The sequence below is a fragment of the Sphingomonas sp. CD22 genome, assembly GCF_034556155.1.
In the GTDB taxonomy this organism is placed as follows: domain Bacteria; phylum Pseudomonadota; class Alphaproteobacteria; order Sphingomonadales; family Sphingomonadaceae; genus Sphingomonas.
This window is the reverse complement of sequence record NZ_JAYDYX010000009.1, coordinates 1-113641: the sequence shown is the minus strand read 5'-3', so window position 1 is coordinate 113641 and position 113641 is coordinate 1. Positions and strand designations below refer to the sequence as shown.

The following is a 113641-nucleotide window of genomic DNA, read 5'->3' as shown; positions in this document are numbered from 1 at the left end:
CGCCTACGCCAAGATGATCGTCGCGACGCTCGACCATTTCCCCAAGGTCAAGACGATCGAGGTCGGCAACGAATACAATGCGTTCAACTTCGTCACCGGCCCGGTGCTCAACGACGGCTATCCGGCGCGCCAGAAATATTATTACGAGACGCTGAAGGCGGTCTATACCGCGGTCAAGGCGACGCATGCCGACGTCAAGGTGCTCGGCGGTGCGGCGCTCGCGATCCCGGTCGGCTATTTCAAGCCGTTGTTCGCGATGGGCGGGCTCAACTATATGGATGGCATCGTCGTCCATCCCTATACGACCGACGCCGAACAGCTCGACAAGCAGCTCACCGTCCTCAAGTCGGCGATGGGCGCCAATGCCAAGCCGATCCACGTCACCGAATTCGCCAAGGAGCTCGACAGCGTCGTCGACACCGCCGACTATCTGGTCAAGAGCGTCGCGGTGATGGCGACCGCTGGTGTCGCGGAGGCCGATTGGTACGCGCTGCGCCAGCAGGGCGGCCCCAACAACATCTGGTACAAGAACGTCGCGCTCGCCTCGTTCTCGGGCGCGGTGCTGCCGCCGGGCCAGGGCTATAAGGTCATGGCGACGCAGGTGCTCGCCAAGGGCGCGGGGCGGCGGATCGCCACCGATCCCTTCGTCTACGCCTATCAGTTCGGCCAGAATGCGATGGTCGTCTGGGGCGATCCGCGCAGCCTGACGGTCAAGACCGGTGCGAAATTCTACAACTCGCAGGGCGTCGAGATCGCGCAGCCGGCGACGATCGACGCCAAGTCGCCGACGATCATCGTCAGCGACGGTCCGCTGGTCTATGGCGACACCGTCGTGCTCGGATCGAGCCGGCTCGTCGCCGACAGCTACGACCAGTTCGACTTCACCAATTCGCTCGACGGCTCGACCAAGTTCGAGGGGCCGTGGACCTATTTCGCTTATGGCGTGCGGTCGCAGGCCTATACCCAGGCCTATACGCAGGGCGGGGGCGAGGTCGCGAGTTCGGACTGGATGCCCTATATCGGCATCGACTGGCTGCGCCCGTTCAACATCAACGCCAATACGGTGAGCCCGGTCGACTATAACACCGGCGGATCGCCCGACGCCTATAAGGCGATCCTGCGCTACACCTCGCCTTATGACGGCAAGTTCGACATCAGCGGTGTCTGGGACGTCAACGCCCAGTCGGCGGATGGCATCGACGTCCAGGTCGTGGTCAATTCACAAACCGTGCTGGCGACGATCTTCAACGGCCATTACGACATGAGCCTCAAGGGCATCAGCCTCAAGCAGGGCGACGTGATCACCTTCGTCGTCGGGCCGAACAAGAATGCCGCCGGCACCGACACCACCAATTACCGGATCAAGATGTACCGCGCGTCCTGATTGGCGCCTCGATCCAACGTCCCGATGAACGGGTCGCCGGCACCCCGCCGGCGGCCCGTTCGTCCGTTACCAGGCGAGCCGCACCGACAGCGAGCCGTTGATCGCCTCGCCGACGTTGGTCTGCGTCCAGTAATGCGCGTCGGTCAGGTTGTTGACGTTGCCGGTGACGATCACCGGCTGGCCGCCGAGCCGCGTCTGATACTGGAAGCCGGCATTGGCGACGGTATAGCCGGGGATGGCGAGCCGGTTGTCATTGTCGGTCGGTGCCGGGCCGATGTAGCGGACGTTGCCGAACAGGCTGAACCCCGGCAGCGCGGGCGGCCGGTAATCGGCGTTGCCGGTCACTTGCCATTTGCTCGTGCCGCCGGGGACATGACCGAGCATGGCGGCATTGTCCGACGCGACGGTGCGGATGCTGGGGTCGAGATGGATCGCGCCCGCCCCCAGCCGCAGCGCCGGGGTAAGCTGATAGCGTGCGGTCGCCTCGATGCCCTTGTAGAGCGTGAGCCCGTCCTGCGTCAGGCGCCGGCGATCCCCCTCGGTCAGATCGATCGGCTCGACCCGTTCGATGCGGAAGGCGGCGGTGGTCAGGCTGAGCCCATCATGCTCATATTTGCCGCCGACCTCATATTGACGGCTGATCGTCGGTTTAAGCACCTCGCCGGCGTTGACGTAGATGCCATCGACCCGGCTGCCCGGCTCCAGCGCCTCGGCATAACTGGCGTAGAGCGTGGCATAGGCGACCGGCTTGTAGAGCAGCGCGACCGTCGGCGTCAGCGCAGTGGCGCGGTAGCTCGAATCCGTCGCAGGATCGTCGTCGGTGTCGGACAGGCGATAGAGATTGTAGCGCGCACCGGCCATCGCCTGGACGTGGTCGCCGAAATGTAGCGTATCGCTGGCGAACAGCGCCCGCTGCTGGTCGCGCGACGGCGAGCCGTCGGTGCCGAAGGCGATCGCGCGGGTCACGCGGAACGGCTGGTCCCGGTAGAGATTGCCGTTGAAATCATTGCCCCAATGCGAGTCCGCTGGGCCGAAATCGCTGAGGTTCGCCTGCAACGACGTGCCGACGACGATCTCGTGCCGCACCGGCCCGGTCGCGATCGCGCCCTGCACCAATGCCTGCCCGAAGTGGCTGCGGCCCAGCGAGGCGAAATTATAGGCGAAGCCGCGATAGTCGCCGGTCTGGTCGAGCAGGTTGATGAACATCTTGTTCGCATGGTGCAGCTTGCTGGTATAGCCATAGGTCAGCCGCACCGACCAGTCGGGAGCGAAGCCCCAATCCAGCCCCGTCGCGGTCGCCAGCGTCCGCGTCGCGTAGAAGCTGTTGGCGATGTTCAGTTTGCCATAATCGTACGAGACGCGCGGCAAGGCCGTATCGGTATATTGAGACCAATAGACGCCGAACGGCTCGTGGCGCAGCGTGCTGTCCTCGTAGCTCGCGGTCGCGAACCAGCGCAGGTCGGGGGCGAGGCGATAGTCGAGCGCCAGCGCCGCGACCAGGCGGTTCACCCCGGCGCGATTATAGGCGTCGCCCTTCTCGCCGGCGAGGTTGAGACGATAGCCGAACGCGCCGTCGCGGGTCAGCGGCCCGCCGGCATCGAGCCGCGCATAGCCGATACCGGCGGTGCGATAGCCGATCTCGGTGGTGAGCAGCGGCGCCGTCGTCGGCCGCTTGGTGCGATAGCTGATCACCCCGCCCGGCGACCCGAAGCCGTACATGAAACCGGTCAGCCCCTTGAGCGCGGTGACGCTCTGGATCGGTTCGAGCGCGAAATCGCCGCCCCAGTACAGCGCCATCGGCACGTCATCGACGTAATAGTTGCGCACGCCGATACCGCGGATCTGCGTTCCCCACCAATTGGTCGAGGCCGCCGGTGCCGATGACGAAACCGAGGGATCGTCGGCGAAGAGCTGGCCGATATTGGTCACCTGACGGCGCAGGATGTCCTCGGCATTGACGACGGAGAGCGAAAACGGCGTGTCGAGCAAGGGCTTGGCGCCGAGCGCCCCGGTGCTGACGATCGTCGCCTGCCCTTCCTCGTCGTGCACGCCGGTGACGATGATGTCGTGGCGGTCGTCCGGCGTGACAGTCTCCTCCGCCGTGGCCGGCGGCTGGCGGGTCTGAGCGGCTATCGTCGCCGGGAATGCGACAAGCGCCGAGGTGGAAAGAAGATACGCATAGACCCGATACATGCTGTTACGCCCCCGAAACATCGTGGCGCCCTATGCAACATGATATTGCGAGTCAAACGCGTTAAGCTCGCTTGGTAATAGATGCTTGAGAAGAAAGGTTTTACTCACGCGCATCGGCAGGGACAAATGTGATCGCCGGCCGGGAGCAGCGTCCGGATGTCGGTCCCAAAGCCGGCTGCGCCGACGCGAAACGGCGCCCGTGCGGTCAGATCGCGGCGGGAGCGGACGTGGTACCCGATGGCGAGGCGAGCGCGCGATCAATGGCGTCGGCCGCCGCATCGCCGTCGTCGCCGTCCTGTTCGTGGCGGCGCCGCACGCTTGCCTTGAGGTCGCGGGCGAGCGCGCGTGCGTCGCGGGCGAAGGCGGCGTCCGGATCCTCGCCGACGGTGACCGCGACGCTGGTCACCTCGCTCACTTTGGTGACGGCGCTGGTCAGGTCGACGGCCTCGGTCTCACGCTGCGCGGTCGCGGCCTGTACCGCCGCGGCATGCTGCACGTCGCCGCGGGTGGTGGCGAGCGCGGCCGCGGCGACCAGCACGGCGGGATCGGTCGGGCTGACCGCGTTCGGCGGGACGGTCGACGGGGCGGTGTCCTTGATCGGATCGATGTCGATCGCGCTAAGATCGATCGGCGTGCCGCCGACGCTGATGAATTCCTGCACCGAGGCGGCGAGTTCGCGCGCGATCTGCGTCACCGCCTGTCCGTGCCGGGCGGGATCGCCGGTGTGCATCATCTCGACCAGATGCAGTTGCGCCTTCAGATCCTGCAGCTTCTGGCTGGCATGCGCGCGCGCGATCTCCGCATCGCGCTTCACCGCGCGCAGCGTCTCCAGCGTCTCGCTCGCGGCCGATACCTTGTGCGCGTCCGGGCGCTGCACGGGATGCGGCTGCTGGGGATCGATGCGATTGGGGTCGATGGGGGCGGCATCGACCGTGTCGTCGGTCATCGCAACGACCGGGATCGGCGCGATCGGCGGAATACCGGATTGCTGGAGATCGGCGAAAACCGCCGGCGGGGCGCTGCCTATCTTCATGGCTCCATCATAGGATGGAATCCGGACCGGCGGAAACGCGACCGGCATCGCGCGCCCGACGGCACGCGCTACCGCGGCGCGGCCACCATGGCCACGCCGCGACGTCAGATCAGAATACGGTCGCGATGATGCCCGCCCAGAGTGCGGCGGCGATCGGCAGCGCGATCAGGATGCCATGCGCACCGAAGGGGTGACGCTCGGCCTCGGGGTAGTTGAAAATACGCATCAGAACCTCTCCCAGCGTTTTCGCTATAGGAGGTTAACGTACCAATTTGGGAAAGGGGTTCAAGGGGTAGAACGATCTTTTGTTTTTTTGGCATGGGTCACCCGCACCGCGTTGCAGCGACCACATCTCGAAATCGTCGTCCCGACCCTCGCCGTGGCAGGCTTGTGCTGCCATCGGTGGATGCCGTGCCGGCAGAGAAATCTCAGCACGCAAACGCCTCACCTTGCTTGGGCTATCCGTATCCAAACACACGGGTTTTTACCAGCCATTGCGGGTCGATCGCGTCTCAAAACGGGGCGATGCGAGGGGCTGGTTGGGGCCGTTGGGGTGGCGGGGATGGCGCCTTGGCAAAGGCGCGTGGGCGCTACGTGAAAATCCGTACCCCACCGCAGTTTCTCTGTCCGCCGGCCGCTTAAGGGCGATTTTCGTGATTCGGGTATGGCGGATGGTAGCTGCGATTCGGGTTGGCCTTCCGCCCCTATGTCGGCTTCGGCCTGCGCGCGCAGTTGCAGGGCCGCAAGCCCGAGGCTTTCTGCGGCTATGCTGGGGCGCCGCTGGTGCTTGGCGCCTTCGGGGCGCAGCGCGCGCCGCTGGTCGGCACCGTCTCGGCAGGGGTCGGCTATCGCGTCAACGATGGGATCGAACTGTTCTCGACCGTCGAGGCGCAGACCGGCCGCGACGACCACCGCGAGAGCATCGCGACCGGCGTGCGCCTGCGCTTCTGAGCCCGGCACTTTCCGGAAGGCGCCGCTCGGCAGGCGGCGACGGACGCCGGTCCTTTGGACCGGCGTCCGTACCGTTCCACCCCGGTCGGCGGATGCGGCTGCATCATTCGGCGAATCCGTTCGTAGCTTGCCATTCGCATGCCGCGACCGCGAAGGAGCCCGTTATTGTCCGACCCGTCCGCGCCGATCGATTACGCGCAACTGGCGCAAGCCGAATTGGAACTGGCCGCCCGTTCGCCGAACAAGGAGCGCCGGCGCGCGCACCTCGACCAGGCGGCGATCTTCGCGACGCTGGACGAACGGCACCGCGCCGACCGCGAGGACGGCAACCGCTCCGTCGGGTGAGCCGTGCCGAGCCGGTGACGGCTGCTGGAGATGATCTGAATGTCGCGGCAGTGTTTCTTGGCCTGCTCGCAAGTCTCTCCGTTCGATCAAGCCACCTTAAGCTTCCTTAAGGCCCCTTTATCGGGTCGCTACAGTAGCTTAGCCCCATTGTTGCACCCTCTTAAGAAACCTTAAGACTCGTTTGGACGGTATTACCCTCTTTTTCCCAGACGCTTACCGCAATGGCTCGCCGTATAGGGTGTGCAAAATCAGGAACTGCCCCGCCGTCTGTTTCCTTGTTCTGCCCGCCTCGCACCGGGATGGCCGGCGTAGACCAGAGCGGGGCAAATTCGACGACAGGTCGGGGTCGCCCGCCTGTCGGTATCCGCGTCCCGAAGCGTCCGCTCAGCAGGTGGTTCGCGACGACGGGCGTCGCGACGCCGAATGGCGACGCATCTTACATTTTGTTGCGCGCTGCCGGCGCCGCAACCTGCGCCCGTTACCCGGATTTATAAGGCCATGGTCCCACAACATCCGCATCACCGGCCGGGACAGGCCGGGATGCCGCAAGGAGAGACATGATGGCCTATATGCTGATGGCCGGTCTGGCGCTCGGCGCTGCCGGTGCCACGCTCGGCATGACGGTGGATCATCACACGCAGCTCGATCACCACAGCGGCCGCATCGCCGTCACCTATCGCGGCGATGTCGCGATCCACCACAAGCAGGTCGGCACCGCAACGGACGGCGGGCGCAGTTCGACGCTACGCTGCGACTGGAGCGCGAAGATGACCGTCGCTCGCCATGCGATCGGCACCAGCGGCGCCAGCATGACCCGCCATATCGCCGACACCCCAGCGATCGCCGGCACCCGGCCGGGCTGGTGCACCACCAACCGGTCCGCGATCAGCGAGGAGGTCGCCAGCCGCGCCGGCGACATGCGGCGCCATCTGGTGACGGTCGCCGAAGAGGATCATGCCGCCTTGCGGGCCGAACTCGACCGGTTGCACGGGGCGGAACGCACCGGATGATCCTAAGGCAGGCCATGATGCTGAGCCTTGCCGCGGCCGCGCCCGCCGTGGCGCAGGATGTACCCTCCGCGGGCGTGGCCGCGAGCGTGGAGGTGACGAACGACGAGGTGCGGCGCGGACTGAGCTGGAGCGGCGGCCGCGCCGCAGTCGCCGGCGCGCTGCGTGGATCGCTCGGCGCGGTCGACGCGTCGGTACGCGCGGTGACGCTGCGCGACAGCCCGCGCCATCCCGGCGCGGAGGCCGTCGTCGATCTGACCGCGGGCACCGGCTGGGACTTCGGCGCGATCCGGCTCGACGCCAGCGCGACCGCGCATCTGTTCGCCGGGACGCGGGAGCGGATGGACTATGTCGAACTCGGCGCCACCGCAGGCTATGGCTATGGCCCGGTTTATGCGACGCTCGGCGTCGCGGTCGCGCCGTCGCAGGAGGCGATCGGCGGCAGCAACGTGCATCTGCGCGCCGACGCGAACGCGGGCATCCCTGGTACGCCGTTCACCCTGCTGGCGGGGCTCGGCCATTCGTCGGGGGGTGTTGCCGATCCGCTGCGCGCGCAACGCCTGCGGCCGGGCGGCAGCTATCTGGATTGGCGACTCGGGGTCGAGCATCGCCGCGACCGGCTGACCTTCGGCATCGACTATCTCGGGAGCGACGTCGCGCCGGAGGACGCCACCGGCCGCTTCGCCGATGCTGCCCATGCCGGCGACCGGCTGGTCGGCCGCGCGCAGCTGTCATTCTGATCGGGACGGCGGGGACGGGTCGGTCAGTGCGTGACGGGCCGGACCGGTCGGGTGGCGATGAGCTGCCGGATCGAATCGCGCAGCCGGTCGTGCGACACAGGCTTCTCGATCACCGCGCTTCCGGAGGGGCAGCCGCTGCATCCCTGGGGATGGCCGGTGACGTAGAGCACGGGGATATGGCCGCCCGCGCCGGTGATCCTCCGGACCGCCGCGACGCCGGTGCCATGGCGGAGTCTGACGTCGGCGACGATCAACGCCGGCACGCATCGGGTCGCCGCCCGCTCGGCCTCGGCCTCGGTCTCCGCCACCTCGACGGTACGGGCGCCCGCGAGGATCGCGGCATCGCACACGAACTGGCCGAACAAATAGGAATCCTCGATGATCAGCACGTGCGGCATTGGGGCCTTCCAGCTATCCGCTTGAAAAATGCTGCAAATACCGAATTGTTCCGATAGCGTAACGATATCGGCGAGGGCAGGCGTTACTCTAACCACCCACCACGCGCCGGTCGCGATGATCCGCCAGCCACGTGGCGAAATCCGCCGTTTCCATCGGTCGCGCGAACCAGAAGCCCTGCGCTTCGTCGCAGCCGAGCCGGGCCAGCACCGTCGCGGCGGCTTCGGTCTCGATCCCCTCGGCGACGACGTGATAGCCGAGCTTCTTGGCGAGGCCGATCATCGTCTCGACCAGCACGAAATCGGGCCCTTGCGCGCCGGTCAGGTTGCGGATGAAGGCCTGGTCGATCTTGAGCACGCGCGCCGGCAGCCGCTGGAGATAGGCGAGGCTGCTGTGCCCGGTGCCGAAATCGTCGATCGCCAGGCAGATGCCCGCCGCGGCCAGTTCGCGCAGCATGGCGAGCGCCTGTTCGGGCTGCGCCATGATCGCGCTCTCGGTCAGCTCGATCTCGAGCCGGTCGGGGCGCAGCCCGCGCTGGAGCAGGCCGAGCTGGACGCGCGCGACGAAATCGGTCTCGGTCAGATTGGCGGCGGAGATGTTGACCGACAGCGTCTGCGTCATCGCCGCGCGATCCCAGCGCGCGAGCTGGTCCATCGCCGCGTCAAGCACCCATTGCGTGGTCGGCCGCGCCATCGCGGTCTGTTCGATGATCGGGATGAATTCGGCCGGCGATATCTCGCCGAGCCGCGGATGCCGCCAGCGCAGCAGCGCCTCGGCGCCGACGCAGCGGCCGCTCGCCATGTCGAGCCGCGGCTGATAGACCAGCCGCAACTGGTCGCCCGCCTCCAGCGCCGCGCCGAAATCGCGCAACAGGCGATATTGGCGCTGGTGGGCGGTATCGTTGGCGGCGGAATAGAGCGCGATCGACCCGTCGGCGCGGCGCGCATCCTGCGCCGCGCTGGCCGCCCCGCGCAGCACGTCGTCGGGCAGCACGTCGCCGAGGACGAAGGGCCGCACGCCGATTGCGACGCTGGTTACGAAGCGCGCCGACGACGAGCGGCGGATCAGCGCGAACCCCGATTGCAGCACGTCGAGATAGGCCGCCTGTTCGACCCCGGGCGGCGACAGGAAGGCGAATTGCGCGGGGCCGACGTGATAGACGTTCCGGTTCGGCGCGAGCATCCTGGCGAGCGCGCGCGCCGCCTCGCGGATCAGCTCGTCGACACGCGTGCCGCCCATGACGCGCGTGATCCGGCTGATCTGGTCGTCGCGCGCCAGGTCGACCACCACTGCGAACCGCGGCTCGCCGGCAGAATCGCGCGCGAGATCCATCAGATCGTCGCGGAACTGGTTGCGCGTCGGCAGGCCGCTAATCGGATCGATCCGTCCGAAGGCATGCTGCAACTCGATCTGCGCCATCACCATCGCGGCGAGATCGACCAGCCCGGCCAGCTCCGCCGGCGACACCTGACGCGGCGCGGTGCCCAGCACGCACAGCGCGCCCAGGCCATAGCCATCGCTGGTGATCAGCGGCGCGCCAGCGTAGAACCGCGTGCCCGCGCGCGCCAGCACGCTGTCGGCATAATAAGGATCGGCCAGCAGATCCTCGACGACCAAAGGTGCGGTCGATTCGGCGACCACGGCGCACGGCGCCTTGTCGCGCGGGATGCTGCAATGATCGATGCCGACGCGCGACTTGAACCATTGCCGGTCGCGATCGGTCAGCGAGACCGCGGCGACCGGCAGCCCGAAGATCTGGCTCGCCATGCGGGTGATGCGGTCGAAGCTTTCGCTCGGCGGAGTGTCCAGCAATCTGAGCTGGGCGAGGGCGTCAAGCCGGGCGTCTTCGTCGACGTCATTCGCGCGCGGTTTCATTGTGATTCAGATTAAGATCAATATCTTAAAGATGTGTGGCGGCCGCATCGCCGGCGGCCGCGCGCGGTTTCGGCCGCGCCGTAAAACGCCTCGCCGCGCCGGGACGGCGTCGGGCGAGGCATCTACCCGGCCTTGGGGGGCACCGAGCGTCAGCACCACTGACCCTTATTCCCTAACGAAAGGTAAAAGGTGCAGCGTGGCCGGATAGACATTCGGTCAAATTCCTCCCCCGCCAGGGGGAGAATATGGAAAGAGCGATCCGCTTAGGAATGGGCGAGCTGGCGGTCGGCCGGCTCGGTCCCGGCCAACACTCCGGTCAACGCGGCGAGCAGATCGGCCTGGCGGAACGGCTTTTCGAGCCGCGGCAGATCGGCCGCGAGGCCGACCGCGTCCGAATAGCCCGAGACGACGAGGACGGGCAGGCCCGGCCGCCGCGCGACGATCTCGCGCGCCAGCTCGACCCCGGTCATCCCGGGCATCAGATGATCGGTGACGAGCAGGTCGATCGCGCCGGCCGCGTCCAGGCGGGCGAGCGCCTCGCTCCCCGAACACGCCTCGATCACCTCGAAACCGAGATCGACGAGCATGTCGGCGGTCGACGCGCGCACCAGATCCTCGTCGTCGACGAGCAGCACGGTGCCGGCGACCGCGGCGGTAGCGACGCCCTGCGCCGGGCGCACCGCCGCGGCTTCGGCGCCGGCGGGCAGCCAGAGCGCCACCGACGTGCCTTCGCCGACGCTGCTGTCGATCGTCAGGCGGCCGCCGAGCTGCAGCGCCAGACCGTGCGCCATCGACAGGCCGAGTCCGGTGCCGCGGCCGACGCCCTTGGTCGAGAAGAAGGGCTCGACCGCGCGCCGGCGCGTGTCGGCATCCATCCCGATGCCCGTATCGGTGACGCGGATGACGACATAGGCACCCGGCGCCAGCCCCGCCGCGACCGGGTCCTCCGCGCAATGCGCCGACACGGTCAGCCGGCCGCCGCCCGGCATCGCATCGCGCGCGTTGACCGCCAGATTGAGCAGCGCCATCTCGATCTGCTGCGGATCGGCGATCGCATGCGGCAGCGCGGGGGCGATATCGAGCTGCAGGCGGATCTGCGGCCCCAAAGTGGTGCCGATCAGGTCGGCCATGCCGCGGATCAGCGCCGACGGCGCGACCGGCTCGGGGCGCAGCGGTTGCCGGCGCGCGAAGGCGAGCAGGCGCTGCACCAGCGTGCGCGCCCGGTCCGCCGACTGCAACGCGCCCGCGATCAGCCGCTGTTCGCGCTCCCCGCCGATCTGGCGGCGGTGGAGCATGTCGAGGCTGCCGATGATCGGGGTCAGCAGATTGTTGAAATCGTGCGCGACGCCGCCCGTCAGCGATCCCATCGCCTCCAGCTTCTGCGATTGCTTGAGCGCCTCCTGCGTCTCGACCAGTTCGCGGGTCCGCTCCTCGACCCGCTGTTCTAGCGAGCTCGCCGCGCGGCGCAGCGCCTCTTCCATCACCTTGCGCTCGGTGACGTCGATGGTCACCCCGGCCATGCCCTCGACCCCGCCGCCCAGCAGCAGCGCCGGGCGGCCGCGCGCCTCGATCCAGCGCTGGTCGCCGGCCGGCGTCGTGATGCGATATTCGACATGATAGTCGCGCCCCTCCGCCAGGCTGCCCGCGATCGCCGCGCGCACCCGGTCGCGATCCTCGGGGCAGACCGCGGCCGCGAAATCGGCGTAGGTGAAGGGCGCGGCGGGATCGCGGCCGAACGTCACCCGGCACGTCTCCGACGTCTCCAGCCGATAGGTGAGCGCGTCGAGCGCCCAGGTGCCCATCCGCCCGGCGTCGAGCGTCAGCGTGCGCAGCCGCTCGCTTTCCTCCATCGCGTGGATCAGCCGCGCATTCTCGATCGCGGTGCCGGCGAGTTGCGCGAGCATCTGCAACCGGTCGATCACCTCGGGGCCATGATCGCCGGGCTCGGACCAATAGGCGCCGAGCGCGGCGACCGGCTCGGGCGTGCCGATCGGCGCCATGATCAGGCTGCGCACGAAGGTGGCGCGATAGGCGTCCTGCGGCACGCGCGCGTCGGTGCGCACGTCGGCGATCACCGTCGTCTGGCGATGGCGCATCACCCAGCCCGAGATGCAGGTGTCGGCGGGATAGCGATTGCCGCGCCACAGCGGCCCGATCGCATCCTCGGCGACGTAATAGCATTGGTCGCCGTCCTTGAGCGCGACCGCGATCCCCTCGGCGTCGAGCGCGTCGCGCGCGGTCAGCCGCAGCGCCTCGACCACCGCGGCGATCGACCTGGCGGCGCCGAGCCGTTCGCTCGCTTCGCGGAGCAGCGCACTGACCTCTCGCCCCTGGGGCACTATCGGTTCCTTCGTGGCAGCTGATCCCGTTCGACCATTATCATCTCCCCCCGGCGAACGCGACGCGGCAAACACGCTGAAACCGCACGAATGCCTTGATCGCGATCAGCCGACGGCCGATTGCAACGATCCTGACGATGGATCGTTAAAGCCCCGTAACAGCAGGATGTTGCGACGGGATGAAGCGTGTCGCCGGGTCTGCCGCAGCCGATCAATCGGCCTGATCGGTGCCCGGACGCCGCCCGACCCCCGCCGCAGAACGCGCACGTCTTGCCTGATATCGATTGTCAATTGGCGTCGAGCCTGAGCTGTCTGCTGCGATCCATATTGGAAAGGTGAGTATATGCGTCTGAATTTCCCCAAATCTTCCGCGGTTGTCGTGATCCTGGTCGGTGCCACCGCGCTCGGCGGCTGCGCGACCAAGGGGTTCGTCCGGGAGCAGATCGCCACCGTCAACACCCGTATCGACGGCATGGACGGCCGTCTGCGCACGGTCGAGGGCACCTCGGGCCAGGCGCTCGCCCAGGCGCAGGCCGCCGCGGGCCAGGCACAGCAGAACGGCCAGCGCATCGACCAGCTCAACGGCCGCGTCGACGGTCTCGACCAGCAGGTCCAGCAGCAGGCGCAGCAGCGCGCCCGCCGTCCCCGCGGTTAAGCACCAGGGCACCGGACGGCTCTGCTGAACAAGATCGTGTCGACAGGGCTGTCCAGCGGCCACGCGGCGCTTGCCGCGCTGCTCGCGCTCGCCTTGACCGTTCCGGCTGCGGCGATTGCGCCGCGGCCGGGCGCGGGCAAGACCGCGCCCCGCGCCAAAGCGGTCAAGGTCGCCAAGTCGGCCAAAGCCAAGATCGCAAAGCCCGTCGTACCCGTCGTGGTGCCGGCGCTGCCGCGTTCGGACGCGGCGAACCGGGTGATCGCCTGGGTCGCCGCGGCGCACGACAATGCCGGTCTGCCCTATGCGGTGATCGACAAGCCGACCGCATCGCTCTTCCTGTTCAGCGCCAAGGGCGAATTCCTCGGCGAGACGCCGGTGCTGCTCGGCATCGGCGTCGGCGACGAATCCTCGCCGGGGATCGGCGCCAAGCGGCTCGAGGAGATCGGCCCGGCCGAGCGGACGACGCCGGCGGGGCGGTTCGTTGCCAAATTCGGCCGCGCCTTCGGCAACCAGCGCGTGCTCTGGGTCGATTATGCCAATTCGGTCGCGCTGCACGCGGTGATCACCACCCACAAGAGCGAGCATCGCGTCGACCGCTTGCTGTCGCCGACCCCGGACGACAACCGGATCAGCTTCGGCTGCATCAACGTCGGCACCGGTTTCTACACCAAGTCGCTGCGCCCGCTGTTCCAGAAGAAGGGCGGCATCGTCTACATCCTGCCCGACACGCTGCCGCTCGACGACGTCTTCCCCCGCCTGCGCCTGCTGCCCTATCTCGGCGCGACCGCCTGAAGAAGGTTCGCGCGGAGGCACGGAGGGCGCAGGACTGCATCGGATGAGTTAGCGCGGTCCTGCCGCCGCATGGCCCTACGGGAAACACCACGGGCGCGGCAAGCGCAACACCTCCGCGCCTCCGCGCCTCCGCGCGAACCATCCTTCTCCTTTTGCTATCTGTCGCTCTGACCTAGGCTGCCGCCTCGCCCCGGCTTTCCGGGCGGCCATGCGAAGGAACGATCATGCTGATGCTCACGCTTGCCCTGCTGGCCGCAACGGACCGACCGGTGGTGGTGAGCGCGCTGACCACCGGCCAGCTCGTCGAGCAATGCCGCGGCAAGGACAACGACCCGACCTCCAATTTCTGCACCGGCTATATCCTCGGCGTCTTCGACACGCTGTCGCTCGCCCGCCAGATCTGCCCGTCGCCGGCGCGCGCCTCCAATATCGAGGTGCTGGCCTCGGCCCGCAAATACCTGCGCAAGCACAAGAAGGCCGCTGCCGCCCCGGCCTTCGTCATCCGCGACGCGCTGCGCGACGCCTTTCCCTGCAAACGCAAATGACGGCATGAGGGATTGGGCGGAGGTCGTCGCGGCGGGACTGGCGCTGCCGGGAGTCGAACAGGGCAGCCGCTATGGCCGGCCGGCGCTGCTGTTCCGCGGTCGGATGCTCGCCGCCACCACCGCGCCCGACCCGGCGAGCTTCGTCCTCCACGTCGCGCTTCCCGACAAGGAGGTGCTGATCGACACCGACCCCGCGACCTTCTGGGAAACCGACCATTATCGCGGCTGGCCGGCGATCCTCGTCCGCTACGGCACCGCCGCGACCGGGCGCATCGCCACGCTGCTCGCCCGCGCCTGGTGGGACCGCGCCACCATCGCCCAGCGCCGCGCTTATGGCGAACGGCCGTGACGCGCGTCACACCGGCATCAACAGGCTGCCGCTGGTCTGCAGCCGCTCGATATCCCGGCGCGGCGGGGCACCGAACAGGCGGGCATATTCCCGGTTGAACTGCGACGCGCTGTCATAGCCGACGGCGAAGCCCGCGCTTCCCGCAGTCGCCCCTTCCGACAGCATGAGCCGGCGCGCCTCCTGCAGGCGGAGCTGCTTTTGATATTCGAGCGGCGTCATCTTGGTCACCGCCTTGAAATGCTCGTGCAGCGACGACGGACTCATCCCCGCGGCCGCGGCGATGTCGTCGATGCGCAATTGCCGGTCGAAGCCGTTGCGGATGAGCGCGATGGCGCGGCTCACCTGGTTGAGGTGACTGTCGGCGACCGCCATGTAGCGGAGCGCGGCGCCGTGCGGGCCGCTGAGCAGGCGGTAGAGGATCTCGCGCTCGATCAGCGGTGCCAGCGTCGGGATATCCTCGGGCCGTTCCAGCAACCGCACCAGCCGGATCGCCGCATCGATCAGATCGTCGTCGCTGCGATAGACCGCCAGCGCCGGCAAATCGGCCTTCGGCGCGCGGCCACCCGCGGCTAGGATGAGGTCCGCCAGCGCGGCTTGGTCGATATCGATCTTGCAGCACAGATAAGGCGCCTCGGCACTGGCCTCGGTCACGTGCCCGACCAAGGGCAGGTCGACCGACACCAGCAGATAGTGCGTCGCATCGTAGACCAGGCTGCGATCCGCCAGCGACACGCGCTTGGCGCCTTGGGCGATCAGGCAAAGCGACGCGTCATAGACCGCGGGCAGCGGCACCGTCGGCTCGTCGGCACGAAACAGCGACAGCCGCTTCACCGCCGTGCTCGCCATGCCGGTGCGGGTGATGTGCCGCGCGACGAGGGCGGCGAGGTCAGCGATCCGGGTCATCGCCGCTGTGTGTCCGCATCCCGCCGCGCCCGCAAGCGCATCGCCACGGTTTTCGGAGGATCGTGCAACACGTCCGGGGGATCGCTCTCACCCTCCTGCCGGCGCCGGTGCCATCTGCGTCGTGTCACAGCGACAGCAAGGACACATCATGACCGACGTCATCGACAAGACCATTCTCATCAGCGGTGCCTCCAGCGGCATCGGCGAGGCGACGGTGCGCGAACTCGCCGCGACGGGCGCGCGCCTGTTCATCGGCGCGCGCCGGACCGAGCGGCTGGAAGCGCTCGCGGCCGAGTTCGGCGCCAACGTCGGCTGGCAGGCGCTCGACGTCACCGACGCGGCGAGCTTCACCGCCTTCGCCGACGCCGCACAGGCGCGGTTCGGGCGCATCGACGTGCTCGTCAACAACGCCGGCGTGATGCCGCTTTCGCCGCTCGCCGCGCTGAAACAGGACGAATGGACGCGGATGATCGACGTCAACATCCACGGCGTCCTCAACGGCATCGCCGCGGTGCTGCCGCGCTTCGTCGCGCAGGGATCGGGGCATGTCGTCAACGTCGCCTCGATCGCGGCGCACCTCGTGATGCCCAGCGCGGCGGTCTATTGCGCGACCAAATATGCGGTGTGGGCCATCACCGAAGGCCTCCGGCAGGAGCATGACGACATCCGCACGACGATCATCTCGCCCGGCGTCGTCGCGACCGAGCTCGGCAACGACATCACCGATCCGGATATCGCGACCGCGCTGACGACGTGGCGGCAAAAATCGCTCACCCCCGACGCGATCGCCCGCGCCATCCGCTACGCGCTCGCGCAGCCCGACGGCGTCGATATCAACGAGATCATCGTGCGGCCGACGGCGGCCGGAATGTAGTGTTCGTCGCCGCAGGGCGGCGACACCCCCGCCGGCATGCCGGCGGGGGTGGGGCGATGGTTACGCCTCTTCTTCGGCCTTCGCGTTGACCGCGGTCTCGGCGAGCTTCGTCATGAACTCATCGCCCCCGTAGATCTCCTTGGTGGCCTCGCGCAGCGCCTTGTTGTCGTCCTTCAGCCCCAGCGCCTTGGCATAGGCCGCGGCGGTGCCGAAGCCGGCGATGCCGTAATGCGTCATGCGCTGATATTGGGCGATGATCAGCACGTCGAGCACCGGGCCCTTCTCGGGTCCTTCCTCGAGCACGTGCTTGGTCGCCTCGGCGACCAGGCCTTCCATGCCCTTGCAATGCTCCTTGGAGACCTTCTCGTCCTGGCCGGCGATCAGCTCCTTCAGGATGTCGGTGTGCTTGGAGATGCCGTCCTGCGACTTGGTTAGCATCTCCTTCAGCGTGGCGTCGCTCGCCTTGGCGGTGATCTTCTTCAGCACCTTCTGCATCTGGTCGTTGGCCGACCAAAGGTCCTTCAATTCGTCCGCGTACACGTCCTTCAGGTCTTCGGGCGTCGACATCGTCATTCTCCTCGGGTGCACGCTATTTGCCTGCGCTGGAGCGTATGAGGACCGTCAACGTTCCTGAACTCTTCTTAAGTTATCAATAACTTACGTTGGCCATACAGGCCCGGCCGAGCGGTTCGACCCACGACGCGGCGCGACCGGAACCGCGCTACATCCGGAAGCGCACCGTGCCACCGACGGTACGCGGGTCGCTCGGCGAGCCGAGGATCAGGCCGGAATTGCCCGCCTGGATCGTCAGATTCTGGATATAGTCGGCATCCAGCAGGTTGCGCGCCCAGACGATCACCTCGGTGCCATCGGCGAAGCGATAGCCGATGTTGGCGTTGGTCAGATTGTAGCCGCGGATATAGGTGAAGCGCGACAGGCTGGGGTCGCCGTTATAGCCGCTGCGCGAGGCGGTATCGACGTGGACGAATGCCGCGCCGCTGCCGATCGGGCGGGTGTAATCCAGGCCCGCGGTCACGGCGAAGCGCGGCAGCGAGGCGAGGCGGCGGCCGGTCAGGCTGCATTGCGTCGTCGCGGCGGTCTGCACCTCCAGCGGGCAGGGGCCGGCGGGATAATCGCTGTACGTGCCATCCGAATAGGCGACATTGGTGCGTGCGCTGAGGCCGGGCAGCAGGACGGCGGTGACGTCCGCCTCGATCCCCTTCACCGTCACCTCGGGGATGTTGGAGAGATAGCCGCGCAGCTGCACCGTCTGGGTCAGCGAATTCTCGACGACGGTCGCCTGGAAGTCGTGCACCTTGGTGTAGAAACCGTCGATGTTGACGATCAGGCGCCGGTCGAACAGCGTGTTCTTGATCCCGACCTCATAGGTTTCGTTGCGCTCCGGGCGCACCACCGCGGTGGCCAGCACCGGACGATTGCTGTTGTCGAGCGGCAGACCCGACATGTTGATCCCGCCCGATTTGAAGCCGCGGGCGTAGCTCGCATAGGCCATGGTGTTTTCGGTCGCCTGCCACGCGATGTTGCCGCGTCCCGACAGGCTGCCGTCGCTGTCGTGCGCTTCATAGCTTTGCGCGCGCAGCACGCCGAGGCGCGCGTTGACGAGCGCCGCATTGGTCGTCGCCGGACCGCCGGACACGGTGGTGGTGTAATAGCCGTCCTTGTCCTCCTGCGTGTAGCGCAGGCCGAGCGTCGCGGTCAGGCGCGGGAGGAGCCGCCAATTGACCTCGCCGAACGCGGCATAGCTGCGGCTGCGGAAGTCGGTGCGGCCATCCTGGCCATAGCCGTCGAGCAGATTGGCCGGCACCGCCGTGTTGGCCGTGCCCGTCGTCGTGCCGATCAGATAGCGCGCCGCAGCGGGACCGTAGATGCTGATCGGCCGCCCGACGATCCGCTGCCGGAAGCCGTACAGGCCGACGACATACGAAAGCGGCCCGGTGCCGTTCGAGGCGAGGCGCAGCTCCTGGCTATATTGGTCCTGCCGCGAGGGGATGTGCTGCGACGATTGGATCGGCAGGCCGGTATAATCGCGGTCGTTCTCCGCATCCCAGTTCCAGAAGCGCCACGCGCTGACCGAGGTCAGCGTCGCGAAACCGAGGTTCCAGTCGGTGATCGCGCTGACCCCGCCTTCGTTGGTGTCGACGCCGAGGGGGCCGTCGATGTCGGTGACGCGGTCATAGGGGTTGGTGCTCGCCGGCGTGTAGCCGAATTGCGCGGCGAGGCCGGCGGGTCCGCCGAACTGCCGGCTGGCGGCACGCTGGCTGGTGCCGGTGCGCAGATAGACCTGTCCGCAGCAATAGGCCTGGAAATTGGTGAAGTCGGCGATGACCCGCATCCGGATCGCGTCGTCGGGCTTGAACAGCAATTGCCCGCGCACCGCCTGCGTGCCGAGCGTATTGGTGTCGCGGCCGGTGCGGATGTTGTCGATCACGCCGTCGCGGCGCGTCGAGACGCCCGAGAGGCGATAGGCGATGCCGTCGGTGATCGGGCCGGACACCCAGCCCCTGGCCTGGACGAGATTGCGCTCGCCATAGGACAGCTCGGCGAAGCCCTCCTGCGTGAAGGTCGGCGCGCGCGTGGTGATGTTGAGCGCGCCGGCGGTGGTGTTCTTGCCGAACAGCGTCCCCTGCGGACCGCGCAATTCCTCGACCTGTTCGAGGTCGGCGAAGTCGAACGCGGCGGTGGCGGGGCGGGCGTGATAGACCTGGTCGACGTAGAAGCCGACGCCCGGCTCCAGCCCGTCATTGGCCTGGCTGACCGCGACGACGCTCGACCCGAGGCCGCGGATGGTGAAGGCGGTGTTGCGCGGATTGGCCGAGCTGTAGTTGAGGCTGGGGATCAGCGTCGTCAGCCCCTGCGTGTTGACCGTATAGCTCTGGTCGATCAGCGCGCCGCCCACCACCGACAGCGCGGCCGGCACGTCCTGCGCCTTCTCGGCGCGGCGCCGCGCCGTGACGATGACGTCGGCGACGTCTTCCGCATTCCCGGCGCCCTCGGCCTGTGTCGTATCGGCGGTGGTCGTTTGCGCGACGGCGGGTGCCGCGACGACAGGCATGGCGACCGCGCACAGCAAGACCGCGAAACGCTTGGACATCGATGAACACCCCTTTGGCGCGGGGCGTCCGCGCTCGTTATATCCGGGCGTATATCGACTGTGTATTCAGGCGTATATAGAGCAATATGTCAGCGTGCGGCGGGGGGCAGCGGCTCCGACCGGAGGCTGGCGCGCAGCCGCGCAAAGGCCGGACGATCGGCGATCGTCGCCGCCTCCGCTTCCATCTCGCGATACGCCTGCAGGACGAGGATGCCGGTGTCGGTGATGCGCGCACCCCGCTCCAGCCCGCCGCCCCGCAGCGTCTCGACCACCGGCGGATCGAAGCAACGGTTCATCTCGTCGACGAGCAGCCAGGCACGCCGGTAGCTCATGCCGAGCGCGCGCCCGGCCGCCGAGATCGAGCCATGCGTCTCGATCGCGTCGAGCAGGTCGGCCTTGCCCGGCCCCAGAGCGAGGGCGTCGCCACAGGCGATCTGGAGCTTGAGCCAGAGCGGGCCGATCTTCATGTCATGTGCCGATCATCAGCGTCATCGTTCATCCGTTTACGTCGATCGCCCGCCGATCGCCACGGTGCATGTCGCGCACGCGATTCCGCGCTGGCCCCGCCGAGAGGACATCCGCGTCACCGGTCGAGAAGACGGACACCCGCAACGCCGCGGGTCCTCGGCATTCCCTGCCATGCCGGCACCATGCTCGTCGTGCACCGCCTGCCGGTCGCGAACCACATATGGCAGCTCAGCGGCGGCATCGGCTATGTCGGGAACCGCGCCGGATCGCTCGACGCCGTGCCGCTGGTGCTGGTGCTGCCCGATTATATCAAGGCGAAGGCCGCGATCGAGGCGCCACTGTCCGACGCGCTGCGCGTCCGGCTCGAAGCGGACAACCTGTTCGACGCCCGCTATGCCGCGAGTTCCTACAGCAGGTTATGGGTCTTCCCCGGCGCGCCGCGAACCGTGCGCGCATCCCTGCGGCTCGCGATGTGATCGCCCGGATCGGCCAGACGGACGACCCGGACGTTCACCTAGGCGAAATTGCCCAGTTTGTCGGCCTCGTCATCCGGCAGGTCATGCTCCGCCGGATTGTCGTTGGGCATGCCGATGCCCGGCTCGGTGGACATATCGCCGGGATCGGGCTCGTTGCCCGGAATGCGTGTCGGGTTCATCGTCTTGTCCTCTGCTGTGCCACGGGAACGCACGAGCACGCAGAAACGGCACTCGCCCCCCCTGACACCTTTGTCATTTGCCTGACGGCAGCGGCGACAGCATTCTCCTCCCGCCCCGCGCGCACCCGCGGGAGGAGAATGCCGCATGTCCTTCGCCCGGCTCGCCCTGCTGTCGCTCGCCCTCGCGATGCCCGGTACCGCCTGGGCGAAATGCGAGGTGGCGCAGCTCGCCGAGCTCAAGGTGACGATGGTCGGCGAAAAGCCGATGGTCGACGCGCAGGTCAACGGCCAGCCGGTGCGCTTCATCGCCGACAGCGGTGCCTTTTTCAGCAGCATCTCGCCGGGCAACGCCAGGCAATTGGGCCTGTCGCTGTCGATGCTGCCGCCGGGCTATCAGATCCACGGCATCGGCGGCAGCGCGCAGGCCGAGCTGGCGCGGGTCAAGACGCTGACGCTCGCCGGTATCCCGCTGCATGATATTCCCTTCATCGTCGGCGGCAGCGAGGTCGGGCCGGGCACCGGGCTGCTCGGCCAGAACGTGCTCGGCATCGGCGACGTCGAATATGACCTCGGCCATGGCGCGATCCGGCTGCTGCGCCCCAAGAGCTGCACGCACGTCGATTTCGCGTATTGGGCGGGCGGGCGGCCGGTATCGGAGCTGGCGATCCTGCCGCGCGACGTCCACCAGCCGCATACGATCGCCACCGTGCTGCTCAACGGCGCCAAGATCCGTGCGGTCTTCGACACCGGTGCCGGAAGCACGATCCTGTCGCTGGCCGCCGCGGCGCGCGCCGGTATCACCCCGACCAGCCCCGGCGTCGTCGCCGCGGGGTACAGCCGTGGCATCGGCCGCCACGTCGTGCGGACCTGGCTCGCGCCGTTCGACGCCTTCACGATCGGCGGGGAGCAAATCCACCACACCAAGCTGCGCATCGGCGACATCGGCGTGCCCGATGTCGACATGCTGATCGGCGTCGATTTCTTCCTGTCGCACCGCATCTATATCGCCAATGCCGAGCATCGCATGTTCTTCACCTACGACGGCGGGCCGGTGTTCGACGTCACCCCTGCGCGCGCGGTCGACCAGAATGGCGCCGTGCTCGCCTTGCCCGCGACGACGCTCGATCCCAAGGACGATGCCGGTCTGGCGCAGCGCGCCATGGTGTTCGCCGCACGTCACCAATATCCCCAGGCCGACGCCGACCTTACCGAGGCGATCCGCCTCGCGCCGCAGCAAGGCCATTATTATTACCAGCGCGCCACCGTGCGGCTGATGGAGCGTCAGACCGGCGCGGCACACGACGATCTCGACAAGGCACTGGCGCTCACCCCCGACGATGCCGAGGCGCACGTGCTGCGCGCGCGGATGCGGCTGGCGGCGCACGACCGCCCCGCCGCGACGGAGGATATCGAGGCGGCGGATCGCGCCGCTCCCGCGGCGTCGGACCTGCGGCTGGCGCTCGGCTCGCTCTATGGCGACATCGACCGGTTCGATCGTGCCATCGCGCAGTTCGACGGCTGGCTCCACGTCCATCCCGACGACAGCCGCAAGCCGGTCGCGCTCAATGACCGCGCCTGGGCGCGCGCGCTCGCCGATCGCGATCTCGCCGCGGCGCTCGCCGATGCCGACAGCGCGATCCGCCAACGCCGCGATAACCCGCGCTTCCTCGACACACGCGGGCTGATCCGGTTGCGGATGGGCGATTATGCCAAGGCGATCGAGGATTATGCGGCGAGCATCGCATTGGCGCCGCGCGACGCCTGGTCGCTCTACGGCCGCGGTCTCGCCGAACGCCATCTCGGCCAGACGAGCGCGGCCGACACCGACCGCGCCGCGGCGCTGAAGATCGCCCCGCATCTCGACGAGCGCTTCCGGCTGCTCGGAATCGATTGAAAAAGGGCCCGCCGGAACGTCCGGCAGGCCCCTTTCAGGTCTGTGCGAGGCTTAGAAGTTGATCGTCGTGCCGATCGCGATGTTGCGGCCCAGCGAGTCGTAGCGCTGGGGGATGGTGTTGCTGCGTGCCAGGCTGATGTTGTACGAATCGGGCACGATCGGTGCGCTCTTGTCGAGCAGGTTGTTGGCGATCAAGCGCAGCGCGAACTGCTTGGCGATCGCGAAGTTGAGCGCGAGGTCGAAATAGCTCGCCGGCGCGACGCGATAGTAATTGGTCAGCGCCCGCTCCGGGGTGCCGCCGATCGCCGCATCGCCCGAATTGTTGGCGTTGGTCAGCGAACCGACATAGCGCCAGTTGAACGATGCGCTGAACTTCTTGTCCATCGTCGTATAGGTGGTGCGCAGGCCATGGCTCCACTTGGGGATTAGCTGACCGCAGCCGTTGCCGTAATAGCCCGCGCAATTGCGCTCGGGCTGCACCGGCGAATCCTGGCCGCCGGCGAAGGTGGTCAGCGAGCCGTTGAAGCCGAAGTCAAGCCGGCCGATCGTGTCGAGGTCGAGCGCGTACTGCGCCTGGAAGTCCCAGCCCTGCGCGATCGAGGTGTAATAGTTCGTCGTGCCCTGGCGGATGAAGCCGGTGGTCGCGTTCGTGCCGTTGGCGAAGAGCGTGCCGGTGGTCGGATTGCGGACGATGCCTTGGCAGAAGAACTGGTCGCCGCCCGAGCGCAGGCAGCCGTCGGTGTAATAGCTATAGTCGTTGTAGCCGAGCGAATTGTCGATCTTGATCCGGTAGCGGTCGACCGAGAAGACGAGCCCCTTGATGAAGCGCGGCTTGACCACCAGGCCATAGGTCTGGGTGTAGGCGGTCTCCGGATCGGCGGTGAAGCCGCCCGAGCGCACCGAACAGGCGGCGGTGCCGTTGGGCGAGGTGCCGTTGCTGCACAGCAGCGTCTGGCTGCCGTAGAGCGCATCGGACAGGCCGGTCGCGCGGCACACTTCGCGCGAGGCGATCGGCGCGCCATAGGTGACGCCGTTGGCGCCGGTGGTGACGGTCGGCGCGCAGAAGTCGTTGAACGTGCCCGAACCGCCGCCCGCGAACTCGATGTTGCTCGCCTGGCGGATCTCGACGACGGTCGGCGCGCGCTGCGCCTTGTTGAACGAGGCGCGGAAGGTCAGGTCGCGGACCGGGGCATAGACGCCCTCGACCTTCCAGGTGTTGAAGGTGCTGGGATTGCTGCTGTATTTGGAGACGCGATAGCCGCCGTTGAGCTGGACCAGCTCGGCGAACGGCTTGTGCTCGACGAGCGGCGCCTGCACCTCGACATTGGCTTCCCAGACGTCCTGGCTGAGATAGGTGTCGTTGCCGCCGAGCGCGCTGCGATAGGCGGTGTCGGCGCGCGACGACAGAGTGTCCTTGCGATATTCGGTGCCGAGCGCGATCGCCAGACCCTGTTCGGCGAACGGCGAGGTGATGCCGTATTTGCCGAGGTCGCCGGTCATGTTCGCCTGGACGTCGTACAGCGTGCCGGTGGTCACCGACGTGCCGGTGCCGAACAGATAGTTGATCAGCGCGGGGTCGGTGTTGCCGGCGCTGAAGATGTCGAAGGGCACGCAGCCCGCCGCGCCGCTCGCGCAGGTCGGTGCCGCCGCGGTGCCGCCGACGTTGACCGCATTCTGCAAGTTGCCGGGGATGCCGAAGCTCGGGATGTAGTCCTGATGGTTGCGCGCGTAGACGCCGCCCACGTCATAGGTCCAGGCATCGCCGACCTTGCCGCGGACACCGCCGGTCAGGCGGACGCCGGTGTTGACATAGGTGTCCGGCCGGTCGCTGTTCTCGCCGAGGCGATAGGCGAGCGTGACGGGGACGCTGGCGGTGCCGGCGCCGCAGCCGATCGTGGTCGCCTGCGTGCCCGACAGATACGGGTTGCTGCAGTTGACGTTGACGGTGCCGCTCGCGATCGTCGGATAGTTGTTGTACGATTTGTCGCGGAACCAGATTCCCGACGCATACAGCTCGGCCTCGGGGGCGAGTTCGAGCGTCGCGAAGCCGCCGGCGTTCACCCGCTCGGACGGCCGCTGATAGGCATAGCCGCTGAAATAGTTCGACGCATTGCCGGGGCCTGCGGCGAACGGCACGAAATTGCGCGAACCGTCGGGATTGTTGACGAACTGGCCGCCCTTGTTGGCGCCCGCCTGCGGCGTGATCAGGCCGCTGGTCGAGCTGCTCGGGGTCAGGCCGCACGACAGCGGGCCGTTGAGCTGCAACTGGGTGATGTAGCAGCCCGCGTTCGAGCGCGAGGTGAGGGGGACCTCGTCGGTCTTGCGATAATTGACGAAGCCGCTGAGGTGGAGCTTGCCGTCGAGCAGCTTGGTGCCGGCGGTCAGCGTGACGTCGGCACGGCCGCCGTCGTTGGTCAGGCCGCGCGGGCTGCCGAAACCGGCCGCACGGGCGAGCGGCGAGACGATCGTGTCCTTGTTGTTGTGATTGTAGAAATTGTAGTTGGCGTCGAGCTGGACGCCCTCGAAATCCTTGCGCAGGACGAAGTTGACGACGCCGGCGACCGCGTCCGAACCATAGACCGACGAGGCACCGCCGGTGAGCACGTCGACGCGCTCGAGCAGCGACGGCGGGATGATGCCGACGTCCTGGCCGTTCTGCGTGCCGAGGCGCTTGCCGTCGATCAGCACCAGCGTCCGCTCGAAGCCGAGGGTGCGCAGCTTGATGCGCTGGCGACCGTCGGAATCGTTATAGGTCTGCTGGCTGTCGGGCGCGACCTGCGGCAGGCGGTTGAGCACGTCCTCGACGTTGACCGGCGCCTGCGCGCGGATGTCCTGCTGCGTGACCGAGGTGATCGGCGCGGCCGAGGTGACATTGGGGCGGTTGATGCGCGTACCGGTGACGACGATCTCGCCCGAGCTGGGCGCGTCGCCCGACTGGCCGGCGATCGCCGCGGCGCGGGTGTCGGAGGCGACCTCGGCGTCGGCGCCGGGCTGCGGATCGACCTGCGCCGCCTGGGTGGTGGCATCGGGGGAGGCCGGAGGCGTCGCGGGCGCCTGCTGCGCCGTCGCCGGCAGGGTCCAAAGCCCCATCGCACCGATCAATGCGATACGCGAAACCGAGTGAATCAACACGCCTCTCCCTCTCTTTTCGCCGCCTGGTAACGCTACCGAAAACTGTCCTGGCGGTCGGAACCAAATCAGGTCCTCACCAGACCTGGATAATACCAATCCTTTCCTAAAGTAAATACATCTTGATTTTGGAGGCACTTATCCCAGCAGGTGTGGCACGGACGCCATAGCTCCGCCCCCGTCACCCCCGGGCTCCCGCTTCCTGCCGATAGGCGCCCGTCGAGGACGGAGCGGGACCCCGGATCAGGTCCGGGGTGACGGACCGCGGGTGGCGAGGTAGCGGCACCAAACAACGTCGCTCGGCCCCAGACGAAATCGACATTCGGAATTCAGCTAAAATTCCTCCCCCGCCAGGGGGAGGTGGCGCGGCGAAGCCGTGACGGAGGGGGAGGACACGGAACGGACGTGTCGCTTACCTCCCCCTCCGTCATGCCTGCGGCATGCCACCTCCCCCTGGCGGGGGAGGAATTACCGCAGTCCACAAGCTGAATGCCGCCCGGCTAGTCGACCGGCTGGAGCGCCGCGGTGAGCAGCCGTTCGACCTTGCCGAGGCCGTCATGGCCCAGTTGCACGGTCGCCGATCCCGCGGACGACTGCACCAGCCGGCGCTGCCCCAGTACCCGCAGCCAGCGCTGCACCGCCTCGGTCGGCAGGCCGGTCGATCCGGCGAGGTCGGCGAGCGACGCCAGCCGCCCCTCGGCCTCGGCGAGATAGAGGTCGAGCAGGATCAGGCCGGGGTAATCGCCGAACAACTCGCGGCCGAATTCCTCCATCTTGAGGCTGTAGAGGTGCTTGAGGCGCAGCGCCGCTTTCCACATGCGCAGCGGCGTGTCGCGCGCGCCGTCGTCCTCGCGCCACGACAGCGTCGAGACCAGATGCCCCGCCGCATCGAAGCGCGAGACGAGCAGATCGACCTCGACGGTCGTGCCGTCGGGCCGCCAATAGCGTTTGCGCAGCCGGGTCGGCGCCGCCTTGTCGACGAGGGCGTCGAGCATGTCGGCGCTCTTGCCGAGGTCCTCGGCGACGGTGATCGACCGGTAGGAGGCGCCGATCAGTTCGGCATGCGGGCGCCGCAGCAGGCGGCAGAAATTGCTGTCCGCGACGAGGATCGTCCCCGCCGTGCTCGAGACACAATGCGCAACAGGCATTCCGGATCCTATGGTGCCGGCCCCCGTGCCGCGGCGGGAGCCAGAGTATCATGATAAAGCAGCATCTTAGTCCATAACCGATTGTTCGTTGCGGCGATATGGGCTTGGGGGGCGGGCGACGCACCCGAACGGTGCCTGCGTTCGTTGCAGCCGCCGGTGCCCATCGCACCTTCGCGCCCAGCAAAGGACCTGCCGCATGACGGACCTCACCCTCCACGATCTATCGAAGAAGATGGCCAAGCTCGACTTTGCGATGATGGCCACCCGCTCGGCGGCCGGCGTCATCACCGCGCGACCGATGAGCAACAACGGCGACGTCGACTATCAGGGCGACAGCTATTTCTTCTCGTACGAGGAGTCGCGCAAGGTCGCCGACCTGCGCGACGATCCGCACACGACGCTCACTTATACCGGGGCGGCCGGGATGCTCGGCGGGCCGCCGCTGTTCGTCACCGTCGAGGGCAAGGCCGCGCTGATCGAAGACCGCCAGGCGTTCGCCGACCATTGGACCAAGGATCTCGACCGCTATTTTCCCGACGGCATCGACACGCCCGGCATAGTGATGATCCGCGTCGACGCTGCGCGCATCCGCTATTGGGACGGCAGCGACGAGGGCGAGATCACGCCCTGACGCCGCCCGGCGACCTCACGCCACCTGACCGAAATCGGCATCCTCGGCATCCGGGCCGCCGCTGGTCAGGTCGAGCGCGAAGCCGCGCACGCGCGCCTGCTGGTCGAGCACCGACCCCGGTCTGGGTTCGACCAGCTTCGCCAACTTGGTGCCCTTGATCGCCGGCCGGCGTGGCGTGGCGACGATGGGCCTGCGCTTGCGCTTTGGCGCGACCGCTTTGGTCGCGGCCGCGCCGCTGTCGTCGAACCGGAAGAAGGCGATGCTCTGCTGCAATTCCTCCGCCTGGTCGGCGAGCGTTTCCGACGTCGCCGAAATCTGCTCCGAGGCGGCGGCATTCTGCTGCGTCACCGTGTCGAGTTGCTGGATCGCCTGATTGACCTGATGCGCGCCGAGGTCCTGTTCGCGGCACGCGGCGCTGATCTCGGCGACCAGTTCGGCGGTGCGGCGGATATCGGGCACCAGGCGGGTCAGCATGTCGCCCGCCTGCGTCGCCGCGACGACGGTGTCGGAGGAGACCGCACCGATCTCCGCCGCGGCGGCCTGACTGCGCTCGGCGAGCTTGCGCACCTCCGCCGCGACGACCGCGAAGCCCTTGCCGTGGTCGCCGGCGCGCGCCGCCTCGACCGCGGCGTTGAGCGCGAGCAGGTCGGTCTGCCGCGCGATCTCCTGGACGATGCCGATCTTCTCGGCGATCGTGCGCATCGCCTGCATCGCGCGATCGACCGCGACGCCGCTGTCCTCGGCATCCCTTGCCGACTGGCGCGCGATCTTCTCGGTCTGCGCGGCATTGTCGGCATTCTGTTTGATGTTGGCCGCCATCTGCTCCATCGACGCCGACGCTTCCTCGGCCGCCGCGGCCTGTTCGGTCGCGCCCTGCGACACCTGTTCCGACGAGGCGGACAATTGCATGCTGCCCGCCGCAACCTTGTGCGCGGCCTCGCCGATGCTGCGCACCACGGTGCGCAGGCGGCCCGACATGGTGTTGACGGTATCGACCAGATCGCTGATCTCGTCATCGCCGCTGGTGCGCACCTCGGTCTGCAGATCGCCCGTCGACACCGATTCGATCGCGCCCGCCGCGTCCTGCAATCCGCGCGCGACGATCCGCGACAGCCAGAAGGCGCCGGCGATCGCGATCAGCAAGGCGAAGCCGGCGGTGACCAGCAACGTCCGCCGCGCCGCATCGTACAGCACCTGCGTCGATTCATTGGCCGCGACCATCTGCGCGCGCGCCTGATCGACGATCTGATCCGAGATCAGCGCCAGCGCATTGACCAGCCGGCGCGACTGATTGACCGACAGCGCACCGGCTTCGGCGTTCTTGTTGGCGAGGCCGAGCGCGCGCACCTGATCGTTGACCGGCATATATTCGAGCCATTTCGCCTGCGCCTGCTGCCACAGCGGGCGCTCCCTGTCGCTCGCCCCGGCCAGACCGCTCGCCAGCAGTTTCTGCGCCTCGCCGCGCGCGGCCATCAGATCAGTGTCCAATTGCCGCATCTGCATCGGGTCCTCGGTCAGCGCGAGGTTCTTTTCCTGACGGACGACGACATTGGTCCTGATGACGAAGGATTGCGCGATCTCCAGCCGCTTGACCGGACCGCGGATGAGGTCGTCGATCGCCTTGTCGAGCGCCCCCATCCGGCTGATCCCGATCCAGACGACCGCGATCAGCAGCAGCACCAGGACGGCGAAGGTCGCGCCCATCTTCAGCTTGATCGTCATCCGCATGTTCGTTCCCCAGCCGTAACCAATGTATGACATTGTAGGCCGGGGCACGCATCATCCCACGCGGCCGAACTCCGCATCCTCGGCGTCGGGACCGCCGGTGGCGAGGTCCAGAGTGAAGCCGCGCAGGCGCGACGACGGGTCGATGCGCGTGCCGGGGCGCGGCGCCAGCAGCCGCGCGGTCTTGGTGCCCTTGATCGCGGGGCGCTTCACCGGCGCGGGCGCCGGCCGGCGCGCGAGCGCGCGGGCGGGGAGCACCGCATCCTCGGGCAGGCGGAAGAAGGCGATGCTGTGCTGCAATTCCTCCGCCTGATCGGCGAGCGCGCCCGCGGTCGAGGAGATCTGTTCGGAGGCGGAGGCGTTCTGCTGCGTCACCTGGTCGAGTTGCTGGATCGCCTGGTTGATCTGCGACGCGCCGATATCCTGTTCGCGGCACGCCGCGCTGATCTCGGCGACGAGTTCGGCGGTGCGGCGGATCTCGGGCACCAGCCGGGTGAGCATCTCGCCCGCGTCGGTCGCGGCGCCGACGGTGTCCGACGACATCGCGCTGATCTCCGCCGCGGCGGTCTGGCTGCGTTCGGCGAGCTTGCGCACCTCCGCCGCCACCACGGCGAAGCCCTTGCCGTGATCGCCGGCGCGCGCCGCCTCGACCGCGGCGTTGAGCGCCAGCAGGTCGGTCTGCCGCGCGATCTCCTGCACGAAGCCGATCTTCTCGGCGATCGTGCGCATCGCGCGGACGGCGCGATCGACCGCGACGCCGCTGCGCTCCGCCTCGGTCGACGATTGGCGGGCGATCTTCTCGGTCTGCGCGGCATTGTCGGCGGTCTGTTTGATGTTGGCCGCCATCTGCTCCATCGACGCCGAGGCCTCCTCGGCCGCGGCGGCCTGTTCGGTCGCGCCCTGGCTCATCTGCTCGGCGCTCGCCGAAAGCTGCTGGCTGCCGCTGGCGACCTGATCCGCCGCGCCCGAGACGTTGCCGGCGAAGCTGCCGAGCGAATCGATCAGCGTGTTGATCGCCTCCTTCATCCGCTGGTGATCGCCGTCGCAGTCGATCTCGACGCGTTCGAGCAGCGAGCCGGTGCTGACCAGATCGAGCACGCGATTGCCCTCGCCGATCGGCAGCAGGATCGCATCGAGCATGCCGTTGACGCCCTCGATCAGCCCGGCGAAATCGCCCTTGAAGCGCGCGGCGTCGCCGCGCTCGCGCAACCGGCCCGCGGTCGAGGCGAGGATCAGCCGCTGGATCTCGGCGATGATCGCGCGCAAATTGGTGCGCAGCAATTCGATCGTGTCGTTGATGAACGCCTTCTTGCCGGGAAAGGCGTCGAGCGGCGCGTCGAAATGGCCCTGACCGAATTGGTCGATACAGGCCATCGCCTGCTTCTTCACCGCGATATGGCCGGCGACCATCGTGTTGATCCCCGCCGCCATGGTCGCGAAGTCGCCGCGGAAGGCGTCGACCGGCACGAACACGTCGATGTCGCCCCTGTCGTGCTCGGCCGACATCCGGTTCATCTCGGCGATCAGCCCCTTGAGGTTGCCGCGCAACCGCTCGACCGTGTCGTTGAGGAACGCCTTCTTGCCGGGGAAGGGTTCGAGCGGCGCCTCGAAATCGCCGTCGGCGAATGCGGCGACACAGGCCATCGCCTTCTTCTTGGCGGCCACATGGCTGGCGACCATGTAATTGACGTCCTGCGCGGCGATGCGCAGGTCGCCGACGAACTGTGCGGCGGGCAGCACGACGTCGATGTCGCCGCGCTCATGCTCGGCGGACATCGTCGCGACGGCGTCTCTGAAGGCCCCGACCGGCGTCGTCGCCGCATCGAGCATCGCGTTGATCTCGTGCAGCAAGTCGCGCACCCCGCCGCTCGCGGCCGTCGTATCGCCGCGTTCGGTCAGGCGACCTTCGGCGAAGGCGCCGCGCAGCCGGCGCACTTCCGCGACCGCGATCTGGATATGGGCCGAGTCCTTCAGCGATAGATAAGGTCGCATGACCGAATGCCTTTGATGAGGAGGAAAACGTCGGAAGAAAGACCGGCGGGATGCATCGCGCGGGTCGCCGCTGACGAGGCGGCCACCGCGCATTGCCGGCACAACGGAAACAGCCTCGCCAGGTCATGGCGGGGCAGGCAGGTCGGGCGGTGCCGCGGATCGGCGGACCGCCGGTATTGCGTCACATTATCATGACGGCATATTCGAAGACGTGAATCGCGAAACAAAGAAACAAGGAACCGCTTCTTCACGCATATGTCCGTTATGGATTTAAGATAGCGTTAATGGGGTCGCGGCCGGCAACAATAGTGCGATGCCGCGCGACGCCCGTATTATTCATGTAACACACGCCCGCGGATGCGCTATGGCGGGCGCATGACGATGACGACGACACGACGAACGCTCCTGATCGGCGCAACCGCGGGGGCAATGGCGAGCGGCACCGGCGCGATCGGGCGCGCGCCGTCCCCCTCCTTCCGGTTGCGGCCGTGGCTGGCGCTCGCATCGGTGCCGGGGGCGAGCTGGGCGCTGTTCGACGGCGCGAGCGTGACCGCACAGGCCGAGGGCGACGCCCGCGCGGGCACCCCCGCGACCCCCGACACGTTGTTCGAGGCGGCATCGCTGTCGAAGCCGGTGCTGGCCGCCGCGGTCCACGATCTCGTGCGTGAGGGCAGGATCGATCTCGACGAACCCGTCGCGCGCCATATCGACTTCACCCGCGATGCCGCGACCCGCGCGATCACCCCGCGCCATCTGCTGTCGCATGCCAGCGGCCTGCCGAACTGGCGCACTGATGCGGGCAGCGACCTCGTCAGCCGCTTCGCGCCGGGATCGGCCTTCCGCTATTCGGGGGAGGGGTTCGTGCTGCTCGGCCGGCTGGTCGAGGCGGTGACCGGGCGCACCGCGGCGGAGGTGGTGCGCGCGCGCGTGCTCGTCCCGGCCGGGATGACGCGCAGCGGCTACGGCTGGACGGCGGAACGGACGCCGGCGGTCGCCTGGGCGCACGATGCCGACGGGGATTTGCTGCCCGACGCCGGGCCGGCGCATTTCGAGGCGCAGCGGGCCGCCGGGCCGCGCCGCCCGGTCGAGACGTGGACGCGCAGCGACCAGATCGCGGCGGCCGCGGCGCTCGGCAAGCCGCCGCTGCCGATCTTCATGACCCCCAATATGGCGGCGGGGCTGTGGACGACCGCGGGCGATTATGCGCGCTTCCTGCACTTCGCGCGGGCCTATCCGGCGATGGACGCGCCGGCGGTGACGGTGGCGGGCGACCTGTCCTGGGGGCTGGGCTGGGGGCTGGAACGGTCGGGCGGGCGGCGTTTCGCCTGGCATTGGGGCAGCAACGACGGCGTCGCCAACCTGTTCGTCCTCGATCTCGACCGCGGCGCGGGGCTGGTGGTGCTGACCAACGGCACCGGCGGCCAGCGCGTCTATGCGCGCGCGGCGCGGGTCCATTTCGCGCGCGAATTCGACGCGCTGACCTGGTTGCAGCCGTAACCCGCGGCGATCCGGGCATAAGGCGGGTGACGATCGCCGCGCCGGGGGGTTAAGAGGCGGCATGCCCGATGCACCGACACGTCCCCGCCGTGGCCGCCGCTGGACGCCGGCGCGGTTCCGCGCGCTGCTGCGGTCGCGCGGGCCGACCTCGGTCCGCTTCCGCCAGCGGATCGCGGTGATCACCGGCGCGGTGGCGATCGGCATCGTCGCGGTGCTGTTCGCCGAAGCCTCCGACGCGACCGCTGTGCTGTTCGACCATTATGTGCGGCGGCTGCCGTGGCTGCCGCTGCTGACCACGCCGCTGGGGTTCATGGCTTTGGTCTGGCTCACCCGCCGCTACGTGCCGCTGGCGCGCGGATCGGGCATCCCGCAGGTGATGGCGGCGCGCGCGGACCCCGCCGCGGCGACCGGCAATCTGATCGCGGTGAAGACGGTGGCGGGCAAGGCGCTGCTGACGATGGGCGCGATCCTGTGCGGCGGCAGCGTCGGGCGCGAGGGGCCGACGGTGCAGATCGCCGCGGCGGTGATGGGGGTCAGCCACCGGCTGATGCGCGTGACGATGAAGGGCACGGTGGTCATCGCGGGCGGCGCGGCGGGCGTCGCCGCGGCGTTCAACACGCCGCTCGCCGGCGTGCTGTTCGCGATCGAGGAACTGGCCGCCGCCTACGAGCAGCGGATGACGCTGATGGTGCTGTCGTCGATCGTCATCGCCGGCATGGTCGCGCAGAGCCTGACCGGCAATTACGTCTATTTCGGCGAGATCGGCGCGCATATGCCGCTGACCGCGGCGCTGGTCGTGGTGCCGGTGGCGGGCCTGGCCGGCGGGCTGGCGGGCGGGCTGTTCGCGCGCGCGATGCTGGCGCTGGCGCGCGGCGGCAGCCGACTGACGCGGTGGAGCAAGGCGCGGCCGCTGCTGTTCGCCGGCCTGTGCGGGCTGGTCGTCGCCGGGCTGGGCGTCGCCACCGGCTTGACCTGGGGCACCGGTTACGCCGCCGCGCGCGGGATGATCGGCGGGGTCGATGCGCCCTTGTGGTTCGGCCCGGCCAAGTTCGTCGCGACGCTCGCCACCGCGGTGGCGGGGCTGCCCGGCGGCATCTTCGCGCCGAGCCTCGCGGTCGGCGCGGGCGTCGGCAATTTGCTTCACGCGCTGTTTCCCGCCGATCCCACCGGCGCGGTGGTGATCCTGGGCATGGTCGCCTATTTCACCGGCGTGGTGCGCGCGCCGCTGACCGCGGTGATCATCCTGTCGGAGACGACCGCGAGCCGCGGGCTGATGCTGCCGATGTTCGCCGCGGCCTTCCTCGCCGACTGGGCGAGCCAGGCGGTATGCCACGAGAAATTGTACCACGGCCTGTCGGCGACCTTCTCACCGCATCAGGCGCCTTAGTGTATTATATTGGTGGCACACTTGGCGGCGGGCTGCTAGCGTCCGTCCGCCAGTGCCTCTTTACCCTGTGCCTGGCTATCCTTTGATGGACTCCTCCGGCTGCCCCTCGTGCAGGGGCAGCCGGCCTTTTCGTCCGCCACCTTCCAATACTATGCTTTTTCCGCACGTTAACCTTTGCAGCCTAGCGTGAGCGCAACGACGGGCCGCACAGGAGAGAGCGCGATATGGAGGAGCTGCGGCCGATGTCGCCGGGGGCGACGCCGCTGACGATCCCGCCCGAGCTGGCGGCGAGCGTCGCGCGGCATCAGGCGCATCTCGCCGCGCTGATCGCCAGCCTGCGCGCCGCGGGGATCGCCGAGGATATGGTCGCGGCCAGCGTCCGCACGTTGGTCGACAGCTATGCCGACGAACTCACCGCGGCGTTGCGCGAGATGCTGAAGGGGCAGTTGCATGGATGACGCCCGGTTGCACGACGAGGATGCGCGCGTCGCCGCGTTGCGCCGACTCGACGTGCTCGACAGCGCGGCGGAGACGCCGTTCGAGAAGATCGTGACTCTGGTCCGCACCGTGCTGGCGGTGCCGATCGCGACGGTGACGCTGGTCGACCGCGACCGGCAATGGTTCAAGGCGGAGCGCGGCATGAACTGCCGGCAGACGCCGCGCGCGATCTCCTTCTGCACCCACACGATCCAGCAGCGCGAGCCGCTGATCATCGCCGACGCGCAGGCCGATCCGCGTTTCGCCGCCAGCCCGCTGGTCGTCGGCGCGCCTTATATCCGCAGTTATGCCGGCATCCCGCTGCGCACCCCCGAAGGCTATAACGTCGGCGCGCTGTGCGCGATGGACACCGTCGTCCGCCATTTCACCGTGGCGGAGATCGCGATCCTCGCCAATTTCGCCAATATCGTCGCCGACGAGCTGGAACTGCGGATGATCGCGCAGGTCGATCACCTCACCGGCGCGCTGACCCGCCGCGGCTTCGTCGAACAGGCGGAGCGCGAGATCGCGCGGTCGTGCCGCTACGGGCGATCGAGCACGTTGGTGATGCTCGACCTCGACCATTTCAAGGCGGTCAACGACACCTACGGTCACCCGGTCGGCGACCAGGTGCTGCAACAGGTCGCGCAGGTCGCCAGCGTGACGCTGCGCCCGAGCGACGTGTTCGGCCGGCTGGGCGGCGAGGAATTCGCTTTGCTGCTCCCCGAGACCAACGGCGACGAGGCGATGGTCGTCGCCGAACGGCTGCGCCGCGCGATCGCCGATCACCCGATCCCGCTCACCGACGGGCGCGTGCTGCCGGTCAGCGCGAGCTTCGGCGTCGCCGCGCTCGCCCCGGACATCGCCTCCTTCCCGGCCTGGCTGCACCGCGCCGACACGATGCTCTATGCCGCCAAGGCGGCCGGCCGCAATTGCGTACGGCTCGCGCCGGCCTAACCGGATCGACATTCCTTCAAATCCTCCCCCGCCAGGGGGAGGTGGCATGCCGCAGGCATGACGGAGGGGGCGGTAAGCGACGACCTCGGTTCCGTGTCCTCCCCCTCCGTCACGGCTTCGCCGCGCCACCTCCCCCTGGCGGGGGAGGAATTCTTAAAGACGCTGCAGGTCGCACCGGCCTAACTCATCTGCCCGCGTCGTAGGCGAGGCTGGCGCCGATCCCCGACAGAAGGGCGAGCGCACGGTCCTGCGCCGCGTCGGCCTCGCCACGGTCGGCGACGATCTCGGCCCGTGCGTCGATCGCCACCGCGACCAGCGCGATCGCCTCGTCGACGCTGAGTACGGATCGCGCGACGAGGCCGTGGATCAGGCTCTCGACCAGCAGCATCGCCGCTTCGCCATGCGCGTCGGTCGTCGGCTGCGCGTTCGGGTCGGGGTCGGGGTCGGGGTCGCGATTGTCGTCGATCATGATGCGCGTTATCCCTTCCGGTCAGGCGCGAGCGTCTCCTGCGTCTCGCAGCCGGCGGAGCCTGGGATATGGCCGACGAGGGCATATCTAGCAGGGAATTGCGACCCCGGCCTCATGCCTGCATCAATATTTGTATATAATTTTTGTACATAACCTTGAGCAATATTACATCCTGGGTTCATGTGTGATGAAGCACCATGACCAATCACTTCGTCGAAAAACTGTGCGGTTATTCGCCGCTCGACGAAGAGGATATCGCCGGTCTGCTCGCGCTCACCGGCCGCCCGCGGCTCGTCAAGACGCGCCACGACCTCATCCGCGAGGGCGACCGGCCCGGCCCGGTGTTCGTGATGATGGAAGGCTGGGCGTGCCGCTACAAGGTGCTGCCGAGCGGCACGCGGCAGGTGCTGGCGTTCCTGATGCCGGGCGACGCCTGCGATCTCCACATCGGCCTGCTCGCCGAGATGGATCACAGCATCCAGACGATCACGCCGGCGCGGGTGGTGATGATCGACCGGGTCGACATGGACGAGCTGATGGCGCGGCGGCCGGCGGTGGCGCGCGCGATGTATATCGCGCAGCTCGTCGACGAAGGCACGATGCGCGCCTGGATCACCAGCATGGGCCGCCGCACCAGCATCGAACGCGTCGCGCATCTGATGTGCGAATTGTACCTGCGCGCGCGCGATATCCAGATCGCCGGCGAGGAATCCCTGTCGCTGCCACTGTCGCAGGTGCTGCTCGCCGATGCGCTCGGCATGACCAGCGTGCACATCAACCGCGTGCTCAAGGAGCTGCGCGTCGCCGGCGCGATGACGCTGCATCGCGGCAGCCTGGAGGTCAGCGACCCCGCCAAGCTGGTCCGCATCGCCGGCTTCGACGACGGCTATCTCCACCGCCGCAGCAGAACTGCCTGATAAACGACAATTCCGCCGTGTTCTAAACGCATGTTGCCAACCCCGCGGCGGGCGCGCGCTAGCATCGCCGCGCGGGCGATGTGCGCAGCGACGACCAGGGGGAGTCAGCATGGCGGAACGGGACGGCAGCGCGAACATCGCCGACGGCCGGGGTCCCGGCGCAGCGCGGCTCGCCGCGCACGAGCCGGGCCGCTGATCGATGCCGCCGCACGATCAGGCGCCGCTCACGGCCGGCACGGGCAGGGGCGCCGCGACATTGGCGTATCAGGAGCTGATCGACGATCACGACCGGATCGACCGGCTCACCCGCCAGCTCGACCAGCTCACGCAAGGTCCCGACGAGCGCTTCGCCGAGGCCGACCGGCTGCTCGCGCAGCTCTCCGCCGCGATCCTCGCGCATCTCGCCAAGGAAGACAGCTTCATCTACCCCGATCTGGCGCGCTCGACCGATCCCGCCGATGCCGGCGGGCTGATCGTCGAGTTCGAGATGCTCAAGGCGGACTGGGCCGACTTCCTCGCCGTCTGGGCGCGCCCCGACCGGCCCGCGGACTGGCCGGCGTTCCGCCACGATGCCGGCGGCATGCTGGACCGGCTGCGCGAGCGCGTCATCAAGGAAACCAGCCTGCTCTACGCGATGGCGCTGCGCGAAGGTCTGATCCAGCTACGCCCGTCACCGCGCGACGCCGGCGGACGGTGACGGGCGCGCACGGCTAGGCCGGTATCGCCTCGATCGTCGCGGTGTCGGCGGCCGGGATGCCGTTCTCGCGATGGCGGAAGTCGCTGAGTGCCTTGTAGACCTGCAGCCGCGCGCGCATCACCCCGCCGAGCGGGCGATGCACCGCGAGGCTGTGCGCCGGGCGGAAGGTCATCACTTCGTCGAAATACTGGACGCGCTCGGGACCATAAGCGGCCTGACGCGGCAACCGGATCGTCGCGACGGTAACATAGGCGCTGTCCTCGACCGGCCATTCCACCGACGTGTCCTCGATCGGCTGCGTCTCGGCATTCGTCCATAGCTGCGCGCGCAGCTCGAACACGGCATCGTGCACATCGAAATAGTCGACCGCGGCGTGGCGGAAGCCGTCCTCGTCGGCATGCGGATCGAGCTGCCAGTCGTCGAGCGCCCGCTGCTCGGGTGCGACGGGGAAGGCGCCGAGCTTGGCGACGTAATCGCCGAAGCGGATCGGGCATTGGCTGAAATAATAATCGTCCAGCGGGTGGCTGAACGGATGGCCGTAGAAATCGAGCGTCGGGCTCGGCCCGCCGGTGACCGCGTTGAGCACCTTGTTGATGTTGCGCGCGAGCGACGAGGCGACGCTCTTCACGCTCTCGGGCAGCGGCGTTGCCGCGCCGATCTTGCCGGCCTGCGACAGGAAGCCCGCGGCGGTGCCGGCGGGGAAGGTGGTGCCGCTCGCCAGCACGAAATCCTGCGTCGGCGCGTCATGGCCGGGCAGTTTCTCGCCCTCGACGCCGAACACCTTGATCGCCATGCCGCGATGCGTCGAGACGCGGTCGCCGAGCCGCTCGCCCGGCCCTTGTGCGAAGCGCACCGCGACCTGGAACGTGCCGCCCCGCGCGAACAGGCCTTGCGCCAGTTCGGGCGGCAGGTCGTCGGCGACGGTGAGTTCGCCGATCACGCAGGAGGTGCTTTTGGCGTGGCTGGCGCGGACGGCATGGCCCTCGCGCTTTTCAACCGTCTGGCTCTCCTTGGTCATGCCGGCGATGATGCCGTCGATCGTCTTCTGTTCGTCGGGCTCGGGCGTCTCGATCCCGGGGGCGTAGCGCAGATAGGTCATGATTGCCTCCGGATCACTTGACGGGCGGGAAGGAGAACAGCTCGGTCTTGATCGACGCGGGCGCGCCCGGCGTGAACCAATTGGTGTCCTGGATATGGCTGGCGGTGACGTACATCGTGCCGTCGCGCCCTTCCGAGAAGGTGTCGGGCCAGCGCAGCCGGCGGTCGGTCAGCACCGTCTCGACGGTCGACCCGTTGAGCCGCTTGATCGCATAATCGGTCGGCGAGGTGAGGTAGAGCACGCCCGCCCGGCTCATCCACAGGCCGTCGGCGACATGCGTCTGCGCGACGGTGGTCACCGCGGCCGCGCGATCGGCCTCGCTGACCTCGGGGCGCAATTTGGCGGTGTCGATCGCGTAGAGCGTTTTGCCGGTCAGCGCCTGATAGTAAAGCGTCTTGCCGTCCTTGGAGATGGCGATGCCGTCCGACGCGAACGCCGGCTGGCGGCCGTCGGGACGGACCAGTGGCTTGCCGTCGATCGCCACCTTGACCGTCTTGTCGATCTGCGTCGAGGCGTGGCCGTCGAGCGCACGGAAGCTCTTGCCGCTCTCCAGATCGACGACGATGATCGCGCCGCGCGTGCCGGAATCGGTGATGTAGCCGGTCTTGCCGTCGGGCGAGAAGCGGATGTCGTTGAGATAGGTGCCCTGCAGCGCGACGTCGCCGGGCACCGCGATCACCTTGGTGAGGCGATTGCCGGCGAGATCGATGCGGACGAGCTTGGGCGCACCCTCGAGGATCTTCTCGTTGCCCGGCGCGCCGGGGTCGAGCACCCAGAGATTGCCGTGGCCGTCGGGGACGATCGACTGGACGCAGACGAAATAATCGCCGACCGGCAGCTCGTTGGCGCGCGCGTTGCGCCAGCTGTTCCACTTGGCGTCGGGATAGGGGCGCAGCGACCCGTCCTTCATCACCTCGGCGACCGAGATCGGCGCATCGTCGGTCCAGCGCGGGAAGTTGACGAAGCGGCGGCCGTCGGCGGTCACCGCGACGCCGGTCGCCTGATGGTCGAATTGCGCGACCTGGGTCAGGCGGCTGTCGCGCCCCTGCGCCTGGGCGACGCCGACGGCCGCCGCGGCGACGAGGCCGATCGCGGCGATCCCGGCGGCAATGGGGGCGATTTTCTTCATGGGCAGGCTCCGGTCGACGGTATCGGCAAGCGCGGCGGGGTCGCCGGCGAACAGGGTGAGCAGGTGGCGCGCGACCGCATCGGGATTCTCGCGCTGCGGGAAATGGCCGACGCCGGCGAGATGGACCTTCGCGAACGGACCGGTGAATTTGGCGGGGACGTGCCTCGACGCACTCGGCGGGTTGATCCCGTCGGCGTCGCCCTGGATGTAGATCGCGGGCAGCGACAGCGTGGGCGTCGCCTTGACCTTGTCCTCGAGCCACCGGCTGCGCGGATCGGGCTCGGCCTCGTCCCAGCGCGCGCGATAGCTGTGCAGCGTGACGTCGACCCAGTCGGGATTGTCGAACGATCGCGCGACACGCGCGAAGGTCGCCTCGTCGAACCAGCCGGGCGGCGACCAATTGACCCAATGGATGTGCGCGAAGCCGTGGCGGTCGTCGCGCACCGCCTGCGCGCCGCGCGCGGTCGCCATGAACCAGTGATACCATTGCCGCTGCGCCTGTGCGAACGGCGGGGTCGGCATGCCGCCGAGCCGCGGCGGGGTCGACAGCATCGCCAGCCGCACGATCCGTTCGGGCCAGCCGACCGCGAGCGCCTCGGCGGTGTTCGATCCCCAATCGTGGCCGGCAACCATGACGCGTTCGATGCCGAGCGCGTCCATCAGCGCGATCGCGTCGATCGCCAGCATCGCGCTGTTGCCGGTGCGCGGCGCCGCGGCATCGGCGAACCGCGTGGCGCCGAAGCCGCGCAGGTTCGGCACGATCACCCGGAACCCCGCCTCGGCCAGCGCCGGCGCGACCGCGTCCCAGGTAGATGCATCGTCGGGCCAGCCATGTATCAGCAAGATCGCGGGCGCATCGGGTCCGCCCAATTCGCGATAATCGATGATCAGATCATCACGGGCGACCGTCGGCATGGCGTTCTTTCTGTTACGTCACCGCCGACAACCGTCGATCAACTCGCCCGTTCCTGTCCTGATCCGGATTATTAATCCTATTGGCCGGGAACGACGCCGGACGAACACGGCCCCCGTCGTGTTCGTCCGGAATCGCTCCTCAATGGACCGCGACGCCCTCATCCACGAGCCCGAAGCTTTCCTCCAGCGTGGCAATCGACATGCTCAAATGAGCAGCCGGCAACGCCAGCCCCATCCGATCCATGATCATCAGGGCACGTTCCATCAGGGACAAAGCTTCGAAACTGTCGGTCATCGTTCGTATCCATTGGCCCGGGTTAGGGCTGAGCGGCGCCTAGGTAATATACCCGCCTTCTGCCAACGAACTTAGCCAATGATTGTAAGTGATTGCGTGACATATCGATGATAGCTTCGTCATGCTTAACACCATCGTAAGCATGTAATCATCAAAGAACTTGTCGAGACAAGACCTACCGCATCACGACGCGACAGGATAATTACCTAAAATCGATCAACTTTCAACTCAGATCATGACCATTTCGGTTCGCCACCATCCGTTACGCGCCAAGCGGCATTGACCGGTCGCTATACGGTCCATATACGAACCGTATAGCCTGGAGGACGTAGGAAAGATGGGTATCGTCAAGATCGACGACGATCTGCACGCGCAGGCACGCCGCGCCAGTACGATGATGTGCCGCTCGATCAATGCGCAGGCCGAATTCTGGATGAAGATCGGCATGCTCGCCGAAGCCAATCCGACATTGTCGTTCAACGATATCGTCGCCACGCATCTGTCGGTGCGCGAGCCGGCCGCCGCCTGATGGTCAAGACCCCCGACGAACTGGCGCTGATGCGCATTGCCGGCCGGCTGCTCGCCTCGGTCTTCGAGATGCTCGACGCGCAGGATCTCGCCGGCATGTCGACCTTGCAGATCAACGACATGGTCGAACGCTTCATCACCGTCGATCTCGCCGCGCGGCCGGCGAGCAAGGGCCAATACGGCTTTCGCTTCGTGCTCAATTGCTCGATCAACCAGGTCGTCTGCCACGGCGTCCCCGACGCCGACGAGATCGTCCGCGACGGCGACATCATCAACCTCGACATCACGCTGGAGAAGAACGGCTTCATCGCCGATTCCAGCAAGACCTATCTGGTCGGCGACGCCCCCGCCGCGGCGAAGCGGCTGGTCCGCGTCGCGCAGGAGGCGATGTGGGAGGGGATCCGCCAGGTCCGCCCCGGCGCGCATCTCGGCGACATCGGTTTCGCGATCGAACGCCACGCCCGCCAGAACGGCTATTCGGTGGTACGCGAGTTCTGCGGCCACGGCATCGGCCGCGACATGCACGAGGAACCGCAGGTGCTCAATTTCGGCCGGCGCGGCGCGGGCGTACGGCTGCGCGAGGGCATGACCTTCACGATCGAGCCGATGGTCAACCAGGGCAGCCGCAAGGTCTCGACCCGCGAAGACGGCTGGACGGTGGTGACCGACGACGGCAAGCTCTCCGCGCAATTCGAGCACACCGTCGCGGTCACCCACGACGGCGTCGAGGTGCTGACCCTGCGCCGCGACGAGACGCAGGCGGCAGGGTAGAAACGACGCCGGTCTGCCCGATCGGCGGACCTGCACTCGATCCGCCCCGACCCGTCAGCTCAGACCTGATCCTTCAGGTCGAGGATCGGATGCCACGTACACGACGTCGACGTGAGTTCGACGGCGCTCGAACACATCCGTCCGTCTTCCGGGATGTCCGCCAATGTCGCGGCGTGCCCCGGCTTCAGGATCACGATCTTGCGTCGGCCTGCGTTTTCCACCGCGAAGCGGCAATTGCCGGTGCTGCTCGTCACGCAGCGGACTTGCAGACGATGGCGGTTGCCATCGTAATCGGTCGCCGTGGCGAGCTTCGTACCGGGATGATAGGCAACCGACAGTCTGAGATCCGGCCGCGGCAATGCCGCTGCCGTCAAAGCAACCGCACCGATTATGGTCGCAACCACCAATGATCGCCGGATCGAAATCATAAGCTCCCCCCATTTTCCGTTGAAGAGTGATCGGACCCGGCCGGCTTGTCGAGGGGGATAACTGCATCGCGCAGCGGGCATTCAGGTCGCGCGGCGTATCAGCGCGGGAGCATGATCCGATGGAGCGGACGATGACGCCGCTTTGGCCCTCGCCGCGACTGGCGCGGGCGCGCAGATGCCGGCGCGCGATTATCCCGGTTGCGACCTGCGTGCGCAGCATGTGCTCGCCGGCGCGCCTGGGGGTCGACCGGGGACCGGGGCAGGCGCATATCGCGTTGCGCGCCGACATCCTGCAGGCCGATACGCTGTGGCAGCGTGTCGAGCGCGTGCGCCACGGCAGCTTGAGCGCAGCAGAGCGCGCCTCCTACGATCGTGCGCTGGACGCCGTCGCCACCCGCCTCTGCCGGCGGTGATCCGACGCCGACGCACCCCCCGCGCGGGCGCGGTCAGTCGCGGGCGAAGATCGTCGCGGCGCCCGAAGCGACCGAGGCGAGCCGCGCGATCGCGGCGTCATAGGCGGCGGGCATCTGCGTCATCGCCGCCATCGCGCGGTCGATGTCGTTGAGCCTGCCCCTGGCGGCATCGTGATCGTCCGCGCCATGCTGCCGCTCGGCGTGGCGCAGGATCGCGCGCAATTCGTTGGCGAGCGCGCGTGCCGCATTGGCGAAGGCGACGTCCTCGGCGCCATCGTCCGGATGCGCCGCGGCGTCGCGACGGCCGGCCTCGCTCCGGGTCTTCGCCTCGCTGCCCGCGGCGGGCGTCGCCGTCGCGTCGCTCCGGCCGGCGCCGGCGGGGTCTTGCACCGGCACGTCCTCGGCGGGCGCGGGGGTCGGCGTCAGATTGGCCCCGCCGACGATGGTGACGTCGGTGCCCTGCAACGCGAAGGCGGTACCGCCGGCGCCGACATAGTCCTGCACCGCCTCGGCCAGTTCGCGCGCGATCTGCACCGCGGCCTGGGCGAGCTTCCCGGCATCGGCGGCATAGAGGAGTTTGAGCAGGTGCAGCCGCGTCTTCAGCTCGGCGATCCTGGCGGCCGCGCGCGCCTTGCCGCCATCGCTGCCGCTGCGGCGGACCGCCTCCAGCGTCGCCAGCGCCTCGCTCGCGGCCTGCGCCTTGCCGTCGGCCTGCCCGGCGGCCTCCACCTTGCCGTCGGCCTGCCCGGCGGCCGTGGCGTCGACCAAGGGAGCAATCGGGGGCGCGACCGGCGCGACGCGATCATGCTGGACCGGGGCGATCGCCGTCAGCGTGGACCTGGCTAGCTTCATGGACCGTCACCCCATCGTCACCCGTCCATTATAGCGGGATCGACGCGCCCGCAGAAACGCGCCCCTTCAGACCGTGCCGTAGACGTCGCGCCCGCCCGCGGCCGTCCCCGCGGCGAGATTGGCGCGCGCCTGTTCGATCGAGGCGGTCGTCTCGTCGCCCTTGCCGACGACGATACCGGCCGAGGCGGTGAGCGGCCCGATCACGTCGCCGCTGCCGCGCAGCTTCAGCCGTCGCGCGTGGAACGCATCGAGCGCCTCCTCCGCCAGCGCGCGCGCCATCGTCAGCGCGACGTCGCGCAGCACGACGATGAACTCGTTGCCGCTCCACCGGATCAATTCCTCGTCCGGAAAGCTCTCGCGCAGCGTCGCGGCAAAGGCGCTGAGCACGTTGTTGCCGACCGACCGGCCATAACGCGCGTTGATCCGGACCAGCCCGTCGATCCCGAACAGGATCATCACATACGACCGGCCCGACAGCGCGACTTCGCGGAACAGCCGCTCCCCGCCGGCCTGGTCGAGCGCCGCGGTCAGCCCGTCGCGCTCGTGCGCGGCGACGCGCGGCGCGCCACCGGTGATCGCGTCGCGCAGCCGGGCGAGTTCGCCGCGCAGGTCGGCAAGCTCGCGCTCGGCCTGCGCCAGCCGCGCGACGATCGCATCCTGGTCGACCGGCACGCGGCCCCCCGCCGCGCCGATGTCCGCGCCGAGCGTGCGGGTGAGGTCGTGCGCATCCGCGGCGAGCGATCCCAGTTCGTCCGCCTGCATCGCGACGTTGCGCTCGCGCCACGTGACCTCCGGCGGCCCGTCACGGCAATAAAGGTCGATCAGCATCGTCGCGGTGTCCGCGGTCAGCCGCAGCCCGCCGTCGGTATGGTCGTCGATGTCGCGCGCCAGCGCCGAATGCGGGTTGGCGACATAGCGGCTGGCGAGATCCTGATGGGCCGGGCTCGGGTCCAGCCGATGGCGTTCGAGGAACGCCAGGGCCTCGCGGGCAAGGTCGAACGACGGCATCGTGACGGGAGCTTTCGATAGGACCGTTTTGGAGATAGGACAGTCGCCCTGACCCGAGATATCGTGATCGTAGCCGGCGATCAACATCCTGGGTTATTGCGGCAACGAGCGTGGCACGACTGGCGGCGGACGGACCTCCATTCAGGATAGTGTAGCGGCCGTTCACCCTCTTTACGCGGCATCTTCCCTGTTTGTCATACGTTTAGCCGAAAACCTTATGCGCAGGGCGCAGCGGGAGGGCCTCGGTTCGGGGCCGCAACGGGGAGCATGATGTGATGCGGCCAGGCCTGTATGTCTCGATCGCGCTGGCGATGGCGCTGGCCGCATGCGGCGATGGCGACGGCGGCAGCGACGCCGCCCCGATCGGCAGCCCCGCGCCGACACCGACACCGGCGCCGGCCCCAACGCCGACCCCGACCGCGACGCCGACCCCGACCCCGGCGGTGGCCGCGGTCGACCAGCGCGTCGTCGCCAGCTTCGACAATCCCTGGGCGATGGTGTTCCTGCCCGACGGGCGGATGCTGGTGACCGAGAAATCGGGGCAGCTCCAACTCGTCACGCAGACGGGCGGCAAGACGCAGGTCGCCGGCGTTCCGCGCGTCACCTTCTCGGGCCAGCTCGGGCTGCAGGACGTCGTGCTCGACCCCGGTTTCGCGACCAATGCGCGGATCTGGATCAGTTATGCCGAACCCGCCACCGGCGGCCAACAGCTCGCCGTCGCACGCGCGACGCTCGACCTCGCCACCACGCCGCGGCTGACCGACCTCGCGGTGATCTGGCGCGCGACGCCGGCGACCACCGGCGGGCAATTGGGCGCGCGGCTCGCCTTCGCGCCCGACGGCCGGACGCTGTTCGTCACCAGCGGCGAGCGGCAGCAGGGCACGCCGGCGCAGGACCTGTCGGGGACGCTCGGCAAGATCGTGCGGATCAATCTCGACGGCAGCGCCGCATCGGGCAATCCCTTCGCCGCGACCGCCGGCGCGCGTGCGGAAATCTGGTCGCTCGGCCATCGCAATCCCTATGGCCTGGTCTTCGCCAGCGACGGCCGCCTGTTCGAATCCGAGATGGGGCCGGCGGGCGGCGACGAGTTCAACCTGATCGAGGCGGGCAAGAATTACGGCTGGCCGCGGGTGTCGGAGGGCGACAATTACGACGGCACGCCGATCCCGCGCCACGCCACCAATCCCGCTTATACGCCGCCCCTGGTCAGCTGGACGCCGGTGATCGCGCCGGGCGGGATGATCCAGTATCGCGGCACCGCCTTCGCCGGCTGGACCGGCGACTTCCTGCTCGCCGGGCTGGCGCAACAGGGCATCGTCCGCGTCCGCGTGTCGGGCAGCACCGTCAGCGAGGTCGCGCGCATCGGCCTCGGCAACCGCATCCGCGAGATCGAGGAGGGGCCGAACGGCACGCTCTGGGTGCTGCGCGACGGGGCGGGGGCGGCGCTGGTCCAGCTGACGCCGCGATAGGACCCGCGGCTTCCGCAACCGCTCAGGCCGACTGTTCCTGCTCCTGCGCGATCGCGCGCATTGCCGCAGCGATCGTGGCCGTGGTTTCGTAATAAAGGACCAGCGAGTCGTTTGCGCCATCGAGGATGCGCTTGCAGACCTTACTGGCCGGCCACAGCGATGATCCCGCCACGATCATCCGGGGATTGAAGATCGCGGCGCCGCTGTCCGCGCCGTCTTCGTCGGCGGCAGCCCACGTCCCGCCAAGTGTCCGCCGGATCACCTCGCCGACATAGCTCGCCGCACCGACCACCAGATCCCCCACGTCCGCCGGATCGACCTGCCTGTGATGGAGATCGTCGAGCAGCGCGTCGACCTGCGCGATACTCGCTGCGGAATAGTCGAGGGTGACGTCGGTATCAGCATGATAGGCGACGAACTCCTGGGCTTGCTCGATGATCTGATCGACGTGCAACGGTCGGGCTCCTGATGGCAGAACGCTTTCATTATAGGCGCCGGCACGCCGGCACCGACCGCAGGTCGCGCCGAAACCGCCCCGTTGCCCCGTTCAGGAACGATGTCGTGTCGGTGGCGTAATGCTGACCACCAGCCCATTTCCGGGTGCGGAGAGATATCCATGAACATCAGCACGATCCTGGGCGCCATCGGCATGATCGCCGCCACGCTGGGCACGGTCGGCACCGCCGATGCGCAGCGCCGCGACCACGACCGCGATCGCGGCCGCTACGAGCATCGCGACCATCGCGGTCCGCACGGCATGCGCCACGATCGCGGCCGCCGCTTCGAGCGCAACCGTCACGATCGCTGCCGCACCGTGATCCGCCACGACCGCCGCGTCCGCGTCTGCCGCTGACCGGATCGGGCGCCGGCGACCAGCATGTCGTCGGCGCCCCCTGCGGCTAGCGCAGCACGACCTGCGGATCGACCAGCCGCACGTCGTGCATCTGGTTGAGATAGGCCTCGTAATACCCCTTGTGCGCCGCGCCGACGATGGCGAGCATCCGCATGCCGGGATAGCGGCCGAGCACGTCGCGGATGTTCGCGACCATGCGCAGATTGCGCGTCTCCCAATAACCGACATAGGTGCGGCCGGATTGCTGCGGCGATGGATCGACCAATGCGGCGCCGAAATCCGCGCGATAGACCTGCAGCGGCGCTTCGGGCGTGTTGAGGAAGCGATAATAAGCGAGCAGGCCGCCGGGCTGCGACAGGCCGCGCCGCAGCGGTGCCTCCGCCGCCTCGCGGGCGTGATTGGCGGGATTGTCCCATGCCCGTTCCATCGCCGCCTGATACGCCTTGCGCTCCGCCGCATCGGCGCCGTCGGGCGCGTCGGCGGAATGGTCGTCGACGCTCCACAGCCGGTCGAGCCCGAGCCGCGCGGCGAGCATTGCGGCGATCAGGCTGCCCTCGTTTCGCGATACCCGGCGCGCATCGAGCGCGGCCACCAGCGCGGCGTCGAGCCCGTCGCCGGCATGTCGCTCCGCTACGGGCAGCCGCAGCCATTGCACCAGCGCCGAATTCGGCTCGCCCGCGGCGAGGAACACCGCCGCCAGCCGGCGCCGCTGCGCGGGCGACGGGGCGGCGGGCAAGGCGGCGAGCAGCCGTTCCGCCTCGGCATTGGCGGCGGGGACGTCGAGCCCGATCGCACGACCGGCAGGGGTGGGGTCGGGGCAATAGGCCTCCACCGTCTCGGCGTAGCGCGACGGATAGCGGCGCAGCGCATCGCATTGCAGGCCGGACATATCCTCGGTCGCGATCCCCGTCGGCCGCCAGCCCGCGAGCCGGTCGAGCAACGGCGCCAGCGTCGCCGGATTGAAGTCGTCGGGCAGGCTCGACAGGTGCGGTGTCCCGAGCACCAACACGTCGTTGGGCCTGCCGACGGGTGGCCCTTTCAACGTCTCCGGGTGGAAGGCGGGGCGATATTCCTGCGCCGACGCCGCTCCCCCGGCCAGCGACAGCGCCGCGATCGCTCCTCCTACCAACCTGCGTATCATCGCTGCCCCCCAAACGGATGCGCCATGCTATCACTACTGTATTGGACGAGCAACACAGTGGCATATGATCACCGCACCGCGCTGCGCAATCCGGCGGGCAGCTGGTCGATCGGGCAATAATGATAGGCGGTCGCGGGGCCACGCGTCGCGAGGGTGAAGGCGAGCGCATCGGCGATCGTCACCGTCTGGCGCTCGACGAAGCGGGGGGCGGAGCCGGCGCCCGCGTCGATGCACGACTGGCTGACGGTATAGCGATTCCCCTTGTGCGACAGCACCCGGGCGCGACAGGCGCGGGTGTGCGCGGTGCTGAGGCCGCGGCCGTCATATTGGCGGATCTCGGCATTGGCGGGATCGCGGCAGCTCGCCCCCTTCGCGACGTAGATACCGGGCTTCAGCCGGTAGACGCCGCCCGGCTTGGGCGAGGGATCGACGCTGGCCCAGGCGCCGGTCGCGGCGAGCAGCGCCAGCAGCGGCGCGGCGATCGTCATGCGTGTCATACATCCTCCTTGGTTGTCCGACGGATAAACCCGCCAAGCTGAACCGTGGCTTCATTGCGCCGCAACGATTTCGGGTGCATATAACGGGCAGGGAGTGCACTCATGCTAGCCGCGTTTCTCGACGATATCCGCGATCACGACATGATCGCCCCGCGCCGCATGGCGGACCGGCTGCGGCTGCCGATGGCGCGGCTGGCACGGCTGGCGCACGTCAACCGCAACACGATGGCCGCCAAGCCGGAAAGTCCCGCAGTGCAGGCCAAGCTCGGCGAGATCGCGCGGATCATCGCGCGTGCGGCCGAATTGTCCGGCGACGAAGGCAAGGCGATCATCTGGTTCCGGCATCAGCCGATCGCCGGGTTCGGCAAGACCGCCGAGGAACTGGTCGAGGCGGGGGAGGCCGCGGCGGTGCTGTGGACGCTCGAGACGATGGACCAGGGCGTCTATGCGTGACGGCGGTAAAGACGGGGCGATAGGCTAGTTACAGCGCGCGCATGGCCGTTCCGCTCCACCCGCTCGCCGCGCGCTATTGGCGGATGCTCGGCGTCCGCTGGCAGGGACAGCCGTTCGACAGCGGCGCGCATCTGACCGGCGGACGCTGGAACCCGCCCGGCATGGCCGCGCTCTATCTGTCCGCCGACTACAATACCGCGATCCGCGAGATGCATCAGGATCTGGTGCGGCCGGGGACGCTGGTCGCCTACGATCTGGTCGCGGAAGCGATCGCCGACCTGCGCGATGCCGATCCGGCGATCCTCGACTGCGAATGGCGCCGCATCTTCAAGCTGGACGGCGGCATTCCGCCGAGCTGGACGCTGGCGCAGACGCTGCACGACGCCGGCGCGGAGGGCGCGCTGGTGCCGTCGGTCCAGCATCGCGGCGGCACCAATCTGGTGCTGTGGCGCTGGCACGACGCGCGCATCGCCGGCGCGGGCGCGGCGCTGACCCTGCTCGATCCCGAAGCGGTGCTCACCGGCCGCTAGCGCGGCATTCGCGGCGATGCCGCCAATAGCCGACCGCGCCGCGCAGCTTGTGGCGCAGGCGGAAGGCGTAGAAGGCGCGGATGCCGCCGTGGGTGGTGACGGGGTCGGTGAGGTCGCGGCGCAAATCGGCGATGTCGCGCGCCAGCGCACGCCGGATACGCGGATCGCGCCAGTGCTTGGCGTAGAGCGCGCCGTCGCCGAAGCCATAACCGGCGAGCAACGCCGTCTCCTCGTCCAGCCGCCGGCGGCCGTGATGGTGGTCGACGACGAAACGGTGGTCGTAGTGCAGCGTGATGTTCTGACGCATCGCGCGGACCAGGAAGTCGGTATCCTCCGCGGCGACGAACGGCGCGCCGGCGCCGAAACGCGCGTCGAACGCGCCGACCCGCCGCGGCACGTCGGCGGTGAAGGCGAGGTTGGCGCCCATCACGAAGCCGCCGGGGAAGCTGCCCGCGGGCGCGGTCATCGGATGATCCTCCAGCTTCACCGTCACCGGCAGATCGGCGGGGTCGCCGAGCAGGATGCGCCCGCCGATGATCGCCGGTCCCGCCACCTCGGCGAACGCCTGCACCAACGCGGGGAAATAATCGGCGTGGAGGACGCAATCGTCGTCGGTCATCGCGACGATCCGGCCGCGCGCGCGGGCGAGGCCGAGGTTGCGCGCACGGGCGAGGCCGGGCCGCGCCTCGTGCAGCCGGTGGACGGGGAAAAGCGGCCGCCACGCCGCCAGCCGCCGCGGCGTGTCGTCGCGCGAGCCATTGTCGACGAGGATCACCTCGACCGCCAGCGCCGGGGCGGCCGCGACGGCGCGGTCGATCGAGGCGAGCGTCGCCGCCAGCGACGCGCTGCGGTCGCGCGTGCAGACCAGCAGGCTGACATCGGGAGGCACGCTCACCCCGTACGCAGCCGCTCGGCGAGGCGTTGCGCATCCGCCATCGTCGCCGCAGTCGCGACCGGCGCCGACGCCGGCCAGGCGGCGGCATAAGCGGCGATCTTGCCGTAATCGTTATCGAGCACGACGTGGGGAATGCCGAGCAGATCGGCGAGAATATGGCCGTGCAGCCGGTCGGTGACGATCACCTCGCCCTGCGCGAGCAGCCGCAGCCCGCGCGCGACGCGCGCCTGCGCCTGCGCCTCGCGCGCCGCGACGCCGGTGCCGGCGGGCACATCGGGATCGTCGTCGAGCCAGTCGACGACGCGCGCCGGCGACGCGGGCGCGCCGCCATGATCGCGCCGCTCGTCGTCGCTGCGCAACAGCATCAGCAGCGCGACCTCGGCGTCGCCGCGCGGCTGCGATCCCAGCGCGATCGCGGAATCGGGGATGAGATCGACCGGGCAGGCGATCCGCGCGGTGGCGAAGGCGTGGCTGCGCGCATCGCGCACATAGAGCGTGAAATCGGGATGTTCCGCGGCGAGCGCGGCGAACCGCCCGGCCCGGGCGGGATCGCGGAAATGGATCGACTGCGGCAATTGCACCACCGGCCGGTCGCGCACGGTCGCCAGCAGATGTTCGCGGAAACGCTGGTGATGCGGCCAGATATCGCCGAGATTGCCGCCGCCATGCAGGAACAACGTGCCGGTCGGGCAGGCGCGGCGGAAGGCGTCGGCATCGAAATCATGCCATGTCGACACGTAGACGGGTCCACATCCCGTCACCCGCCGCAGCATCGCGAGCTCGCCGAGCCAGATCGCGCTGTCGCCGACATTGGCGTGATCGGGAAAATCGACCAGCGCATAAGCCGCGCCAGCGCCGACATGCGCGCGATAGCAGGCGTCGAGCAGCGCCAGCGGTGCAGGTACCGTCATGCCGCGAGCGCCGCGCGATCGGTGCCGGCCGCGCGATAGAGCGCCTCGCAGCGGTCGAGCCACAGGTCGCGGGTGAACATCCGCTCGACCCGCGCACGCGGCACCGTGCGGGGAATGGCGAGCGCCGTGCCGATCGCCTCGGCGAGCGCGGCGACGTCGCCGGCGGGGGCGAAGGCGCCGGCCTCGCCGATCACCTCGCGCGCGGCGCCCTGGTCGAAGGCGGCGACGGGCAGGCCGCACGCCATCGCCTCCGCCGCGACGAGGCCGAACGGCTCGTCCCAGCAGGGGGTGAACAGGAATATCGAGGCGCGCGCCATCTCCGCCGCAAGCGCCCCGCCGGCGATATGGCCGCCGTAGCGCACCGTCGGCCCGAGCAACGGCGCGACCTCGGCCGCCCAATAATCGGGGTCCTCGATCGGCCCGAACAAGGTGAGCGGCACGCCGGCCCGCAGCGCCGCCTGCGCGGCGAAATGCGGCCCCTTGTTGGGCGTCATCCGCCCGCACCAGAGCGCGCTGCCGTCGCCCTGCGGCGCGAAACGCCACGCATCGGCGTCGATACCGTTGTGCAGCACCGACGCCTGCGCCGGCGCGCCCTCGGGCCACCAGGCGGCGAGCTGCGTCGCCGAGGTGACGGTGAGGCGATGCCCCGGCGTCGCGCTCGCGCGGACGAACCAGTGCAACGCATCATAGGGCGGGACGTGCAGCGAGGTGACGGTCGGCGTCGCCGCGGTGCGCCGCGGCTCGATCGCGAAGCGGTGCAGGCTGTTGTTGTGGACGACGTCATAGCCGCCGGCCGCGATCCGGTCGCAGGCGGCGGCATAGCCCGCGTCGAGATGCGCGATCAGCGGCGCCGAGCCGCGATGCTCCGCCCAGGGGAAGACGCATTCGTAATGTTTCGCGACGACCGGATCGATCGCGAAGCGCGGATCGCTGTCGCCCGAGGCAAACAGCGTCACGTCATGGCCGCGCGCCTGCAATCCCGCGGCGAGCTGCCAGCAATGCGCTTCCATGCCGCCCGCGAACGGCTGCGCGATCCGCTGGCGGACGTGCGCCAGCACGGCGATCCTCATGCCGCGGCCCTCATGCCGCGGCGAGACCGAGCGCGCTGCCGTCCGCTTTCGCCTCCGCGGCGCGCGCCTCGAGCAGGCGGATGACACTCGCGGTATTGGCATAGGGCTGGTGGCTCTGCTGGCCGGTGAGCGCGAGATCCTCCGGCCCCGGGCGGCGCAGGATGCGCACCGGCCGGCCCGCGGTATCGTCGACCAGCCCCATCAGGCGGAAGGCGTGCAGCCAATGGCCCATGGTGCGATAGCCCCATTTCGCCTCGAACAATTCGGCGTTGCGCACGACGCTGTCGAGATGATGGACCGGCGGCATATGGTGCGGGTGATATTGGTGATAGGCGCGCCCGCCCTTGATCCAGGCGATCTCCACGCCGGCCTGGTCGAGCGTCTTGCCGAAATCGGTGTCCTCGCCACCATAGCCGACATAGCGTTCGTCGAAGCCACCGATATCGAGGAAGGTCGCGCGCCGCATCGCGAAGTTAAGCGACCAGAAGCAGCGATAGTCGTTGCAGCGCTCGACGCCCTGCGGCGGGGGGCCGCGGCGGTCGGAATGGCGCACCGCGATCCCCTCGAACCGCTCCATCGACAGATCGGCCTCGGTCGCCCCGCCGGGCAGGTAGAGCACTTCGCCCATCAGCAGCGCGTCGGTATCGGCGAGGAAGCCGGCATAATCGGCGACCAGATCGGGTGTCGGGATGCAATCCATGTCGAGGAAGACGATCCCCTCGCCCTGCGCGCTGCGCGCCGCGGCATTGCGCGCCGCAGCGAGCGGCAGCGCGTCGGCGACGATGTGCATCTGGCGGATCGGGAAGGGCGCGGCGGGCAGGTCATAGGCGTCGGCCTGCATCACCGCGACGATCAGCTCGACCGGCATGTGGCGCTGCCGCGTCAGGCCATGGACGAGATTGACGAGATGATCGGGCCGCCCCTTGGCGAGCGTGACGACGGAGATGGAGGTCATAGCGGGTTCCGTAAGAGAGGGGGGCTGGGCGAGATCAACGGACGGAGCAAAGTCCTCCCCCGCAAGGGGGAGGTGGCGCGGCGAAGCCGTGACGGAGGGGGAGGACACGGAACGGACGTGGCACTTACCTCCCCCTCCGTCATGCCTGCGGCATGCCACCTCCCCCTGGCGGGGGAGGAATTCGACTGAATGTCGATCCGGTCTGGGATTCGTGGGGTTCGGGAGGTCACCACACGGATTCCGGGGTGACGGGATGGATGGGCGGGGGTCATGCGCGCTCGGGTGCGGGAGCAGGGTCGACCATCTGCGGCGTCCACAAGCGCTCCGCCAACGCCTCCAGCCAGCGCGCCGCATCCTCGGCGGGCGCGTCGGCGATCATCGCGCGCTGCGCCGTCGGGCGGTGGCCGGCGCGCGTCTCGGCGAGCGCCGCGGTCCAGCCGGCCGCCGAGGACGGCAGATGCGGCCGCACGCAGGCCACGCCCGCCGCGGCGAGCGCCTCGGCCTTGCGATGCTGTTCATCGAAATAGCGCCATTCGGGCACCGCCAGCCACGGCCGCCCCGCGGCGAGGATCTGCTGGCAGGTGGTGTTGCCGGTCGAGGCGATGACGACGTCCGCCGCGGCGATATGGTCGGCGGCATCGTCGACCCAGCCGCGATGCTCGAGATTGGCGGGTTCGGTGGCGTGCCAGTCACGCTGCACCGGGCCGATCGTGATCCAGCGCGCGGCCGGCGTCGCGCGCGCGCCGACGCCGAGCGGCGCGGCCGCGAACCCGCCGCCCCCGCCGCCCGCGACGACCAGGATCATCTCCTCGTCCGGCGCAACGCCGATCCGCTGCCGCGCCACCTCGCGCTCGGGGACGCGGGTGTCGACGCCGAGCCCGCCGGCAAAGCACGTCTTGCCGCGCATGCCTGCATCCCATTCGGGCTGGGCGAGCGCCGCGTGGAACGGCGCGAGCAGCCCGGCCGCGCCGTCATAAGCCGCGCGGTGGCCGGGATCGCCGCGGTCGCCGTGCTGGAGCACCTTGACGTGCGGCACCGAGCAGATCCGCGCGAGCTGCGCGATCTCGGCGGAGACGTCGCAGATCATCAGCGCCGGATCGGCCGCGTCGAACCAGTTCGCCAGCGTCGCCATCGCGCGGCGGATGCCCGGCCAGCCCAGCGGCGCGCAATGCAGCGTCTCCGGCGTCGCCACCCAGTCCATCGCCCCCGCCTCGTCGCCGCTCGGCTCGAACAGCGAGGGCAGGCGGACGATCGCGACATGATCGGGCAGCGCCGGGAAGATGTCGTCGCGCGCGCAGAACAAGGTCAGCGGCCGCGCGGGCGGCAAGGCATTGGCGATCGCCGCACAGCGTTCGGCATGGCCGCGTCCCTGGTGATGGACGAAATAGCCGAACGGCCTCACGCCGCCTGCGCCAGCGGCGCGGTCGCCGACGCGACGAGGCCGAGCCGGTCGAGCCCCTCGACGATCCCCGCCGCATGATGCGCGGTGGCCCGGTACAGGCCGGCGCGCGCGGGGAGGTCGGCCAGCTCCGCGCCGGCATTGCCGACGACGATCGCGTGGCCGCAGGCGGCGAGCATGTCGGCGTCGTTGCCGCTGTCCCCCGCCGCGATACACCGGCGGAGCGACCAGCCGTGGCGCGCGGCGTAGAAAGCGATCGCCGCGGCCTTGCCGCCCGCCGGCGCGAGCACGTCGATCAGTTCGCCGTGCGAGAAGATCACCCGCGCGCCGAGCCCCGCCGCGGCGAGCGTGCCGCGGATCGCCGCGGCCTCCGCCGCGGTGCCGAAGAAGCTCAGTTTGTGCGGGCCTTCGGTCTCGACCGGCTGCGGCGTCACGCCCAGCGGCGCCAGCGCGCGCACCACCGCGGCGCGGTCCCAGCCGGCGTCGAGCGCGCGGGCATATTCAACGCAATTACGCCAGCCGCCGGCGCCGTCGGCGAGCAGCAGCCGCGTCCCGACATCGACGATATAGGCATCGGGCTCGGGCAGCTGCCAACGCGCGAGGATCGCCTGCGCCGCCTCAAACCCGCGCCCGGTGGCGACGACGAAGCCGAGCGGCGACGCGCCACGCCACGCGGCGAAGGCCGCGGCGCCGTCACTGTCGCCGGTCAGCGTATGGTCGATGTCGCAGGCGAGCAGCCGCGGCGCGGCGATGTCGCGATAGATCGCGACCGAGGCGGCGGCATAGTCCGTCCAGCAATAGGCGCCGACCCGCGTCCGGCCGGCGCGCGCGAACGCGGCGTGGCGGGCGGGATCGCCGATGATCGCACGGCAGGCGCGGGCGATGCCGGCATCGTCGCGCGGATCGATCAGCACGCCATGGTCCAGCCGCGCGACGATCTCGGCCGGGCCGCCGTTGCGCGTCGCCACCACCGGCACGCCCGCCGCGGCCGCCTCGATCAGCGTCAGCCCGAACGGCTCGTGCAGCGCCGGATTGACGAACACCCCGCCCTGCGCGGCACGCGCATAGAGCGCCGCGACATCCGCCGCGTCATGCCGCGGCGGCAGCGCGATCCGCCCGGCGAGCGCCGGGTCCGCGGCGAGGCGGTGCAGCTCGGCGAGCACCGCGGCTTCCTCGCCGACGGCATGATCGTGACGACCGGCGAGGATGACCAGATTGGCGCGCGCGCGCAGCACCGGATCGCCGGCATAAGCGCGGACCAGCGCGGCGAGGTTCTTCTTGGCGACCGGCCGCGCCACCGCGAACAGGATCGGCAGCTCGGGCCGGTCGAGCCAGTCGCCGAGCCGGTCGGCGAGCGTGTCGGCATCGTTGGCACCGGCCGCCTCGCGCTGCGGCACGCCGGGCGGCAGGCAGTGGATGCGCCCCGTCACCGGCACGCCATAGCCGCCGATCTGCCGCTCCGCCTCGTCGCGGGTCGACACCAGGATCGCAGCGGCGCCCGCGATCGCGGCACGCTCGGCGTCGATCCGCGCGTCTAGGCCCTCACCTTCCAGACCGGCCGCGCGCTTGTCGATCCCCAGCGCATGCGGCGTATAGGCGAAGGGAATGCCGAATTGCGCCTGCGCGGCACGCGCGACCGCGGCGGCATCGGCGAAATGGGCGTGGATCACATCGGGCAGCCGCGGCAACGCCGCCAGATGCGCCGAGAAGGCCGCGGTGAAGGCGGGCAATTCGGCGTCGAGCGCCTCCTTTTCCAGATACGCCTCCGTCCCGGTGGCGATCCGGTCGATCGTCACCTTGGCGTCGAGCGTCTCGCGCGCACGCGCATGGCAGGAATCGAGCCGCGCATCGGCGAACCGGCGGGTGACGATCGAGACCTGGTCGACATCGTCCCGCCGCGCCTGCGCCCGCGCCGCCTCGATCACATAAGCGATATGCCCACCGGTATCCGCGGTGATCCCATAAGCGACGGGCGGCGACTTCAGACAGCCGCCGAGGGCCAGATGCAGGATGAACAAACGACCCCCAGGTTATTGTCTGAACGTAACGTTTACTGATGCATATTGGTTTCGTTGGGGGGCCGGTCCCGATGATGTCGGCCGCGCGGCTATAATAATCCGGATTCGACGGGGGCCGGGGGGCATGGAAAGCGGGCGGGCGGGATACCGATTGCTGACGCTCCAGCTCGCGCTGGCCGGGCTGGTCCTGGCCGGTACGATCGCGCTGCCGCCGCACGAGGGCGCGATGCTCATCGTACCGCTCGCCGCGGCCGCGAGCGGCGTCACCGCCACCTGGGCGATGGAATGCGACGCCGCGATCCTCGCCTCCGGGCCGGTCGCCGGCTCGCTGATCGTCTTCGGCCGGCGCGACCGGCTCGCGGTCGTCGCCCTGCGCCATTTCAGCCTGCTGATCGTGGCACCCGCCGCGTTCTGCGGCGCCTCCAGCCGACGGACCACGACATGATGCAAGCCGACCTCGATCGCCTGCGCCGGGCGGGTACGCGAGCGCTCGCGGCGGTGATCTGGGGCTTCGTCGCGGTCATCGCCGCAGGCTGCTGGACGCAGGGCCATTGGGGGGCGCTGGCGTCCGCCGTCCTGCTCGCGATCCTGCCGTCGCTGCGCGCCGCGGCCGGGCGCAGCGACGCGGCGACGCGGCTGATCTTCGCGGTGACGCTGCCGCTCTACCCTGCGCTGCTGCTCGCGCAATGGGCCGGCGCGGCGTGGCAGATCGACCTCCACATGCTGTTCTTCGCGGCGCTCGCGACGCTCGCCGTGCTCGGCGACTGGCGTGCGATCGTCGCCGCGACGCTGGTGATCGCGGTCCATCACCTCGGCACCGACCTGCTGCTGCCCGCCTGGGTGTTCCCCGACGGTGCCGACCTGCCGCGCGTATTGCTCCATGCCGTAATCGTCGTCATCGAGGCGGCGGTGCTGATCCAGCTCGCCACCCAGCTCGAACGGACGATCGTCGGCCAGGCGCGCAGCCACGCGGCGGCCGAGGCGGCGGAACGCGGCGCCGCGGCGATCCGCGCCGCGGTCACCGCCGAACAGACAACGGTGCTCGCCGCGCTCGGCACCGGTCTCGAGGCGCTGTCCGACGGCAACCTCACCCACCGGCTGCACGACGGCTTCCCCGACAGCTACGAAGGGCTGCGGCGCGACTTCAACCAGGCGTTGCGCTCGCTCGACGCGGCGCTCGCCAAGGTCGCCGTCGCCACGCATGGCATCACCAGCGGCGCCGGCAACATCCGCATCGCCTCCGACGATCTCGCGCTGCGCACCCAGCGCCAGGCCGCCAGCCTAGAACAGACCGCCGCGGCGATGGCACAGATCACCACCATCGTCGCCACCACCGCCGCGGCCGCGGGCCAGGCGCACGGCGCGATCGCCGGCATGCGCAGCGACGTCGAACAAGGCGGCGCGGTCGTCGGCCGCGCGGTCGAGGCGATGGGGCAGATCGAGCGGTCGTCGCGGCGCATCGCCGAGATCATCACCCTGATCGACGGCATCGCCTTCCAGACCAACCTGCTCGCGCTCAACGCCGGCATCGAGGCGGCCCGCGCCGGCGACGCCGGCCGCGGCTTCGCCGTCGTCGCCTCGGAGGTGCGCGCGCTGGCGCAACGCTCGGCGGAAGCCGCGCACGACGTCAGCGCGATCATCACCACCTCCTCGCACGAGGTCGACACCGGCGTCCGGCTGGTGCGCGAAACCGGCGCGGCGCTGCAACGATTGGTGTCCGGGATCGGCGACATCGCCACGCTCGTCGCCGCGGTCTCGGGCACCGCCGAGCAGCAGGCGCGCGGCCTTCACCAGATCGCCACCGCGATCGACGATATGGACGGCGTCACCCAGCAGAATGCCGCGATGGTCGAACAGGCGACCGCGGCCGCGCAATCGCTCGCCGGCGCGGCGGAGGACCTGGCGCGCCAGGTCGACCATTTCCGGATCGGTGCCGACGATACCGACCGCAGCATCACCCTCCACGCCCTCTACCGACCGCCGCTCGTCGCGAACCGATCGGCGTTGCCCGCGCCGACGCTTTAAGGCTTGGCGGCGACTCGGCGATGATTCATAGAATCGCGATGCCGATCCGCGCCGAAAACCGCTGGCTCTACCCGATCGACTGGCCGCAGGTGTCCAATGCCATCCGCTTCGTGCGCGCCGGCGCGCGCTGCGAGCGCTGCCGCCGGCCGCATCGCCGCCATGTCGCGCATCTCGGCGACGGCCGCTGGTGGGACGGCGCGGCGACCGGCTGGCGCGACGGCGACGGCCGCCGCATCGCGATGCGCCGCGGCACGGTGCCGCTCGCCGGGGTGCGCACCACGTATGTCGTGCTCGCCTGCGCGCATCTCGACCACGATCCCGGCAACAATGCCGCCGCCAATCTCGCCGCTCTGTGCCAGCGCTGCCACATGCTCCACGATGCCGCCGAGCATCGCTGGCAACGCTGGTGGAACGCCTTCCGCCGGCGCGCCATCCGCGACCTGTTCGAGGACCCGCCGCTCACCCGCCGACGACTGATGCGCGCGCCGACCCGTCGGATTGTCGACACGTCGAGGCGTCGACGGGTTCATGGTCCGCCCGCAGCTTTGTGAATACCCGTGTGATTATGGCCTTGCGAAGCGGCGGACACTTCGCCTTTCTTACCGATCGGATCATGGCTCGGCCTGGAGCGATCTCTCGCCTTTGAAGGACGCCCCTCTACAGGAAGCGCTGCCCCGCGTGATCGCGGAACAGCTCGGCATCGCGGACGTAATCGGACAGGACCTGCACCGATTTGTGGCGGCTGACCTCCTGCAGCTTGAAGATCGTCGCGCCCTGCGCCGCGCCCTCGGTCAGGAAGCCGGCGCGCAGCGAATGGCCGGCGAATTGCGTCGGATCGTAGCCGGCTGCGGCGGCATGCTGCTGGACCAGCCGGGCGATCGCACGATCGGACATCGCATCCTCGGTCAGCGCGTCGCTGCGCGACAGCCGGCGGAACAACGGGCCCGCCGCATGCCCGGCCGCCGCCATCCAGGCGAGCAGCAGCGCCTTGGGCCGGATCCGCGAGCCCTCCGGGATGGCGATCACCGCGCCGGCGCCGGCCCGATCGGTCTTCGAGCGTGCGATCGTCAGCCGCAATCCCTCGGGCACCAGCCCGACATGCTCGACGCCGAGCGCGACGATCTCCGAGCGGCGCAACGCCGCGGCCATACCGATCGCGAGGATCGCGCGATCGCGCACTGCCCGCAGCCCGTCGCCCTCGATTGCCGCGAGCATGTTGCGCAGCGCCGCGGCGTCGGCGGGCTGCTTGCGGCGCTTCGCCCCGCCATGTTCCGCGCGGATGCCGGCGAGCACCTCGGCGAGCCGCCCGGCGGTGGGCAGCGCGGTCGGCGCGGGATGGCCGCCGGCGCGATGGTAATGGCCGATCGCCGCGATCCGCCGCCCGATCGTCGCCGGGTTGAGCCCGCCCACCGCCTGATCGCTGGCGAACACCGCCACCACCTCGGGCGTCGCCGGCAGCGCGACGAGCCGATGCGCCGCGCACCAGGCGGTGAAGATCGCCCAATCCGATTCATACGCGCGCCGCGTCGCCCCGGCGCGGGCGGCGCGGGCATAGGCCGCGGCCTGCTCGATCTTGTCGTTGAGGATCGCGGGGAGCGCGGGCTGGTCGGGGGTGCGTGCGGCGAGCGTCGTCGCAGCGGGGTCGTTCGAGGGCGCGGGGTGTCGTGGGGGGGACATGGTCTGGGTGTGCCATGGCGGGTTGGCGGGCGCTAGGGGCTGTGTCCGGGAATCATGGTTATCGGACGCAGTCTGATAGTCGCATGAAACTTCGATGCGAATTCGAAACCCGCTAAGTGACCGAGAGATTTCGCGTCGATTTACTTAGAACGTGATCGCCTTATAGCAATAAGGTTTTCGACTTCGACCGCTCTTGCCCAGCGGATGATCGGTCGCTCAAGAAAACGGTAAAGGATTGCCGCTAAAACAACGACAAGCGGATACACGAGCATCAGCAAAGTGAATGTCATCGGTTTTCCGAGCGATCGGGCAAAGGGAACGATCAGCGTCGCGGCAACGAATAAAAGAATCGGAAGATGAAGAACGTAAATCCCGTACGATCGTTCGCCTAACCAACGCAGGTGACGGGACAGCAGAATAGTATTCACGCCATTCGCCCAACGACTTCGCTCATGCGCGACGGCAGTGACATAGGTGAAGCCCCAAGCAACAAACGGGGCGAAATTGCGGCCCGCGATCGCCAGCACCGCGATCCAAGCAAACCAGACGGCACCCACCTTCAGCAACGGAGCCGTCTGCGCGCGTTCCCACAAATGTCCTGATAGCACACCGATCGCGAAGATGGGCAGACGCAAAGGTAGAAACGCCGGCACTTGGCCATGCCATAATCGGCCGGCCGCCATCTGCCCGGCGAAAATGGCAACGAGACTGATCGCAGCAATGATGCGCCGACGTGGCACTCTGACGTCAAGAAGCCAGATAATTAGCGGAGCAACAAGGTAGAACTGCCATTCCAGCGATACTGACCATAAAGGCCCCGAAAAGGCGGTGCTTGCATTCGCTAAGATCGTATCAGGCACAAGCCCGTGCAGCATCGTCAAGTGCAACAGCAGGTTGGGGACGACCTCAGGGCCCGTGACCACAGCATACCACGCTGGCGAAGCAACCTGCCCGAACAAGACCGGTGCAAATGCCGGCGGACCATAGCCTTGGGTCAGCAGGCCAAGCGCAAGCGCTGTCAAATACAGTGGGTATAGCCGCATTGAACGACGAAAAATATATCCCGAATAAGGCTCCGGTCGGCGATTAACCAGCAATGTAATCACAAAGCCACTGAGCAGGATAAAGACATCCACTGCCAAACCACCGTCATTAAATGGCCATAACGATAATTCAGCGATTGCCATAGCATGGCTGATAAAGACCCAGGACGCGGCGACACCGCGCAAGGTCTCGAACTGGCCTACGTGTTTCGACATGCGTTTCCTTGATCGTGCGACGGCAAGACACCTAATATAAACCCCGTCACTGCCGAAACTCGCAACTTGTGTCAGCAAGCGATGACCACCGCCTGTGGTCATTAGGCAGCCAAGGCCTCATTGTCGAGCGCGGGATGATCTCGCTTCTATTTAGCCGGAAGACCCGCCCGGCCTGTGATCGCATATTTCCGGACCAATGCAGATCGCACTCGCGAGAGTGATCACCACTGCCCGGCAGCCACCAACGAAAGGGTGGCAATTCGGTCATAGCCTTGGGTTGAACGCATCCGACGTATTTGGCGGGCAGTGCTTGGAAGCAATACCTACTGAGGCAACGTTCGAGCACTATCGTACCCGACCGCTCCTGTACTTCAGCTGCTATCGCTAGATTACGCGGCTAAACTGGAACACAAACATCCCGAGCGCGAGCGCCAAGAACAGAATATGTGCCGGACCGCGCCAACCGACACGCTCCCACGGAAAGATGCTGAAGGCAGGAATGACCCAGAAGGGCGTCTGTCTGAACGCCGCAACGGGCGAGAAGGCCAGGAATACGAAGAGATACAGGCCATAAGAGAAAAGAACGAAGATGCTGAGGCGTCGCAAAAGTGGATCGGGAACCACCAGGAACATGAACACAAACGCCGTAATACCTGCCAGCAGAACAAAATGGCCAATAGCGAACGACTCGACTATACTCGCGCCGTTCGTATCAGATGTACCAACCGCGAAAACAAGATATTTGCCGAGGAACGGAATGTTCTGAAACACATTTTTGACGACGTCGACAACAGCGGGGCCTACTACGACTGCAAGCGCGCCTAATAGCAGAGCCAGGCAGATTAAATATCTCGGATTATGAATAAACCGGAGATCGCCGATTCGGGATCCCGCCAGAACAATCGCCATCGGCACGAGCGCGAGTGCAGCGGAGATATGGAACATGATGGCGACCACCATGTAAAACAAAGAAACATAGCGACCGCGGAACGCCTGCATCATGGCGATGCCGGTGAACATATAGGCTGGCGTCGCTCGTATTGTCACAAACGCAAGCTGCGATCCATATAGTGCGAATGCCATTAGCAGCCCACGCCAGTTCGCCTGCCGCGGAGGAAATATGACCAATGTTCCGATTAAATATACTGTGCTAATAAAGTAATGGGACAGAGCGACGGTCTTCTCGGTATCGCCAGTCATCGCTCGAAGTGCGATAAAATTTATCTTTGAAAACGGTTCAAATACAAACCAATCATCACCACGAAAAAAGAAAAGATTGTCTATATAGTAAAGGTATTGCGGTGCGTCAGCGAAAGCGATCTCGTCAGACGTCGCGTGTATGAGTATGGTGACGAGAAGGATCACGAGCCACGTGACGATATAGAGCGAACGATCCTCTTCGCTTACGCTACGGGCAAGCACAGTTTGGGGGGCAGTGACCGCAGGCCCGCGGCGATCGCGCGGATCAACGCTGTCACGGTAGCGCGACGCGATCGGCTGAAGAACACGTAGCTGGGTCCCCGGAGAACCAATTTGGCCATTTCGACGATCCGCCATCCGCGCGGAATGAAGGAACAGCGTGCCAGCCACAAGGTATTTCTGACGATGTAGAAGTGTCGGATCGGCGAACGATGGATCGGCTTGTAGCGACCAAACAGGGTGAAGCCGGCGTCGCCCATGTCGTGCGGCATGGTGACGGTAGTGGCGAGCAGCACGGTAAGCCCGACCGCGCGCGCGCGAAAACACCATTCGTGATCAATTTGATCAATAAAAAGATCGTCCCACATGCCGCCGACCGCCGCATAGGCGGCTTGGGGGATGACCATGCCAGACGAGATGATCGTCCGCACCGACTCGGCGTCCGGCACGCCACTCGGCGTGTCGCGCTCATGCCGCGCCGTGGTGCGCGCGTTCGGTCGCTTGCGATCGACCGGCACCGGACCGATGCACGCCAGTTGCCCGCCGGCAGCCTGGAAGGCATCGGCGATCCCGGCAAGCGTCAAGGCCATGCCGATGGGTGGGCGCGAGTCTTGGTCAAATAGGATCGCATAGGCCGAGCCCGAGGCGAAAACACGCTCCAGTCCCTGGTTGAAGGCGCGCGCGAGCCCGACGTTATCGGCGTTCTCGATGACCTCCACATCGAGCTTGCGCAACATTTCGGCCTGCGACGGCGCGATGGCGTTGACGACGACGACAGGCGCGAGCCCTTCGTCGCTTCGCGCCGCGACCGCCGCGACCGCGGCGTCGTCAGGATGGAAGAGCACGATGACCGCCCGTGGTCGCGGCGGCGCGTCGGTGGGTGGGTTCACGGTTACTCGATCACTTGCTAGGGGCGTCGCTCGCTCCACTACGGCAGGATTGGACGGCTTGGTACAGAAAGTTGGCAAAAACGCGGGCGGTACCCGACGGCGCGACCTCCTGGTGGCGGGCGGTATCAGCACCGTGGCGCTGATCGGACCGTCCTGCGCAAGCCCGACGCCGACGGCTGCGTCGGCGTCGGCGTTGCCCGGTGCGTCGCCGCGCGCCTTTGGTGCGATCGGAGACGGTGCCTTTCACCCGCTCTCCTCGCGCTTTAAGACTTTGCAAGAGGCGCGCGCGGTCTACCCCTTCGCCGAGCGGCTGGACCAGTCGCTCGACTGGGCCGGGATCCAGGCGGCGATCGACTCGGTTGAAACCGCGGCGGGGACGATCACCATCCCGACCGGCCATTTCGTTATCTCTGACTCGATCCGTCTGCCGAGCCACGTTACGTTGCGCGGGGAATCGCGCAACGGCAGCGTCATCGACAACCAATATCATCCCCTCGACGCCCCGCAGATCGTCAACAAGGACCCGGTAGCCTTCCTCTACGCCACGATCAGGGACCTAACACTCAACGGTGGGTCGCACGCGATCAAGGTTCGCGCCACGCGCGAGGTCGCCGGGATCGTGATCGAGGCAATCACCAGTAATCTCCAGCGCGAGGGCAATATCACCTTCAGCAGCATGCAGACGACAGTGATCCGCGACTGCCATCTAATGGACGGCGCCACCGGCATCTCGGTCGAGGGCTTCCCGTGCAATTCGGTCCATCTTATCAACACGCGGCTCGGCCGCCATAGCGACGCATCGGTGCGGCTGCGCGGCGCTGACGGCTTCATGATGATCGGCGGCAGTATGGAGGCGGGCGGCGTTGCCGGCAGAGCAACGATCGATGTCGAGACCGGGGGCGCCTATGCGAACGCAATCCACTTCCAGAACGTTTATTTCGAGAACACACACCAGCATCTGCTAAGAAGTCGCGGCGCACGGACGATTTCCTTTAGCGGCTGCAAGATGACCGGCACCGGCGCGGCCGGGCGCGGCATGGCGGCCTACGGCTTCGACTGCGACGCCGACCTGATTGTTCTGGCCGGCAACCATTTTGACTATCCCACGATCGCCCCCGCCAATGCCCTTTTGCAGGGCGATAACGCGAACTTGGTGGCAACAGGCACGCGCTGGCGGGAGCGTGCCGGCAGCCGGGTGGCGCTGCTGTCACGTCGCTTCTCTCGCGACGAAGCCGGCGCGAGGCTCTTCACCGTCAGCCTCGACGGGGCTGGTCGCGCCAGCGGACAAATTACCTTGTTGCTCGACGGCGGCGCACAGCAAACGATCAAGCGGATCACGCTGCCGCTCGACATCGCGGTTGATCGTACGGGCGCGACGACCTGGCGGATCGGCGCCGACCCGATGGTGGCGGCCCGCGTGACACCGGCCACCAACGGCGCGGCGGTCGCGGTCACCGTTTCCGCTGCGCAGACTTCGCTCCGTTTTGACCTCGCGCTCGACGGCTTGGACGCGGCCGCCCTGCGCGTCGAGGTTGCCTGATATGTCGCGCCTTGCTGTTTCCTTTGTCCTCTATCGCACGCCGGAAGAGGAAATTGCGCGTGCAATCGCGCAGGTGCGCGCCAGCGTTCCCGACGCGCGCGTCATCTTAGTCGATAACAGCCCCGAGCCGCTGCCCGTTCCCGCGGTCGACGGCGACGCCGTGATGCTCCTGCACGCAGGCGCCAATCTTGGCTATGGTAGCGGACACAACCGCGCGTTTGCGCTTACCGGCAACGCGAGCTATCATGCAGTGTTGAACACCGATCTGGTCTATGGCCCCGAGGTGCTTCCTGCCCTGATGCGCTACATGGACGCGAACGCAGACGTAGGGCTGACGATGCCGCGGATCTGCTACCCGGACGGGTCGATCCAGCATCTCTGCCGCCTCCTCCCGCACCCGCTCGACATCTTCGGTCGCGGCTTTCTCGGCAACTCGCGCTGGACCAAGCGGCGCAACGAGCGCTACGAATTCCGCTCGTGGAGCTATGACCAGGCTGCGCAATTCCCCTTCCTGTCCGGATGCTTCATGATGCTGCGCCGCGAAGCGCTGGACGCGGTGGGCGGGTTCGATGAGCGCTTCTTCATGTACGGCGAGGACGTCGATCTCTCGCGCCGAATTAATGCCGCGTGGCGCACCATGTATGTGCCGACCGCTCAGGTCGCGCACGAATATCGCAGCGCCGGTGCCGGACTGCGCCGGCACCCCATCAAGATTCGTAACATGATCCGCTATTTTAACAAATGGGGCTGGCTCCGCGATTACGATCGCGATCGCCGCAACTTGGCAACTATTGCGGCGCTGCCGCGCTAGGGTCAGACTCTATCGGTATAAGCGTCGTGATGGGGTTTGGCTCCGCGAGGAGGCTGGTATGAACAACCTGTTTGGCTGACAGACGAGCACATAAAACAAACCCGTTTCCTGAGCCAAAGCAAGCCTCAGGTTGATGACCGAAGCATGCTGAGCGGCATCGTCTTTGTAAACCGAAGGTCGCGGCTGTGAATCCTGCACCGGCACCACGTTTTCGGCTCTTCTTTGCCTAGCGTAAACGCGCTACTGACTACGTTTAAAGTCGGCACATAACGATGGATAAGGTTTGTTATACCCATACCCCCCGTTTAAGCCATAATCTGGCTTGTGCTTGAATGGTTCGTGATTAACCACTTTGATGTTCGATGGCGGTTTGCGGGGCAATTAGACGAGGACCCTAATTTGGCTTGGGTCTCCTTCCCTGGTGCCCCGCGCCCCGCTTTCTCTCTCAGGTATAGCGGGGGGCGTTATCGGAGGGAGGCGCGCTAATCATTCATAGCCCCTGATCAACTGGCTATCGACGCGGCTATAGCATTCAGGATACGGCTGCCGCCCATGAACCAAATTCGCCTGCTCGCCCTAGCTCCGCTGTTGATGATCGGAGCCTGTGCTCTGGGCACGGCCCACAACGTTTTTGACGATAATACCGTCGTAATGACGCGGGTCGCCGCGAATCAGCTCGCAGCGTGTCTCGGAGAAGCGGTAGGTGTGACACCCGCACCGGACGGGACGGGCGGGTTTAGGGTCGACATGCCGGCGGCAGCGGCTTCCAATTCGTTCCTTGTCGTGCGGAAGGATGAAGTTACGACGGTCGAGGCCACCGCGCCGCGCGAACAGATGCCGTCGAGCCAGCGCAAAATCGCCATCGACTGTGCTATTAAATTAGCGCCGCACCCCAATTGATACCGTTATCCAATTGACCGCATGCTAGTTGAAGAGCTTGCCGAGTTACCCCTGATCGGCGTAGACGTGGCAGGGAGTGAAGTAATGGCACCACTGACCTGAGACCGCCACCTGTCCACCGTCGACTTATCTCCGCTCCAGCAAGCGCGGGATCTACCTGACTGCCGGGCCTCGCCATTCAATATGACTACTACCCTATAGCCTGCTTCTCGGCCGTCCCCCCTCGTTGCCACCGTCATCCTAACTTGATCAACAAGTCCCGACTTTAGCGCGCGCCGAAGCCAGTCACCATCGTCCGAATCGTGCGCGCAACGATCAGCATGTCGAGCCATGGCGAGAAGTTCTTGATATAATAGAAATCATAGTTGAGCTTGGTGCGCACGTCGGACACGTCGGCCACATGTCCTTGGTTAACCTGCGCCCAGCCCGTGATCCCTGGGCGGACGATGTGGCGGTAACGATAGAAGGGAATTTCCGCTTCATACCATTTGCTCAACACCTCGGCTTCGGGGCGCGGGCCAATCAGGCTCATCTCACCCTTGAGAACGTTGAGGAGCTGCGGCAACTCGTCGAGCCGGCTCTGGCGCAGGAAGCGTCCGATCGGCGTCACGCGCGCGTCTGCGTCCTTGGTCATCGCAGCGTCGCGAGCGTCCTCACCGGGCACCGCCACCTTCATGGTACGCAGCTTGTAGACGGTGAAAGAGCGACCTTGGTAGCCGACACGCTGTTGCCGAAACAGTGCCGGCCCCGCCGACGTCGCGCGGATGAGCACAGCACAGCACAGGAGAACCGGTGCCACCACCAGCAGCGCAAGCGCGGCAAGCAGCGCGTCGAGCAGATGCTTGATCGACATATAGGCCGAGACAGGCGACAGCGAGCCAAAATTGCTCTCCGAAATATGCTCGAGCGCCACCTGCCCCGTAATCGATTCTCGCAAATGTTTGATATGAAAGACGGGCACGCCGGCGAGCGCGTAATCGGCCAGCGCTCTCTCCCAGTCGTCCTCCATGTCAACGCGCAGATCGGCCGCAACCGCATCTATGTCATGCTGGATCACAGCCGCGTCGGTTAGCCGCACCCATAGGATGGGATAAGATTCGAGGTCGGCAACGTCCCCGGTCAACGGCGCGAGGCCGACGCGCACCCAGGCCTGTCGCGCCGAGCTGATTTTGGTGAAATAGAACCAGACCAAGCTCAGCACGAAGCCAGCGAAGAGCATGAAACGGCTATAGTCGACGCGAAAGAAGACTAGGACTGCCAGGATGATACCGTAGGAACTCGCCAGCGAGGTAAGAATGTAGCTCGTCTTCTCCACACCGGGATAGGTCGTGAAGTTGCGCGTGAACCAATACCCCAACGAGGTCGAGAGGCAGACGATCAGGAAGGTCTGCGTGTGGAAGCTGAGCGCATCGCTGGTGTCGAGGCTCCACAGCCGCGTAAGATAGGGTACGAGGCCCGCGAAGATCAACGCGCCCAGCAGCTCGTAGCGGATTAGCTTTACGTGAGCCGAATGCCGTAAGCGATCGAAAATCAAAGACTGATTCCTATTAAACCGCGTCGCGTTCAGCGACGATCAACGGCGCGACCCCGCACCATCGCGAAAAGGCGGCGTTCCGCCATCCAAGCCTCTCTCGCCAGTCGCGGCGCACAGCGCAGCAGTGCGTGTACCGTGCGCCGAACCGGTTCGATAATAAAGACCGAGAAGGCAATTATAACCCATCCCACCGCGCCGAAATGCTTGCGAGCATAGATTAAGCGGCTCTCCAGCAGGTAGGAGAGCGCCTTTGCGCTGGCGCCGCTACCGGTGCCGCCAGTCCGATGGAAAATTTCTTCCTCGGCAAAATATACGACAGATTTTCCTGCTTGGGCGATCCGAAGCGACAGATCGAGGTCCTCGTAGAAAACAAAAAAGCGCTCGTCGAACCCGCCCACTGCCTCGAACACGGCACGCGGCATCAAGTAGAAAGCACCCATGACATGCGGCACGTTGGCGGTATGAACATGGTCGAATTCGACCAGCTCGACCGGCTTGAACCAACGCGGCAAAATCTTCGATAACCCCAAGCTGAGCGTCAGGAACGTCCATGCGCTGGGCAAACGCGCGCAGTGTCGCGACACATGTCCGTCGCTACCGATCAGCTTGACCCCGACAGCGCCCGCCGCCCTCCCCCGCCCGCGCAAATGATCGACAACATTTGCCAGCGTTGAATGCAGCAGCTGAGTATCAGGATTTAGAAAGAGCAGGTAATCGGCCGACCCAGCAGCAGCCCCACGATTGCATGCGGTACCGAAGCCTAGATTTCGCTCCGGCTCGACAAGGACAACTCGATCGTCGGTGCGACAGAATGTCGCAGATCCGTCCACCGACGCATTATCAACGACAATAACACTGCCCAGAACTTCGTGTTCATGCGCGAAAATCGACTCGACGCACTCTCGTAGCTGCGGCCCGGCATTCCAGTTCACGATGACAACGTCGACCTTGCTCAACGAGCACCACTCCTCGGTAAGGCCGCCCCCAGTGGCCGATTACGCTCGCACGCGCAACCGCTCGATAGCCGCCGGACGGGCGGCATGCGGTTGCTTTTGTCCGTCGACGAGGTAAAGAGCGCTACTCATCAACCCCGACGCCGTGTCGCCATAGTTGGCGCCACTCCACCGGCGAACGAGCACAAAGGCTTTCCCCCTGAATGGCGGCAGAACGAAAGATCGCTCTGATTACGGGCGTGACCGGTCAGGATGGCGCCTATCTTGCTGAGTTACTGCTCAGCAAAGGCTATATTGTTCATGGTATTAAACGGCGTGCCTCGCTGTTTAACACGACCCGCATCGATCATCTGTATCGCGATCCGCATGAGGACGACGTTCGCTTCTTCCTGCATCACGGCGACCTGACGGACTCGACCAACCTCATTCGGATCATCCAGCAGGTCCAGCCCGACGAGATCTACAATCTCGCGGCACAAAGCCACGTCGCTGTCTCGTTCGAGGTTCCCGAATATACCGCGGACACTGATGCGCTCGGCACACTGCGGCTGCTCGAGGCCATCCGCATTCTCGGCATGGAACACAAGACACGCTTCTATCAGGCATCGACGTCAGAATTATACGGCTTGGTCCAAGAGACGCCGCAGACCGAACGTACACCTTTCTATCCGCGTTCGCCCTATGCCGTGGCGAAGTTGTATGCGTATTGGATCACGGTCAATTACCGCGAGGCGTATGGAATGTACGCGTGCAACGGTATCTTGTTCAACCACGAGTCACCGTTACGCGGCGAAAACTTCGTCACCCGCAAGATTACGCGCGCGTTGGCGCGCATCAAACTTGGGCTCCAGGATCAGCTTTTCCTGGGTAATCTTGATGCCAAGCGCGACTGGGGTCATGCGCGTGACTATGTCGAGATGCAATGGTTGATGCTGCAGCAGGAGCGAGCGCAGGACTTTGTAATTGCAACGGGCGTCCAATTCAGTGTCCGTGACTTTGTCACCGCCGCGGCTGCCGAGCTCGATCTTGTGCTGCGTTGGGACGGCGAAGGCCTCGACGAAAAGGGCTATAGCGCCGACGGTCGATGCCTCGTCGGTGTCGACCCGCGCTATTTCCGCCCGGCCGAGGTGGAGACACTGCTGGGCGACGCGACCAAGGCACGGACGGAGCTCGGCTGGTCGCCCAAGGTCCCCTTTGCGGACTTGGTCAAGGAGATGGTGGCGGAGGATCTCAGCGCGGCGCAACGCGACGATCTCGTCACCCAGCACGGCTATCGTGCGGCCAGTTTTCACGAGTAAAGCGTGGCCGCTCGCCGGTCCGGTTCTCAAGTGAGCTACAAGGCAGCATGTTTGCGCTGGATCAGGTTCGCGGCGGAGAAAGAGAGGTGATCGGGATCAGGCTGGGGCAGAACCGCCTGCGCGGTCTTCATTGGAACGTCGCATCGGGATTGGTCAGTTCTGGCTGGTCGGCCATCGCCTCGTTGCTCGTCTTGCCTTTTTATCTCCGTGTTCTAGGCGCAGAAAACTTTGGTCTCATCAGCTTTTTCACCTCGCTGCAAGGTGCGCTGCTGCTTCTCGACCTAGGCTTCTCCACCACGATGAACCGCGAGGTGGCGCGTAGCCAAAGTACCGACTCCACATACGCGCCTCGACTGCTGCGTACTCTCGAGTTGCTCTATTGGCTGACCGCTATCTTGATCGGTGTTTGTTTCCTTGCGATTGCACCCCTCGTTGCCCGAAGCTGGTTCTCGAGCAACCAGTTATCGGCTGGCACCATCACGTCTTCGCTTCGCCTAATGGCGGTGCTAATGACATTACGCTGGCCAGTCGGCCTTTATCTCGGTGCAATTACTGGTGCTGGCCGTGCAAGCTGGGTTAATTTCCTGACGATCATTGTCACCAGTCTCTCCACGGTCGGTGCCGTGCTCGTGCTTATGTTCATTGAACCGTCCCTCCGCTGCTTCCTGCTATGGCAGATTATTGTGTCGCTGTTACAAGTCGTCGCGGCGCGCTACCTGTCATGGCACGCGCTTGGTCACCGAGAGCGGGTCGCTTCCGATTTCACGCTCGTTCCACCGCTGTTCGGCTTCTCGAGCCAAATTGCCGCCGCCACCCTCCTCGGGGTGATCGTCGCCCAGTTAGACAAACTCATACTGCCGCGATTCGTATCACTGGACGAGGTCGGCAAATTCGGCGTTGCCTTTCTTGTGTCCCGCCTACTAATCACTCTCATTTCGCCAGTCTACAGCGCCTTCTACCCGCATCTAACCGCGCTGATCGCCGGCGATGGCAGCAACGAGGTTGCGACCGCCTATCGGCTCTATAGTCGTATTGCTAACGCGATTCTCTTTAGCACTGCCGCTTACATCGCGGTGTTCGGCGTAGACATCATCACAGTGTGGACGGGTGACCAAGCGTTAGCGCTGCATCTGCACGTCGTTCTGCCTCTGCTAGTCGCCGGCTCGGCACTCAACGCGTCGATGTATTTCCCTCATGCGCTTCAACTGGCCCGGGGTGACTCGAATGCCGCCGTGCTCGTCAATCTTGTGATGTTTGCCACACTCGTCCCGACCTTGGCCATACTGCTACCCGGCTACGGTATTGAGGGTGCGGCGATTGCCTGGTTCCTAAGCAACGTGGCGAACGTGGCGGCCAGCATCCTCCTGACGCATCGCCGCGGCTTTCAGGTCTCGGCTCGTCTTTGGCTGGTCACCGATTTCCTGCTGCCAATGCTAACCGCATTGTTGCCGGCATTGATCGGATTCCAGCTGCTCGCCGTTTTACCATCCATCGTAGCGCGGCTCGGCTGGGGATTGCTGATGCCTACCCTCTCCTCGCTTGCTATTGTATTCACCGTGCCGGCCCTGCGTCACCGGGCAAGAGCCGTCCTTTTGCGTCGTCAGTCATGACCAACACTCGCGTCCTCTTGGTCAGCGGCTCGTATCCCGACGCACACTGCGGTGTGGGAGATTATACGCGCAGTCTCGCCAAGGCGTTGGCGGCGACCGGCACTATCGATGTTGGCGTCCTCTCGCACTTCGGTGCAAACAGCCCGCACGACGCTGGCATTGAGCGCCTGATCGCCCCCGATAACTGGTCGATCCGGCATCTCCCGAATCTGGTTCGTTCAATTGATCGCTGGCACCCCGATATCGTCCACTTGCAATATCCTACGCAGGGTTATGGCGCGACGTTGTTGCCCTCTCTAGTGCCAGGTATCGCGCGGCTGAAAGGCGCGGCTTCGGTGCGGACGTGGCACGAAGGTTTCTCGGGGCGTCAGATGCTCAACTTTTCGCTGCAGGCCCTCCCCCGCGGACCGGCGATCGTCGTGCGTCCTGATTTCGAACAGCATCTTTGGCCTGCATTCCGGCACTTCGACACTGTCCGAAAGCGGAGGCTGATCGTCGGCGCGTCGTCCATCCCACCCAGCACGATGGCCGATGACGAGCGTTCAGCGCATCGCCGCATATGGGTCGGCGATGCGGCCAATCTGATCGTCTTCTTCGGCTTCATTTACCCGGCAAAGGGCGTTCATCTGCTTTTCGAAGCGCTCGACCCAAGCGTCGATCGTCTCGTTATCGCTGGCTCGTTCGGCGACTTCGCCGACTATCGTGAGCAGATCAGTGCGCTCGCCGACGAACGGCGTTGGCGCGGACGGGTGCTATTGCCAGGCTATTTGGATGAGGCGGCGACCGCTGATTTGCTTGCCGCGGCGGATATGGTCGTGCTGCCTTTCTTGGCGGGCGGCGGAGTCTGGAATAGCTCGATTCATGCAACGCGGCTGCAGGGCACGCCGCTGGTGACGACATCACAGACCATACGCGGCTATAACGCGGCGGACGGCGTCTTCTACGTGCCACCCGACGATGGCGCCGCACTTCGCGAGGCTGTCGATTTCATGAGAGGGCGCGGTCACATGCCATTGTCGCGAGAGGATGATTGGACGCGGGTCGCGCGGGAGCATATCGCCGTGTACCAAGCCGCGCTGGCAGACCGCCAATGATCCAGCTGTCGATCTGCATTGCAACGTTCAAGCGCGCCGACTTTATCGCCGAGACGCTCGAATCGATCGTCCCGCAACTATCTGCCGAGGTCGAGCTGGTAGTGCTCGATGGTGCCTCGCCCGATGATACCGCCGACGTCGTAGCGCGCTTCACCGCACGCTCGCCCTATGTCCGCTACATCCGCGAAGACGTGAACTCCGGCATCGACGCCGACTTCGACAAGGTGGTCCAGCATGCGCGCGGTAAGCATTGCTGGCTGTTCTCGGATGACGACACGATCGTCCCGGGCGCAGTTGCGACGGTGCTTGCCGAGCTCGCCGCGAGCGATCCTGACCTGATCGTTGTCGACGCCGAGGTGCGCGACAAGGACCTTACCACCGTCTTCGAGCCACGCCGGCTGCGCTTCAGCGGCCGTCGCACATATCGCGCAGCCGACAGCGATGCGCTACTCGCCGACCTCGGTGATGCGCTATCATTCATCGGCTGCGTCATCGTTCGGCGTTCGCTCTGGCTCACGCGCGAGCGCCAGCGCTATTATGGCACGCTATTCATCCACGTCGGGGTACTACTGCAGGCACCGCTCGCATGCGCGGTGGCACTCGGCGAGCCGCTCGTACGAATCCGTATCGGTAACGCAATGTGGACGACACGAGGCTTTCAAATTTGGATGTTCCTCTGGCCTGAACTGATCTGGAGTTTCCCTGGCTTCTCGGCTGCGGCGAAAGCGCGCGTAGTGCTGCGTGAGCCGTGGCGCCAGCCGCAGAAGCTGCTCGTATGGCGCGCCTATGGCGTCTACACCGCAGATGAGTTCGATACGCGCCTGGCCGCGCGGGTCGGGAACACCGAGGGGCGTTGGATGCGCATGCTTGCCCGCCTGCCCGGCCGGCTCGCACATGTCGCGGTCGTCGCCCTGCTCACCGCACGCGGGCACGGCGGCGCATCCAGCGTGTACCAGTTGGTCGAGGGAAGCCGCTTCTCCACGCAGCTGAGCCGCGCCGTCGCCCGGCTAGGCGGGTTCGGCCGGGGGACGCCGACCGATGGCTGACGCCCGGCGCGCGCTTATCACTGGCGCCACCGGCCAGGACGGCCGGCTGCTCTCGCGCCTGCTCCGGCTCGAGGGCTATGACGTCGCAGGCACATCGCGGACGACCGACGACGGCGTCAGTGCCGAGGGTGTGCCGCTGCATCGTTGTTCGCTACGCGACGACGCCGAGGCGACCGCGCTGGTCGCTGCGCTGCGGCCCCACGAAATCTACAATTTCGCCGCATTCTCGACCGGGTCGGGAATGTTTGACGATCCCGTTGCGATGGGCGACGTCAACGGTCTTGGCCCGGTGCGGCTGCTCGAGGCGATCCGGCGCGTCGACCCTTCAATCCGCTTCTTCCAGGCATCGAGCAGCGAGATGTTCGGCCGGCGCTCGCCCGCGCCGCAGGGTCCGACTACCCCGCTCGACCCGCGCAGTCCGTATGGCACGGCCAAACAATATGCGCATGTGATGGTCGACGTGTATCGTAAGCATCACGGCCTGTTCGCCTGCTCCGGCATTCTGTTCAACCACGAGAGTCCGCTGCGCCCGCCCGCTTTCGTCACGCGCAAAGTCGTCCGCGCGGCGGTAATGATCGCGGCGGGGCGCGCCGACCATGTTGTGCTCGGTGACCTGGACGCGCGCCGCGATTGGGGCCATGCCCGCGATCATGTCCGCGCCGCCTGGATGATGCTCCAGGCGGAGCAGCCCACCGATCAGGTGATCGCGACGGGCGTGACCCACTCTATCCGCGACCTCGCAGCGCTCGCCTTCACCGCCGTGGGGCTGGACTATCGTGACCACGTCCGTATCGACCCGACTTTCCGCCGGCCGAGCGAGAGCGTTGCGCTGGTCGGTGATCCCTCCTCGCTGCGCGCGCTCGGTTGGCAACCGGAGGTTGGCTTTGCCGATCTCATCGCCGAGATGGTCGCAGCCGAGCAGCACATCCTCAACGACACGACAGTAAAAGGAACGAGCCTAGATGTACCAAAAGGTTAATGCTTGCCGCATCTGCGGCAACGCCGGTTTGGAGCCGGTGCTCGACCTCGGCGAGCAGATGCTCACGGGCGTCTTCCCCGGATCGCGCGACCAGACGGTGACGACTGGGCCGCTGCGCCTCGTCAAATGCGTCGGCTCGGATGAATGCTGTGGCCTGCTTCAGCTCGCGCACAGCTATGATCTCTCCGAGATGTACGGCGACAATTACGGCTATCGCTCAGGGCTCAATGCCAGCATGGTGGCGCATCTCGGCAAGAAGGTGGAGCGTATCGAGCGGGCGGTCACCCTCAACGCGGGCGACTTGATCATCGACATCGGCAGCAACGATAGCACCACACTCCAGGCCTATGGCGACCGCGGGCTAACACTCGTGGGGGTCGATCCCACCGGGACCAAGTTCCGCGACTATTACCCCGCTTATGTCGATCTGATCCCGGACTTCTTCTCCGCCGATCTAGTGCAGGCCCGCTTTCCCGGGCGCAAGGCCAAGGTGGTCACTTCCTTCTCGATGTTCTATGATCTCGAGGCGCCGATGGAGTTCATGCGCCAAGTCGCTGACGTGCTCGCAGACGATGGCATCTGGGTGTTCGAGCAAAGCTACATGCCGCTGATGCTCGATACGAATTCCTATGACACCGTATGCCACGAGCATCTCGAGTTCTATGCGCTGCGACAGATCGAGTGGATGGCGCGCCGCACCGGGTTGCACATTCTCGACGTCGAGTTCAACGACGTGAACGGCGGCAGCTTCTCGATCACCGTCCGCAAGACACGCGGCGACGAGCCGCTGGAACCTGCGGTCAACGAGATTCTCACGCGCGAGCGCGCGGCCGGGCTGGACACCGTCGCACCGTTCCACGCCTTCGCTGAGCGCACCGCGCAGACCCGCGAGGAACTCATCGCCTTTCTCCGTCAGGCCAAGAGTGAGAACAAAGTCGTGGGTGCAATCGGCGCCTCGACCAAGGGCAACGTATTGCTGCAATATTGCGATATCACCACCGACGAAGTCGTTGCCGTGGGCGAGGTCAACGCAGAGAAGTTCGGTAAGTACACGCCTGGCACCTTCCTGCCGATCGTGTCGGAAAGCGATCTGCTCGCGCAAAAGCCCGACTATCTCATCGTGCTTCCGTGGCACTTCCGCCGCTTCTTCGAGACATCAGCCGCGTTCAAGGGCCAGACGCTGGTCTTTCCGCTGCCGCAGCTTGAGACTGTAACAGTAAAATAATCCAAATCCGGTCGGTGGCCTATGCCTACCGACCGGGTTCCTGTCGTGAGCAGCTAGTCTGCACGAATACCGCTGACCCAAGCACCGGAACGGTCTCCGCTCAAAGATTGACGAAGTCCAAATTCAAGCCACTGCGGATAGCAACCTGCCGGTATCGTGGCAGCGACAACAATCCGTCCGGTATCGGCGCGCGCCTCGGACGAGGCGCTTATCGGACTGCCTTGCGCACAAGCAAGCGTCGCGTAGACCGTACCAGAGATATCCCCCTCAATCTGGCCAATCGTTGCGGAGATACGGCGCTTGCCAGCCGGTAGCTGGACCAACTGGCGAACGCCGCGGCCGCCATCGCCACGCGGACTCTCCATTTCGAGGCGAGGTCGTCCTGCAACCACGGCGGTGGCGACACGAAGAAAACCGCCGTCCTCTAACATCCAACTATAAGGGGTGATGCCGCCTAGGCTAGCGAAATTGCCGTCGCGCAGCGGCAGCCGCGCGGCGCCAGGATCGGCCAATTTGAACAGCGTCTCGCCATTGCGGTAATCTCCCCCTAAAGTCGCATTAGTCGCCTGCAGTCCAACAATATCACTATCGGAAAGCTTTCCATGGCGTGCCATCGCGGCGTAAATGACTGCCTGTGTATGATAGGCCGTGTTGGAACTGGCTAGATAGGAAAAGAACCGGCGCCGCCAAGCCGATGCGGAGGCCAACCGGGCGACGAGTGCCGGCTGCACATTAGGATCAGTTCCGGCGTAGGCCAGAACAGGGAAGAGCACACGGTCGTAGACGGTCGAAACCCGGAGGATGTTGTCGTAATGCTGCAAAGCGCCAGCAACATCACCGTGTTGCACCTTATATTCCAGCAGAGCGAGCTGGGTTAGCGGATCGCGGCGTGACAGCCATTGTGCGACCAACAGCAGTTGATCAGCACGGTTATTGTTCTGTTGTACAGCGGCAAGACTACGCCATGCGGTTACTCGTGTCGGGTCGTAAGACAAGGCCGCCAGCGCCGCGGTACGGGCGCGCTGCACAACATGCTGATCCTCCGGTGACTGTGCTAATAATAATTCGCTGCGCCGAGCTTGTGCTAACGCGTCGCGCGGATCAAACGTTAGGATCGTGTCCGGCTGTTGTTCGCGCATCAGCGCAGCCAAACTCGACAGCGAAGTAACCGCCGCGGTGGCGATAAGTACCGCCCCCCATAATGCGATTAGCCAGGGCGAGTGACCACCCACAATGCGCAGACGTCGTGCCACAGCTTAATCCTTGCTGCGCCCATAGCCGTAACCATAGTCATAGCCATAGCCATAGCCCGCCTTTCGGAACTGCAGCTTGGTCATCACTGCGCCGGCGATATGGGCGTGTGCCTGACGCAGACGCTCTAGCGCGATCTGCGCAAGCCGGGCCTTTACGCCACGCGACTCCATGACAAAGACGGTTGCTTCAGCCACGCTTGCGATGATCGGCGCGTCAGCAAGCCCCATTACAGGCGGCGAATCGAGAACGATGAAGCCATAGTCATGGCCAAGTTCGGCAAGTAGCTCGGGCAGGCGATGCCCGCGCAATAGCTCCGCAGCGTTTGGCGGCGACTTGCCCGCAGTCATGACATCGAACGGCAACCCTTCAATCGGGCGAATAGCTTGTTGCGGCGTTACAATCCCTGATAATACAGCGCTCAGCCCATCGCCGTTGGCAATGCCAAGATTCTCGTGCAGCGACGGCGATCGCATGTCTGCGTCGATCAGCAGAGTACGTACGCCAGATCGGCCCGTAACGTATGCAAAAGCGTGTGCCGTAGTGGATTTGCCCTCAGCTGGCCGAGTACTGGTCACGATCAGCGATCGTGGCAAACCGTGATCAGTCGTGAACGACAGACTGGCCTGGATTGAGAGATACGCGTCGGTAAGCGGCGACTTGGGATTGCGCAACTCTTCAATAGGATCATGCGTCGCCACCTCCGGCACACCGCCGAGCATCGATAGGCCCATACGCCGTTCGAAGTCAGAAGGATCTGCAATCGTCTCGTCTATCTGCTCGCGGGCGAAAGCAATCGCCAACCCTAACAACGCGCCGACCGCCAAACCAGCTAGGATGTTAAGGAACGGCCGCGGAAACGAAGGCCGTGACGGTATCTCGGCTCCATCAATAACTGATATATTGTTCTCGCTAGCTCCGGCCGAAACGCCAATCTCTTTCAGGCGTTGTAACAAACCATTGTAGAGCTCGCGATTTGCATCAACTTCACGCTGAAATATATTGTACTGAATACCACGACGGCGTTGATCAAGAAAATCCCCTCTTAGCGAGTTGACCTTCGCCCGAAGCAGGTTTTCGCGGCCAAGCGCATCATTGTAGCCATTTGCTACCGTCGTAGAAACACGCTGCTGTTCACGCGCGAGACTCCGATTGACTTGCGCCAGCTGCGCGGCCAGCGCCAGCGCTGGCGGATACTCCGGTGAAAACTGCTGCATGAGCTTGGCATAGTCTGCAGTAAGTTCGGCTTGACGCTGACGTAGCGTGTTAATTGTAGCGTTCTCGAGCTGCTCTGGCAACGTGCCAGAGCGTGCACCAGCAAGCCTGCTTTCCGCTTTAATTCGATCGGCAGTTGCCTCAGACAAAGCGGTGTTGAGTGCCGCCAAGCTGTCGACTGTTAGCGACCGTTCTGCGCTTCGACCACTGGTGTCGGTCCCGCCGACCGGCACATTGATGATCGATTGCTGCTGCGCGTAGCCTACAAGCTGTCGCTCGGACGTCTCGAGCCGCTGCCGTAACTGCTCAAGGCGCTGAGTCAAAAAGCGGCGTGCGTATGAACTGGCGTCGTAGCGACGTTCGAGATTGTAGGAAATGAAGCTGGTCGCCCAAGTGTTTGCAACCTTTGCAGCCAATACGGGATCGGGACTGGTCCACTCGATGTCAACTAGTCGCGAAGTGCGGATGGGCTGCACGGAAACATGAGCACTAAGTATCTGTGCTGCCGCCTCATCGCGCTGTACGCGAGATAAAGACGACGTGCCGTTGGTAAAGCTTTCCGCAACAAGCTTAGCGCCCATCACGTCGAAAAAGTGTCGATCATCGGCAAGCCGGAGCTCTCTTGCGACGCGCTGAGCCATCGCACGGCTGCTCAGAACCGTATACTGCGTTTGATAAAACTCTTGGTCAGCGGCGCCTGTGTCCGGCTGTACGTTCTCCACGTTGCTCAGAATTCGTGCACCCTCGCGATTAATCTCGATTTGGGTAGCCGCCGTATACTTTGGCGTAGCAAGAAGGGTGAACAACACGGCTGCTATCAAGCAGACGACTATCGCGCCGATAATTGTCCATCTACGCCGAAGCGCCATCATCATGTACTGAGTGAGGATGGGTGACCGATGCGAAGGGTAAGAGACATCGTTCCGCTCCGACTGCGCAAGTGTCTCGAAAGTATCAATTTGAGGGGCGTTCATTTCGTCACTCACTTCAGAGACGCTGCAACAGCACGACGATCGGCGTCACCAGGAGCGGCGAGGCTTGAAGAATATCGCGGAAAAGACGACGATTTGAGGAGTCGCCGACGGCGATCACGTCGTTACCGTAGATATCCGGATCAGGATATGTGCCTCGACGAATCGCTTCGACATCATACAAGGCCGCCATATTTTGATTGTTGACGGTCCGAAACACCACCACTTGGTTTGTGTCGGCCACGTCGGTAGCACCACGCGCAAGCGCAATGGCACGCAATAGCGTCATCTTACCCAAGATCGGGAACTGCCCCGGCTGCTGAACCTGGCCATAAACCGTCACACTCTGATTGGTAGTTTCCTCAAGATTGACACTGACTTGCGGATTTCGGATATATCGCCCCAGTCGGCCTGTAATCTGTTTGGTCAACTCATCGAGCGTAAGGCCAGCGCTCTTGATGCTGCCGACGAGTGGTAGCGAGATTGTGCCACTCGAGTCGGCACGGATTGTCTGGTTGAGTTCCTCAACCCCAAATACCGACACCTTTAACTGATCGAACGGTGAAACACGGTAAACCCGTGCTGCCCCCACGATATCCACGCTCGTCGGGGCGGGTAAATCCTGCTGCCCGGTAACAACCAGATGCTGGCCGGGATCCAGCGGAGGAAGATCCCGAGCACAGGCAGCGAGCGCACACGCGGCAGCCAGCCCTATTAAAACACGCATTTGCAATGAACCAATCCCGCAACCCGCTTGGAGAGGCATCGCTTAACCGAAGCCATCAGGAGTGCCAAGGTGTGTCCGTCACGGCGCCGGTGTATCGTGAGGTACCAGCCAAGTCGCAAGAAGAACCAGAAGGACCGCCAGGAAACCCGTACGTAGAGGATAATCGACTAGCGAGCCGAGCAGCAGCAACGCGATACCAAGTGCGGCGGTGCGAGCTAACACCGTCGACGGCTGACGCGGGTCACTCCGCCAGGCTCGCACAACCCGTTGCAACAACAGCAGTGTACCGGCAGCGAGCAGCGCAGCCGCTGCCAGTCCCCCCTCTATCAAAGCTTCGATCAGCTCATTGTGTGCATGATTGAAATAGCTCGGCCGCAAAAGCGCGTCGGACTCGAAGCGTCGAAAGACGGCATCGAACGTACCGTAGCCGCTACCGATCGGGAAAAAAGCTTTGATCGTGTCGAATAGCGCGGGAAGGTTTGCAGCTCGCAGATCGTCAGCGCTGCTGGTCAAAAGACGATGCAACGCCAATTCCCTTGACGAGGCGGCACCAATTGCCAGTGCAACGACGATCGCAAGGCCAGTGCCCGTCGGGATCAACCAGCGTTGCCACGACGCCCGTACCCGTATGCCATCACGTACCAGCACCAGTGCGCCAGCAACGAATGCCAGTATTCCGGCTGCTAGACCCGCGCGCGAGCCCGTCACCACCAGCAATGGTAAGATTGCCGCCACGGCTCCGAAGCTGACCACCGTGCCGACACTTCGTAGGGATCGTCGCTCTCCTATGCGCCAGCGACAGAGGATGAGGAGTATGCCGACGGCGAGAAACAGTGCCTGATGGTTCCGGTTGGCGAAGGATCCCACCCCCAGTCCATAGTCCGTATGGTCATAGAAATAGAGGGCCTGAGCACCCACCTGCGCTACGGAAAGCAACGCGCCGACGGTTAAACAGCCCAACGAGGTATCGAGCAGTAACAACCGCTCGTTAGTCCGTAGCGGCGCGAACATAAGGGCTGCGGCCAATACTGGAAGCAGCCCCATCAGGCTGTACAGTGTTAAGTCTGGCGCCATTGATATCGGACGCCATCGTGCGCCGAGGCCAATAGTAGTTAACGCATCGGCATAAGGCGCCCGTCCCGGCAAGCTGCGCCACAGACCTGGTGGCAGGGGGATCAGCTGAACGACCATCAGCACACCAAGCGCAACTACCGCTAGAGCGAAAGGCCGGGCACGAGCGCGATCAGCAGAATCCATCCGCCATAACGCGACCGCGATCGCCACAATCGAGCCAAGCCGTAACAATAGATGCGGTGCGACGCCGTAGCGTGACGATCCCCCGAACATATAACAAAAGGACAGGAAGGCGGCAGCCGCTAGAGCGGCCGCGGTGAAGCGGCGCGTCTCTGCCCCCCTCGTGCTATGGCGTCGACCGCCGGATGGTATACGAGCCCTACGGTCCATCAACATCGCTTACACCAACACGTTTATCAAATTCATCGCGCGCCGTCATAGGCGCGTCGATCCTCGGAACGCCAGCGAACTTTATCATTTTAAATTCATTGCTTGGAGCAGGGCATCAGGGTTTTGCGTATCGCAATGGTATTTTATAATCCCAGTCGTGATCAACGACTTACCTGGACTAGCGAAATATACTTTTTTAATCGAAATACTTTTTATTAATACTAGCTGAATTTATTTATTCTATGTACCTCATTATATTACACATTATTCATTTAGTAAATTTTTCGATAACTCTTTTATAAGCAAGACAACTGACGCACATAACATGTTTGTTGTAAGTATAATATAAATAGAAATTTATTTAATAATTATGGATGACAAACATTCTTCTAGCGTCAATTTATTCGATTTTAACCGCTGAATTTTATTTGAGGAGGCGCTGCGTCCTCTTTAGATTATGACCCCGTATCATCATGAATTTTTCAGCGACTCAAGCCGGCAGCGACAAGCGAGCAACTAGCTGTTGCATCCTATAGTCAATAGCGAGATGCGCTGATATCGCTGGCATCGGACGAGACGAGCCCGTAACGTCCCGTTGCCCCGGTAGTGTCGCAACGAGGTTTTTTTGTCCCCTCCTGTCCAACTTATCCGTCCGAAGCGTTTCGGCGATGCCCGTGGCTGGTTCACCGAGGTCTACTCCGTCCCCGCCTTCGCCGCGCTCGGCATCACCTGCACCTTCGTGCAGGACAACCACTCTCTCTCCGCCCCGGCCTACACGTTGCGCGGCCTCCACTTTCAGACCCCGCCCCGCGGCCAGGACAAGCTCGTCCGCTGCATCCGCGGACGCATCTTCGATGTCGCCGTCGACGTGCGTCGCGGTTCGCCGACTTACGGCCAATGGGTCGGCGCCGAACTCAGCGCCGAGAACGGCCACCAGCTCTTCATCCCGATCGGCTTCGCGCACGGCTTCGTGACGCTCGAGCCCGATTGCGAGGTGACCTACAAATGTTCGGACATCTATGCCCCCGAGGCGGATGGCGGCATCCGCTGGGACAGCGTCGGGATCGACTGGCCGCTGCCCCCCGGCGTCACGCCGGAGCTGAGCGACAAGGACAAGGTCCAGCCGACCCTCGCTGACTTCGACAGCCCCTTCCCCTATAACGGCCGGCCGCTCGCGCCCCTCGCCTGAAGGACCCAGACATGCGCATCTTCGTCACCGGCGGGGCCGGCTTCATCGGCTCGGCGCTCGTCCGCCATCTGATCGAGAACACCACCCACGAGGTGCTCAACTTCGACAAGCTGACCTATGCCGGCACGCTGTCGACGGTCGAGCGGGTCGCCGCCTCGAACCGCTACCGCTTCGTTCAGGGCGATATCTGCGATGCGGAGGCGGTGCGCGCCGCGATCGCCGAGTTCAAGCCCGAGATCGTCACCCATCTCGCGGCCGAGAGCCACGTCGACCGCTCGATCGACGGCCCCGGCGCCTTCGTCCAGACCAATGTCGTCGGCACCTATACGATGCTCGCCGAGGCGCGCGCCTATTGGGCGGGGCTCGACGACGACGCCCGTGCGGCATTCCGTTTCCACCATATCTCGACCGACGAGGTCTACGGTTCGCTCGGCGACACCGGCCTGTTCACCGAGGACACGCCCTACGATCCGCGGTCACCCTATTCGGCGTCGAAGGCGGGGTCGGACCATCTCGTCCAGGCCTGGGGTCATACCTATGGCCTGCCGGTGCTGATCACCAATTGCTCGAACAATTACGGCCCCTATCATTTCCCCGAGAAGCTGATCCCGCTGATGATCGCCAAGGCGCTCGCCGGCGAGCCGCTGCCGGTCTACGGCAAGGGCGATCAGGTGCGCGACTGGCTCTATGTCGAGGATCACGTCCGCGCGTTGCAGGCGGCGTTCGAGCGGGGCAGCGTCGGGCGCACCTACAATGTCGGCGGCCATAACGAGAAGCAGAACATCGAGGTGGTGCACACGCTCTGTGCGATCCTCGACCGGCTGCGGCCGCGTGCCGACGGTCGCTCCTATGCCGAGCAGATCACCTCGGTCGCCGACCGCCCCGGTCACGACAAACGCTATGCGATCGACGCGAGCCGGATCAACGACGAGCTCGGCTGGCGCCCGCAGGAGACGTTCGAGACCGGCATCGAAAAGACGATCCTTTGGTATCTCGACAACGAGGCGTGGTGGCGACCGCTGGTCGCCGCCAAGGCGTCCGAACGTCGCGGCATCGCGGCCTGACATGTCGATCGCTCGACCTGTAGACATGTCGGCGCGGCGATGACCCGCGACATTCTCGTCACCGGCGGCAACGGCCAGCTCGGTCGCGAACTCGCGCGTACCGTGTGGCCGAAGGGCTGGCGCGCGGTCACGCTCGGCCGCGACGCGCTCGACCTCGGCGATCCCGCCGCCATCGGCGCAATGATCGCCGACGGGCATGAGGGGCGGCCATGGGCGGCGGTGATCAACGCCGCGGCCTATACCGCGGTCGACAAGGCGGAAAGCGACGTCGTCGCCGCCTGGACGGTCAACGCGCTGGCACCGGCTGCGCTCGGCGCGGCATGCGCCGCGGTGGCCATCCCGCTCGTTCAGGTCTCGACCGATTATGTCTTCGCCGGCGACAAACAGGGCGCCTGGCAGGTCGATGACCCCGTCGGTCCGCTCGGCGTCTATGGCGCATCGAAGCTGGGCGGCGAGCTCGCCGTCCGCACGTCGGGCGCACGCGCGGCGATCGTGCGCACCGCCTGGGTGGTTTCGGCGCAGGGCGCGAATTTCGTCAAGACGATGCTGCGCCTCGCAGCCGATCGCGACCAGTTGCGCGTCGTCGCCGACCAACACGGCAGTCCGACCGGGGCGGCCGATCTTGCCGCGGCGCTGGCGACGATCGCGGTGCGGCTCGCCGACGATACCACCGCACCGACCGGCACCTTCCATTTCAGCAATGCCGGCGAGACGAGCTGGGCGGATTTCGCACGCGAGATCTTCCGGCAGAGCGCGGCACGTGGCGGTCCGTCGGCCTCGGTCGAGGGCATACCGACCAGCGACTATCCCACCCCGGCGCGGCGCCCGGCCAATTCGCTGCTCAGCCACGACGCCATCCATACCGCCTACGGCATCGAACCGCGTTCCTGGGACGCAGCGCTTGCCGACATCCTCGACGAACTGATCGGAGCACCGCAATGAAGGGCATCATCCTCGCCGGGGGTTCGGGCACCCGGCTCCACCCAGCGACGCTGGCGGTCAACAAGCAGCTGCTGCCGGTCTACGACAAGCCGATGATCTATTACCCGCTGTCGGTGCTGATGCTCGCCGGCATCCGCGACGTGCTGATCATCTCGAGCCCCGAATATATCGACAATTACCGGCGCCTGTTCGACGACGGTTCGCCGTTCGGGCTGCGCATCGCCTATGCCGAGCAGCCGCGGCCAGAGGGGCTGGCGCAGGCGTTCACGATCGGCGCGGACTTCATCGGCGACGATCCGGTAGCGCTGGTGCTCGGCGACAACATCTTCTTCGGCGCCGGCCTGCCCGACCTGCTCGCCAACGCGATCGCGCGGCCGAGCGGCGCGACGGTCTTCTCCTACCATGTCGAGGATCCCGAACGCTACGGCGTGGTCGAATTCGGCGAAGGCGGCCGCGCGATCAGCATCGAGGAAAAGCCCGCGCAGCCCAAGTCGAACCATGCGGTGACCGGCCTGTATTTCTACGACAATCGCGTCGTCCAATATGCCCGCGATCTCAAGCCGAGCCCGCGCGGCGAGCTCGAGATCACCGACATCAACCGCCTCTACATGGAGGCGAATGACCTCTACGTCGAACAGATGGGCCGCGGCTATGCCTGGCTCGACACCGGCACGCACGACAGTCTGCTCGAGGCGGGCGAGTTCGTGCGTACGCTGCAGCACCGACAGGGTATCCAGATCGCGTGTCTGGAAGAAATCGCCTACGAGCAGGGGTTTATATCGGCTGACGAGGCTCGCACGCGCGGCGAGATGTTCAAGAAGACGGCATACGGACGCGCGATCCTGAAAGCCGTTGGTTGATAGAATACCCGACATGTCTACGTGAAGACATGTCGGGTATATCAATCCCCGATCGGACTCTCCCCGTGCTTCCTGAGCACGTCGTTGAACGCCTCGGCCATCAGCGCCTGCAGGCTGCGGCCCTGACGACGCGCCAGGGTGTGCATCGCGAACGACATCTCGGGGCTGAAGAAGCCGGCGATCTGCTTGCGGCCCTGGCGGCTCGCCGGCCCCTGCCCTGCCGCGCCGGCAGACGGCGTGGGTGCCACGACGGGTGCCGGCGCGGCGACGGCAGCGGGCGGTGCGCCGACGGTGCGCAAATTGGCGAAACTCGGCTTGCGGCTCATGCAGGTACCTTCTTGCGGGTCTTGGTCTTGGCTGAGGGCATGCCGACCTGTCGACATGTCCACGCGTAGAGCTGTCGAATATCCTCGGCGGCCTTGCCGTCGGGCTCATATTCCATGACGGTGCGCCCCTCCCCGCTCGCGTGGCGATAGGCGGCGCGGTCGGGGATCTGCACCGGGCAGGGCGGCGTGCCGAAGCCTTCGACCAGCTCGCCCGCTTCCTGGTAGACGCGCGGCGCGTTGGGGGCGCCGGCGGTGAAGACGACATAGGCCGGCTTGCGCAGCAGCTGGACCAGCTTGGCGGTGGTCTGGATCGCCGACAGGTCGAAGGCGCTCGGCCGGCACGGGATCAGCACGAGATCGGCGACCTCGACCGCGGCGCGGGCGGCGCTGTCGGCATGGGGCGGCGTGTCGATGACGATCAGCTCGGCCCCCTGCCCGCGCGCCGCCTCGACCTTGGCGGTGAGCCGTGGCGGCGGGCTGTCGATCACCTCGGGCGGCGCCTCCTGCCGCCAGGCCGCCCATTGGCTGGCGGTCGCCTGCGGATCGGTATCGATGATGAGCGCGACGCGGCCGGCATCCTGCGCGGCTGCGGCGAGGTGGAGCGCGAGCGTCGTCTTGCCCGCGCCGCCCTTCTGACTGATGATCGCGATGGTCGCCATGTCGTCCTCCCTACATGTCTACATGCCGACGTGGCAAGTCCTCGACGTATAGACATATAGACGCGTCGAGCCCCCTGCCCTGCCGAAAAGGTGACGGGAGCGATGAGCCGCATGGCGTCGATCCTTCGGACCTCCGACGGTTCGACGCGCGATACCGCAGGTGAGGATCACCACCGCAAACCGCTTGCTCCTCTTAGGGAGCATGTGACGGCGTAGCCGGCACTCCCGTCTTTTCGTGTGGTTTTTCGGTTGTTTGGGCTCTTCGCTCGTCCTTCGTTGCCGTCAGGCGATTGCGTTGGCCGGCTAGGCCAACTCCAAAACAACCTATTTAATAAGAATTCATTCGGGGTTGCGAATTGTTTTGAGACTCGCAGACAATGGCGATGTCGCGGTCGATCGCGGCACCGAGCGACGCCAGCACCTTGCCGAGCATCCCGCCGACGCTCGCCGCAGCCCGTTCCCGGCACGACAGGCTCGCCAGCATCGCCGCATGCGCCTGCGCCTCGACGGCGCGATGCTGTTCCTGATCGACCGGCAGCGGCGCCGGGCGCATCCAGCGCGGCAGATAGGCGAGCACCCGCGCCGGCAGCAGCGGCCGATAGGCGTTGGAGGTCTGCCGATAGCGCGGCCCCTCCCCGTCCACCCGCTTGAACCGGCGCTGGCGAACGAGGAAGCCGCAGCGTTCGAGCGCGTGCAGCGCGCGGGCGACGGTGGCGCGCCCGAGCGCGGTCGCCTCGGCGAGCCAATCGTAGCTGGGGTAGACGCGGCCCTGGTTGAGCCTGGCGAGCGTGCACAATTCCTCGAACACGCGCACCGCGGCCGCGGTCAGCCCGGCGATGCTGCGCTCGGTGGCGTTCAGCGTGCGGGTGCCGGCGCGTTCCTCGCGGCGCAGCCGACGGCCGGCGTCGAGCGTACGGCGGCAGGCGCGCAGCAGCCGGTCGGTCTCGCCGGGCGCCGGCGTCGCGAAGAACAATTCCTCGAACGTCCCCGCCTCGATACTGTCGCGCAGCACCGGCGCACCGGTGCGATGGCCCGGGCGATGGCCCGTGCGATGGGGTGCGCGGGTGCGTGCCGAGGCGCGTGATCGATCGCGCAGCCCGCCCTCCGCACGCGCGAGCACGCGTGCGCTGGCCTCCCCGAGGGTAAACGCCGTCATCTTCCATCCCCTTGCGGGGCCGGGACCGAGGACAAAAAAGACCGTGGCGCGAAACGCGCATCCTTGAACCGGAATGGGTTCGGAGCTATTCGGGAGACGTGAGCTGTTGAAAAGTCACTGATCGACGTTTGGCGACGCCGGTCTCTCGCATAATCCTTGGGATGCCCGGCCTTCGTGCCGGGCTTTCCTTTATGTGGTCACGGCCACTCCATGAACATCGCCGCGGTCGACATGACCGCGCGTCATTCTTGTTGCAGCAATGATCCAACAGCGGAAGCGCTTACGATTCGTGCTTTCGAGTATTTAACCCGAAAAAAGTTCGTGCTTTCGAGTAGAATAGACGTTTCTATTCGTGCTTTTGAGTAACAATGGCGCGCCGCCATTCGTGCTTTCGAGTAGGAATGCACCGCATTCATTCGTGCTTTCGAGTAACAATTCGCAACCCTGGCGCGAATCACCCGGCCGGATTGGTTCCCTCGGCGGCAGCCGATTCGACGATCGTGCGATGCTCGCTCAGCACCGCCTGCCCCGGCTGCGGCCGCGGCGTGATCACCACCCGGTTCTGCGGCGCCTTGCGGCCGCGACGCGGGGCGGCACCCTCCTCCTCGGCGGCCTCGCTCTCGACCAGTTCGAGATGATAATCGGGGATGCCGTCGGTCGCGACGATCTGCTTCAGCGCCGCCTTGAAGTTCGACAGCGGGTTCTGATAGCCGATCTGGAGGCGGAAGGTGGCGAGATCGAGGTCGAGCCCGCCTTCCTCGCAGGTCGAGCGCGCCACTTCGTAGATGCGCCGCTCGATCGGTCCCAATTGGAAATAGGCGGCGGCATAATCGAGCACGTGGCGATCGAGCAGGATCGCGCGGAACAGCCAGTCGCACAGCCGCACCTTGACCGCCTTCAGCCGGCGCTCGCCGCTCTTCGTCTTGGAATAATGGAGTTTTGCTTCGGACAGCCACGAGAAGAAGCCCTCCTCCCCCTCCCCGCCCGCTTCGATGTTGGTCTTGATCTGCGTACCCTGCAGCCGCTCCAGCGCCTCCGACAGCCGGCCGTAGGAGCGCGCGCTATGGTTGGAGCCGGTGACCGAGAACAGATCGTGCGCGGTGAAGATGAAATCCTGCTCGACATGCTCGCCCGCCTCGAGCTTCGCCGCCATCAGGCTGGCGATATAGAGCACGATCTCCTTGTCGTAGATCGTCGCGACGCCGCTCGCCGAGGGGCGCACCTCGATCGACACGGTGGCGTGATCATAGGTCAGCGGCTTCATCCAGGCGTTCTTGGAAAGCGCGAAGAAGGGAAAGGCCATCAGCGACCGCTCGCCGCGGATCTCGCCGTGCAGCGGGCTGTCGAGCGTGAACAGGTCGCGGTGCGGCACGGTGCCGGCGCTGGTGGACGGGCGGGTCGGGGCAGGGGAACGGGCCATGATCATTTCCTACTCGAAAGCACGAACTTTTGGCACCCCACACGGGATTCCCGAGGGAAAATGGGCGTGGACGCGGTTCCATTCGTGCTTTCGAGTAGGAAATGAGGGGTGATCGGCGCGTCGCGCCGGCCCCTGGCGGTTTCCGGCAGGAGAGCGCGTCGCCCATGCGATGCGCGATACGACGCGTCGGATTGTCGACATGTCTATGCCTCGACCCGGCGGTGCCAAGTCCCTCGTATCCCTGCGCTGCCCGACGCGATGGCGTCGATCTGTCGACATGTCGATGGCTCGACAAGAAGGAACGAGCGGGTGCCGCACCCTTGACCGGGGGCCGGGCGATGATACCGTCCGCGCCGTCGATCAGGGAGAGACCGGGCTGGCCCCGGCGCCGAAGGAGCAACCGCCCCGGAAACTCTCAGGCAGAAGGACCGATCGACGACGACATCTGGAGAGTGGCGCCACCCGGTGCCCGCCGACGGGATAATGATCTCAGGCGCAAGGGACAGATGGGGCATGCAGGCCGGCAGCACCGGCGGAAGGACCGCATGCACACCGATCCCGTCACCGCGCCGCTCGACCGCAACCTCGATCGCCCGATCAGCGTCGCCGAATTGTTCACGATCGGCATCGGCCCGTCGAGCTCGCATACCGTCGGCCCGATGCGCGCCGCCTTCGACTTCGGGCAGCGCGCGCTGGGGCAGGGGGCTCCGGTCGGCGTCACCTGCGACCTCTACGGCAGCCTCGCGCTCACCGGGCGCGGCCATGCCACCGACACCGCGACGATCCTCGGCCTCGCCGGCTGGGAGCCCGAACGGCTCGATCCCGATGCGGCGCCGGCGATCCTCGCCGACATCGCGGCGCGCCGGCGGCTGGCGCTCGCCGGTCGCCACACCATCGCCTTCGCGCCCGACGACATCGTCTTCCATCCGCGCGACTTCCTGCCCGAACATCCCAACGGCATGACCTTCACCGCCAGCTATGCCGATGGCGCGACCTATGCGGAGACCTATTTCTCGATCGGGGGCGGCGCGATCCTGCGCAAGGGCGAGCGGCTCGCCGCGGGCAATGTCGCGGTGCGCCATCCGTTCGGCTCCGGCGCCGATCTGCTCGTGCTCGGCGATGCCACCGGCCTGTCGATCGCCGAGCTCGTCCGCGCCAACGAGGAGGCGTGGCGCAGCCCTGCGGAGACCGACGCGTTCCTCGACGCGGTCCGCGCCGCGATGAGCGCCTGCATCGACCGCGGCATCGCGCAGGAGGGCATATTGCCCGGCGGCCTCAAGGTGCGGCGCCGCGCCCGCGCGATCCAGCAGGGCCTCACCGGCGACACCCCCGGCCGCAACCCCGCCGAGGTGTTCGAATGGGTCAGCCTGTGGGCGCTCGCGGTCAACGAGGAGAATGCCGCGGGCGGCCGGGTGGTCACCGCGCCGACCAACGGTGCGGCCGGCGTGCTGCCCGCGGTGCTGCGCTTCTACGAGACGCTGATCGAGGGCGCCGACGACGAGGGCGCACGCCGCTTCCTGCTCACCGCCGCGGCGATCGGCATGCTCTACAAGAAGCGCGCGTCGATCTCGGCCGCCGAAATGGGCTGCCAGGGGGAGGTGGGGGTCGCGTGTTCGATGGCGGCGGGCGCGCTCGCCGCGGTGCTCGGCGGCAGCAACCGCCAGATCGAGAATGCCGCCGAGATCGGCATGGAGCACAACCTCGGCCTCACCTGCGACCCGATCGGCGGGCTGGTGCAGATCCCGTGCATCGAGCGCAACACGATGGGTGCGGTGAAGGCGATCAACGCCGCCTATCTCGCGCTGCGCGGCGACGGCAGCCACGTCGTCAGCCTCGACGCGGTGATCGAGACGATGCGCCAGACCGGCGAGGACATGCGCTCGAAATACAAGGAGACGAGCCTCGGCGGCCTCGCCGTCAACGTGGTGGAATGTTGACGTGTCGGGGTGTTGAGGTGTCGACAGATCGGCATTGATCGAACTGACGACGGCTTGCCCCACCGCACCGACCTCGGTTGAACCGTCGGATTGTCGACACGTCGTCACATCGACCTGTCGGCAAGGGCTGCGCAGTCACATCGCTCCGCGTGGAACGCCCATCCGATCAGGACCGGAAGATGACAGGCCGACACGTCGACATCTCGACACGTCGGCCTGTCGGACATCTTACTTGGCCAGCAGCCCCTCGGCGAAGCTGCGGACGCTCGGACCGATGTCGGCGCGGGCGAGGGCGAGGGCGAGATTGGCCTGGATATAGCCCGCCTTGTCGCCACAATCGTAGCGCTCGCCGTCGAAGGTGAAGCCGTGGAACGGCTGCTGTCCGATCAGCTGCGCCATCGCGTCGGTGAGCTGGATCTCGCCGCCCGCACCCTTTTCCTGGCTCTCGAGGATGCGCATCACCTCGGGCTGGAGGATGTAGCGGCCGGGGATCATCAGATTGGACGGCGCGCTGCCCTGCTTGGGCTTTTCGACCAGCGCCTTCACCTCGGTGAGGCGGCCGTCGATCGCGCCGGGCGAGATGATGCCGTATTTGTCGGTCTCGCTGTCGGCGACTTCGAGCGCGCCGACGATATTACCGCCGACCTGGTTATAGGCCTCGACCATCTGCGCGATGAAGCCGGGCTTGCCGACCATCAGCTCGTCGGGGAGCAGCACCGCGAACGGCTCGTCGCCGACGATCTCGCGCGCGCACCACACCGCATGGCCGAGGCCGAGCGGCTCCTGCTGGCGGACGTAGACCGGCGAGCCGGGCTTCTGGCGGATGCCCTCGATGACGCTGAGCGACTTGCCACGCGCGCGCATCGTGTCCTCGAGCTCGTAGGAGATGTCGAAATGATCCTCGAGCGCGCCCTTGCCGCGGCCGGTGACGAAGATGATCTGCTCGATCCCCGCCTCGAGCGCTTCCTCGACCGCATATTGGATCAGCGGCTTGTCGACGACGGTCAGCATCTCCTTGGGCATCGCCTTGGTCGCGGGGAGGAACCGCGTGCCGAGGCCGGCCACCGGAAACACCGCTTTGCGTACGCGCTTGATCGTCATGACTGGTCCCATCGATTGCTGTGGAGGCGGTCGAGACCACCCGTCGCCGGGGGGTCTAGAATGTTATGAAGACAGAGGAAATACAGTCATCCGCGCATTCGTGCCGGATCGGTCGCGACCCGGCGCGGACGGGGTGTCGGCTCAGCGCAGCCGGCCCGCGGCATCGTGCGCGAGCAGGCCGCGGACCTCTTCGGCATAGGCCGGGCGGCGCAGCCATTGATGGCGGATATGGTCGAAGGTGCGGCGGAACGCCCCGGGCGTCGGCGTCCGGAAGGGCAAAGTGAGCAGCGCCAGCACGCGCCAGGCGAGCCCCCAGCGGCCAACCCTTTGCCCCGCAGCGGTCACGCCGGAGGAGGCGACGAGGCTCGGCCAGGGCATCGTGAAATGGCCCAGCGCCGCGTCGATATCCGATTCATAGCCGCGGTTGATGAAGCCGTTGGCCTCCTTCAGCGCGCCGACCGGGCGGGTGTGGCGGATCGGGATGGCGTCGACGATCGCGAAGCGCCGGTCCTCGGGCGGCAGCGCGCTGCCCCAGACGAGGTCGATGCCGCTTTCCCAGCCGTAATCGAACAACGGCGCGACCTCGCGCAGCGCGCGCGCCGCGAAGAAGGGCGCCATCATCTCGATGTAATTGACCTCCCGATACGCGAACGACGGATTGCGCGCGGTGCCGGCGTAGGTGAAATAGCTGTCCCAGGTCAGGCTCGGCTGGAAGATCGTGAACCCCTCCGCGGCGCCGAGCGCGAACAGCCGGCTGAGACTGTCGGCATCGGTGTCGATGTCGTCGTCGATCAGCGCGACATAGTCATATTGGGCGATGAAATCGTGATTGTCCGACAGCGTCGCACGCCAGCCCTGGACTTTCGTGCCGGGAATGAAGCGGTGGAACGTGCCCGCCGCGTCGAGCGGGCGGCTGTTGGGATCGAAGGAGGCGACGAGCAGATCGAAGTCGCGCTTTGCTGCGGGCGCGAGCCACCGTTCGTGCAGGCTTTTCGGTCCCGCCCGCGTGATGACCAGATTTTTCGAATTTGCCGGGCCAAGCATCAATGGGCAGTCCTGGAGTACATGATGCTCCCGTGTCTCCGCAGGGCGTACGTCGCGGCAATTCCGCCGGGGTCGGGCGCTTTATCGGCGTCGGGTAGCGCATTTCATCGTATCAATCCAGCATCCTGACGCATGACGATCGTGCCACGCAAGCATTCCGATGGGACAATGGCCGCATTGCCACACTGCACGGCGAATTGTGTTGTACGGTTGCTGAACAGTCCGCCTCGCCGGCGCGCCGCCATCGCCGCGCATCGTCTTGGCGGCGCGGCGATCACACCGCGGCCCGCATTTCCAACCGTCGGATATGCTCCAGCAACTCGGGCTCGCTCCACAGCCGCCGTTCGAGATAGGATTTGGCGATCTGCTTGACTTTGTAGGCGGCGCGCCGACGCAGATCTAGCGCATCGCAATATTCGCCGATCTCGGGGAACTCCCGCGCGATGGCGAGATAGGGCTTGTGCCACGACCGTCCCCACGGTGCATAGGCGCCCTGCCACGGGCGTGGATTGGACATGAAATGGACGATCGCCGGGGGGGCGATGGTGTCGATGCCGTACCCGAGCACGAACCCCGGGAAATTCCACCGGATCGAGGCATAATCGCGGCGGCCTTCGGTGACCCGGTTGATGACCGTCTGATCCTCGAAATGCAACGCGCTGGTCGCCGTGCCGATCTGCGCCAGCGCCTCGCGCGAGATATCCGCCCAGCTCGCCCGGCTGACCCGGAAGACGCCGCTGTTGACGTAATTCTCGCCGAATTCGGTGATCTCGTCCTCGAAATCGCCGCGCAGCCGGGCGATGCCGCTGAGATAGATCATCGGATCGCGCACCGCGCACAGCCCGCCCGGCTGCGGCTGGAAGTCGAGCAGCGGGGTCAGGTCGCCGACCACCTGCGTATCGCCGTCGAGGTAGAGGATCTCCGCATAATCGGCCGGCAGCAGCTGGTCGAGGAACAGCCGCGCGTTCATGATGTGCAGACCGCCGAGGAAGGCCGGATCCTCCCAGCGATACACGACCCCCTTGGCCGCGCAGACATGCTCGATGCGGCGGCTTTCCTCACCCGGCTCGCGGGTCAGATCGTAGACGATCACGTCCCAATGCGCCGGCGAGAACTGCCGTGCCTGTATTGCGCTGACCAGCGATTGGAACAGATACCCCTGGTTCGCTATGTAGCAAATGCACGATCGCGGCGGGGAAGAATTGACAGTCACGTAAATTCCTTTGCGGCCACTCTGTGTGACGGACGACCGACCGCCGTCAATATGTTCGTGAAACCGATGTCCGTGCCGCGTCGCTGATGACATTTTTCACAGTCACTCAAGACGCTAGCCTCCTCCCTCAACGCAACCGGCATAACGGATGTCGGGACCCGCCGTAAGGGAGGGAACGGAACGACGTGGCTCATCGAGCCATCGTATCGGCGTATTATTTTCCGCTGCCGGCGGGGGATAGCGGATAGCCCCGCGCTTCTGTGCCAAAACCGGACGCGGGGCGCGACGGGTAGCGTCAGGGCGCGGACTGGCTTAAAGAAAGTCTAACCGTTGCGTTAACCGTCGGATCGACTGGCGCGGTGGTGCGTAGACGCGCGGCGCGCCGATCGGTGTCGCCGACCGCGACGACGATGCGGCGTATGAAGGTTGCCAGCCGGGCAAGAAACCCGGCGATGGCCCGCAAAGGGCCGGCGCGCTGCTCCCCCAACCATGGAAGGCAAAGGTGGCCATGATCCCATTCCTGCCCAGGACCTGCCCTTGGACGCGCCCTTGGCCCCGTATCGCCGGCACGCGTCCGGATCGCCCCCACGCCGAGCGCAGCCGCCTGCTGTCGGCCGGCATGGCCGGCTGCGCGGCGCTGACGCTGGCCACCACCGCCGCCTGCACGCCGCTGCCCAAATGCGCCGCGACGATCGACCTGCGCCAGTATCGCCAGACCTTCGACGAGCCGTTCGACACGCTCGACGTCTCCGCGCGCGGCCCGGGCACGCGCTGGACCGCGCATACGCCGTGGAACGGCGACTTCGGCAGTTCGACCTTCGTCGATCCGCAGCCCGGCTTTCCCTTCTCGGTGCGCGACGGCCTGCTGACCATCCATATGAAGCGCGACGCGCAGGGCAAATGGCATTCGGGGCTGCTGTCGTCGAGCGACGCGCAGGGCCGCGGCTTCCTGCAGCGCACCGGCTATTTCGAGATGCGCGCGATCCTGCCCAAGGGCGACGGCGTCTGGCCGGCGTTCTGGCTCGGCTCGCTCGGCAAGAAGGGCGAGACGACGCCGGAGATCGACGCGCTCGAACATTACGGCCGCGATCCCGCCACCTTCCTCGCCACCACGCATCTGTGGACCGACGGCAAGAGCCGCGACCAGGGCCCCAAGGTGGTCCGCGTGCCGCCGGATTCGCTGACCACGGGGATGCATCGCTATGGCGTCAGCGTCGAGAAGGACGCGATCAACGTCTTCCTCGACGGCCGCTCGGTCGCCTGTTTCGCGTCGGCGCCCGAGTATCTCAAGCCCAAGATGCTGCTCATCAACCTGGGCGCGGGTGGTGGCTGGCCGATCGACAAGATGCCCGACGACCGCGCGATGACGGTCGATTACGTGCGGGCCTACGTCAAGCGGCCGCGTCAGTGAGCCGCGTCAGTGATTTGCAATGTCGCGATGTTAAGCTCGCTGCCAACAGATTGAGATAGGACGATGATCATGAAGGTTCATGTCCACCTGGCCTATGGCTTCGGCGAGGATCGGTGGGGTCGCAGGTTCGACAGCGGCGAGCTGATCGGCGTCAACGAACGCGACCCCTATGGCTATCGCCATGCCATGCCGATGGTCGAGGCGATGACCAAGTCGGTCGATCATCCCGAAGGCAAATTCGGTCGGCTGGTGCGGCTCGGGCTGCGCGCCGTGCTCGGCTTCGACGTCCTGCACGCCTGGCGCAATCGCAAGGCGATCCGCGCCGCGGACGTGGTCTGGACGCACACCGAATCGCAGCATCTCGCGGTCAGCCAGGTGTTCGCGCTGCAGCGGCTCGCGCCGGCCGAGCGGCCCAAGCTGCTCGCGCAGAGCGTCTGGCTGATGGATGGCTGGGACCGGCTGTCTGGCCTGCACCGTGCCTATTACCGTCGGCTGATGCGCAGCGCCGACATACTGACCTTCCATTCGCGCGAGAATCTGGAGATGGCGCGCCAGCGCCTCGCCGACCGTCCCAGCGAATTGGTGCTGTTCGGGATCAACGCCAGCGAGCAGACGCCGCCCGTGCGCGGCCAGGCGGGCGAGCCGCAGCTGATTATCGCGGTCGGCAACGACGTGCATCGCGACTGGCCGACGCTGATCCAGGCGGTGGCGCGGCATCCCGACTGGCGGCTGCGCATCGTCTCGACCAAATGCCCCGCGGCGCTCGCCGAGGGCATCGCCAACGTCGAGATCGCCGGGGTCGACAATAACGACGACCTCAAGGCGCTGTATCGCCAGGCGACGATCGCGATCGTGCCGCTGTCGCCCAACGCCCATGCCTCGGGGATCACCGTCCTGCAGGAGGCGGCGCTCAACGGCGTCGCCGCGATCGCCAGCGACGTCGGCGGATTGCGCGATTATTTCGATGCCGATTCGGTAACTTATTATGCCAGCAGGGACGTCGACGGGCTCGAGCGCGCGATCGGCGCCTTATTGTCCGACCCCGAGAAGCGCTACGTCCAAGCGGTCGCCGCGCAGCGCCGGATGGGTCCCGACGGACTCAGTTCTTATGCCTTTGCGCGCCGCCATGTCGAGATTTCCCAATCACTTGTCGGCGAAACGCGAGGGCAGGCCGAACGCCGGCGCCCGGCGGTCGCATGATCGGACGGAAAATCGCGCTTTGGCCCGGCAGACGACAGGTTGCGCCGGCCAGCTGTGCCGATCTGGGCACACTTGTGATGGAAATATCTACCGTTATCAGGATGGTATGATGTAGCGCCGGCAAAACCGGCCATGATGCCGAGTGGCGCGCGAATTATTTCGGCGGTATTAACCTTACCGCAACGGGCGCGGTGCGATGGGGCTGGTGAAGGGGTTGTCGTTATGTATCTAACCCAGGAAAGGGGCGGTGAACTGCGCGTGTCCGATCGCCCATCCGAAAATCACGTCAACGAAATGATCCTGCGTCTGCTCGATCTCGTCGTCGGCATCATCGCCATCATCGTCTTCGCTCCATTGCTGATCGGCCTGGCGATCGCAATCTATGCTAGCGATCCCGGGCCGCTGATCTTCGCGCAGCCGCGGATCGGGCGGAACGGACGCGAATTCCGCTGCCTCAAGTTCCGCACCATGGTGGTCGACGCGACCGACCGGCTCGAGCAATTGCTCGCCAACGATCCCGCCGCGCGCGCCGAATGGGCGCGCGACCACAAATTGCGCAACGACCCGCGCATCACCCCGCTCGGCCGCTTCCTGCGCAAGAGCAGCCTCGACGAGCTGCCGCAATTCTTCAACCTCATCAACGGCACGATGAGCATCGTCGGACCGCGGCCGATCGTGAACGCCGAAGTGGTCCGCTACGGCCGCCGCTTCCAGGATTATTGCCGGGTGCGGCCGGGCATCACCGGCCTGTGGCAGGTCAGCGGGCGCAGCGACACGACCTACCGGCGCCGCGTCGCGCTCGACGTCGCATATTCGAAGCATCGTTCGCTCGGGCTCAATATCAAGATCATGATGATGACGGTGCCTGCGGTGCTGGCGGCCAAGGGCAGCCGCTAGAGCCGCGACGGACGCGAAAAGGGGGAACGGATTGCGCAAGGACATGACCGGCGGACCCGCGGGGGCGGGGCGGCTGCTCGTCAACGGGCGGTTCCTCTATGCCCGGCCGACCGGCGTCCAGCGCGTCGCCACCGCCTTGCTCCACCAATTGGGCGCGCGCCGCGACGAGCTGCTGCGCCTGTTCCCCGCCGGGGTGCAGGTCGAGGCGCCGCACGGCGACGCCGCGGCGACGATCGCCGGCCTGCCGGTGCATCAGGCCGGCCGTCGCGGTGGCCAGGTCTGGGAACAGTTCACGCTGCCGCGGCAGGGCAGGGGCGACGTCATCCTGTCGCTCTCCAACGTCGGGCCGCTCGCTGCCAAGCGCGGCATCACGATGATCCACGACGCGCAGGTCTATACCGCGCCGCAATCCTATTCGTCCGCCTTCGTGCGCTGGTATCGCTTCCTGCTGCCGCGGCTCGGCCGGCGCAATCTGCAGATCCTGACCGTCTCGCATTTCTCCAAACAGCAGCTCGTCGACCACAAGGTCGCCCGCGCCGATCGGATCACCGTGATCCCCAACGGCGTCGACCATATCCTCGGCTTCGCCAGCGACGCCGGCACCGTCCGCCGCCTCGGGCTCGCCGAGCGCCGCTACGTCGTCGCGCTGGCGACGACGCAGCCGCACAAGAACATCGCGGTGCTGCTGCGCGCCTTCGCCGACGGCGCGATGGGCGACGTCCGGCTGGTGCTGCTCGGCAAGGCCGGCGCCGACGAGATGCGTGCGGCCTATCCCTTCCTGCCCGACGACGTGCTGTTCACCGGCATGATCGACGACGGCGAGCTGCGCGGCCTGCTCGAGACCGCTTTGTGTTTCGCGATGCCCTCGACCACCGAGGGCTTCGGCCTGCCGCCGCTCGAGGCGATGATCCTCGGTACCCCGGCGGTCGTCGCGCCCTGCGGCGCATTGCCCGAAGCCTGCGGGGAGGGGGCGCTCTACGCCGATCCCGACCAGCCCGACGCGTGGCGGACGCAGATCCGCAGCCTGCGCGACGATGCGGCCCTGCGCCAGCGGATGAGCGACGCCGGCGCGGCGCAGGCCGCCGCCTTCACCTGGGCCCGCGCCGGCGACCTGCTGGTCGACGCGCTGCGCCGCTGCCTGCCGTCGGCGCAGCGCGCATGAGCCCGCACATCCTGTTTGGCCAGCCGAGGAACGCCCGATGAAGGTCGCCATTGTCATCGCCAGCGTTGGCCGCCCGGTCGAGCTCGCCCGCTGGGTCGACCACGCCCGCCGCCAGACGCTCACCCCGAGCGAGATCATCTTCTCGATCGCCTCGGACGCCGACATTCCGGCGGGCTTCGCCGATCCGTCGGTCAGGGTGCTGCGCGGGCCGAAGGGCTCGTGCCACCAGCGCAATTCGGGTCTCGATGCGCTGACCAGCGCGCCCGACGTGGTCGCCTTCTTCGACGACGATTACGTGCCGAGCCGGCGCTGCATCGAGGGGATCGCCGCGGTGTTCGCCGCGCATCCCGATCTCGTCGGCACCAGCGGCGAGCTGCTTGCCGACGGCATCCACAGCGCCGGCGTCGATTACGAGACGGCGACGACGCTGGTCGCGGCCTATGATGCCGAGGATCGCCCGATCGACACCGGTCTGATCAAGGCGATGGGCACCTATGGCTGCAACATGGCTTTCCGCTGCTCGGCGATCCGCGACGTCCGCTTCGACGAAAAGCTGCCGCTTTATGCCTGGCAGGAGGACGTCGACTTCTCGCGGCGGTTGCGCGGTCGCGGCCGCGTCGAACGGACGCATGCCTTCGTCGGGGTGCATCAGGGGGTCAAGGGCGGGCGCAGTCCGGGGCTCCGCCTCGGCTATTCGCAGGTCGCCAACCCGCTCTATCTGATCCGCAAGGGGACCATGACGCCGCGCGACGCCTTGTGGCTGATGGCGCGCAACGTCGGCAGCAACCACGCCAAGGCGTTCAAGCCCGAACCCTGGATCGACCGCAAGGGCCGCGTCGCGGGCAATTGGCGCGCGGTGAAGGACCTGCTGACCGGCAAACTGCGCCCCGACCGGATCCTCGACTTCTAGACCGGAGACATGCCGGTCAGGTCCCGGAGGCGATGCGCGGTCCGAAATAGATGATCGCCGCGCCGGCGAGGCACACGCACGCCCCCAGGATGTCCCAGCGATCCGGCTTCGTCCCTTCGGCGAGCCACAGCCAGAGAACCGCGGATGCGATGTAGACGCCGCCATAGACAGCATAAGAGCGGCCGGCCTGCTGCGCGGTCGGCAGCGTGAGCAAATAAGCGAACAGGCATAGCGACAGGATGCCCGGGGCGATCCACCACATCGATCGGCCGAGGCGCAGCCAGGCCCAGAAGGCGAAGCATCCGGCGATCTCGGCCAGCGCCGCCCCGAGGAATGCAAAGGCCGTCATCGCTGCGCCGATCGCCTAGGCGCGGCCGCGTTGCCCGAACCGCCGCCCGATCTGCGACAGCCGGTCGACCACCATGCTCTCCGGCCCCTCGGGACGGCCGACCGCGGCCCAGGAGCCGAGCAGGATCGCGCCATAGACCGCGGCGCCGAGCACGACGGTGCCGATCACCGCGACCAGCGACAGCGACTGGCGCATCGCATCGGGGAGCAGCAGGATCGCCGCGGCCATGCCGGCGGTGGCGAGCGCGATCCGCCACGGCGCGAGCAGTTGCGCGACGATGCCGAGGCCGACGAGCTTGCGGACATAGCCCATCGTCACCAGCATCAGGATCGCGTTGGTCGCCACCCGGCCGATCACCGCGCCCATCACGCCATAGTGCCAGATCAGCGCGATCAGCAGCGGCAGCTTGACGAGGATCTCGACGACGCGCTGGCGCAGGAAGATCGAGGTGCGGTCCATCGCCATCGCCATCGGGTCGAGCGGCGAGACCCAGACGACGAACACCGGCGCGAGCGCGAGCCAGCGCAGCATCGGGATCGACGAGATCCAATTGCCGCCGAGCACCACCGGCACCACCTGGTCGGCGACGAGGCTGAGCCCGATCATCCCCGGCGCGGCGATGGTGAGCAGGGTCTGCGAGATGCGCAGATAGGCGCGCGCCATCCGCTCGCGCGACTCCTTCATCGTCACGAAGCCGGCCATCAGCGGCCGCATCGCCGGCGTCACCAGCACCTGTTCGGGCACCGACGACAGGTCCGCCGCCATCGAGAAATGGCCGAGGTCGCTCTTGCTGATGAAGCGGCCGAGGATCAGCTTGTCCGACTGCCAGCTCAGCGCGGCGAGCGCCTGCGCGAGGCTCGCCCAGCCGAGGAAGCCGGCGAAGCTGCGCCATTGCGTCAGGCCGAGCCGCGGCCGGAACGGCGCGAAGCAATAGGATTGCACCATGCTGGCGACCGGGGTGATGACGGTCCCCGCGGCGATCGCCCAGTAACTGTGCGTGGTGACCGCGAGCACGACCGCGACCGAGAAGCCGAACACCTTGCTGACGATCTCGATCACCAGATCGCGGCGGAAGTCGATGCGGCGGGCATATTGCACCATCGCCGGGCTCTGCAGCCCGCGCGCGATCGGCGACAGCGCGAGGAACAGGATCAGCGGCACCAGCCGCGGATCGGCATAGGCCCAGGAGAAGGGCCAGGCGGCACCGGCGATGACGATCGCGAGGATCGCACCGCGGAGCACGCCGATGGTGAAGGCGGTGTCGAGATGGCTGCGGCCGATCTGGTCGAGCCGGACCAGCGACTGGACGATCGGCAGTTCGGACACCGCCTCGACGATGAAGATCAGCGTCATCGCCACCGAGATCAGCCCGAAATCCTGCGGCGACAGCGTCCGCGCGAGCACGATCAGCGTGGTGAAATCGATGCCGCGCGCCATCAGCCGCGAGGCCATCAGCCACGCCACGCTGCCCGCCGTCCGGCTGCCGACCCCCGGCCCGCCCTCTGGCCCGGCCTCCGGCCCGACCCCCGACCCGGTCCCTGACCCACCCCCTGACTTGTCCGTCATCGCCGCAATGCCACCCTTATCCAATGCCGGGCCGCTCCCCGCGATCCGGCGGCCGCCCGGCGATCGGGGCGGCGCATGTCGGCGCGTCTACTCAATCGCGCGGCGTGAAAAAAGTCCTGCGCAGGAACCGCTTGAGCAGCACCGCCTGCCAGCGGTGCTCGGCCGCCTCCTTGGCCGCCTTGGCCATCCGCCGCGCCCGCATCGCCAACGAACCGGTGAGATATTTCGGATCGATGTTCTTGCTGGCGTCGACCTTCAGATATTTGGCGAAATACGGATAGGCTTCCAGGAAATCGACATAGACCTGGCGGTGGCCCGGCTCCCACGGTCCGTTGGTGGTGTTCCACGGTTTGACCGGGCCGGTGAAATGGACGATCCGCGGGCCGACCGAGCGGTCGAGATCGGCGAGCCGGAACCAGGTCGTATAATTGTAGCGCGGATGCATCACCTGCCGCTGCGCCGCGACCACCGCGTTGAGCGCGCTCTGGTCGTGATGCTTGCAGCGTTCGGGGTTCTCGGCGAGGAAGCGCAGCGCCTGCGTGGTGAACGTCCGCCACGCCTCGCGCGACGCCATCATCACGCCCGCGTTGAAATAATCCGCGACCCGGTCGATGCCGATGCCCTTCAGATAGGATTGCGGATTGGCATATCGGCCGCCGTTGTCGAGCCGGTCGGTCCCCGCCAGCAGGGTGCCGGGCGGACAATCGTAGCCGATCAGCGGCGCGACCGGACCGACGATCTGGACGTCGCCGTCGATATAGATGACCGTCTCATATTGCGCCGGGATCTCCGCCTCGACCGCCAGCCGGCCCAGTGTCGAGCTGGGGCAATGCAGGTCGGGCAGCCGGTCGACGCTGTCGGGAATGAAGCGGCGGCTGTCGAGGAAGCGGAAGTTGAACCGCGCGGGGGCGAGCGCGGCCTGGATCGCGCCCTGTTCCTCGTCGGGAATGTCGATCAGGTAGATGATGATGTCGGCGATTGCGACGACGTCGGGCTGGGCGGCGAGCTGCGATGCGGCGATCAGCGCCTGGCCGACATAGCCGCGGTCGCTGACGAAGGTGATGACCCGCGTGATCCCCGGCCTGTCACACTCGGGCGTCCCCAGGATTAGCGTGTTCACTGGCATACTCCTGACTGCGCGCATCGGGTCGGAGAATGGCCGACGGCCCCGCCGCGCCATATGCGCACACGACCGGCTCCGATATGCGCCGCGTTCATGTCCCCATATGACCAGCACGGGTCAATATTTAGTAACTGCCCGTTTTGGCACGGGTTACGCGGGCGAGGATAGCCTTGCGCGACAGGCGATGCTACGCTTTTGTTATGCCTGGGATCAGGTCGACGGATGGTGCGTGCCCATCACGCGAGACTGCGCCGCCACCTTTCGGGGTGGAGGGATGCAGGCGATGGCACACGTGCCCCGATAAGGGTCTGTAATGGTCGTTCTAGCAATCTTCTGGCTGTTGTTCTTCGCTGCGGCGGTGTCGGGTATCCGCTGGACGCTGTATCTGTTCTTCGCCAGCCTCGCCTTCGGCTCGCTCGCCATCCTGCCGGTCAACCTGACCGGCGGCACCACCTTCCTGCCGCACACCGCCTGTTCGGCGTTGCTCTGCATCCGCTCGTTCATCGCCTGCCGCAAACCGCATCTGCTGATCGACGGGCTGCTCGACTATAACAAGCTCGGGCTGCTCACCGCCTTCATCGTCTACGGGCTGATGGTCACCTATACCGCGCCGTTCCTGTTCCACGGCGCGCCGATCATGGGCCTCAACAACATCACGCGCAGCCCATTGGGCTTCGGTTCGGGCAACATCACCCAGCCGCTCTACCTGCTCGCCGCCTTCGCGATCACCATCTCGATCTACCAGTTGCTGCTGCAGACCGACACGCGGCGGATGGTCTATCAGGCGATCTTCGTCGGTGGCGCGATGGCGCTGCTCGCCGGGATGATCGACATGGCGACCGCGGGTTCGGGCATGCTCGCGCCGCTGCGCACCGCGACCTATGTCATCATGGACGGCGACGACGTCGGCGGCATGCGCCGCGTCATCGGCTTCAACACCGAAGCCTCGGCCTATGGCGCGCTGGTGCTGTCGTTCGGCGCGATCATCTACTTCACGCGGATCGGCGAGGCGCTGGGCGGCGTCTATGCCAAGATCCAGACGCCGATGGCGCTCGCGCTGATCGCGTTCACCGTATTGTCGACCTCGTCCGCCGCCTTCCTCGGCCTCGGCATCCTCGGCGTCTTCGCGGTCGTCGCCAACGTGATGGCGCTGCGCCATCCCGCCGACGAGAAGCGCGCGCTGATCCAGTTGCTCGTCATCGGCGCCGCGGGGCTGGTCGTCGCGGCGCTGGTGGTCGCGACGCCCAGCATGTTCAACGGCGCGGTCGAGCTCGTCGACAGCCTGATCTTCAAGAAGACGTCGAGCAGCTCCTATTCGGAGCGCAGCAGCTGGAACCTCGTCAGCCTCGAAGGCCTGGTCGCCACCGGCGGCTATGGCGTCGGCGTCGGCTCGACCCGCGCGTCGAGCTGGCCGGTCGCGGTGCTCAGCAGCACCGGCGTCATCGGCGGGCTGCTGATGGCGCTGTTCTTCCTGCGGCTGCTGACGCTCGGCCTGCGCAATGCCAGCGACGAGATCCGCCGGGTGGTGATCGGCGCGCGCTACAGCCTCGCGGTCTGCCTCGTCCCCAGCGCGGTGGCGGGCACGCTGGTCGATTTCGGCGCGTTCAACGCGACGCTGTTCGCGATCACCACCGCGCTGCCGACGCTGATCCCGGTGGCGACGCGCCGGCGACGCGTGCCGCGGACGCGGACGCCGCGCGTGCAGGCCAATGCCATGGCGCAGCGTTGAGGCCGAACCGCGCTACGGGCCGAGATGCGGGCGGCGGCACCGCGCCGGGTGGCGCCGGTGTGCATACGTGTTATCAATACCCGATCGTTAATCCTGTCCCGATCCTGGGTAACTCACCTTCGATTCCACGGCCGTAGCACAGGAAGATCCGACGCATGAGCAGGCGCATTCTGGTAACCGGCGGGGCGGGATATATCGGCAGCCATACGTGCAAGATGCTCGCGGCCGAGGGGTTCGTGCCCGTCACCTACGACAATCTCAGCCTGGGCAAACCGGCGCGGGTGCGCTGGGGACCCTTGGTCGAGGGCGACGTCCGCGACGCCGATGCGGTCGCACGCGCGATCACCGATCACGAGGCCGAGGGGGTGATCCATTTCGCCGCGGACGCCTATGTCGGCGAATCCGTCGCCGATCCGGCGCGCTATTACGACAATAACGTCGGCGGCATGATCGGCCTGCTCGCGGGCATGCGCACCGCGGGATGCGGCCGGATCGTCTTTTCGAGCACCTGCGCGGTCTATGGCGATCCGGCGACGCTGCCGATCTCCGAGGACACGCTGCCGGCGCCGGTCAATCCCTACGGCCGGACCAAGCTCATCGGCGAAGGCATGCTCGCCGATTATGCCGCCGCCTATGGCATCGACTTCGTCGGCTTACGCTATTTCAACGCGAGCGGCGCCGATCTCGACGGCGAGCTGGGCGAGGACCGCGAGTACGAACCGCATCTCATCCCGCGCGCGATCCTGCATCTGCTCGGCCACCTCCCCGATTTCCAGGTGTTCGGCAGCGACTTCCCGACCCCCGACGGCACCGCGATCCGCGACTATATCCATGTCGCCGACCTCGCCCGCGCGCACGTGCTGGCGGTGCAGCGGCTGCTCGCCGGCACCGGCGGGCGGCGCATCTTCAACCTCGGCTCGGGCGTCGGCCATTCGGTCGCCGAGGTGCTCGCCGCGATCGCCGCGGTGTCGGGCCGGCCGCTCGCCACGCCGACCGGCAACCGCCGCCCCGGCGACCCGCCGCAGCTCGTCGCCGACGTCGCGGTGGCGCGCGACGACCTCGGCTTTACCGCACGTCATTCGGCCTTGCGCGACATCATCGCCTCGGCCTGGCAATGGCACGTCAAGACCCATCGCGAAGCCGCGTCATCCTGACGCCGGCCGCCTCCATCCGCTCCTCGGGGACCGATCATGCATCTTGAGAAACGCATCCTCATCACGGGCGGCGCCGGCTTCCTCGGCTCGCATCTGTGCGACATGATGCTCGCCCGCGGCCATCGCGTCCTGTGCGTCGACAATTTCTTCACCGGCACGCAGCGCAACGTCGACCATCTGCGCGACAATTCGCGCTTCGAGCTGATGCGCCACGACGTCAGCTTCCCGCTGTTCGTCGAGGTCGACGAGATCTACAATCTCGCCTGCCCGGCCAGCCCGATCCACTATCAGCGCGATCCGGTGCAGACCACCAAGGTCAGCGTCGTCGGCGCGATCAACATGCTCGGCCTCGCCAAGCGCACCAAGGCCAAGATCTTCCAGGCGTCGACCTCGGAAGTCTATGGCGACCCCAGCGTCCATCCGCAGACCGAGGATTATTGGGGCAACGTCAACCCGATCGGCATCCGCTCCTGCTACGACGAGGGCAAGCGCTGCGCCGAGACCCTGTTCTTCGACTATCGCCGCCAGCATGGCCTGGCGATCAAGGTGGCGCGGATCTTCAACACCTACGGGCCGCGCATGCACCCCAACGACGGCCGCGTCGTGTCGAGCTTCATCGTCCAGGCGCTGCGCGGGCAGGACATCACCATCTTCGGCTCGGGCGAGCAGACCCGGTCGTTCTGCTATGTCAGCGATCTGCTCGCCGGGTTCGTCAAGCTGATGGACACGCCGAACGACGTCACCGGTCCGATCAACATCGGCAATCCGGTCGAGTTCACGATGCTGGAGCTGGCGACGCTGGTGATCGAGCTGACCGGCTCGCGTTCCAGGATCGTGCACATGCCGCTGCCCGCCGACGATCCGCGCCAGCGCCGCCCCGACATCAGCCTCGCGCGCGAGAAGCTCGACTGGGAGCCCAAGATCCAGCTGCGCGAGGGATTGCAGCTCACCATCGACTATTTCGACCGTCAGCTCGCCGGTTACGCCCAACCCGAGCCCGCTGATGCGCGATAGGACGAAATCACCGGCGCCGCGACGGCGTGGCGCTTGCTAATCCCGCACCGGCCATGCCATGGATCGTGGATTAATCTGGCGACTTGAAGGTGTTGGCAATCACGGCATTGCCACGACACGCAAAATTGCCATGATGAATAGAGGCAAACGGTTAGGACCAAAACGGGCGTGCGCACGATAGACTATGATGTATTGTGCCGGCCGCGACGCGGGACTTCCTATCCGACATGGACGGGATCGCGGACATGACTAGCGGGCTCCCGTCCATTCGGGCTACCGTCGTCGTCATCAACCACAATTACGGCGAATTCCTCGCCACCGCGATCGACAGCGCGCTGGCGCAGGATCATCCCGATGTCGAAGTGGTCGTGGTCGACGACGGCTCCAGCGACAATTCGGCCGCGATCATCGCCGGCTATGGCGACCGCATCCGGGCGGTGATGAAGGCGCAGGGCGGCCATGTCGAGGCGGTCAACGCCGGCTTCGCCGCGGCGTCGGGCGATGTTGTGCTGTTCCTCGACGCCGACGACCTGCTCCACCCCGACTGCCTGCGCCGCGCGACCGCGCTGCTGCAACCCGGCGATTCCAAGGTGCAGTTCCGGCTGGCGACGCTGGACCGCACCGGCGCCGACCAGAATATGCCGTTCCCGCATTTCCCGCCCGGTTTCTCCGCCGACGACGTGTTGCGCGGCGCGGCGCGCTCGGGCTGGTATCCCTGGACGGTATCGACCGGCAACGTCTTCGTCCGCAGCTTCCTCGACCAGGTGATGCCGATCGATGCCAAGACGGTCTATCGCTCGCCCGACGGCTATCTCAGCAAGCTCGCGCCGCTCTACGGGCCGGTGCGCTCGCTGCGCGACGTGCTCGGCGGCTATCGCGTCCATGGCCAGAACGCCTGGGCGAGTTCGCAGAAGACGTGGAGCGCCGACACCGCGCTGCGCTGGCTCGCCTTCGACCGGGTTCTCGAACGCGCCTTCCTCAGCGCGGCGCAGACGCAGGGCGTTGCGGTTCGCCAGCCGCTGCTGCGCTCGTTCCAGGCGCTCGAATATCGCATGCAGGCGCTGCGCTTCGCCGATCCCAGCAAGCGCCCGCCCGACAGCCGCCAGACGGTGATGACCGAGGCCATCCACTGGCTGGTCGAGCTTCACCCGTTCGGCTGGCCGGGCAGCGTCGCGCGGTTCGGCTGGCTGGCGTTCCTCGGCTATGCCCCGCGCCCGCTGGTCGAGCGCCAGGTCCGCAAGGCGCGCACCCAGACCAACCGCTCGCTGTTCTGGCGCTCGATGCTGTCGCTGACCCGCAAGTTCGAATAGGGGCGCCGGTCGTGCCGGACCGGCGCCTGCCGGCTTACCGCCCGATCGAGGTGTAGGCGAAGCCGAGCGCGGCGATTTCGGCGGGGCGGTAGACGTTGCGCAGGTCGACCAGCACCGGGGCCGCCATCGTCCGCTTCAGCCGCTCGAAATCGAGCGCGCGGAACGCATCCCATTCGGTGACGATCACCACCGCGTCGCTGCCCGTCGCGGCGTCATAGGCGTCGCTGCAATAGGTGATGTCGGGCAGCATCGCGCGCGCCGCGGCCATGCCCTCGGGATCGTAGGCGCGCACCGTCACGCCGGCATCGTGAAGCGCCTGGACGATCGCGATCGACGGCGCGTCGCGCATGTCGTCGGTGTTGGGCTTGAAGGTCAGGCCGAGCAGCGCGACCGTCTTGCCGCGGGGCACGTCGCCGAGCATCGCGATCACCTTGCGGCCCATCGCCCGCTTGCGGCTGTCGTTGACCTTGACCACCGCCTCGACGATCTGGATCGGGCTTCCGTGATCCTCGGCGGTCTTGAGCAGCGCCAGCGTGTCCTTGGGGAAGCACGAGCCGCCATAGCCGGGGCCGGCGTGCAGGAACTTCTTGCCGATGCGATTGTCGAGGCCGATGCCGCGGCTGACGTCCTGCACGTCGGCGCCGACCGCCTCGCAGAGATTGGCGATCTCGTTGATGAAGGTGATCTTGGTCGCCAGGAAGGCGTTCGCCGCATATTTGATCAGCTCGGACGTGCGCCGGCCGGTGAACAGGATCGGGCTCTCGTTGAGATAGAGCGGGCGGTAGACCTCGCGCATCACCTTGCGCGCGACCTCGTCGTCGGTGCCGATGACGATCCGGTCGGGGCGGGTGAAGTCGCCGATCGCGGCGCCCTCGCGCAGGAATTCGGGGTTGGAGACGACCGCCACCGCGATGTCGGGGCGCTTCTCGCGCAGGATCGCCTCGACCTTGTCGCCGGTGCCGACGGGGACGGTCGATTTGGTGACGACGACGGTCGGCCCGGTCACTGCCGCGGCGATCTCCTCGGTCGCGGCGAAGACGTAGCTGAGGTCGGCATGGCCGTCGCCGTGCCGCGCGGGCGTGCCGACCGCGATGAAGATCGCATCGGCGCCCGCCACCGCCGCGGCGAGGTCGGTGGTGAAGCGCAGCCGCCCCGCCGCGACATTGGCGGCGACCAGCGCGTCGAGCCCGGGTTCGAAGATCGGCATCCGCCCCGCCTCGAGCGCGGCGATCTTGTCGGCGGCCTTGTCGACGCAGATCACGTCATGACCGAAATTGGACAGGCAGGCACCCGAGACGAGGCCGACATAGCCCGAACCGATCATGGTAATACGCATAGAGCCTCATCGCTTGGGGGAGGACCGCGGGCAACATGCGGCACGCAACGACCTCTAACAAAAGGGGAAAGCTTAGAGAACGCGTGATCGCTGTCCTATTTTGGGCAGGGATCAGCGGATCAGCCGGCGCATCGGTGGAATCCGGTCGAGGATCAGGACGCACAACGCCGAGGCCAGCACCGCGAGAAGCGCGTTGCCGAGGCAGGCGGCGAGCGTCGCCTGACCCAGCAGGCGCGTCGCAAGGTCGAGAAACAGCAGGTGCACGACATAGAGGCCGAGGCTGAGCTGCGCGAGCCGCGCGAACAGCGGCGGCAGGTGGAAGGTCGGCGGGATCGCCAGCGCGACGAGGAAGGCGGCGATGCCATAAGGAATGGTCATCAGCGTGTCATCGGTGAAGCGCGGGAAGGGGATCGTGCCGACCGCGACCAGCGCGGCGACCTCGGCGAGCTGCAGCAGCGCGGCGACGGCGAACAGCGCCAGCGCGGTGCGCAGCGGGACGCGCAGGTCGCGAGCGCGCAGCCACGCGCCCGCGACAACGAACAGCAGGCCGAAGAAGGGACCGTTGCGCGTGTTGAACGGCGGCTTCGGCAGGTCGAGCAGCAGGCGCAGCGGGCCGAAAGCGAAGGCCAGTGCGTAGAAGACGAGCGCCAGCGCGAGCACCGCGCCCCAGCCGAACCGGCTACGCACGACGGCGAACACCACGCCAGCGACGCCCAGCGCGGGCAGGAACCAGAGATGCTGGCCGTCGAGCCCGGTGATCAGCAGCCGCACGAGCATCGCGGGCGACCGCAATTCGGCGAGCGAACCCTGGAAATAGAGGATGTAGAGCAATGCCCAGAACAGGAAGGGCGGCGCGAGCCGGACGAGCAGGCGCAGCGCGGTGCGCTCGGGCGCGCGTTGCGGCATGAAATAGCCGAAGGCGACGAAGAAGAAGGGGACGGCGAAGCGCGACAGCAGCGCGATGGCGTCGGCCGCGACCGGCGCGTCGCGGGCGCCGTTGGACACCGCATGGATCAGCACCACCGCGACGAAGGCGACCAGCCGCATCGCATCGATGCCGGCAAGGCGGATCGTGCCGACTGGCGGCGTCACCAGAGAAGCATTGATTGCCGTCGCGATGACCGATCCCTTTCCGCTCGAGCCGTGCATCGACCGCCGGCCGGACCGATCCGACAGGACGTCGGCACGATCCGGACGGGGAGATGCCCGGCAACGCCAACAGGTTGGCGGCAAAGGCTAACACAACCCGGCCGCGGACCGGCAAGCTTTCGCGAGGGATCGCGTGATAAATTGCTAAGCGACTGGGAAAGCTTCGGTAAATTTACCGAGCGGGATCAGTCCTTATAATAATTGCGATACGCGCGCCGCCTTCTGCGTCTCGACCGTCGGTTCAGCAAAACCACGATCAGAATTAATCCGACCAGCGCCGCGATTATGATGAGGGTAGGAACCGACATGCTCACGATTAATCAAAGGCTCCTTCGTGAACGCGTTGCGGCATCTAACAATGATGCGCTGCGATATGCAACGCCAAATCGCCTCCCGCCGTGTTCAACAATGGGAAAGCATTGGCCGCGATATCGGCCAATAGCGACACTTGGCCAGGCCAATGTTGGTAAATACAAAATAAACGCCAGGCGCCGCCAAAGGTCGCCGTGCCATTCAAACAGCACGACCCGGTCGAGATCATTATAGCGCGATGGCGATCCGCTCCTTGAACAATGCACGATCAATATTCGCGTCGAAGGAATACGGACAAAGCATGGCTGGCATCAATGCTGCCGTGCGGCACTGCGGCATTTCGAGGGATCATGGCCGTTTCGGATAAGGGCGGGCGACTTGGCGCGACGGGGTAGGGCAGCGCGTACAATGTCCGGCGACCTCGATCGTCTTCGCGGTCATGCGAAACCCTGCGGCACCGGCGGCAACGCTGATGATATTCGCCGCGGCATGGCCCCTGATCGGCGTGGATTGCCCGCACCTCTCGCAGACCAAAGTGATACGCGGCTGATATTGCTCGCCTTCTATCGCCCGATTGTCGGTCGGTTGGACGAGGTTGGCCTGCATCAGGATGTCGAGGATGCGATAGACGCTCGCCGCGGCGGGTTCGGCGCTCACCTTGGTCGAGGCGGTGGCGAGCGCAAAGATCTGGTCGCGCGCATCGGTATGCACCGCTTCCTGCGCGGCGGACACCGCCACGCCCTCGCCACCGCCCGCGGCGCCGGCGCGGCGACGGCGCAACTTGGCGGCGATGCCGAGCACCATCGATTCACCGCCCTGCGGCCGGCCGGCGACCTGCCAGAGCAAGAGCACCGTCGCACCGAACGCGAGCGCGCCGAGCGCGGCGAGCGCGGCGAGCGCCACCGCCAGCCACGGCCGCGACAGATCGGTCGGGAGCAGCCGCGACACCGGGAAGACGATCGCGCCCATCACCAGACAGCCGAGGATCGGCCGCAGGATCGCCTTGAGCTGCATCCAGACCGGCAGCTCGATCGCATCGCGCGCGGCACGCACCG

Annotated in this window: 104 protein-coding genes, 1 pseudogene and 1 riboswitch (1 of these 106 cut by a window edge); of the genes and pseudogenes, 52 read left to right on the top strand and 53 right to left on the bottom strand. The window is 66.5% G+C overall.

Annotation, left to right across the window (positions count from 1 at the left end):
- Window positions 1-1384, top strand: the 3' portion of a protein-coding gene (locus tag SFC76_RS16855; RefSeq protein ID WP_322850567.1) for a hypothetical protein. It extends 473 nt beyond the left edge of the window; only the last 1384 of its 1857 coding nucleotides appear in the window; its start codon lies beyond the left edge, outside the window; the stop codon is at window positions 1382-1384.
- 66 nt (window positions 1385-1450) lie between these two features.
- Here the strand turns inward: SFC76_RS16855 and SFC76_RS16850 are convergent, their stop codons facing one another.
- A complete protein-coding gene (locus tag SFC76_RS16850) occupies window positions 1451-3598 on the bottom strand; it encodes a TonB-dependent siderophore receptor (RefSeq protein ID WP_322850566.1) in 2148 nt (715 codons plus the stop codon).
- A gap of 184 nt (window positions 3599-3782) precedes the next feature.
- Window positions 3783-4610, bottom strand: coding sequence for a hypothetical protein (locus SFC76_RS16845; protein WP_322850565.1), 828 nt, complete (start codon window positions 4608-4610; stop codon window positions 3783-3785).
- 690 nt (window positions 4611-5300) lie between these two features.
- Here SFC76_RS16845 and SFC76_RS16840 point away from each other — a divergent pair.
- The 4 genes from SFC76_RS16840 (at window position 5301) to SFC76_RS16825 (ending at window position 7653) form a co-directional block, all read left to right on the top strand.
- A complete protein-coding gene (locus SFC76_RS16840) occupies window positions 5301-5561 on the top strand; it encodes a hypothetical protein (protein WP_322850564.1) in 261 nt (86 codons plus the stop codon).
- Window positions 5562-5726: 165 nt separating this feature from the next.
- Window positions 5727-5906 (top strand): hypothetical protein, encoded by a 180-nt coding sequence (locus tag SFC76_RS16835; protein ID WP_322850563.1) that lies wholly within the window; start codon window positions 5727-5729, stop codon window positions 5904-5906.
- Window positions 5907-6463: 557 nt separating this feature from the next.
- On the top strand, window positions 6464-6916 hold the full coding sequence (locus SFC76_RS16830; RefSeq protein ID WP_322850562.1) for a hypothetical protein: 453 nt from the start codon (window positions 6464-6466) through the stop codon (window positions 6914-6916).
- 14 nt (window positions 6917-6930) lie between these two features.
- A complete protein-coding gene (locus tag SFC76_RS16825) occupies window positions 6931-7653 on the top strand; it encodes a TorF family putative porin (RefSeq protein ID WP_322850561.1) in 723 nt (240 codons plus the stop codon).
- 23 nt (window positions 7654-7676) lie between these two features.
- Here SFC76_RS16825 and SFC76_RS16820 read toward each other — a convergent pair whose 3' ends face one another.
- The 3 genes from SFC76_RS16820 to SFC76_RS16810 all read right to left on the bottom strand — a co-directional run bounded on the left by SFC76_RS16820 (window position 7677) and on the right by SFC76_RS16810 (window position 12263).
- The gene (locus tag SFC76_RS16820; RefSeq protein WP_322850560.1) at window positions 7677-8051 is read right to left on the bottom strand and encodes a response regulator; all 375 of its coding nucleotides are present in this window, start codon (window positions 8049-8051) and stop codon (window positions 7677-7679) included.
- An 88-nt stretch (window positions 8052-8139) separates the two neighbouring features.
- Window positions 8140-9924 (bottom strand): putative bifunctional diguanylate cyclase/phosphodiesterase, encoded by a 1785-nt coding sequence (locus SFC76_RS16815; RefSeq protein WP_322850559.1) that lies wholly within the window; start codon window positions 9922-9924, stop codon window positions 8140-8142.
- A 263-nt stretch (window positions 9925-10187) separates the two neighbouring features.
- Complete coding sequence (locus SFC76_RS16810; protein ID WP_322850558.1) at window positions 10188-12263, bottom strand: ATP-binding protein; 2076 nt, start codon at window positions 12261-12263, stop codon at window positions 10188-10190.
- Window positions 12264-12606: 343 nt separating this feature from the next.
- On the opposite strand from SFC76_RS16810, the gene SFC76_RS16805 reads away from it, so the two are divergent.
- The 4 genes from SFC76_RS16805 (at window position 12607) to SFC76_RS16790 (ending at window position 14604) form a co-directional block, all read left to right on the top strand.
- Window positions 12607-12918: a hypothetical protein gene (locus SFC76_RS16805; protein WP_179944597.1), complete on the top strand. Its 312-nt coding sequence runs from the start codon at window positions 12607-12609 to the stop codon at window positions 12916-12918.
- Window positions 12919-12954: 36 nt separating this feature from the next.
- The gene (locus SFC76_RS16800; RefSeq protein WP_322850557.1) at window positions 12955-13710 is read left to right on the top strand and encodes a hypothetical protein; all 756 of its coding nucleotides are present in this window, start codon (window positions 12955-12957) and stop codon (window positions 13708-13710) included.
- A 224-nt stretch (window positions 13711-13934) separates the two neighbouring features.
- Entirely contained in the window at window positions 13935-14255 is a 321-nt protein-coding gene (locus tag SFC76_RS16795; RefSeq protein WP_322850556.1) for a Rap1a/Tai family immunity protein, read from the top strand.
- A 4-nt stretch (window positions 14256-14259) separates the two neighbouring features.
- A complete protein-coding gene (locus SFC76_RS16790) occupies window positions 14260-14604 on the top strand; it encodes a hypothetical protein (RefSeq protein ID WP_322850555.1) in 345 nt (114 codons plus the stop codon).
- A gap of 6 nt (window positions 14605-14610) precedes the next feature.
- Here SFC76_RS16790 and SFC76_RS16785 read toward each other — a convergent pair whose 3' ends face one another.
- Window positions 14611-15507, bottom strand: coding sequence for an AraC family transcriptional regulator (locus SFC76_RS16785; protein WP_322850554.1), 897 nt, complete (start codon window positions 15505-15507; stop codon window positions 14611-14613).
- Window positions 15508-15655: 148 nt separating this feature from the next.
- Between SFC76_RS16785 and SFC76_RS16780 the strand changes: the two genes are divergently transcribed.
- Window positions 15656-16381, top strand: coding sequence for an SDR family oxidoreductase (locus SFC76_RS16780; protein WP_322850553.1), 726 nt, complete (start codon window positions 15656-15658; stop codon window positions 16379-16381).
- Between the two features lie 60 nt (window positions 16382-16441).
- On the opposite strand, the gene SFC76_RS16775 is transcribed toward SFC76_RS16780, so the two are convergent.
- The 3 genes from SFC76_RS16775 to SFC76_RS16765 all read right to left on the bottom strand — a co-directional run bounded on the left by SFC76_RS16775 (window position 16442) and on the right by SFC76_RS16765 (window position 19960).
- Window positions 16442-16948: a ferritin-like domain-containing protein gene (locus tag SFC76_RS16775; protein ID WP_322850552.1), complete on the bottom strand. Its 507-nt coding sequence runs from the start codon at window positions 16946-16948 to the stop codon at window positions 16442-16444.
- Window positions 16949-17102: 154 nt separating this feature from the next.
- A complete protein-coding gene (locus tag SFC76_RS16770) occupies window positions 17103-19493 on the bottom strand; it encodes a TonB-dependent receptor (RefSeq protein WP_322850551.1) in 2391 nt (796 codons plus the stop codon).
- A gap of 89 nt (window positions 19494-19582) precedes the next feature.
- The gene (locus SFC76_RS16765) at window positions 19583-19960 is read right to left on the bottom strand and encodes a LysR family transcriptional regulator (protein ID WP_322850550.1); all 378 of its coding nucleotides are present in this window, start codon (window positions 19958-19960) and stop codon (window positions 19583-19585) included.
- A 183-nt stretch (window positions 19961-20143) separates the two neighbouring features.
- On the opposite strand from SFC76_RS16765, the gene SFC76_RS16760 reads away from it, so the two are divergent.
- Window positions 20144-20437, top strand: coding sequence for a TonB-dependent receptor (locus SFC76_RS16760; protein ID WP_322850549.1), 294 nt, complete (start codon window positions 20144-20146; stop codon window positions 20435-20437).
- Window positions 20438-20475: 38 nt separating this feature from the next.
- On the opposite strand, the gene SFC76_RS16755 is transcribed toward SFC76_RS16760, so the two are convergent.
- Window positions 20476-20616 (bottom strand): hypothetical protein, encoded by a 141-nt coding sequence (locus tag SFC76_RS16755; RefSeq protein ID WP_322850548.1) that lies wholly within the window; start codon window positions 20614-20616, stop codon window positions 20476-20478.
- A gap of 145 nt (window positions 20617-20761) precedes the next feature.
- Between SFC76_RS16755 and SFC76_RS16750 the strand changes: the two genes are divergently transcribed.
- Complete coding sequence (locus SFC76_RS16750; RefSeq protein WP_322850547.1) at window positions 20762-22510, top strand: aspartyl protease family protein; 1749 nt, start codon at window positions 20762-20764, stop codon at window positions 22508-22510.
- 51 nt (window positions 22511-22561) lie between these two features.
- On the opposite strand, the gene SFC76_RS16745 is transcribed toward SFC76_RS16750, so the two are convergent.
- Together SFC76_RS16745 and SFC76_RS16740 are read right to left on the bottom strand one after the other, a co-directional pair.
- Window positions 22562-25600 carry a TonB-dependent receptor domain-containing protein gene (locus tag SFC76_RS16745; protein WP_322850546.1) on the bottom strand — a complete coding sequence of 1013 codons (3039 nt, stop codon included), beginning with the start codon at window positions 25598-25600 and terminating at the stop codon, window positions 22562-22564.
- 539 nt (window positions 25601-26139) lie between these two features.
- Window positions 26140-26787 (bottom strand): PAS domain-containing protein, encoded by a 648-nt coding sequence (locus tag SFC76_RS16740; RefSeq protein WP_322850545.1) that lies wholly within the window; start codon window positions 26785-26787, stop codon window positions 26140-26142.
- A 196-nt stretch (window positions 26788-26983) separates the two neighbouring features.
- On the opposite strand from SFC76_RS16740, the gene SFC76_RS16735 reads away from it, so the two are divergent.
- Window positions 26984-27418: a pyridoxamine 5'-phosphate oxidase family protein gene (locus SFC76_RS16735; protein ID WP_322850544.1), complete on the top strand. Its 435-nt coding sequence runs from the start codon at window positions 26984-26986 to the stop codon at window positions 27416-27418.
- Window positions 27419-27433: 15 nt separating this feature from the next.
- Here the strand turns inward: SFC76_RS16735 and SFC76_RS16730 are convergent, their stop codons facing one another.
- On the bottom strand, window positions 27434-29146 hold the full coding sequence (locus SFC76_RS16730; RefSeq protein WP_322850543.1) for a methyl-accepting chemotaxis protein: 1713 nt from the start codon (window positions 29144-29146) through the stop codon (window positions 27434-27436).
- 51 nt (window positions 29147-29197) lie between these two features.
- Window positions 29198-31135, bottom strand: a complete 1938-nt coding sequence (locus SFC76_RS16725) for a methyl-accepting chemotaxis protein (RefSeq protein ID WP_322850542.1) — start codon at window positions 31133-31135, stop codon at window positions 29198-29200.
- 375 nt (window positions 31136-31510) lie between these two features.
- Here SFC76_RS16725 and SFC76_RS16720 point away from each other — a divergent pair, with 375 nt between their 5' ends.
- From SFC76_RS16720 to SFC76_RS16705, 4 genes are all read left to right on the top strand, one after another.
- Window positions 31511-32632 carry a serine hydrolase domain-containing protein gene (locus tag SFC76_RS16720; RefSeq protein ID WP_322850541.1) on the top strand — a complete coding sequence of 374 codons (1122 nt, stop codon included), beginning with the start codon at window positions 31511-31513 and terminating at the stop codon, window positions 32630-32632.
- Window positions 32633-32693: 61 nt separating this feature from the next.
- Window positions 32694-34019: a chloride channel protein gene (locus SFC76_RS16715; protein WP_322850540.1), complete on the top strand. Its 1326-nt coding sequence runs from the start codon at window positions 32694-32696 to the stop codon at window positions 34017-34019.
- Window positions 34020-34243: 224 nt separating this feature from the next.
- Entirely contained in the window at window positions 34244-34477 is a 234-nt protein-coding gene (locus SFC76_RS16710) for a hypothetical protein (protein WP_322850539.1), read from the top strand.
- A complete protein-coding gene (locus SFC76_RS16705) occupies window positions 34470-35453 on the top strand; it encodes a sensor domain-containing diguanylate cyclase (RefSeq protein WP_322850538.1) in 984 nt (327 codons plus the stop codon). The genes SFC76_RS16710 and SFC76_RS16705 overlap by 8 nt, the downstream gene beginning before the upstream one ends.
- Before the next feature lie 184 nt (window positions 35454-35637).
- Here SFC76_RS16705 and SFC76_RS16700 read toward each other — a convergent pair whose 3' ends face one another.
- The gene (locus SFC76_RS16700) at window positions 35638-35922 is read right to left on the bottom strand and encodes a hypothetical protein (RefSeq protein WP_322850537.1); all 285 of its coding nucleotides are present in this window, start codon (window positions 35920-35922) and stop codon (window positions 35638-35640) included.
- A 197-nt stretch (window positions 35923-36119) separates the two neighbouring features.
- On the opposite strand from SFC76_RS16700, the gene SFC76_RS16695 reads away from it, so the two are divergent.
- Together SFC76_RS16695 and SFC76_RS16690 are read left to right on the top strand one after the other, a co-directional pair.
- Window positions 36120-36839 (top strand): Crp/Fnr family transcriptional regulator, encoded by a 720-nt coding sequence (locus tag SFC76_RS16695; RefSeq protein ID WP_322850536.1) that lies wholly within the window; start codon window positions 36120-36122, stop codon window positions 36837-36839.
- Window positions 36840-37038: 199 nt separating this feature from the next.
- Complete coding sequence (locus SFC76_RS16690; protein WP_322850535.1) at window positions 37039-37536, top strand: hemerythrin domain-containing protein; 498 nt, start codon at window positions 37039-37041, stop codon at window positions 37534-37536.
- Between the two features lie 13 nt (window positions 37537-37549).
- Here the strand turns inward: SFC76_RS16690 and SFC76_RS16685 are convergent, their stop codons facing one another.
- The 3 genes from SFC76_RS16685 to SFC76_RS16675 form a co-directional block, all read right to left on the bottom strand.
- Window positions 37550-38635, bottom strand: a complete 1086-nt coding sequence (locus SFC76_RS16685; protein WP_322850534.1) for a catalase family protein — start codon at window positions 38633-38635, stop codon at window positions 37550-37552.
- A gap of 13 nt (window positions 38636-38648) precedes the next feature.
- Window positions 38649-40679, bottom strand: coding sequence for an alpha/beta fold hydrolase (locus SFC76_RS16680; RefSeq protein WP_322850533.1), 2031 nt, complete (start codon window positions 40677-40679; stop codon window positions 38649-38651).
- 139 nt (window positions 40680-40818) lie between these two features.
- Entirely contained in the window at window positions 40819-40974 is a 156-nt protein-coding gene (locus tag SFC76_RS16675) for a hypothetical protein (protein WP_171009366.1), read from the bottom strand.
- 337 nt (window positions 40975-41311) lie between these two features.
- On the opposite strand from SFC76_RS16675, the gene SFC76_RS16670 reads away from it, so the two are divergent.
- On the top strand, window positions 41312-41503 hold the full coding sequence (locus SFC76_RS16670; RefSeq protein WP_322850532.1) for a ParD-like family protein: 192 nt from the start codon (window positions 41312-41314) through the stop codon (window positions 41501-41503).
- Window positions 41503-42273 (top strand): type I methionyl aminopeptidase, encoded by a 771-nt coding sequence (map, locus tag SFC76_RS16665; protein WP_322850531.1) that lies wholly within the window; start codon window positions 41503-41505, stop codon window positions 42271-42273. The genes SFC76_RS16670 and map overlap by 1 nt, the downstream gene beginning before the upstream one ends.
- A 59-nt stretch (window positions 42274-42332) precedes the next feature.
- Here the strand turns inward: map and SFC76_RS16660 are convergent, their stop codons facing one another.
- A complete protein-coding gene (locus SFC76_RS16660) occupies window positions 42333-42701 on the bottom strand; it encodes a hypothetical protein (RefSeq protein ID WP_322850530.1) in 369 nt (122 codons plus the stop codon).
- Between the two features lie 218 nt (window positions 42702-42919).
- Between SFC76_RS16660 and SFC76_RS16655 the strand changes: the two genes are divergently transcribed.
- The gene (locus SFC76_RS16655) at window positions 42920-43114 is read left to right on the top strand and encodes a hypothetical protein (protein WP_322850529.1); all 195 of its coding nucleotides are present in this window, start codon (window positions 42920-42922) and stop codon (window positions 43112-43114) included.
- Window positions 43115-43147: 33 nt separating this feature from the next.
- On the opposite strand, the gene SFC76_RS16650 is transcribed toward SFC76_RS16655, so the two are convergent.
- A complete protein-coding gene (locus SFC76_RS16650) occupies window positions 43148-43966 on the bottom strand; it encodes a hypothetical protein (protein ID WP_322850528.1) in 819 nt (272 codons plus the stop codon).
- Between the two features lie 66 nt (window positions 43967-44032).
- Complete coding sequence (locus SFC76_RS16645; protein WP_322850527.1) at window positions 44033-44974, bottom strand: diguanylate cyclase domain-containing protein; 942 nt, start codon at window positions 44972-44974, stop codon at window positions 44033-44035.
- A 275-nt stretch (window positions 44975-45249) separates the two neighbouring features.
- On the opposite strand from SFC76_RS16645, the gene SFC76_RS16640 reads away from it, so the two are divergent.
- Complete coding sequence (locus SFC76_RS16640; protein WP_322850526.1) at window positions 45250-46443, top strand: PQQ-dependent sugar dehydrogenase; 1194 nt, start codon at window positions 45250-45252, stop codon at window positions 46441-46443.
- Window positions 46444-46465: 22 nt separating this feature from the next.
- Here SFC76_RS16640 and SFC76_RS16635 read toward each other — a convergent pair whose 3' ends face one another.
- The gene (locus SFC76_RS16635) at window positions 46466-46897 is read right to left on the bottom strand and encodes a hypothetical protein (protein WP_322850525.1); all 432 of its coding nucleotides are present in this window, start codon (window positions 46895-46897) and stop codon (window positions 46466-46468) included.
- A 162-nt stretch (window positions 46898-47059) separates the two neighbouring features.
- Between SFC76_RS16635 and SFC76_RS16630 the strand changes: the two genes are divergently transcribed.
- On the top strand, window positions 47060-47296 hold the full coding sequence (locus SFC76_RS16630) for a hypothetical protein (RefSeq protein WP_322850524.1): 237 nt from the start codon (window positions 47060-47062) through the stop codon (window positions 47294-47296).
- 46 nt (window positions 47297-47342) lie between these two features.
- On the opposite strand, the gene SFC76_RS16625 is transcribed toward SFC76_RS16630, so the two are convergent.
- Together SFC76_RS16625 and SFC76_RS16620 are read right to left on the bottom strand one after the other, a co-directional pair.
- Window positions 47343-48437 (bottom strand): DUF5694 domain-containing protein, encoded by a 1095-nt coding sequence (locus SFC76_RS16625; RefSeq protein WP_322850523.1) that lies wholly within the window; start codon window positions 48435-48437, stop codon window positions 47343-47345.
- A gap of 68 nt (window positions 48438-48505) precedes the next feature.
- Window positions 48506-48934 (bottom strand): hypothetical protein, encoded by a 429-nt coding sequence (locus SFC76_RS16620; RefSeq protein WP_322850522.1) that lies wholly within the window; start codon window positions 48932-48934, stop codon window positions 48506-48508.
- A gap of 102 nt (window positions 48935-49036) precedes the next feature.
- Between SFC76_RS16620 and SFC76_RS16615 the strand changes: the two genes are divergently transcribed.
- Together SFC76_RS16615 and SFC76_RS16610 are read left to right on the top strand one after the other, a co-directional pair.
- Window positions 49037-49387 carry a hypothetical protein gene (locus SFC76_RS16615; RefSeq protein ID WP_041394159.1) on the top strand — a complete coding sequence of 117 codons (351 nt, stop codon included), beginning with the start codon at window positions 49037-49039 and terminating at the stop codon, window positions 49385-49387.
- A gap of 41 nt (window positions 49388-49428) precedes the next feature.
- Window positions 49429-49917 (top strand): RES family NAD+ phosphorylase, encoded by a 489-nt coding sequence (locus tag SFC76_RS16610; RefSeq protein ID WP_322850521.1) that lies wholly within the window; start codon window positions 49429-49431, stop codon window positions 49915-49917.
- Here SFC76_RS16610 and SFC76_RS16605 read toward each other — a convergent pair.
- From SFC76_RS16605 to SFC76_RS16580, 6 genes are all read right to left on the bottom strand, one after another.
- Complete coding sequence (locus SFC76_RS16605; RefSeq protein WP_322850520.1) at window positions 49904-50806, bottom strand: glycosyltransferase family 2 protein; 903 nt, start codon at window positions 50804-50806, stop codon at window positions 49904-49906. The two genes, SFC76_RS16610 and SFC76_RS16605, sit on opposite strands and share 14 nt — an antisense overlap.
- A 2-nt stretch (window positions 50807-50808) precedes the next feature.
- Window positions 50809-51723, bottom strand: coding sequence for a polysaccharide pyruvyl transferase family protein (locus SFC76_RS16600; protein WP_322850519.1), 915 nt, complete (start codon window positions 51721-51723; stop codon window positions 50809-50811).
- A complete protein-coding gene (locus SFC76_RS16595; protein WP_322850518.1) occupies window positions 51720-52793 on the bottom strand; it encodes a glycosyltransferase in 1074 nt (357 codons plus the stop codon). Before SFC76_RS16595 ends, SFC76_RS16600 begins: the two co-directional genes overlap by 4 nt.
- 10 nt (window positions 52794-52803) lie before the next feature.
- Window positions 52804-53748 carry a glycosyltransferase family 2 protein gene (locus SFC76_RS16590; protein WP_322850517.1) on the bottom strand — a complete coding sequence of 315 codons (945 nt, stop codon included), beginning with the start codon at window positions 53746-53748 and terminating at the stop codon, window positions 52804-52806.
- A 268-nt stretch (window positions 53749-54016) separates the two neighbouring features.
- Entirely contained in the window at window positions 54017-55150 is a 1134-nt protein-coding gene (locus SFC76_RS16585) for a glycosyltransferase (protein WP_322850516.1), read from the bottom strand.
- A complete protein-coding gene (locus tag SFC76_RS16580) occupies window positions 55147-57165 on the bottom strand; it encodes an HAD family hydrolase (RefSeq protein ID WP_322850515.1) in 2019 nt (672 codons plus the stop codon). The genes SFC76_RS16585 and SFC76_RS16580 overlap by 4 nt, the downstream gene beginning before the upstream one ends.
- Before the next feature lie 124 nt (window positions 57166-57289).
- On the opposite strand from SFC76_RS16580, the gene SFC76_RS16575 reads away from it, so the two are divergent.
- The 3 genes from SFC76_RS16575 to SFC76_RS16565 are packed head-to-tail and all read left to right on the top strand — an operon-like array spanning window position 57290 to window position 59741.
- Window positions 57290-57610: a hypothetical protein gene (locus SFC76_RS16575; protein ID WP_322850514.1), complete on the top strand. Its 321-nt coding sequence runs from the start codon at window positions 57290-57292 to the stop codon at window positions 57608-57610.
- Window positions 57607-59190: a methyl-accepting chemotaxis protein gene (locus SFC76_RS16570; protein ID WP_322850513.1), complete on the top strand. Its 1584-nt coding sequence runs from the start codon at window positions 57607-57609 to the stop codon at window positions 59188-59190. The genes SFC76_RS16575 and SFC76_RS16570 overlap by 4 nt, the downstream gene beginning before the upstream one ends.
- 38 nt (window positions 59191-59228) lie before the next feature.
- A complete protein-coding gene (locus SFC76_RS16565) occupies window positions 59229-59741 on the top strand; it encodes a hypothetical protein (protein WP_416222437.1) in 513 nt (170 codons plus the stop codon).
- Between the two features lie 106 nt (window positions 59742-59847).
- Here SFC76_RS16565 and SFC76_RS16560 read toward each other — a convergent pair whose 3' ends face one another.
- From SFC76_RS16560 to SFC76_RS16545, 4 genes are all read right to left on the bottom strand, one after another.
- Entirely contained in the window at window positions 59848-60867 is a 1020-nt protein-coding gene (locus SFC76_RS16560; protein WP_322850511.1) for a site-specific integrase, read from the bottom strand.
- 140 nt (window positions 60868-61007) lie between these two features.
- Entirely contained in the window at window positions 61008-62126 is a 1119-nt protein-coding gene (locus tag SFC76_RS16555; protein WP_322850510.1) for an acyltransferase, read from the bottom strand.
- A gap of 384 nt (window positions 62127-62510) precedes the next feature.
- Window positions 62511-63491: a hypothetical protein gene (locus SFC76_RS16550; protein WP_322850509.1), complete on the bottom strand. Its 981-nt coding sequence runs from the start codon at window positions 63489-63491 to the stop codon at window positions 62511-62513.
- A 38-nt stretch (window positions 63492-63529) separates the two neighbouring features.
- Window positions 63530-64435 carry a glycosyltransferase gene (locus SFC76_RS16545; protein WP_322850508.1) on the bottom strand — a complete coding sequence of 302 codons (906 nt, stop codon included), beginning with the start codon at window positions 64433-64435 and terminating at the stop codon, window positions 63530-63532.
- Window positions 64436-64493: 58 nt separating this feature from the next.
- Between SFC76_RS16545 and SFC76_RS16540 the strand changes: the two genes are divergently transcribed.
- From SFC76_RS16540 to SFC76_RS16530, 3 genes are all read left to right on the top strand, one after another.
- Window positions 64494-65975, top strand: coding sequence for a glycosyl hydrolase family 28-related protein (locus SFC76_RS16540; RefSeq protein WP_322850507.1), 1482 nt, complete (start codon window positions 64494-64496; stop codon window positions 65973-65975).
- Window position 65976: 1 nt separating this feature from the next.
- Entirely contained in the window at window positions 65977-66786 is an 810-nt protein-coding gene (locus SFC76_RS16535; protein ID WP_322850506.1) for a glycosyltransferase family 2 protein, read from the top strand.
- Between the two features lie 552 nt (window positions 66787-67338).
- A complete protein-coding gene (locus SFC76_RS16530) occupies window positions 67339-67686 on the top strand; it encodes a hypothetical protein (protein ID WP_322850505.1) in 348 nt (115 codons plus the stop codon).
- A 265-nt stretch (window positions 67687-67951) separates the two neighbouring features.
- Here SFC76_RS16530 and SFC76_RS16525 read toward each other — a convergent pair whose 3' ends face one another.
- Both SFC76_RS16525 and SFC76_RS16520 read right to left on the bottom strand, forming a co-directional pair.
- Window positions 67952-69220, bottom strand: coding sequence for an exopolysaccharide biosynthesis polyprenyl glycosylphosphotransferase (locus tag SFC76_RS16525; RefSeq protein ID WP_322850504.1), 1269 nt, complete (start codon window positions 69218-69220; stop codon window positions 67952-67954).
- 29 nt (window positions 69221-69249) lie between these two features.
- On the bottom strand, window positions 69250-70176 hold the full coding sequence (locus SFC76_RS16520) for a glycosyltransferase family 2 protein (protein ID WP_322850503.1): 927 nt from the start codon (window positions 70174-70176) through the stop codon (window positions 69250-69252).
- Window positions 70177-70376: 200 nt separating this feature from the next.
- On the opposite strand from SFC76_RS16520, the gene gmd reads away from it, so the two are divergent.
- The 6 genes from gmd to SFC76_RS16490 are packed head-to-tail and all read left to right on the top strand — an operon-like array spanning window position 70377 to window position 77425.
- On the top strand, window positions 70377-71471 hold the full coding sequence (gene gmd, locus SFC76_RS16515; RefSeq protein ID WP_322850502.1) for a GDP-mannose 4,6-dehydratase: 1095 nt from the start codon (window positions 70377-70379) through the stop codon (window positions 71469-71471).
- Between the two features lie 47 nt (window positions 71472-71518).
- Window positions 71519-73081: a lipopolysaccharide biosynthesis protein gene (locus SFC76_RS16510; protein WP_322850501.1), complete on the top strand. Its 1563-nt coding sequence runs from the start codon at window positions 71519-71521 to the stop codon at window positions 73079-73081.
- Entirely contained in the window at window positions 73078-74175 is a 1098-nt protein-coding gene (locus SFC76_RS16505; protein WP_322850500.1) for a glycosyltransferase family 4 protein, read from the top strand. Before SFC76_RS16510 ends, SFC76_RS16505 begins: the two co-directional genes overlap by 4 nt.
- Window positions 74172-75221: a glycosyltransferase gene (locus SFC76_RS16500; protein ID WP_322850499.1), complete on the top strand. Its 1050-nt coding sequence runs from the start codon at window positions 74172-74174 to the stop codon at window positions 75219-75221. Before SFC76_RS16505 ends, SFC76_RS16500 begins: the two co-directional genes overlap by 4 nt.
- Window positions 75214-76200: a GDP-mannose 4,6-dehydratase gene (locus SFC76_RS16495; RefSeq protein ID WP_322850498.1), complete on the top strand. Its 987-nt coding sequence runs from the start codon at window positions 75214-75216 to the stop codon at window positions 76198-76200. Before SFC76_RS16500 ends, SFC76_RS16495 begins: the two co-directional genes overlap by 8 nt.
- Entirely contained in the window at window positions 76184-77425 is a 1242-nt protein-coding gene (locus SFC76_RS16490; RefSeq protein ID WP_322850497.1) for a class I SAM-dependent methyltransferase, read from the top strand. Before SFC76_RS16495 ends, SFC76_RS16490 begins: the two co-directional genes overlap by 17 nt.
- A 53-nt stretch (window positions 77426-77478) precedes the next feature.
- On the opposite strand, the gene SFC76_RS16485 is transcribed toward SFC76_RS16490, so the two are convergent.
- The 4 genes from SFC76_RS16485 to SFC76_RS16470 all read right to left on the bottom strand — a co-directional run bounded on the left by SFC76_RS16485 (window position 77479) and on the right by SFC76_RS16470 (window position 82873).
- Complete coding sequence (locus SFC76_RS16485) at window positions 77479-78678, bottom strand: hypothetical protein (RefSeq protein ID WP_322850496.1); 1200 nt, start codon at window positions 78676-78678, stop codon at window positions 77479-77481.
- Window positions 78679-78681: 3 nt separating this feature from the next.
- Window positions 78682-80766: a polysaccharide biosynthesis tyrosine autokinase gene (locus SFC76_RS16480; protein WP_322850495.1), complete on the bottom strand. Its 2085-nt coding sequence runs from the start codon at window positions 80764-80766 to the stop codon at window positions 78682-78684.
- Between the two features lie 112 nt (window positions 80767-80878).
- A complete protein-coding gene (locus SFC76_RS16475) occupies window positions 80879-81628 on the bottom strand; it encodes a polysaccharide biosynthesis/export family protein (RefSeq protein ID WP_322850494.1) in 750 nt (249 codons plus the stop codon).
- A gap of 39 nt (window positions 81629-81667) precedes the next feature.
- Window positions 81668-82873 carry an O-antigen ligase family protein gene (locus tag SFC76_RS16470; protein WP_322850493.1) on the bottom strand — a complete coding sequence of 402 codons (1206 nt, stop codon included), beginning with the start codon at window positions 82871-82873 and terminating at the stop codon, window positions 81668-81670.
- Between the two features lie 805 nt (window positions 82874-83678).
- Here SFC76_RS16470 and rfbC point away from each other — a divergent pair.
- From rfbC to rfbA, 4 genes are read left to right on the top strand one after another with little or no spacing between them, the layout of a single operon-like run.
- On the top strand, window positions 83679-84242 hold the full coding sequence (gene rfbC / locus SFC76_RS16465; RefSeq protein WP_322850492.1) for a dTDP-4-dehydrorhamnose 3,5-epimerase: 564 nt from the start codon (window positions 83679-83681) through the stop codon (window positions 84240-84242).
- A gap of 11 nt (window positions 84243-84253) precedes the next feature.
- The gene (gene rfbB, locus SFC76_RS16460; protein WP_322850491.1) at window positions 84254-85306 is read left to right on the top strand and encodes a dTDP-glucose 4,6-dehydratase; all 1053 of its coding nucleotides are present in this window, start codon (window positions 84254-84256) and stop codon (window positions 85304-85306) included.
- 39 nt (window positions 85307-85345) lie between these two features.
- The gene (gene rfbD / locus SFC76_RS16455) at window positions 85346-86248 is read left to right on the top strand and encodes a dTDP-4-dehydrorhamnose reductase (RefSeq protein WP_322850490.1); all 903 of its coding nucleotides are present in this window, start codon (window positions 85346-85348) and stop codon (window positions 86246-86248) included.
- Window positions 86245-87108: a glucose-1-phosphate thymidylyltransferase RfbA gene (rfbA, locus tag SFC76_RS16450; RefSeq protein ID WP_322850489.1), complete on the top strand. Its 864-nt coding sequence runs from the start codon at window positions 86245-86247 to the stop codon at window positions 87106-87108. The genes rfbD and rfbA overlap by 4 nt, the downstream gene beginning before the upstream one ends.
- Window positions 87109-87149: 41 nt before the next feature.
- Here the strand turns inward: rfbA and SFC76_RS16445 are convergent, their stop codons facing one another.
- From SFC76_RS16445 to SFC76_RS16430, 4 genes are all read right to left on the bottom strand, one after another.
- Window positions 87150-87434 carry a ribbon-helix-helix domain-containing protein gene (locus SFC76_RS16445; RefSeq protein ID WP_322850488.1) on the bottom strand — a complete coding sequence of 95 codons (285 nt, stop codon included), beginning with the start codon at window positions 87432-87434 and terminating at the stop codon, window positions 87150-87152.
- Entirely contained in the window at window positions 87431-88093 is a 663-nt protein-coding gene (gene parA, locus SFC76_RS16440; RefSeq protein ID WP_322850487.1) for a ParA family partition ATPase, read from the bottom strand. The genes SFC76_RS16445 and parA overlap by 4 nt, the downstream gene beginning before the upstream one ends.
- A gap of 328 nt (window positions 88094-88421) precedes the next feature.
- On the bottom strand, window positions 88422-89249 hold the full coding sequence (locus SFC76_RS16435; RefSeq protein WP_322850486.1) for a helix-turn-helix domain-containing protein: 828 nt from the start codon (window positions 89247-89249) through the stop codon (window positions 88422-88424).
- 454 nt (window positions 89250-89703) lie between these two features.
- Window positions 89704-90669 carry a replication initiator protein A gene (locus tag SFC76_RS16430; RefSeq protein WP_322850485.1) on the bottom strand — a complete coding sequence of 322 codons (966 nt, stop codon included), beginning with the start codon at window positions 90667-90669 and terminating at the stop codon, window positions 89704-89706.
- 351 nt (window positions 90670-91020) lie between these two features.
- A riboswitch (glycine riboswitch) is annotated at window positions 91021-91110 on the top strand.
- 104 nt (window positions 91111-91214) lie between these two features.
- Here SFC76_RS16430 and SFC76_RS16425 point away from each other — a divergent pair.
- On the top strand, window positions 91215-92606 hold the full coding sequence (locus SFC76_RS16425; RefSeq protein WP_322850484.1) for an L-serine ammonia-lyase: 1392 nt from the start codon (window positions 91215-91217) through the stop codon (window positions 92604-92606).
- A gap of 228 nt (window positions 92607-92834) precedes the next feature.
- On the opposite strand, the gene galU is transcribed toward SFC76_RS16425, so the two are convergent.
- The 3 genes from galU to SFC76_RS16410 all read right to left on the bottom strand — a co-directional run bounded on the left by galU (window position 92835) and on the right by SFC76_RS16410 (window position 95964).
- Window positions 92835-93707 (bottom strand): UTP--glucose-1-phosphate uridylyltransferase GalU, encoded by an 873-nt coding sequence (galU, locus tag SFC76_RS16420; protein WP_041394046.1) that lies wholly within the window; start codon window positions 93705-93707, stop codon window positions 92835-92837.
- A gap of 141 nt (window positions 93708-93848) precedes the next feature.
- Window positions 93849-94751 carry a hypothetical protein gene (locus SFC76_RS16415; protein WP_322850483.1) on the bottom strand — a complete coding sequence of 301 codons (903 nt, stop codon included), beginning with the start codon at window positions 94749-94751 and terminating at the stop codon, window positions 93849-93851.
- Window positions 94752-95025: 274 nt separating this feature from the next.
- The gene (locus tag SFC76_RS16410) at window positions 95026-95964 is read right to left on the bottom strand and encodes a glycosyltransferase family 8 protein (protein ID WP_322850482.1); all 939 of its coding nucleotides are present in this window, start codon (window positions 95962-95964) and stop codon (window positions 95026-95028) included.
- Between the two features lie 508 nt (window positions 95965-96472).
- Between SFC76_RS16410 and SFC76_RS16405 the strand changes: the two genes are divergently transcribed.
- From SFC76_RS16405 to SFC76_RS16385, 5 genes are all read left to right on the top strand, one after another.
- Window positions 96473-97375, top strand: a complete 903-nt coding sequence (locus SFC76_RS16405) for a glycoside hydrolase family 16 protein (protein ID WP_322850586.1) — start codon at window positions 96473-96475, stop codon at window positions 97373-97375.
- 69 nt (window positions 97376-97444) lie between these two features.
- Window positions 97445-98575: a glycosyltransferase family 4 protein gene (locus tag SFC76_RS16400; RefSeq protein WP_322850481.1), complete on the top strand. Its 1131-nt coding sequence runs from the start codon at window positions 97445-97447 to the stop codon at window positions 98573-98575.
- Between the two features lie 294 nt (window positions 98576-98869).
- Window positions 98870-99472 (top strand): sugar transferase, encoded by a 603-nt coding sequence (locus SFC76_RS16395; protein WP_322850480.1) that lies wholly within the window; start codon window positions 98870-98872, stop codon window positions 99470-99472.
- Between the two features lie 43 nt (window positions 99473-99515).
- Complete coding sequence (locus tag SFC76_RS16390) at window positions 99516-100634, top strand: glycosyltransferase family 1 protein (protein ID WP_322850479.1); 1119 nt, start codon at window positions 99516-99518, stop codon at window positions 100632-100634.
- 37 nt (window positions 100635-100671) lie between these two features.
- Window positions 100672-101544 (top strand): glycosyltransferase family 2 protein, encoded by an 873-nt coding sequence (locus SFC76_RS16385; protein WP_322850478.1) that lies wholly within the window; start codon window positions 100672-100674, stop codon window positions 101542-101544.
- A gap of 16 nt (window positions 101545-101560) precedes the next feature.
- Here the strand turns inward: SFC76_RS16385 and SFC76_RS16380 are convergent, their stop codons facing one another.
- The 3 genes from SFC76_RS16380 to SFC76_RS16370 form a co-directional block, all read right to left on the bottom strand.
- Complete coding sequence (locus SFC76_RS16380; protein WP_322850477.1) at window positions 101561-101893, bottom strand: YnfA family protein; 333 nt, start codon at window positions 101891-101893, stop codon at window positions 101561-101563.
- Between the two features lie 15 nt (window positions 101894-101908).
- The gene (locus tag SFC76_RS16375) at window positions 101909-103357 is read right to left on the bottom strand and encodes a lipopolysaccharide biosynthesis protein (RefSeq protein ID WP_322850476.1); all 1449 of its coding nucleotides are present in this window, start codon (window positions 103355-103357) and stop codon (window positions 101909-101911) included.
- A gap of 193 nt (window positions 103358-103550) precedes the next feature.
- Window positions 103551-104579: a glycosyltransferase family 8 protein gene (locus tag SFC76_RS16370; RefSeq protein ID WP_322850475.1), complete on the bottom strand. Its 1029-nt coding sequence runs from the start codon at window positions 104577-104579 to the stop codon at window positions 103551-103553.
- Window positions 104580-104895: 316 nt separating this feature from the next.
- Between SFC76_RS16370 and SFC76_RS16365 the strand changes: the two genes are divergently transcribed.
- The 4 genes from SFC76_RS16365 (at window position 104896) to SFC76_RS16350 (ending at window position 109789) form a co-directional block, all read left to right on the top strand.
- The gene (locus SFC76_RS16365; RefSeq protein ID WP_322850474.1) at window positions 104896-106311 is read left to right on the top strand and encodes a hypothetical protein; all 1416 of its coding nucleotides are present in this window, start codon (window positions 104896-104898) and stop codon (window positions 106309-106311) included.
- Between the two features lie 155 nt (window positions 106312-106466).
- Window positions 106467-107465: a UDP-glucose 4-epimerase GalE gene (gene galE / locus SFC76_RS16360; protein WP_322850473.1), complete on the top strand. Its 999-nt coding sequence runs from the start codon at window positions 106467-106469 to the stop codon at window positions 107463-107465.
- Window positions 107466-107501: 36 nt separating this feature from the next.
- On the top strand, window positions 107502-108479 hold the full coding sequence (locus tag SFC76_RS16355) for a UDP-glucuronic acid decarboxylase family protein (protein ID WP_322850472.1): 978 nt from the start codon (window positions 107502-107504) through the stop codon (window positions 108477-108479).
- Between the two features lie 245 nt (window positions 108480-108724).
- Window positions 108725-109789 (top strand): glycosyltransferase family 2 protein, encoded by a 1065-nt coding sequence (locus SFC76_RS16350; RefSeq protein WP_322850471.1) that lies wholly within the window; start codon window positions 108725-108727, stop codon window positions 109787-109789.
- A 34-nt stretch (window positions 109790-109823) separates the two neighbouring features.
- Here the strand turns inward: SFC76_RS16350 and SFC76_RS16345 are convergent, their stop codons facing one another.
- The 3 genes and pseudogenes from SFC76_RS16345 to SFC76_RS16335 all read right to left on the bottom strand — a co-directional run.
- Window positions 109824-111125, bottom strand: a complete 1302-nt coding sequence (locus tag SFC76_RS16345) for a UDP-glucose/GDP-mannose dehydrogenase family protein (RefSeq protein ID WP_322850470.1) — start codon at window positions 111123-111125, stop codon at window positions 109824-109826.
- 111 nt (window positions 111126-111236) lie between these two features.
- Window positions 111237-112217, bottom strand: coding sequence for an acyltransferase (locus tag SFC76_RS16340; protein ID WP_322850469.1), 981 nt, complete (start codon window positions 112215-112217; stop codon window positions 111237-111239).
- A gap of 717 nt (window positions 112218-112934) precedes the next feature.
- A pseudogene (locus tag SFC76_RS16335) lies at window positions 112935-113641 on the bottom strand (hypothetical protein); the annotation flags it as partial.

What these genes read in the sequence shown, in the direction of transcription:
- SFC76_RS16850 (WP_322850566.1), bottom strand. Translation starts at nt 3,598, where the DNA reads ATGTTTCGGGGGCGTAACAGCATGTATCGGGTCTATGCGTATCTTCTT.
- SFC76_RS16845 (WP_322850565.1), bottom strand. Translation starts at nt 4,610, where the DNA reads ATGAAGATAGGCAGCGCCCCGCCGGCGGTTTTCGCCGATCTCCAGCAA.
- SFC76_RS16830 (WP_322850562.1), top strand. Translation starts at nt 6,464, where the DNA reads ATGATGGCCTATATGCTGATGGCCGGTCTGGCGCTCGGCGCTGCCGGT.
- SFC76_RS16825 (WP_322850561.1), top strand. Translation starts at nt 6,931, where the DNA reads ATGATGCTGAGCCTTGCCGCGGCCGCGCCCGCCGTGGCGCAGGATGTA.
- SFC76_RS16820 (WP_322850560.1), bottom strand. Translation starts at nt 8,051, where the DNA reads ATGCCGCACGTGCTGATCATCGAGGATTCCTATTTGTTCGGCCAGTTC.
- SFC76_RS16815 (WP_322850559.1), bottom strand. Translation starts at nt 9,924, where the DNA reads ATGAAACCGCGCGCGAATGACGTCGACGAAGACGCCCGGCTTGACGCC.
- SFC76_RS16805 (WP_179944597.1), top strand. Translation starts at nt 12,607, where the DNA reads ATGCGTCTGAATTTCCCCAAATCTTCCGCGGTTGTCGTGATCCTGGTC.
- SFC76_RS16795 (WP_322850556.1), top strand. Translation starts at nt 13,935, where the DNA reads ATGCTGATGCTCACGCTTGCCCTGCTGGCCGCAACGGACCGACCGGTG.
- SFC76_RS16790 (WP_322850555.1), top strand. Translation starts at nt 14,260, where the DNA reads ATGAGGGATTGGGCGGAGGTCGTCGCGGCGGGACTGGCGCTGCCGGGA.
- SFC76_RS16785 (WP_322850554.1), bottom strand. Translation starts at nt 15,507, where the DNA reads ATGACCCGGATCGCTGACCTCGCCGCCCTCGTCGCGCGGCACATCACC.
- SFC76_RS16780 (WP_322850553.1), top strand. Translation starts at nt 15,656, where the DNA reads ATGACCGACGTCATCGACAAGACCATTCTCATCAGCGGTGCCTCCAGC.
- SFC76_RS16775 (WP_322850552.1), bottom strand. Translation starts at nt 16,948, where the DNA reads ATGTCGACGCCCGAAGACCTGAAGGACGTGTACGCGGACGAATTGAAG.
- SFC76_RS16770 (WP_322850551.1), bottom strand. Translation starts at nt 19,493, where the DNA reads ATGTCCAAGCGTTTCGCGGTCTTGCTGTGCGCGGTCGCCATGCCTGTC.
- SFC76_RS16765 (WP_322850550.1), bottom strand. Translation starts at nt 19,960, where the DNA reads ATGAAGATCGGCCCGCTCTGGCTCAAGCTCCAGATCGCCTGTGGCGAC.
- SFC76_RS16760 (WP_322850549.1), top strand. Translation starts at nt 20,144, where the DNA reads ATGCTCGTCGTGCACCGCCTGCCGGTCGCGAACCACATATGGCAGCTC.
- SFC76_RS16755 (WP_322850548.1), bottom strand. Translation starts at nt 20,616, where the DNA reads ATGAACCCGACACGCATTCCGGGCAACGAGCCCGATCCCGGCGATATG.
- SFC76_RS16750 (WP_322850547.1), top strand. Translation starts at nt 20,762, where the DNA reads ATGTCCTTCGCCCGGCTCGCCCTGCTGTCGCTCGCCCTCGCGATGCCC.
- SFC76_RS16745 (WP_322850546.1), bottom strand. Translation starts at nt 25,600, where the DNA reads ATGGGGCTTTGGACCCTGCCGGCGACGGCGCAGCAGGCGCCCGCGACG.
- SFC76_RS16740 (WP_322850545.1), bottom strand. Translation starts at nt 26,787, where the DNA reads ATGCCTGTTGCGCATTGTGTCTCGAGCACGGCGGGGACGATCCTCGTC.
- SFC76_RS16735 (WP_322850544.1), top strand. Translation starts at nt 26,984, where the DNA reads ATGACGGACCTCACCCTCCACGATCTATCGAAGAAGATGGCCAAGCTC.
- SFC76_RS16730 (WP_322850543.1), bottom strand. Translation starts at nt 29,146, where the DNA reads ATGCGGATGACGATCAAGCTGAAGATGGGCGCGACCTTCGCCGTCCTG.
- SFC76_RS16725 (WP_322850542.1), bottom strand. Translation starts at nt 31,135, where the DNA reads ATGCGACCTTATCTATCGCTGAAGGACTCGGCCCATATCCAGATCGCG.
- SFC76_RS16720 (WP_322850541.1), top strand. Translation starts at nt 31,511, where the DNA reads ATGACGATGACGACGACACGACGAACGCTCCTGATCGGCGCAACCGCG.
- SFC76_RS16715 (WP_322850540.1), top strand. Translation starts at nt 32,694, where the DNA reads ATGCCCGATGCACCGACACGTCCCCGCCGTGGCCGCCGCTGGACGCCG.
- SFC76_RS16710 (WP_322850539.1), top strand. Translation starts at nt 34,244, where the DNA reads ATGGAGGAGCTGCGGCCGATGTCGCCGGGGGCGACGCCGCTGACGATC.
- SFC76_RS16705 (WP_322850538.1), top strand. Translation starts at nt 34,470, where the DNA reads ATGGATGACGCCCGGTTGCACGACGAGGATGCGCGCGTCGCCGCGTTG.
- SFC76_RS16700 (WP_322850537.1), bottom strand. Translation starts at nt 35,922, where the DNA reads ATGATCGACGACAATCGCGACCCCGACCCCGACCCCGACCCGAACGCG.
- SFC76_RS16695 (WP_322850536.1), top strand. Translation starts at nt 36,120, where the DNA reads ATGACCAATCACTTCGTCGAAAAACTGTGCGGTTATTCGCCGCTCGAC.
- SFC76_RS16690 (WP_322850535.1), top strand. Translation starts at nt 37,039, where the DNA reads ATGCCGCCGCACGATCAGGCGCCGCTCACGGCCGGCACGGGCAGGGGC.
- SFC76_RS16685 (WP_322850534.1), bottom strand. Translation starts at nt 38,635, where the DNA reads ATGACCTATCTGCGCTACGCCCCCGGGATCGAGACGCCCGAGCCCGAC.
- SFC76_RS16680 (WP_322850533.1), bottom strand. Translation starts at nt 40,679, where the DNA reads ATGCCGACGGTCGCCCGTGATGATCTGATCATCGATTATCGCGAATTG.
- SFC76_RS16675 (WP_171009366.1), bottom strand. Translation starts at nt 40,974, where the DNA reads ATGACCGACAGTTTCGAAGCTTTGTCCCTGATGGAACGTGCCCTGATG.
- SFC76_RS16670 (WP_322850532.1), top strand. Translation starts at nt 41,312, where the DNA reads ATGGGTATCGTCAAGATCGACGACGATCTGCACGCGCAGGCACGCCGC.
- map (WP_322850531.1), top strand. Translation starts at nt 41,503, where the DNA reads ATGGTCAAGACCCCCGACGAACTGGCGCTGATGCGCATTGCCGGCCGG.
- SFC76_RS16660 (WP_322850530.1), bottom strand. Translation starts at nt 42,701, where the DNA reads ATGATTTCGATCCGGCGATCATTGGTGGTTGCGACCATAATCGGTGCG.
- SFC76_RS16655 (WP_322850529.1), top strand. Translation starts at nt 42,920, where the DNA reads ATGTGCTCGCCGGCGCGCCTGGGGGTCGACCGGGGACCGGGGCAGGCG.
- SFC76_RS16650 (WP_322850528.1), bottom strand. Translation starts at nt 43,966, where the DNA reads ATGAAGCTAGCCAGGTCCACGCTGACGGCGATCGCCCCGGTCCAGCAT.
- SFC76_RS16645 (WP_322850527.1), bottom strand. Translation starts at nt 44,974, where the DNA reads ATGCCGTCGTTCGACCTTGCCCGCGAGGCCCTGGCGTTCCTCGAACGC.
- SFC76_RS16640 (WP_322850526.1), top strand. Translation starts at nt 45,250, where the DNA reads ATGCGGCCAGGCCTGTATGTCTCGATCGCGCTGGCGATGGCGCTGGCC.
- SFC76_RS16630 (WP_322850524.1), top strand. Translation starts at nt 47,060, where the DNA reads ATGAACATCAGCACGATCCTGGGCGCCATCGGCATGATCGCCGCCACG.
- SFC76_RS16625 (WP_322850523.1), bottom strand. Translation starts at nt 48,437, where the DNA reads ATGATACGCAGGTTGGTAGGAGGAGCGATCGCGGCGCTGTCGCTGGCC.
- SFC76_RS16620 (WP_322850522.1), bottom strand. Translation starts at nt 48,934, where the DNA reads ATGACACGCATGACGATCGCCGCGCCGCTGCTGGCGCTGCTCGCCGCG.
- SFC76_RS16615 (WP_041394159.1), top strand. Translation starts at nt 49,037, where the DNA reads ATGCTAGCCGCGTTTCTCGACGATATCCGCGATCACGACATGATCGCC.
- SFC76_RS16610 (WP_322850521.1), top strand. Translation starts at nt 49,429, where the DNA reads ATGGCCGTTCCGCTCCACCCGCTCGCCGCGCGCTATTGGCGGATGCTC.
- SFC76_RS16600 (WP_322850519.1), bottom strand. Translation starts at nt 51,723, where the DNA reads ATGACGGTACCTGCACCGCTGGCGCTGCTCGACGCCTGCTATCGCGCG.
- SFC76_RS16595 (WP_322850518.1), bottom strand. Translation starts at nt 52,793, where the DNA reads ATGAGGATCGCCGTGCTGGCGCACGTCCGCCAGCGGATCGCGCAGCCG.
- SFC76_RS16590 (WP_322850517.1), bottom strand. Translation starts at nt 53,748, where the DNA reads ATGACCTCCATCTCCGTCGTCACGCTCGCCAAGGGGCGGCCCGATCAT.
- SFC76_RS16575 (WP_322850514.1), top strand. Translation starts at nt 57,290, where the DNA reads ATGGAAAGCGGGCGGGCGGGATACCGATTGCTGACGCTCCAGCTCGCG.
- SFC76_RS16570 (WP_322850513.1), top strand. Translation starts at nt 57,607, where the DNA reads ATGATGCAAGCCGACCTCGATCGCCTGCGCCGGGCGGGTACGCGAGCG.
- SFC76_RS16565 (WP_416222437.1), top strand. Translation starts at nt 59,229, where the DNA reads ATGCCGATCCGCGCCGAAAACCGCTGGCTCTACCCGATCGACTGGCCG.
- SFC76_RS16560 (WP_322850511.1), bottom strand. Translation starts at nt 60,867, where the DNA reads ATGTCCCCCCCACGACACCCCGCGCCCTCGAACGACCCCGCTGCGACG.
- SFC76_RS16555 (WP_322850510.1), bottom strand. Translation starts at nt 62,126, where the DNA reads ATGTCGAAACACGTAGGCCAGTTCGAGACCTTGCGCGGTGTCGCCGCG.
- SFC76_RS16535 (WP_322850506.1), top strand. Translation starts at nt 65,977, where the DNA reads ATGTCGCGCCTTGCTGTTTCCTTTGTCCTCTATCGCACGCCGGAAGAG.
- SFC76_RS16530 (WP_322850505.1), top strand. Translation starts at nt 67,339, where the DNA reads ATGAACCAAATTCGCCTGCTCGCCCTAGCTCCGCTGTTGATGATCGGA.
- gmd (WP_322850502.1), top strand. Translation starts at nt 70,377, where the DNA reads ATGGCGGCAGAACGAAAGATCGCTCTGATTACGGGCGTGACCGGTCAG.
- SFC76_RS16510 (WP_322850501.1), top strand. Translation starts at nt 71,519, where the DNA reads ATGTTTGCGCTGGATCAGGTTCGCGGCGGAGAAAGAGAGGTGATCGGG.
- SFC76_RS16505 (WP_322850500.1), top strand. Translation starts at nt 73,078, where the DNA reads ATGACCAACACTCGCGTCCTCTTGGTCAGCGGCTCGTATCCCGACGCA.
- SFC76_RS16500 (WP_322850499.1), top strand. Translation starts at nt 74,172, where the DNA reads ATGATCCAGCTGTCGATCTGCATTGCAACGTTCAAGCGCGCCGACTTT.
- SFC76_RS16495 (WP_322850498.1), top strand. Translation starts at nt 75,214, where the DNA reads ATGGCTGACGCCCGGCGCGCGCTTATCACTGGCGCCACCGGCCAGGAC.
- SFC76_RS16490 (WP_322850497.1), top strand. Translation starts at nt 76,184, where the DNA reads ATGTACCAAAAGGTTAATGCTTGCCGCATCTGCGGCAACGCCGGTTTG.
- SFC76_RS16480 (WP_322850495.1), bottom strand. Translation starts at nt 80,766, where the DNA reads ATGATGATGGCGCTTCGGCGTAGATGGACAATTATCGGCGCGATAGTC.
- SFC76_RS16475 (WP_322850494.1), bottom strand. Translation starts at nt 81,628, where the DNA reads ATGCCTCTCCAAGCGGGTTGCGGGATTGGTTCATTGCAAATGCGTGTT.
- rfbB (WP_322850491.1), top strand. Translation starts at nt 84,254, where the DNA reads ATGCGCATCTTCGTCACCGGCGGGGCCGGCTTCATCGGCTCGGCGCTC.
- rfbD (WP_322850490.1), top strand. Translation starts at nt 85,346, where the DNA reads ATGACCCGCGACATTCTCGTCACCGGCGGCAACGGCCAGCTCGGTCGC.
- rfbA (WP_322850489.1), top strand. Translation starts at nt 86,245, where the DNA reads ATGAAGGGCATCATCCTCGCCGGGGGTTCGGGCACCCGGCTCCACCCA.
- SFC76_RS16445 (WP_322850488.1), bottom strand. Translation starts at nt 87,434, where the DNA reads ATGAGCCGCAAGCCGAGTTTCGCCAATTTGCGCACCGTCGGCGCACCG.
- parA (WP_322850487.1), bottom strand. Translation starts at nt 88,093, where the DNA reads ATGGCGACCATCGCGATCATCAGTCAGAAGGGCGGCGCGGGCAAGACG.
- SFC76_RS16435 (WP_322850486.1), bottom strand. Translation starts at nt 89,249, where the DNA reads ATGACGGCGTTTACCCTCGGGGAGGCCAGCGCACGCGTGCTCGCGCGT.
- SFC76_RS16430 (WP_322850485.1), bottom strand. Translation starts at nt 90,669, where the DNA reads ATGGCCCGTTCCCCTGCCCCGACCCGCCCGTCCACCAGCGCCGGCACC.
- SFC76_RS16425 (WP_322850484.1), top strand. Translation starts at nt 91,215, where the DNA reads ATGCACACCGATCCCGTCACCGCGCCGCTCGACCGCAACCTCGATCGC.
- galU (WP_041394046.1), bottom strand. Translation starts at nt 93,707, where the DNA reads ATGACGATCAAGCGCGTACGCAAAGCGGTGTTTCCGGTGGCCGGCCTC.
- SFC76_RS16415 (WP_322850483.1), bottom strand. Translation starts at nt 94,751, where the DNA reads ATGCTTGGCCCGGCAAATTCGAAAAATCTGGTCATCACGCGGGCGGGA.
- SFC76_RS16405 (WP_322850586.1), top strand. Translation starts at nt 96,473, where the DNA reads ATGATCCCATTCCTGCCCAGGACCTGCCCTTGGACGCGCCCTTGGCCC.
- SFC76_RS16400 (WP_322850481.1), top strand. Translation starts at nt 97,445, where the DNA reads ATGAAGGTTCATGTCCACCTGGCCTATGGCTTCGGCGAGGATCGGTGG.
- SFC76_RS16395 (WP_322850480.1), top strand. Translation starts at nt 98,870, where the DNA reads ATGATCCTGCGTCTGCTCGATCTCGTCGTCGGCATCATCGCCATCATC.
- SFC76_RS16390 (WP_322850479.1), top strand. Translation starts at nt 99,516, where the DNA reads ATGACCGGCGGACCCGCGGGGGCGGGGCGGCTGCTCGTCAACGGGCGG.
- SFC76_RS16385 (WP_322850478.1), top strand. Translation starts at nt 100,672, where the DNA reads ATGAAGGTCGCCATTGTCATCGCCAGCGTTGGCCGCCCGGTCGAGCTC.
- SFC76_RS16380 (WP_322850477.1), bottom strand. Translation starts at nt 101,893, where the DNA reads ATGACGGCCTTTGCATTCCTCGGGGCGGCGCTGGCCGAGATCGCCGGA.
- SFC76_RS16365 (WP_322850474.1), top strand. Translation starts at nt 104,896, where the DNA reads ATGGTCGTTCTAGCAATCTTCTGGCTGTTGTTCTTCGCTGCGGCGGTG.
- galE (WP_322850473.1), top strand. Translation starts at nt 106,467, where the DNA reads ATGAGCAGGCGCATTCTGGTAACCGGCGGGGCGGGATATATCGGCAGC.
- SFC76_RS16355 (WP_322850472.1), top strand. Translation starts at nt 107,502, where the DNA reads ATGCATCTTGAGAAACGCATCCTCATCACGGGCGGCGCCGGCTTCCTC.
- SFC76_RS16350 (WP_322850471.1), top strand. Translation starts at nt 108,725, where the DNA reads ATGACTAGCGGGCTCCCGTCCATTCGGGCTACCGTCGTCGTCATCAAC.
- SFC76_RS16345 (WP_322850470.1), bottom strand. Translation starts at nt 111,125, where the DNA reads ATGCGTATTACCATGATCGGTTCGGGCTATGTCGGCCTCGTCTCGGGT.